108 protein-coding genes, 1 pseudogene and 1 riboswitch (1 of these 110 cut by a window edge) are annotated in these 111,070 nt (G+C 71.9%); of the genes and pseudogenes, 52 read left to right on the top strand and 57 right to left on the bottom strand.

The features are described 5' to 3' along the window. Window positions 1-88 precede the first annotated feature (88 nt). Both ACZ3KP_RS36885 and ACZ3KP_RS36890 read right to left on the bottom strand, forming a co-directional pair. Window positions 89-232: a hypothetical protein gene (locus ACZ3KP_RS36885; RefSeq protein WP_467505058.1), complete on the bottom strand. Its 144-nt coding sequence runs from the start codon at window positions 230-232 to the stop codon at window positions 89-91. Window positions 233-358: 126 nt separating this feature from the next. Then, window positions 359-1,009 carry a DNA-3-methyladenine glycosylase gene (locus tag ACZ3KP_RS36890; protein WP_467505059.1) on the bottom strand — a complete coding sequence of 217 codons (651 nt, stop codon included), beginning with the start codon at window positions 1,007-1,009 and terminating at the stop codon, window positions 359-361. Between the two features lie 136 nt (window positions 1,010-1,145). Here ACZ3KP_RS36890 and ACZ3KP_RS36895 point away from each other — a divergent pair, with 136 nt between their 5' ends. The 3 genes from ACZ3KP_RS36895 (at window position 1,146) to ACZ3KP_RS36905 (ending at window position 3,210) form a co-directional block, all read left to right on the top strand. After that, a complete protein-coding gene (locus ACZ3KP_RS36895) occupies window positions 1,146-1,928 on the top strand; it encodes a sporulation protein (RefSeq protein WP_467505061.1) in 783 nt (260 codons plus the stop codon). Window positions 1,929-1,990: 62 nt separating this feature from the next. After that, window positions 1,991-2,530, top strand: a complete 540-nt coding sequence (locus ACZ3KP_RS36900; protein WP_358980823.1) for a YbhB/YbcL family Raf kinase inhibitor-like protein — start codon at window positions 1,991-1,993, stop codon at window positions 2,528-2,530. Between the two features lie 167 nt (window positions 2,531-2,697). Next, window positions 2,698-3,210: an HNH endonuclease gene (locus ACZ3KP_RS36905; protein ID WP_467505063.1), complete on the top strand. Its 513-nt coding sequence runs from the start codon at window positions 2,698-2,700 to the stop codon at window positions 3,208-3,210. A 63-nt stretch (window positions 3,211-3,273) separates the two neighbouring features. Here the strand turns inward: ACZ3KP_RS36905 and ACZ3KP_RS36910 are convergent, their stop codons facing one another. The 3 genes from ACZ3KP_RS36910 to ACZ3KP_RS36920 form a co-directional block, all read right to left on the bottom strand. Then, window positions 3,274-4,218 carry an SPFH domain-containing protein gene (locus ACZ3KP_RS36910; RefSeq protein ID WP_132885974.1) on the bottom strand — a complete coding sequence of 315 codons (945 nt, stop codon included), beginning with the start codon at window positions 4,216-4,218 and terminating at the stop codon, window positions 3,274-3,276. Window positions 4,219-4,348: 130 nt separating this feature from the next. Then, complete coding sequence (locus ACZ3KP_RS36915; RefSeq protein ID WP_358980827.1) at window positions 4,349-4,780, bottom strand: NfeD family protein; 432 nt, start codon at window positions 4,778-4,780, stop codon at window positions 4,349-4,351. A 60-nt stretch (window positions 4,781-4,840) separates the two neighbouring features. Beyond that, window positions 4,841-5,632, bottom strand: a complete 792-nt coding sequence (locus ACZ3KP_RS36920) for an ABC transporter ATP-binding protein (protein WP_467505066.1) — start codon at window positions 5,630-5,632, stop codon at window positions 4,841-4,843. Window positions 5,633-5,782: 150 nt separating this feature from the next. Between ACZ3KP_RS36920 and ACZ3KP_RS36925 the strand changes: the two genes are divergently transcribed. Then, complete coding sequence (locus ACZ3KP_RS36925; RefSeq protein ID WP_467505067.1) at window positions 5,783-6,568, top strand: hypothetical protein; 786 nt, start codon at window positions 5,783-5,785, stop codon at window positions 6,566-6,568. Between the two features lie 75 nt (window positions 6,569-6,643). Here ACZ3KP_RS36925 and ACZ3KP_RS36930 read toward each other — a convergent pair whose 3' ends face one another. The 4 genes from ACZ3KP_RS36930 to ACZ3KP_RS36945 form a co-directional block, all read right to left on the bottom strand. After that, on the bottom strand, window positions 6,644-6,883 hold the full coding sequence (locus ACZ3KP_RS36930; RefSeq protein ID WP_132885978.1) for a chaplin: 240 nt from the start codon (window positions 6,881-6,883) through the stop codon (window positions 6,644-6,646). Between the two features lie 251 nt (window positions 6,884-7,134). Further along, a complete protein-coding gene (locus tag ACZ3KP_RS36935) occupies window positions 7,135-7,383 on the bottom strand; it encodes a chaplin (RefSeq protein WP_467505210.1) in 249 nt (82 codons plus the stop codon). 169 nt (window positions 7,384-7,552) lie between these two features. After that, complete coding sequence (locus tag ACZ3KP_RS36940; protein WP_358980835.1) at window positions 7,553-8,194, bottom strand: response regulator transcription factor; 642 nt, start codon at window positions 8,192-8,194, stop codon at window positions 7,553-7,555. Next, window positions 8,187-9,332 (bottom strand): GAF domain-containing sensor histidine kinase, encoded by a 1,146-nt coding sequence (locus ACZ3KP_RS36945; RefSeq protein ID WP_467505069.1) that lies wholly within the window; start codon window positions 9,330-9,332, stop codon window positions 8,187-8,189. The genes ACZ3KP_RS36940 and ACZ3KP_RS36945 overlap by 8 nt, the downstream gene beginning before the upstream one ends. Window positions 9,333-9,580: 248 nt before the next feature. On the opposite strand from ACZ3KP_RS36945, the gene ACZ3KP_RS36950 reads away from it, so the two are divergent. From ACZ3KP_RS36950 to ACZ3KP_RS36960, 3 genes are all read left to right on the top strand, one after another. Then, window positions 9,581-10,276, top strand: coding sequence for an SDR family NAD(P)-dependent oxidoreductase (locus ACZ3KP_RS36950; protein ID WP_467505070.1), 696 nt, complete (start codon window positions 9,581-9,583; stop codon window positions 10,274-10,276). Next, window positions 10,273-11,367: an S-adenosylmethionine:tRNA ribosyltransferase-isomerase gene (locus ACZ3KP_RS36955; protein WP_467505071.1), complete on the top strand. Its 1,095-nt coding sequence runs from the start codon at window positions 10,273-10,275 to the stop codon at window positions 11,365-11,367. Before ACZ3KP_RS36950 ends, ACZ3KP_RS36955 begins: the two co-directional genes overlap by 4 nt. Before the next feature lie 297 nt (window positions 11,368-11,664). Beyond that, window positions 11,665-12,405, top strand: a complete 741-nt coding sequence (locus tag ACZ3KP_RS36960) for a transglycosylase SLT domain-containing protein (RefSeq protein WP_467505073.1) — start codon at window positions 11,665-11,667, stop codon at window positions 12,403-12,405. A gap of 83 nt (window positions 12,406-12,488) precedes the next feature. On the opposite strand, the gene ACZ3KP_RS36965 is transcribed toward ACZ3KP_RS36960, so the two are convergent. After that, window positions 12,489-15,035: an ABC transporter ATP-binding protein/permease gene (locus tag ACZ3KP_RS36965; protein WP_467505074.1), complete on the bottom strand. Its 2,547-nt coding sequence runs from the start codon at window positions 15,033-15,035 to the stop codon at window positions 12,489-12,491. Window positions 15,036-15,378: 343 nt separating this feature from the next. Here ACZ3KP_RS36965 and ACZ3KP_RS36970 point away from each other — a divergent pair. After that, window positions 15,379-17,211: pseudogene (locus ACZ3KP_RS36970) on the top strand (streptophobe family protein); the annotation flags it as partial. Between the two features lie 723 nt (window positions 17,212-17,934). Then, window positions 17,935-19,143 carry a phosphoserine phosphatase SerB gene (gene serB, locus ACZ3KP_RS36975; protein ID WP_358980847.1) on the top strand — a complete coding sequence of 403 codons (1,209 nt, stop codon included), beginning with the start codon at window positions 17,935-17,937 and terminating at the stop codon, window positions 19,141-19,143. A 105-nt stretch (window positions 19,144-19,248) separates the two neighbouring features. Here the strand turns inward: serB and ACZ3KP_RS36980 are convergent, their stop codons facing one another. The 4 genes from ACZ3KP_RS36980 to ACZ3KP_RS36995 all read right to left on the bottom strand — a co-directional run bounded on the left by ACZ3KP_RS36980 (window position 19,249) and on the right by ACZ3KP_RS36995 (window position 21,766). Then, complete coding sequence (locus tag ACZ3KP_RS36980) at window positions 19,249-19,767, bottom strand: SixA phosphatase family protein (protein ID WP_467505076.1); 519 nt, start codon at window positions 19,765-19,767, stop codon at window positions 19,249-19,251. An 81-nt stretch (window positions 19,768-19,848) separates the two neighbouring features. Continuing rightward, window positions 19,849-20,055, bottom strand: coding sequence for a hypothetical protein (locus ACZ3KP_RS36985; RefSeq protein WP_358980851.1), 207 nt, complete (start codon window positions 20,053-20,055; stop codon window positions 19,849-19,851). A 178-nt stretch (window positions 20,056-20,233) separates the two neighbouring features. Beyond that, on the bottom strand, window positions 20,234-20,350 hold the full coding sequence (locus ACZ3KP_RS36990) for an SGM_5486 family transporter-associated protein (protein ID WP_089107830.1): 117 nt from the start codon (window positions 20,348-20,350) through the stop codon (window positions 20,234-20,236). Window positions 20,351-20,455: 105 nt separating this feature from the next. Further along, window positions 20,456-21,766, bottom strand: a complete 1,311-nt coding sequence (locus tag ACZ3KP_RS36995; RefSeq protein WP_467505078.1) for a CynX/NimT family MFS transporter — start codon at window positions 21,764-21,766, stop codon at window positions 20,456-20,458. 79 nt (window positions 21,767-21,845) lie between these two features. Here ACZ3KP_RS36995 and ACZ3KP_RS37000 point away from each other — a divergent pair, with 79 nt between their 5' ends. After that, the gene (locus ACZ3KP_RS37000; RefSeq protein ID WP_467505079.1) at window positions 21,846-22,538 is read left to right on the top strand and encodes a FadR/GntR family transcriptional regulator; all 693 of its coding nucleotides are present in this window, start codon (window positions 21,846-21,848) and stop codon (window positions 22,536-22,538) included. Here the strand turns inward: ACZ3KP_RS37000 and ACZ3KP_RS37005 are convergent. The 7 genes from ACZ3KP_RS37005 to ACZ3KP_RS37035 all read right to left on the bottom strand — a co-directional run bounded on the left by ACZ3KP_RS37005 (window position 22,516) and on the right by ACZ3KP_RS37035 (window position 26,135). Beyond that, window positions 22,516-22,866 (bottom strand): hypothetical protein, encoded by a 351-nt coding sequence (locus ACZ3KP_RS37005; RefSeq protein ID WP_358980857.1) that lies wholly within the window; start codon window positions 22,864-22,866, stop codon window positions 22,516-22,518. The two genes, ACZ3KP_RS37000 and ACZ3KP_RS37005, sit on opposite strands and share 23 nt — an antisense overlap. Window positions 22,867-23,040: 174 nt before the next feature. Continuing rightward, on the bottom strand, window positions 23,041-23,808 hold the full coding sequence (gene fabI, locus ACZ3KP_RS37010) for an enoyl-ACP reductase FabI (protein ID WP_089107826.1): 768 nt from the start codon (window positions 23,806-23,808) through the stop codon (window positions 23,041-23,043). Window positions 23,809-23,813: 5 nt separating this feature from the next. Further along, entirely contained in the window at window positions 23,814-24,518 is a 705-nt protein-coding gene (fabG, locus tag ACZ3KP_RS37015; RefSeq protein ID WP_046727987.1) for a 3-oxoacyl-[acyl-carrier-protein] reductase, read from the bottom strand. A 156-nt stretch (window positions 24,519-24,674) separates the two neighbouring features. After that, the gene (locus ACZ3KP_RS37020) at window positions 24,675-25,061 is read right to left on the bottom strand and encodes a type II toxin-antitoxin system VapC family toxin (RefSeq protein ID WP_467505212.1); all 387 of its coding nucleotides are present in this window, start codon (window positions 25,059-25,061) and stop codon (window positions 24,675-24,677) included. 5 nt (window positions 25,062-25,066) lie between these two features. Beyond that, complete coding sequence (locus ACZ3KP_RS37025) at window positions 25,067-25,354, bottom strand: type II toxin-antitoxin system Phd/YefM family antitoxin (protein WP_467505080.1); 288 nt, start codon at window positions 25,352-25,354, stop codon at window positions 25,067-25,069. A gap of 86 nt (window positions 25,355-25,440) precedes the next feature. Further along, a complete protein-coding gene (locus tag ACZ3KP_RS37030) occupies window positions 25,441-25,944 on the bottom strand; it encodes an SEC-C metal-binding domain-containing protein (protein WP_467505082.1) in 504 nt (167 codons plus the stop codon). After that, window positions 25,905-26,135 (bottom strand): hypothetical protein, encoded by a 231-nt coding sequence (locus ACZ3KP_RS37035; protein ID WP_467505083.1) that lies wholly within the window; start codon window positions 26,133-26,135, stop codon window positions 25,905-25,907. The genes ACZ3KP_RS37030 and ACZ3KP_RS37035 overlap by 40 nt, the downstream gene beginning before the upstream one ends. An 854-nt stretch (window positions 26,136-26,989) precedes the next feature. On the opposite strand from ACZ3KP_RS37035, the gene ACZ3KP_RS37040 reads away from it, so the two are divergent. From ACZ3KP_RS37040 to tyrS, 3 genes are all read left to right on the top strand, one after another. Further along, window positions 26,990-28,513: a TldD/PmbA family protein gene (locus tag ACZ3KP_RS37040; protein WP_467505085.1), complete on the top strand. Its 1,524-nt coding sequence runs from the start codon at window positions 26,990-26,992 to the stop codon at window positions 28,511-28,513. An 82-nt stretch (window positions 28,514-28,595) separates the two neighbouring features. After that, window positions 28,596-29,993: a metallopeptidase TldD-related protein gene (locus ACZ3KP_RS37045; RefSeq protein WP_467505086.1), complete on the top strand. Its 1,398-nt coding sequence runs from the start codon at window positions 28,596-28,598 to the stop codon at window positions 29,991-29,993. Window positions 29,994-30,050: 57 nt separating this feature from the next. Continuing rightward, on the top strand, window positions 30,051-31,319 hold the full coding sequence (gene tyrS, locus ACZ3KP_RS37050; protein WP_467505088.1) for a tyrosine--tRNA ligase: 1,269 nt from the start codon (window positions 30,051-30,053) through the stop codon (window positions 31,317-31,319). Window positions 31,320-31,376: 57 nt separating this feature from the next. Here tyrS and ACZ3KP_RS37055 read toward each other — a convergent pair whose 3' ends face one another. Further along, entirely contained in the window at window positions 31,377-31,655 is a 279-nt protein-coding gene (locus tag ACZ3KP_RS37055) for a GlsB/YeaQ/YmgE family stress response membrane protein (RefSeq protein ID WP_358980865.1), read from the bottom strand. A 242-nt stretch (window positions 31,656-31,897) separates the two neighbouring features. Between ACZ3KP_RS37055 and ACZ3KP_RS37060 the strand changes: the two genes are divergently transcribed. Together ACZ3KP_RS37060 and ACZ3KP_RS37065 are read left to right on the top strand one after the other, a co-directional pair. Then, window positions 31,898-32,299: a DUF3099 domain-containing protein gene (locus ACZ3KP_RS37060; RefSeq protein ID WP_467505089.1), complete on the top strand. Its 402-nt coding sequence runs from the start codon at window positions 31,898-31,900 to the stop codon at window positions 32,297-32,299. Window positions 32,300-32,518: 219 nt separating this feature from the next. Next, window positions 32,519-32,728, top strand: coding sequence for a hypothetical protein (locus ACZ3KP_RS37065; protein ID WP_132885999.1), 210 nt, complete (start codon window positions 32,519-32,521; stop codon window positions 32,726-32,728). 6 nt (window positions 32,729-32,734) lie between these two features. Here the strand turns inward: ACZ3KP_RS37065 and moaA are convergent, their stop codons facing one another. The 3 genes from moaA to ACZ3KP_RS37080 all read right to left on the bottom strand — a co-directional run bounded on the left by moaA (window position 32,735) and on the right by ACZ3KP_RS37080 (window position 35,857). Beyond that, complete coding sequence (gene moaA, locus ACZ3KP_RS37070; protein ID WP_467505090.1) at window positions 32,735-33,724, bottom strand: GTP 3',8-cyclase MoaA; 990 nt, start codon at window positions 33,722-33,724, stop codon at window positions 32,735-32,737. Between the two features lie 154 nt (window positions 33,725-33,878). Continuing rightward, entirely contained in the window at window positions 33,879-35,507 is a 1,629-nt protein-coding gene (locus tag ACZ3KP_RS37075; RefSeq protein ID WP_467505091.1) for a solute symporter family protein, read from the bottom strand. After that, window positions 35,504-35,857: a DUF485 domain-containing protein gene (locus ACZ3KP_RS37080; RefSeq protein ID WP_467505092.1), complete on the bottom strand. Its 354-nt coding sequence runs from the start codon at window positions 35,855-35,857 to the stop codon at window positions 35,504-35,506. Before ACZ3KP_RS37080 ends, ACZ3KP_RS37075 begins: the two co-directional genes overlap by 4 nt. A gap of 252 nt (window positions 35,858-36,109) precedes the next feature. On the opposite strand from ACZ3KP_RS37080, the gene ACZ3KP_RS37085 reads away from it, so the two are divergent. The 3 genes from ACZ3KP_RS37085 to ACZ3KP_RS37095 all read left to right on the top strand — a co-directional run bounded on the left by ACZ3KP_RS37085 (window position 36,110) and on the right by ACZ3KP_RS37095 (window position 40,182). After that, window positions 36,110-37,648 (top strand): S8 family peptidase, encoded by a 1,539-nt coding sequence (locus ACZ3KP_RS37085; protein ID WP_467505093.1) that lies wholly within the window; start codon window positions 36,110-36,112, stop codon window positions 37,646-37,648. A gap of 52 nt (window positions 37,649-37,700) precedes the next feature. Continuing rightward, entirely contained in the window at window positions 37,701-39,077 is a 1,377-nt protein-coding gene (locus ACZ3KP_RS37090) for a CoA transferase (RefSeq protein ID WP_467505095.1), read from the top strand. 97 nt (window positions 39,078-39,174) lie between these two features. Further along, a complete protein-coding gene (locus tag ACZ3KP_RS37095) occupies window positions 39,175-40,182 on the top strand; it encodes a CopD family protein (RefSeq protein WP_467505097.1) in 1,008 nt (335 codons plus the stop codon). A 20-nt stretch (window positions 40,183-40,202) separates the two neighbouring features. Here ACZ3KP_RS37095 and ACZ3KP_RS37100 read toward each other — a convergent pair whose 3' ends face one another. From ACZ3KP_RS37100 to ACZ3KP_RS37135, 8 genes are all read right to left on the bottom strand, one after another. After that, on the bottom strand, window positions 40,203-41,249 hold the full coding sequence (locus ACZ3KP_RS37100) for a zinc-dependent alcohol dehydrogenase family protein (protein WP_358980881.1): 1,047 nt from the start codon (window positions 41,247-41,249) through the stop codon (window positions 40,203-40,205). A 36-nt stretch (window positions 41,250-41,285) separates the two neighbouring features. Next, window positions 41,286-41,951 carry a lysoplasmalogenase gene (locus tag ACZ3KP_RS37105; protein WP_467505098.1) on the bottom strand — a complete coding sequence of 222 codons (666 nt, stop codon included), beginning with the start codon at window positions 41,949-41,951 and terminating at the stop codon, window positions 41,286-41,288. Beyond that, entirely contained in the window at window positions 41,948-42,814 is an 867-nt protein-coding gene (locus ACZ3KP_RS37110; protein WP_360560141.1) for a sterol desaturase family protein, read from the bottom strand. The genes ACZ3KP_RS37105 and ACZ3KP_RS37110 overlap by 4 nt, the downstream gene beginning before the upstream one ends. Before the next feature lie 119 nt (window positions 42,815-42,933). Continuing rightward, a complete protein-coding gene (locus ACZ3KP_RS37115) occupies window positions 42,934-43,647 on the bottom strand; it encodes a VIT1/CCC1 transporter family protein (RefSeq protein ID WP_467505099.1) in 714 nt (237 codons plus the stop codon). A gap of 45 nt (window positions 43,648-43,692) precedes the next feature. Continuing rightward, on the bottom strand, window positions 43,693-44,922 hold the full coding sequence (locus tag ACZ3KP_RS37120; protein ID WP_467505100.1) for an amidohydrolase family protein: 1,230 nt from the start codon (window positions 44,920-44,922) through the stop codon (window positions 43,693-43,695). Beyond that, the gene (locus tag ACZ3KP_RS37125) at window positions 44,919-46,205 is read right to left on the bottom strand and encodes an amidohydrolase family protein (protein ID WP_467505101.1); all 1,287 of its coding nucleotides are present in this window, start codon (window positions 46,203-46,205) and stop codon (window positions 44,919-44,921) included. Before ACZ3KP_RS37125 ends, ACZ3KP_RS37120 begins: the two co-directional genes overlap by 4 nt. Before the next feature lie 12 nt (window positions 46,206-46,217). Next, window positions 46,218-47,102 (bottom strand): SDR family NAD(P)-dependent oxidoreductase, encoded by an 885-nt coding sequence (locus ACZ3KP_RS37130; RefSeq protein ID WP_467505102.1) that lies wholly within the window; start codon window positions 47,100-47,102, stop codon window positions 46,218-46,220. Next, window positions 47,102-47,896 carry an acetoacetate decarboxylase family protein gene (locus tag ACZ3KP_RS37135; RefSeq protein ID WP_467505103.1) on the bottom strand — a complete coding sequence of 265 codons (795 nt, stop codon included), beginning with the start codon at window positions 47,894-47,896 and terminating at the stop codon, window positions 47,102-47,104. The genes ACZ3KP_RS37130 and ACZ3KP_RS37135 overlap by 1 nt, the downstream gene beginning before the upstream one ends. Before the next feature lie 241 nt (window positions 47,897-48,137). Between ACZ3KP_RS37135 and ACZ3KP_RS37140 the strand changes: the two genes are divergently transcribed. The 5 genes from ACZ3KP_RS37140 (at window position 48,138) to ACZ3KP_RS37160 (ending at window position 52,911) form a co-directional block, all read left to right on the top strand. Beyond that, window positions 48,138-49,118 carry a DEDDh family exonuclease gene (locus tag ACZ3KP_RS37140; protein ID WP_467505104.1) on the top strand — a complete coding sequence of 327 codons (981 nt, stop codon included), beginning with the start codon at window positions 48,138-48,140 and terminating at the stop codon, window positions 49,116-49,118. A gap of 92 nt (window positions 49,119-49,210) precedes the next feature. Further along, window positions 49,211-49,444, top strand: a complete 234-nt coding sequence (locus ACZ3KP_RS37145; protein ID WP_132886015.1) for a hypothetical protein — start codon at window positions 49,211-49,213, stop codon at window positions 49,442-49,444. A 49-nt stretch (window positions 49,445-49,493) separates the two neighbouring features. Continuing rightward, a complete protein-coding gene (locus ACZ3KP_RS37150) occupies window positions 49,494-50,291 on the top strand; it encodes an SURF1 family cytochrome oxidase biogenesis protein (RefSeq protein ID WP_467505105.1) in 798 nt (265 codons plus the stop codon). 75 nt (window positions 50,292-50,366) lie between these two features. After that, window positions 50,367-52,151 (top strand): glycoside hydrolase family 15 protein, encoded by a 1,785-nt coding sequence (locus ACZ3KP_RS37155; RefSeq protein ID WP_467505106.1) that lies wholly within the window; start codon window positions 50,367-50,369, stop codon window positions 52,149-52,151. A gap of 4 nt (window positions 52,152-52,155) precedes the next feature. Continuing rightward, window positions 52,156-52,911 carry an SDR family oxidoreductase gene (locus tag ACZ3KP_RS37160; RefSeq protein ID WP_467505107.1) on the top strand — a complete coding sequence of 252 codons (756 nt, stop codon included), beginning with the start codon at window positions 52,156-52,158 and terminating at the stop codon, window positions 52,909-52,911. Here ACZ3KP_RS37160 and amaP read toward each other — a convergent pair. The 5 genes from amaP to ACZ3KP_RS37185 all read right to left on the bottom strand — a co-directional run bounded on the left by amaP (window position 52,871) and on the right by ACZ3KP_RS37185 (window position 57,328). Further along, on the bottom strand, window positions 52,871-53,476 hold the full coding sequence (gene amaP, locus ACZ3KP_RS37165) for an alkaline shock response membrane anchor protein AmaP (RefSeq protein WP_467505109.1): 606 nt from the start codon (window positions 53,474-53,476) through the stop codon (window positions 52,871-52,873). The two genes, ACZ3KP_RS37160 and amaP, sit on opposite strands and share 41 nt — an antisense overlap. A 4-nt stretch (window positions 53,477-53,480) precedes the next feature. After that, window positions 53,481-54,083, bottom strand: a complete 603-nt coding sequence (locus ACZ3KP_RS37170; RefSeq protein ID WP_467505111.1) for a DUF6286 domain-containing protein — start codon at window positions 54,081-54,083, stop codon at window positions 53,481-53,483. Between the two features lie 160 nt (window positions 54,084-54,243). Continuing rightward, complete coding sequence (locus ACZ3KP_RS37175) at window positions 54,244-55,047, bottom strand: enoyl-CoA hydratase/isomerase family protein (RefSeq protein ID WP_467505113.1); 804 nt, start codon at window positions 55,045-55,047, stop codon at window positions 54,244-54,246. Between the two features lie 128 nt (window positions 55,048-55,175). Next, window positions 55,176-55,394: a helix-turn-helix domain-containing protein gene (locus ACZ3KP_RS37180; RefSeq protein WP_046727957.1), complete on the bottom strand. Its 219-nt coding sequence runs from the start codon at window positions 55,392-55,394 to the stop codon at window positions 55,176-55,178. 335 nt (window positions 55,395-55,729) lie between these two features. Further along, window positions 55,730-57,328: an ABC-F family ATP-binding cassette domain-containing protein gene (locus tag ACZ3KP_RS37185; protein ID WP_132886022.1), complete on the bottom strand. Its 1,599-nt coding sequence runs from the start codon at window positions 57,326-57,328 to the stop codon at window positions 55,730-55,732. Between the two features lie 256 nt (window positions 57,329-57,584). Between ACZ3KP_RS37185 and ACZ3KP_RS37190 the strand changes: the two genes are divergently transcribed. After that, on the top strand, window positions 57,585-57,998 hold the full coding sequence (locus ACZ3KP_RS37190; protein WP_467505115.1) for a VOC family protein: 414 nt from the start codon (window positions 57,585-57,587) through the stop codon (window positions 57,996-57,998). A gap of 17 nt (window positions 57,999-58,015) precedes the next feature. Here the strand turns inward: ACZ3KP_RS37190 and ACZ3KP_RS37195 are convergent, their stop codons facing one another. From ACZ3KP_RS37195 to ACZ3KP_RS37205, 3 genes are all read right to left on the bottom strand, one after another. Next, complete coding sequence (locus ACZ3KP_RS37195) at window positions 58,016-59,404, bottom strand: hypothetical protein (RefSeq protein WP_467505116.1); 1,389 nt, start codon at window positions 59,402-59,404, stop codon at window positions 58,016-58,018. Between the two features lie 275 nt (window positions 59,405-59,679). Further along, window positions 59,680-60,807, bottom strand: a complete 1,128-nt coding sequence (locus tag ACZ3KP_RS37200; protein WP_467505118.1) for an alpha/beta hydrolase — start codon at window positions 60,805-60,807, stop codon at window positions 59,680-59,682. A 92-nt stretch (window positions 60,808-60,899) separates the two neighbouring features. After that, window positions 60,900-61,634 (bottom strand): class II aldolase/adducin family protein, encoded by a 735-nt coding sequence (locus tag ACZ3KP_RS37205; RefSeq protein ID WP_467505120.1) that lies wholly within the window; start codon window positions 61,632-61,634, stop codon window positions 60,900-60,902. A gap of 236 nt (window positions 61,635-61,870) precedes the next feature. Here ACZ3KP_RS37205 and ACZ3KP_RS37210 point away from each other — a divergent pair, with 236 nt between their 5' ends. The 9 genes from ACZ3KP_RS37210 to cobI all read left to right on the top strand — a co-directional run bounded on the left by ACZ3KP_RS37210 (window position 61,871) and on the right by cobI (window position 74,574). Next, the gene (locus tag ACZ3KP_RS37210; RefSeq protein WP_360560163.1) at window positions 61,871-63,103 is read left to right on the top strand and encodes an inorganic phosphate transporter; all 1,233 of its coding nucleotides are present in this window, start codon (window positions 61,871-61,873) and stop codon (window positions 63,101-63,103) included. A 21-nt stretch (window positions 63,104-63,124) separates the two neighbouring features. After that, window positions 63,125-63,352, top strand: coding sequence for a hypothetical protein (locus ACZ3KP_RS37215; RefSeq protein WP_358980921.1), 228 nt, complete (start codon window positions 63,125-63,127; stop codon window positions 63,350-63,352). 172 nt (window positions 63,353-63,524) lie between these two features. Continuing rightward, window positions 63,525-63,664: riboswitch (cobalamin riboswitch) on the top strand. 101 nt (window positions 63,665-63,765) lie between these two features. Next, complete coding sequence (locus tag ACZ3KP_RS37220; protein WP_467505123.1) at window positions 63,766-64,725, top strand: cobalamin biosynthesis protein; 960 nt, start codon at window positions 63,766-63,768, stop codon at window positions 64,723-64,725. After that, a complete protein-coding gene (locus tag ACZ3KP_RS37225) occupies window positions 64,722-66,233 on the top strand; it encodes a cobyric acid synthase (RefSeq protein ID WP_467505125.1) in 1,512 nt (503 codons plus the stop codon). The genes ACZ3KP_RS37220 and ACZ3KP_RS37225 overlap by 4 nt, the downstream gene beginning before the upstream one ends. Continuing rightward, window positions 66,230-69,886: a cobaltochelatase subunit CobN gene (cobN, locus tag ACZ3KP_RS37230; RefSeq protein WP_467505126.1), complete on the top strand. Its 3,657-nt coding sequence runs from the start codon at window positions 66,230-66,232 to the stop codon at window positions 69,884-69,886. The genes ACZ3KP_RS37225 and cobN overlap by 4 nt, the downstream gene beginning before the upstream one ends. Beyond that, the gene (locus ACZ3KP_RS37235; RefSeq protein ID WP_467505128.1) at window positions 69,883-71,880 is read left to right on the top strand and encodes a putative cobaltochelatase; all 1,998 of its coding nucleotides are present in this window, start codon (window positions 69,883-69,885) and stop codon (window positions 71,878-71,880) included. The genes cobN and ACZ3KP_RS37235 overlap by 4 nt, the downstream gene beginning before the upstream one ends. Next, entirely contained in the window at window positions 71,880-72,479 is a 600-nt protein-coding gene (gene cobO / locus ACZ3KP_RS37240) for a cob(I)yrinic acid a,c-diamide adenosyltransferase (protein WP_467505129.1), read from the top strand. The genes ACZ3KP_RS37235 and cobO overlap by 1 nt, the downstream gene beginning before the upstream one ends. Beyond that, window positions 72,479-73,846: a cobyrinate a,c-diamide synthase gene (locus ACZ3KP_RS37245; protein ID WP_467505130.1), complete on the top strand. Its 1,368-nt coding sequence runs from the start codon at window positions 72,479-72,481 to the stop codon at window positions 73,844-73,846. The genes cobO and ACZ3KP_RS37245 overlap by 1 nt, the downstream gene beginning before the upstream one ends. Then, window positions 73,843-74,574, top strand: coding sequence for a precorrin-2 C(20)-methyltransferase (gene cobI / locus ACZ3KP_RS37250; protein ID WP_467505132.1), 732 nt, complete (start codon window positions 73,843-73,845; stop codon window positions 74,572-74,574). The genes ACZ3KP_RS37245 and cobI overlap by 4 nt, the downstream gene beginning before the upstream one ends. 11 nt (window positions 74,575-74,585) lie before the next feature. Here cobI and ACZ3KP_RS37255 read toward each other — a convergent pair whose 3' ends face one another. Next, on the bottom strand, window positions 74,586-75,317 hold the full coding sequence (locus ACZ3KP_RS37255; protein WP_467505133.1) for a ZIP family metal transporter: 732 nt from the start codon (window positions 75,315-75,317) through the stop codon (window positions 74,586-74,588). 84 nt (window positions 75,318-75,401) lie between these two features. Between ACZ3KP_RS37255 and cobM the strand changes: the two genes are divergently transcribed. Genes cobM through cobC form a run of 6 tightly spaced genes read left to right on the top strand, consistent with a single transcriptional unit; the run spans window position 75,402 to window position 82,028 of the window. Beyond that, complete coding sequence (cobM, locus tag ACZ3KP_RS37260; RefSeq protein WP_467505135.1) at window positions 75,402-76,265, top strand: precorrin-4 C(11)-methyltransferase; 864 nt, start codon at window positions 75,402-75,404, stop codon at window positions 76,263-76,265. Next, window positions 76,262-77,758 carry a precorrin-6y C5,15-methyltransferase (decarboxylating) subunit CbiE gene (cbiE, locus tag ACZ3KP_RS37265; protein ID WP_467505137.1) on the top strand — a complete coding sequence of 499 codons (1,497 nt, stop codon included), beginning with the start codon at window positions 76,262-76,264 and terminating at the stop codon, window positions 77,756-77,758. Before cobM ends, cbiE begins: the two co-directional genes overlap by 4 nt. Then, complete coding sequence (cobJ, locus tag ACZ3KP_RS37270; protein ID WP_467505139.1) at window positions 77,755-79,458, top strand: precorrin-3B C(17)-methyltransferase; 1,704 nt, start codon at window positions 77,755-77,757, stop codon at window positions 79,456-79,458. Before cbiE ends, cobJ begins: the two co-directional genes overlap by 4 nt. Beyond that, window positions 79,455-80,039, top strand: coding sequence for a precorrin-8X methylmutase (locus ACZ3KP_RS37275; RefSeq protein WP_467505141.1), 585 nt, complete (start codon window positions 79,455-79,457; stop codon window positions 80,037-80,039). Before cobJ ends, ACZ3KP_RS37275 begins: the two co-directional genes overlap by 4 nt. Further along, window positions 80,036-80,962 (top strand): sirohydrochlorin chelatase, encoded by a 927-nt coding sequence (locus tag ACZ3KP_RS37280; protein ID WP_467505143.1) that lies wholly within the window; start codon window positions 80,036-80,038, stop codon window positions 80,960-80,962. The genes ACZ3KP_RS37275 and ACZ3KP_RS37280 overlap by 4 nt, the downstream gene beginning before the upstream one ends. After that, window positions 80,937-82,028 carry an Rv2231c family pyridoxal phosphate-dependent protein CobC gene (gene cobC, locus ACZ3KP_RS37285; protein WP_467505145.1) on the top strand — a complete coding sequence of 364 codons (1,092 nt, stop codon included), beginning with the start codon at window positions 80,937-80,939 and terminating at the stop codon, window positions 82,026-82,028. Before ACZ3KP_RS37280 ends, cobC begins: the two co-directional genes overlap by 26 nt. Before the next feature lie 60 nt (window positions 82,029-82,088). Here cobC and ACZ3KP_RS37290 read toward each other — a convergent pair whose 3' ends face one another. Then, window positions 82,089-83,003: an SCO1860 family LAETG-anchored protein gene (locus tag ACZ3KP_RS37290; protein WP_467505147.1), complete on the bottom strand. Its 915-nt coding sequence runs from the start codon at window positions 83,001-83,003 to the stop codon at window positions 82,089-82,091. A 220-nt stretch (window positions 83,004-83,223) separates the two neighbouring features. On the opposite strand from ACZ3KP_RS37290, the gene ACZ3KP_RS37295 reads away from it, so the two are divergent. From ACZ3KP_RS37295 to ACZ3KP_RS37310, 4 genes are read left to right on the top strand one after another with little or no spacing between them, the layout of a single operon-like run. Then, complete coding sequence (locus ACZ3KP_RS37295; RefSeq protein ID WP_366892022.1) at window positions 83,224-83,952, top strand: hypothetical protein; 729 nt, start codon at window positions 83,224-83,226, stop codon at window positions 83,950-83,952. Window positions 83,953-83,956: 4 nt separating this feature from the next. Then, window positions 83,957-84,829, top strand: coding sequence for a macro domain-containing protein (locus ACZ3KP_RS37300; protein ID WP_467505148.1), 873 nt, complete (start codon window positions 83,957-83,959; stop codon window positions 84,827-84,829). A gap of 35 nt (window positions 84,830-84,864) precedes the next feature. Beyond that, complete coding sequence (locus ACZ3KP_RS37305; protein WP_467505150.1) at window positions 84,865-86,127, top strand: TIR-like protein FxsC; 1,263 nt, start codon at window positions 84,865-84,867, stop codon at window positions 86,125-86,127. Beyond that, complete coding sequence (locus ACZ3KP_RS37310) at window positions 86,111-88,534, top strand: KGGVGR-motif variant AAA ATPase (RefSeq protein ID WP_467505151.1); 2,424 nt, start codon at window positions 86,111-86,113, stop codon at window positions 88,532-88,534. Before ACZ3KP_RS37305 ends, ACZ3KP_RS37310 begins: the two co-directional genes overlap by 17 nt. A gap of 7 nt (window positions 88,535-88,541) precedes the next feature. Here ACZ3KP_RS37310 and ACZ3KP_RS37315 read toward each other — a convergent pair whose 3' ends face one another. From ACZ3KP_RS37315 to ACZ3KP_RS37330, 4 genes are read right to left on the bottom strand one after another with little or no spacing between them, the layout of a single operon-like run. Then, window positions 88,542-89,633, bottom strand: a complete 1,092-nt coding sequence (locus tag ACZ3KP_RS37315; protein WP_467505153.1) for an amidohydrolase family protein — start codon at window positions 89,631-89,633, stop codon at window positions 88,542-88,544. Window positions 89,634-89,643: 10 nt separating this feature from the next. After that, complete coding sequence (locus ACZ3KP_RS37320; RefSeq protein WP_132886042.1) at window positions 89,644-90,429, bottom strand: amino acid ABC transporter ATP-binding protein; 786 nt, start codon at window positions 90,427-90,429, stop codon at window positions 89,644-89,646. Beyond that, on the bottom strand, window positions 90,426-91,259 hold the full coding sequence (locus ACZ3KP_RS37325; RefSeq protein WP_467505155.1) for an amino acid ABC transporter permease: 834 nt from the start codon (window positions 91,257-91,259) through the stop codon (window positions 90,426-90,428). Before ACZ3KP_RS37325 ends, ACZ3KP_RS37320 begins: the two co-directional genes overlap by 4 nt. After that, entirely contained in the window at window positions 91,256-92,110 is an 855-nt protein-coding gene (locus ACZ3KP_RS37330) for an ABC transporter substrate-binding protein (RefSeq protein WP_467505157.1), read from the bottom strand. Before ACZ3KP_RS37330 ends, ACZ3KP_RS37325 begins: the two co-directional genes overlap by 4 nt. A gap of 198 nt (window positions 92,111-92,308) precedes the next feature. On the opposite strand from ACZ3KP_RS37330, the gene ACZ3KP_RS37335 reads away from it, so the two are divergent. The 5 genes from ACZ3KP_RS37335 (at window position 92,309) to thpD (ending at window position 96,780) form a co-directional block, all read left to right on the top strand. Next, complete coding sequence (locus ACZ3KP_RS37335) at window positions 92,309-93,418, top strand: pyridoxal-phosphate-dependent aminotransferase family protein (RefSeq protein ID WP_467505214.1); 1,110 nt, start codon at window positions 92,309-92,311, stop codon at window positions 93,416-93,418. Window positions 93,419-93,657: 239 nt separating this feature from the next. After that, window positions 93,658-94,173: a diaminobutyrate acetyltransferase gene (ectA, locus tag ACZ3KP_RS37340; RefSeq protein WP_360560193.1), complete on the top strand. Its 516-nt coding sequence runs from the start codon at window positions 93,658-93,660 to the stop codon at window positions 94,171-94,173. A gap of 9 nt (window positions 94,174-94,182) precedes the next feature. Continuing rightward, window positions 94,183-95,454, top strand: a complete 1,272-nt coding sequence (gene ectB, locus ACZ3KP_RS37345) for a diaminobutyrate--2-oxoglutarate transaminase (protein WP_358980963.1) — start codon at window positions 94,183-94,185, stop codon at window positions 95,452-95,454. Between the two features lie 31 nt (window positions 95,455-95,485). Then, window positions 95,486-95,884 carry an ectoine synthase gene (locus tag ACZ3KP_RS37350; RefSeq protein ID WP_132886047.1) on the top strand — a complete coding sequence of 133 codons (399 nt, stop codon included), beginning with the start codon at window positions 95,486-95,488 and terminating at the stop codon, window positions 95,882-95,884. Continuing rightward, complete coding sequence (gene thpD, locus ACZ3KP_RS37355; RefSeq protein ID WP_358981111.1) at window positions 95,881-96,780, top strand: ectoine hydroxylase; 900 nt, start codon at window positions 95,881-95,883, stop codon at window positions 96,778-96,780. The genes ACZ3KP_RS37350 and thpD overlap by 4 nt, the downstream gene beginning before the upstream one ends. A gap of 80 nt (window positions 96,781-96,860) precedes the next feature. Here thpD and ACZ3KP_RS37360 read toward each other — a convergent pair whose 3' ends face one another. From ACZ3KP_RS37360 to ACZ3KP_RS37380, 5 genes are all read right to left on the bottom strand, one after another. Beyond that, entirely contained in the window at window positions 96,861-97,922 is a 1,062-nt protein-coding gene (locus ACZ3KP_RS37360) for an aminotransferase class V-fold PLP-dependent enzyme (protein WP_467505158.1), read from the bottom strand. Between the two features lie 97 nt (window positions 97,923-98,019). Continuing rightward, window positions 98,020-98,736, bottom strand: coding sequence for a DsbA family oxidoreductase (locus tag ACZ3KP_RS37365; protein ID WP_467505160.1), 717 nt, complete (start codon window positions 98,734-98,736; stop codon window positions 98,020-98,022). Between the two features lie 60 nt (window positions 98,737-98,796). After that, window positions 98,797-99,300 carry a GNAT family N-acetyltransferase gene (locus ACZ3KP_RS37370; RefSeq protein WP_467505162.1) on the bottom strand — a complete coding sequence of 168 codons (504 nt, stop codon included), beginning with the start codon at window positions 99,298-99,300 and terminating at the stop codon, window positions 98,797-98,799. Between the two features lie 74 nt (window positions 99,301-99,374). Next, window positions 99,375-99,983 (bottom strand): DUF1349 domain-containing protein, encoded by a 609-nt coding sequence (locus ACZ3KP_RS37375; protein ID WP_467505164.1) that lies wholly within the window; start codon window positions 99,981-99,983, stop codon window positions 99,375-99,377. Between the two features lie 134 nt (window positions 99,984-100,117). After that, the gene (locus tag ACZ3KP_RS37380; protein ID WP_467505166.1) at window positions 100,118-101,647 is read right to left on the bottom strand and encodes an aldehyde dehydrogenase (NADP(+)); all 1,530 of its coding nucleotides are present in this window, start codon (window positions 101,645-101,647) and stop codon (window positions 100,118-100,120) included. Window positions 101,648-101,793: 146 nt separating this feature from the next. Here ACZ3KP_RS37380 and ACZ3KP_RS37385 point away from each other — a divergent pair, with 146 nt between their 5' ends. After that, on the top strand, window positions 101,794-102,567 hold the full coding sequence (locus tag ACZ3KP_RS37385) for an IclR family transcriptional regulator (protein WP_132886054.1): 774 nt from the start codon (window positions 101,794-101,796) through the stop codon (window positions 102,565-102,567). Window positions 102,568-102,648: 81 nt separating this feature from the next. Next, entirely contained in the window at window positions 102,649-104,103 is a 1,455-nt protein-coding gene (locus ACZ3KP_RS37390; protein ID WP_467505168.1) for a peptidoglycan D,D-transpeptidase FtsI family protein, read from the top strand. 123 nt (window positions 104,104-104,226) lie between these two features. On the opposite strand, the gene ACZ3KP_RS37395 is transcribed toward ACZ3KP_RS37390, so the two are convergent. Then, window positions 104,227-105,678, bottom strand: coding sequence for an NCS2 family permease (locus ACZ3KP_RS37395; RefSeq protein WP_467505170.1), 1,452 nt, complete (start codon window positions 105,676-105,678; stop codon window positions 104,227-104,229). Between the two features lie 180 nt (window positions 105,679-105,858). Between ACZ3KP_RS37395 and ACZ3KP_RS37400 the strand changes: the two genes are divergently transcribed. Beyond that, the gene (locus tag ACZ3KP_RS37400) at window positions 105,859-106,428 is read left to right on the top strand and encodes a SigE family RNA polymerase sigma factor (RefSeq protein ID WP_467505172.1); all 570 of its coding nucleotides are present in this window, start codon (window positions 105,859-105,861) and stop codon (window positions 106,426-106,428) included. Continuing rightward, window positions 106,425-107,303, top strand: coding sequence for a hypothetical protein (locus ACZ3KP_RS37405; protein WP_467505174.1), 879 nt, complete (start codon window positions 106,425-106,427; stop codon window positions 107,301-107,303). Before ACZ3KP_RS37400 ends, ACZ3KP_RS37405 begins: the two co-directional genes overlap by 4 nt. A gap of 32 nt (window positions 107,304-107,335) precedes the next feature. On the opposite strand, the gene ACZ3KP_RS37410 is transcribed toward ACZ3KP_RS37405, so the two are convergent. From ACZ3KP_RS37410 to ACZ3KP_RS37425, 4 genes are all read right to left on the bottom strand, one after another. After that, window positions 107,336-108,133: an HAD family acid phosphatase gene (locus tag ACZ3KP_RS37410; RefSeq protein WP_467505176.1), complete on the bottom strand. Its 798-nt coding sequence runs from the start codon at window positions 108,131-108,133 to the stop codon at window positions 107,336-107,338. Window positions 108,134-108,232: 99 nt separating this feature from the next. Beyond that, entirely contained in the window at window positions 108,233-109,345 is a 1,113-nt protein-coding gene (locus ACZ3KP_RS37415; RefSeq protein WP_467505178.1) for a right-handed parallel beta-helix repeat-containing protein, read from the bottom strand. Between the two features lie 22 nt (window positions 109,346-109,367). Continuing rightward, window positions 109,368-110,402 (bottom strand): pectinesterase family protein, encoded by a 1,035-nt coding sequence (locus ACZ3KP_RS37420; protein ID WP_467505180.1) that lies wholly within the window; start codon window positions 110,400-110,402, stop codon window positions 109,368-109,370. Between the two features lies 1 nt (window position 110,403). Further along, window positions 110,404-111,070: the 3' portion of a pectinesterase family protein gene (locus ACZ3KP_RS37425; RefSeq protein ID WP_467505182.1), read on the bottom strand. The gene runs 464 nt beyond the window's last position; 667 of the gene's 1,131 nt are visible here — the last part of the coding sequence; its start codon lies beyond the right edge, outside the window; it ends in the stop codon at window positions 110,404-110,406.

The raw sequence follows: 111,070 nt of genomic DNA on the forward strand, positions 1-111,070 counted from the left end.
TGAGTTCTCAAGGAACGGTCGCTTCCTTTGTACTCACCCTCTCGGGCTTTCCTCCGGGCTTCCCTTCGGTCTTGCGTTTCCGACTCTATCAGATCCTTTCGGCGTCCGATTCCCGGTCGGCGGGATTGTCTGAGGTTTTCCGGCTCTCGCCGGTCGGCCTTTCGACATTCACTACATTAGCCGATTCCCGCCGGGACTCATAATCGAGTTCCGCGAGTTCGAATTCGAGCATGCGGGCATGCCAAATTCGCCCCCGCCAAGGGGAGTCGTAGGTAGTGGGTGGCCGCTTCCGGCTGCTGGCGATTGCCGTACCCGGGTCAAGCGGCTCGGGATACATTACGCACCTCCCAGGGACGCGTCAACTTGAGCGGCGCCGGGGTACATGGGCCCGATAGGGGCTGACCGTCGCGTCGTTGGCGATCCAGAAGCGCCAGGGATGGACCTCTCCGTCGCCTCCCTCGCCGGCGACTCCCGTGCGCGGACCGTTCCGTACCTGGTCGGAGGGGACGGGAGTGCCGGTCAGCATCCGCAGCGGTGTCTCGCCGGAGGCGCACGCGTCCGTGCCGTCCAGGGCGCGGGTGACGTCCAGGGCAGTGGCCAGGCGGGCCGGACCTTTGGCCAGTTCCCTGTCGTACCGGGCCGAGAGTCGACGTTTGCGCGCGAGCTCGGCGCCTTCGACGACTTCGCCGGCGCGGAGCAGGACCGCGCTCGCCCTGCCCTCCGGACCGCAGACGAGGTTCATGCAGAACCACATGCCGTAGGTGAAGTACACGTACACATGTCCGGGCGGACCGAACATCACCTCGTTACGGGGGGTGCGGCCACGGTAGGCGTGCGACCCCGGGTCGTTCGGGCCGTCGTACGCCTCCACCTCAGTGAGGCGCACCGCGATCGGTCCGTCCGGGGTGGTGCGGACGAGGGTGCGGCCGAGGAGGTCGGGGGCGACGTCCAGTACAGGGCGGTCGAAGAAGCTCCTGGGGAGTGGCATACGGTCCGGGGGCGTGATCATGGCGTCCGAGCCTAGTCCAGGCCGCGGACCCCAAGGGGTGGTCAAGGAATCGTCTGCTTGCCAGGGTGTGCGCCGGAACCGGTCGCGGCCGGATCGCGTTTGTAGGGGTCAAAGGTCCGTACGTAAAGGGAGAGTCATGGGCTTCAAGAAGCTGCTCGCGAGCCTGGGGGCCGGCGGGGCGTCCGTCGAGACGGTGCTCATCGAGAGCAACGTCGTACCGGGTGGCGTCGTCCAGGGCGAGGTGCGGATCCAGGGCGGGTCGGTGAACCAGGAGATCCAGGGGCTGTCCGTGGGTCTGCGGGCCCGGGTCGAGGTGGAGCACGGCGACGAGGAGTTCAAGCAGGACATCGACTTCGCGAAGGTGCGGCTCGGTGGCGCCTTCGAGCTTCAGGCGGGTGCGGTGCACGCGGTGCCGTTCGGGCTGGAAATTCCCTGGGAGACGCCCGTCACGATGATCGACGGGCAGGCCCTGCGCGGGATGCACATCGGCGTGACGACCGAGCTGGAGATCGCGCGGGCGGTCGACTCGGGCGACCTGGACCCGATCGACGTGCACCCGCTTCCGGCGCAGAAGGCGATCCTGGACGCCTTCATCCGGCTGGGCTTCCGGTTCAAGAACGCGGACCTGGAGAAGGGGCACATCCGGGGGACGCGGCAGACGCTCCCCTTCTACCAGGAGGTCGAGTTCCACCCGCCGTCGCAGTACCGGGGGCTGAACCAGGTGGAGCTGAGCTTCGTGGCGGACGCGTACGCCATGGACGTCGTCCTCGAAATGGACAAGAAGCCGGGGCTGTTCAGCGAGGGCAGCGACACCTTCAGGTCGTTCCAGGTGGGTCTGAACGACTTCCACGGGACCGACTGGGCGGCTTATCTCAACCAGTGGCTGTCCGAGGTCGGCAGCAAGCGCAACTGGTTCTAGGCTCGGGAACCACGGATTCCATCATCGATCAGCATCGACCGTATCGATCAGGAGGTACCGAGGTGACCGAGCTGAAGCGGCGGCCTCTCCCCCATGACTTCCACCCGCCCGTCCCGTCGTTCACGGTGACGAGCGCGGACGTCGAGGAAGGGGCGACGCTCAAGGACGCTCAGGTCTACGCGAAGGGCAACACCTCGCCGCAGCTGCGGTGGGAGGGCTTCCCGGCCGGGACCAAGAGCTTCGCCGTGACCTGCTACGACCCGGACGCGCCGACGGGCAGCGGGTTCTGGCACTGGACCGTGTTCGACATCCCGGCCTCGGTGACCGAGCTGCCCGCGGGTGCCGGCAGCGGCAAGTTCGAGGGACTGCCCGAGGGCGCGGTGCACGTCCGCAACGACTACGGGTCGAAGGACTTCGGCGGCGCCGCGCCGCCGCCCGGGGACGGACCGCACCGGTACGTCTTCACGGTGTACGCGGTGGACCAGGAGAAGCTGGGTCCGGATGCCGACGCGTCTCCCGCCGTCGTCGGGTTCAACCTGCGGTTCCACGCGATCGCGCGGGCGCAGCTGATCGGCGAGTACGAGGTCCCCGCCGAGGGCTGACCCGGCTCGCGAAATCAGTCGAGCGTTCATTGAACGTTTGCCCGCCTCTGGTCTTGGAAGTGATCAGAGGCGGGCAGTTTTTATTGCGTTGTCCATCTCGGCGCGCCCGTCCAGAGTTGATCCAAGCCCGCCGGGGGTGGGCACGGTGCACATGGGAGGTGGGCTGGATGCGTGACACGCTGGTTCTGAACGCCAGCTTCGAGCCGCTGTCCACGGTGACTTTGAATCGCGCCGTCGTCCTGGTGCTCCAGGACAAGGCCGTCGTCGAGCAGGCCCACCCCGAACTGCGTATGCGCGGTGCGGACGTGGACATACCCGCGCCTCGGGTGATCAGGCTCTGCCGGTACGTACGGGTGCCGTTCCGGAGACGGGCGCCCTGGTCACGGCGGGGGGTGCTGATCAGGGACCGGCACAGATGCGCGTACTGCGGCCGGCGGGCGACGACCGTGGACCACGTGGTGCCGCGGGCGCAGGGCGGGGGCGACTCGTGGCTGAACACGGTGGCGTCGTGCGCGGAGGACAATCATCGCAAGGCGGACCGGACGCCGGAGCAGGCGGGGATGCCGTTGCTGCACAAGCCGTTCGAGCCTTCGCCGCAGGACGCGATGCTGCTGGCTCTGGGGGCCGAGGATTTGGCGGCGTTGCCTGAGTGGCTTTCGGGGGACGTGGCCGCCGCCTAGAGGGCAGTTCCCCGCGCCCCCAGGAAGAGGGTGGGCGCGGGGAACGTTTGTTTTCAGTGGCCCTTAGTCGATGTTCGGCTTTTCGCGGCGTTCCTGGGCCGGGATGCTGCCGCCGCCGTTCGAACCTCCGCCCAGGGGGCCGAAGTTGCCCATCGCGCCCGACAGGCCCTTGAGGGCGTCGCCGATCTCGCTGGGGACGATCCAGAGCTTGTTGGCGTCGCCTTCGGCGATCTTCGGGAGCATCTGGAGGTACTGGTAGGAGAGGAGCTTCTGGTCCGGGTCGCCGGCGTGGATCGCCTCGAAGACGGTGCGAACCGCCTGGGCCTCACCCTCCGCGCGGAGGGCCGCCGCCTTGGCCTCACCCTCGGCGCGCAGGATCTGGGACTGCTTCTCGCCCTCGGCGGTGAGGATGGCTGCCTGGCGGGTGCCTTCCGCGGTGAGGATCGCGGCGCGCTTGTCACGGTCGGCACGCATCTGCTTCTCCATCGAGTCCTGGATGGAGGTCGGCGGTTCGATCGCCTTGAGCTCGACGCGGTTGACGCGGATGCCCCACTTGCCGGTGGCCTCGTCGAGGACGCCGCGCAGGGCCGCGTTGATCTCCTCGCGGGAGGTCAGGGTGCGCTCCAGGTCCATGCCGCCGATGATGTTGCGGAGCGTGGTGACGGTCAGCTGCTCGATGGCCTGGATGTAGCTGGCGACCTCGTAGGTGGCCGCGCGGGCGTCGGTGACCTGGTAGTAGATGACCGTGTCGATGTTCACGACCAGGTTGTCCTGGGTGATCACCGGCTGCGGCGGGAACGGTACGACCTGTTCACGCAGGTCGATGCGGTTGCGGATGGTGTCTATGAACGGGACCACGATGTTGAGTCCGGCGTTCAGCGTCCGCGTGTAGCGGCCGAAGCGCTCCACGATGGCGGCGCTCGCCTGCGGGATGACTTGGATCGTCTTGATCAAGGCGATGAAGACCAACACCACCAGAATGACCAGGACGATGATGACCGGTTCCATCGTCGCTCCCCGTACCCTTCTCCGCCTCGGCGCTTCGGCAGATCTTATGGCTGTTGAAGATCTTGCTGGACGAGTCTGACAGACGCACGCACAACTCGGGGACTCTTCTGTTCAGTTGAGTCTTTCGAGGTCAGATGACAATCGCCGTGGCCCCCTCGATCTCCACGACGTCCACTTCCTGGCCGACTTCGTAGGCGCGGTCCGGGTGGAGGGAGCGGGCCGACCAGATCTCGCCGGCGAGCTTGATCCGTCCGTCCGCGCCGTCGACGCGTTCGAGGACGACGGCTTGCCTGCCCTTCAAGGCGTCGACGCCGGTGGCGAGTCCGGGGCGCTGGAGGGCGTGCCGGTTCGCGATGGGCCGTACGACGGCGATGAGGGCGACGGAGACGACGACGAAGACGAGTACCTGGAGCACGACGCCCGCGCCGAGTCCGGCGGTGCCTGCGGCGGCGACGGCGCCCACCGCGAACATGCCGAACTCCGGCATCGCGGTCACCACGAGCGGGATGCCGAGTGCGGCCGCGACGACGAGCCACCACACCCACGCGTCGATGTTGTTCACCTAGTCATGGTAGGGCCGGGGGTGCCCAACCGACAGGGTGCTTTGCGGCGTCAACGCCCGTCAGGACAGCGGCAGTCCACGGGCGGTCCAGCGGTCGCCGTGCTGTTCGACGACGAGCGGGAGGCCGAAGCAGCGGGAGAGGTTGCGGGAGGTGAGCTCGAGTTCCAGCGGGCCGGCGGCGAGGACCTTGCCCTGGCGGATCATCAGGACGTGGGTGAAGCCGGGGGCGATCTCCTCGACATGGTGGGTGACCATGATCATGGAGGGGGCGATCGGGTCGCGGGCGAGCCGGCCGAGGCGGCGGACCAGGTCCTCGCGGCCGCCGAGGTCGAGGCCGGCGGCGGGCTCGTCGAGGAGAAGCAGTTCGGGGTCGGTCATCAGGGCGCGGGCGATGAGGGTGCGCTTGCGCTCGCCCTCGGAGAGGGTGCCGAACTTCCGGTCGACGTAGTCGGTCATGCCGAGGCGGTCGAGGAAGGCGCGGGCGCGCTGCTCGTCGACCTCGTCGTACTCCTCCTGCCAGTGGGCGGTCATGCCGTAGGCGGCGGTGAGGACGGTCTCCAGGACGGTCTGGCGCTTGGGGAGCTTCTCGGCCATCGCGATGCCGGCCATGCCGATGCGCGGGCGCAGGTCGAAGACGTCGACGCGGCCGAGGGTGTCGCCGAGGACGGTGGCGGTGCCCTTGCTGGGGAAGAGGTAGCTGGAGGCGATGTTCAGGAGGGTGGTCTTGCCGGCACCGTTGGGACCGAGGATGACCCAGCGCTCGCCCTCCTTGACCGACCAGGAGACCTGGTCCACCAGAGCCCGGCCCTCACGGACCACGGATACGTCCTGAAGCTCCAGAACATCGCTCATGAGCGCGTTGTCTCCCCTTGCAGTGTGGCCGGTCTCGGCTGTCGCGTACGCCTGTGGCTCGGGCGGCGGCGCCGATGGGCGCAGCCCTTATGAAATCTACGCCACGCGTGCGGCGCTCCATTCCATCGGTCCGGTCCTTAGGGTGGGGGCATGCTCTCGGAACCGCGTTCAGGACGCCTCGCCGCTTGGGGAAATGCCCTTTTGGCCGGACTTGTCTCTCCTGATGACGCCGTGCTCGCCATCGTCGGCGAGGACGCGGTGCACCGGGTGGAGGGGCTGCCCGGCGAGTCCGCTCCGGTCGGGCTCACCCTCGCGCTGGGGCGGCTGCGGGCGCTCGGGGTGACCGCGCTGCGGGTGGCGCTGCCCGCGCCGGGGCATCCGCTGGGGCTGAGCGGGCCGCCGGAGTTCAACGCGCGGGCGCTGGAGGCGGAGGAGGCGGTGATCTGTCACGGTGCCGCGTTCGGCCTGGTGCCCGAGGTGTCCGAGGCCGGGCCCGCCGGTGATGTGCATGTCGAGGTGGTCTGGCAGGTGCTGCCGGTGCGGGAGGCGCCGCCGGCCGACGTGCCGTCGCTCGGCGAGGCGGAGCGGGAGCTGGCGGAGGCGCTGCGGGACGCGACCGAGGTGCTGTCGAAGCTGGACGTCGCCGGGTCGGGGCCGGTGGCGGAGGCGGCGATCGACGCGTACCGGGCACGCGCGGAGCGTGGCCGGGAGGTGCTGGCGCCGGGGTATCCGCCGCGGGCCGTGCGGGTACTGGAGCTCGCGCAGCGGGTGGGGCTGCTGGTCTCGCTGGCGTACGAGAACGGGCACGGGGGCGCGGCGAGCGCCTCGGAGATGGCGGCGCGCCAAGCCGCGCTGCGGCCGGTGGAGCGGACGGCCCGGCGGGCTCTGGTCGCGGCGTACGACTCCGTGCTGGAGGAGCGTGAGCGGGGGCGCTAGACGGAGGCGCTGGGCGGAGGCGCTGGGCGGAGGCGCTGGGCGGTCTGGGGGCGGTCGCCCCCAGACCCCCGCGGCCTACTTGTTGGTGGCGTGGTTGCCGAACGCCGGGTTGAGGAGTCCGATCACGTTGACGGAGAGACCGCTTGCGTTGACCGGGACGTCGACCGGGACCTCGATGGTGTTGCCGGAGATGACACCCGGGGAGTTCAGGGCCGCGCCGTTGGCGGTGGAGTCGGCGAAGGCGGCACCGGCGGAGGCGCCCGCTGCGATACCGGCGACGGTCATGGCGACGGCGGCCTTCTTGGCGATGTTCATGGGAAGGGTTCCTCCTGGGTGTGCGTTGCCGACCCGGCCGTGGGTCGTGCCTGATCAACGCCTGCGGGGTCCCCGGTGGTACGGACCGGGGTCCGTGACTGCCCGTTCGGATCATTGGGCGTACAACCCGCCGGGCCTATGAGCGACTGGGCCTACGACCCGGTGGGCCCACGATCGGCTCTCGGGAAAAGCCGACCGGTCTTCCGGGGTGCCCGGAAGACCGGAGGTCGATGCCGCGGTGCGGCGCGGTCTCAGTGGTTGAGGCCGAGGTTGCCGAAGGCGGGGTTCAGCACGCCGATGACGTTCACGCTGTTGCCGACGACGTTGACGGGGACGTGCACCGGGGCCTGGATGACGTTGCCGGAGACGACGCCCGGAGAGCCCTGGGCCCGGCCGTCGGCGTGGGCACCGCCGGTGTGGGCGGAGGCCATGCCCGCGCCCGCGGCCGCGATCCCGCCGGCCACCATCGTCACGGCCGCTGCCTTCTTCAGGTTCTTCACTTCTTGAGCCTCCTTGGCGATCGCCACGGCGGTCGCCGCGGCACGCACTGAAGAACGGCGGCGGCCGGGACAGGATGCGCCGTCCGGGTGACATTCCCACGACGGTATGAATCTCAGCCCGGAAGGCGACCCGCCGGGTTGCCGTCGGTGAAGCGTTGCGGAGGGCGTTTCAGCCGGTCACGCCATGGCGAACGGCCCACAGCGCGGCCTGGGTGCGGTCGGCGAGGTCGAGTTTCATCAGGATGTTCGAGACGTGTGTCTTGACGGTCTTCTCGGACAGCACCAGGGCCCGGGCTATCTCGCGGTTGGAGCGGCCGTCGGCGATCAGCCCGAGCACCTCGCGCTCCCGCTCGGTGAGCGAGCCGCCCCGGCCCTGGCCGGAGTTGGCCTCCTCCTGGGAGAGCAGCGCGCCGGCCACCTCGGGCTGGAGCAGGACGTGCCCGGCGTGCACCGAGCGGATGGCGGTGGCGAGCGCGTCGGGATCGACGTCCTTGTAGACGTATCCGGCGGCGCCGGCCCGCAGGGCCGGGACCACCGTGCGCTGTTCGGTGAAGCTGGTGACGATCAGCACGCGCGCGGGGTTGTCGAGTTCGCGGAGCCTGCGCAGGGCGCCCACCCCGTCGAGGCCGGGCATCTTGACGTCCATGAGGACGACGTCGGGGCTCAGTTCCTGCGCACGCTCGACCCCTTCGGCGCCGTCGGCCGCCTCGCCCACGACCTCGATGTCGTCCTGCACCTCCAGGAAGGTGCGTAGGCCCCGGCGGACGACCTGGTGGTCGTCGACCAGGAGCACCCTGATTGCGTCAGCCACCGGGGACCTCCAGCTCGATCGTGGTGCCCTTGCCGGGCGCCGATGCCACGGTCAGCGTGCCGCCGACGCTGTCGGCGCGGTCCCGCATGGAGACCAGGCCGAGGTGGCGTCCGGCACGGCGGGTGAGGTGCGGGTCGAAGCCGCCGCCGTCGTCCGTGACCCGCAGCACGGCGCCACCGCCGCGCCGGTTCACGGTCACGTCGACCTGCTCCGCCCCGGAGTGCCGCAGGGCGTTGTGCAGGGCTTCCTGGGCCACCCGGAGCAGGGCCTCCTCCTGCGCGGCGGGCAGTGCGCGGAAGCCGCTGCTGGCGAAGGTCACGCGCGCGGTGTGGGCGCGGTCGAGGACCTGGACCTGGGTGCGCAGGGTGGCGAGCAGACCGTCCTCGTCGAGGGCCGCGGGGCGCAACTCGACGACCGCCGCGCGCAGTTCGTCGGCGGCCTCGGCGGCGAGCGCGGCCACCTGCTGCAGTTCGCCCTTGGCCCGGCGCGGATCGCGGTCGACCAGGGCGGCGGCCGCCTGGGCGGTGAGGCGCAGCGAGAACAGCTTCTGGCTGACGGCGTCGTGCAGTTCGTGGGCGAGCCGGGAGCGTTCCTCGGCGATGGTCAGTTCGCGGCTGCGCTCGTAGAGGCGGGCGTTGGTGAGGGCGATGGCCGCGTGCTGGGCGAGGATGGAGAGGAGTTCCTCGTCCTCGGCGGTGAAGCCGCAGCCTCCCTCGGGTTTCTCGCAGTTCTTGTTCGCGAGGAACAGCGCGCCGATCACCTCGTCGCCGTCGCGGACCGGCAGTCCCAGGAAGTCGGACATCTCGGGGTGGGCCGAGGGCCAGCCCTCGAAGCGGGGGTCCCTGCGGACGTCCGCCAGCCGCTCGACCTTCGCCTCGCGGAGCATCGCGGCGAGGATGCCGTGCTGGCGCGGGAGCGGGCCGATGGCCTTCCACTGGGCGTCGGTGACGCCGTCGACGACGAACTGGGCGAAGCCCCCGTGGTCGTCGGGGACCCCGAGGGCGGCGTACTGGGCGTCGAGCAGTTCGCGGGCGGAGGCGACGATCGTCTTGAGGACGTCGCGCACCTCGAGATGCCTGCTCATGGCCAGCAGCGCGGAGCTCACCGCGGCGAGGCCGGACCGGGGACCGTGACTCATGCCCTCACGGTACCGGCGGGGTCCGACACCGGGGATCGGACGCCGGGAGCAGCGTCCGGGCCGCTGGGCGTAGGTCCTGGGTCCCAGAGAAGTCGACGACAGGCTTAGGGCCCTGGGGCCCCTACCGGTGGCTTAGTCCGAAGGACCCCGCCGGACTGCGGCCCGCGCCCGAGGCGGCCGGGGCGGCCCCGTTCCTACGGTGAGGGGCACCGCCGATCAGGGCGGACGGAGCCGAGGGGACGGTTGTCATGCCGGTAGCGATCATCACGGGGGCCTCGAAGGGGCTGGGGCGGGCGCTGGCCGAGGTGCTGGCCGCGCGGGGCTGGGACCTGGTGCTCGACGCCAGGGGTACGCAGGCCCTGAAGGCTGCGGCGGAGGCCGTGGCGGGGCCGGGCAGGCGGGTGACGGCGCTGCCCGGGGACGTCACGGACGCCGGGCACCGGGCCGAGCTGGTGGCCGCCGCGCGGGGGCTGGGCGGTCTGGATCTGCTGGTGAGCAATGCCAGCGCGCTGGGCGCCGAGCCGCTGGTGCGTCTCGGTGAGCTGCCCCTGGCGGGGCTGCGCCGGGCGCTGGAGGTGAATGTGGTGGCCGCGCTGGGCCTGGTCCAGGAGGCGCTGCCGCTGCTGCGGGAGTCGGCGGTGGGGGCGGTGATCGCGGTCAGCTCGGACGCGGGCTCCGAGGCGTACGAGACCTGGGGCGGTTACGGCGCCTCGAAGGCGGCCCTGGACCAGCTGGCGGCCGTGCTCGGCGTGGAGGAGCCGGGGCTGCGGGTGTGGGCCGTGGATCCCGGGGACATGGCGACGGACCTGTACTCGGCGGCCGTACCGGACGACGACGATCCGCGGCCGGCGCCGGAGTCGGTCGTACCGGCGTTCCTGCGGCTGCTCGACGAGCGGCCGGTCAGTGGCCGGTACGGGGCGCCGGCCCTGGTGGAGGGGCGATGACGACGGTGGTGCGGGTGCCGCCGGAGCTGTCCGCGCGGGTACCGGCCGAACAGCGCGGGCCGGGGCTCGACCGCGACGCGGTCCGGCTGCTGGTGTCGCGGGGGACGGCGGTGTCGCATCACGGTTTCGCCGAGCTGCCGGGGCTGCTGCGGGCCGGGGACCTGCTGGTGGTGAACACCTCTCCGACGTTGGCGGCGGCGGTGGACGGGCGCGTCGGACACGCGCGCGTGGTGGTGCACTTCTCCGCGCGCGGGGACGCCGCGCACGGGGCCGGGCGGTGGGCGGTCGAGCTCCGGGAGCCGGACGGGAACGGCACGACACGCGCGCGTGCGGGTACGCGCGCGGGCAGTGAGGTGCTGCTGCCGGGCGGTGGGCTGCTGGTCCTGGAGGAGCCGCTGAGCCCGCGGGGCGAGCGGCTGTGGTGGGCGCGGGCGACGGCGGAGGTGTCAGAGGTGCTGAGGGAGTACGGGCGGCCCGTCCGGTACTCCTACACGGAGCGGGACCAGCCGTTGTCCGTGTACCAGACTGTGTTCGCGCTGCCGTCGGACGACGGGGCGGGGAGTGCGGAGATGCCGAGTGCGGCCCGGCCCTTCACCGCGCGGCTGGTGGCGGAGCTGGTGAGCCGCGGGGTGCAGTTCGCGCCGATCACGCTGCATACGGGGGTGTCGTCGCCGGAGGCGCACGAACCGCCGTACGCGGAACGTTACGCCGTGCCCGCGGCCTCGGCGCGGCTGATCAACGCGGCCAGGGCGGCCGAAGGGCGGGTGATCGCGGTGGGGACGACGGCCGTGCGGGCCGTGGAGTCGGCTGCCGGGGCGGGCGGGGTGGTGCGGGCGGCCGAGGGGTGGGCGGAACTCGTCGTCACGCCGGAGCGCGGCGTGCGGGTGGTGGACGGGCTGCTGACCGGGCTGCACGAGCCGGAGGCCTCGCATCTGCTGATGCTGGAGGCGGTGGCGGGGCGGGCCGCGGTCGACCGCAGCTACGCGGAGGCGCTGCGCGGGCTCTACCTCTGGCACGAGTTCGGGGACGTGCACCTCATCCTCCCGGAGGAGGGGCCTCACACAGAGCATTGCGACAGCAACTCTTTGTGAAAAAGCCGGGGGAGCGATGTGAGGCCGCACATAGGGCGCACATCACGTACGAACGGACATAGGAGATAAACAGCCCCCACGCGAACGGGACAGACGACCCAGTCTGTCCCGTTTTGCCCTTCCGGCCCCTACTACTCGGGGTCGTACGTCACACCTTTGCCTCGGCATTTTGCGGCCGCTAAGAATGGCTGCCGTCGCTCAGCACCGCGGATTCCCCCCGCGGTGTTCGTGCAGGAGGAGCCGGTCTCCCCCGCGGACAACGAGCGACCTCCGCGCTATTCGAAGAGGTCCACTGCCATGCCGAAGAACACGCACAGTCCCACGCTCACCAAGCACCACAAGATCGCGCTCGCCGGTATCGCCACGCTCGGCGCCGCCTCCATCGCCTTCTCCGCCGTGCCCAGCAGCGCGGACACGGTCGTGACCGGCTCCCCCGCCGCCACGGCCCAGGCGGCGGTCTACGGCACCCAGCAGATCAAGGACGTCAAGGGCGCGGTCACCGACCAGGGCGCGCTTCAGGCCGTCAAGCTCGACGCGATCGCCGCGAGGAAGGCGGCCGCCGCCCACGCCCTGGACGTCGCCCGCGCGAAGCAGGCCGCCGCCCAGGCGAAGGTCCGGGCCGCCGCCCAGCAGGCCGCCCAGGCGCGCACCGCCGAGCAGGCGGCGAACCGGTCCGCCGCGCGCCCGCAGGTCCAGCAGGCCGCCGCGAAGACCTACAGCAACAACCTCGACGGCTGGATCCGCCAGGCCCTCGACATCATGAGGGCCAAGGGCATCCCGGGCTCCTACAGCGGCCTGCACCGCAACATCATGCGGGAGTCCTCCGGCAACCCGATGGCCATCAACAACTGGGACATCAACGCCATCAACGGCATCCCCTCCAAGGGCCTGCTGCAGGTGATCCCGCCGACCTTCAGCGCCTACCACGTCGCCGGCACGTCCTGGGACATCTACAACCCGGTCGCCAACATCACCGCCGCCGCCAACTACGCGGCGCACCGGTACGGCTCGATCGACAACGTCAACAGCGCGTACTGAGGCAGGCGCGGACCTCGGCACCGACGCGCCGAAGGGCGGCACCCCACTGCGGGGTGCCGCCCTTCGGCGTCGTACGCGAGGTGCTACTTGCGCATGACCTCGGGCTCGTGGCGGCGCAGGAAGCGGGCCACCAGGAAGCCGCAGAGCACACCGAGGACGATCAGCACCGCCATGTCCATGCTCCAGGCGCCCGCCGTGTGCGCCCACAGCGGGTCCTTGCTGGTCGGGTCGTCGGTGTTGGGCGCGATGTTGTTGAAGTCCAGCGTGGCGCCGGCGGCGCCCACCGCCCAGCGGGACGGCATCAGGAACGAGAGCTGGTTGGCGCCGACCGCGCCGTTCAGGGTGAACAGGCAGCCGGTGAAGACGACCTGGATGATCGCGAACATCACCAGCAGCGGCATGGTCTTCTCGGACGTCTTCACCAGCGAGGAGATGACCAGGCCGAACATCATCGAGGTGAAGCCGAGCCCCATGATCGGGATGCACAGCTCGAACAGGACGGAGTGGCCGAGGACCACACCCTCGTCCGGGATGGTGCGGCTGGAGAAGCCGATCAGGCCCACCATCAGGCCCTGCAGCACGGTGATCACACCGAGCACGACCACCTTGGACATCAGGTACGCCGACCGGGACAGGCCGACCGCGCGCTCCCGCTCGTAGATGACCCGTTCCTTGATCAGCTCACGTACGGAGTTCGCGGCGCCCGCGAAACAGGCGCCGACCGCGAGGATCAGCAGGACCGTGGTCGCCGTGCCGTTGGGCACGGGGATGCCGGTCTTGTGGTTGACCGGGTTCACCAGCAGGGTCTTGTCGCTGTCGATCAGCAGGCTGACCGCGCCGAGCACCGCGGGCAGGATCACCGTCAGCGCCAGGAAGCCCTTGTCCGAGGCGATGACCGCCGTGTACCGCCGTACCAGGGTCAGCAGCTGCGAACCCCAGCTCTGCGGCTTCTTCGGCTTCATCACCTGCATCGGCGGCGTCTGTACGGTCCCCGGGGCGCTGGCGTCGATGTCGGCGGCGTACATCTGGTAGTGCTGGGACCCCTTCCAGCGTCCCGCCCAGTCGTAGTCGCGGTAGTTCTCGAAGGCGGAGAAGACGTCGGCCCAGGTGTCGTAGCCGAAGAAGTTCAGCGCCTCCTCGGGCGGGCCGAAGTAGGCGACCGAACCGCCCGGCGCCATCACCAGCAGCTTGTCGCACAGCGCCAGTTCGGCCACCGAGTGGGTGACGACGAGGACCGTGCGGCCGTCGTCGGCGAGACCGCGCAGCAGCTGCATGACATCGCGGTCCATACCCGGGTCGAGGCCCGAGGTGGGCTCGTCGAGGAAGATCAGCGACGGCTTGGTGAGCAGTTCCAGGGCGACCGAGACCCGCTTGCGCTGGCCGCCGGACAGGGCGGTGACCTTCTTGTCCTTGTGGATGTCGAGCTTCAGCTCGCGCAGCACCTCCTCGATGCGGTCGTCGCGCTCCTGGCCGGTGGTGTCGGCGGGGAAGCGCAGCTTGGCCGCGTACTTGAGGGCGCGCTTGACGGTCAGCTCCTTGTGCAGGATGTCGTCCTGCGGGACCAGACCGATGCGCTGGCGCAGCTCGGCGAACTGCTTGTACAGGTTGCGGTTGTCGTACAGCACCTCGCCCTCGTCGGCGGGGCGGTAGCCGGTGAGCGCCTTGAGCAGGGTGGACTTGCCGGATCCCGACGGGCCGATGACCGCGATCAGGGACTTCTCCGGGACGCCGAAGGAGACGTCCTTGAGGATCTGCTTGCCGCCGTCGACCGTGACGGTCAGGCGCCGTGCGGAGAAGGAGACCTCGCCGGTGTCGACGAACTCCTCCAGCCGGTCGCCGACGACCCGGAAGGTGGAGTGGCCGACGCCGACGATGTCGTGCGGGCCGAGCAGAGCGCTCCCGCCCTTGGCGATCGGCTGGCCGTTGACGTACGTGCCGTTGTGGGAGCCGAGGTCGCGGATCTCCATGCGGCCGTCGGGCGTGGAGTGGAACTCGGCGTGGTGGCGCGAGACCTGGAGGTCGGACACCACCAACTCGTTCTCCAGGGCACGGCCGATGCGCATCACCCGGCCGATGGAGAACTGGTGGAACGTGGTCGGGCTGCGGTCGCCGTAGACCGGCGGCGCCCCCGCGCCACCACCGGAGGCCATGGCCGGGGCGCCCTGCTGCTGCGGGATCGCCGACGGGGCCTGCTGCCAGCCCTGTTGCGGAGCCTGCTGCTGCGCAGCCGATGGCTGGGACCAGCCGGGACCGCCCGCCCCCTGGGCCGCGTACGGCTGCGCGGTCCCCGGTGCGACCTGCGGTGCGGCCTGCTGCTGGAGACGCGGCGCGGCGGCCGTGGCGCCGGAGAGGTTCAGGCGCGGTCCGTCGTTCGCGTTGCCGAGGTGCACGGCCGAGCCCGGGCCGATCTCCATGCGCTGGATCCGCCGGCTCTGCACGAAGGTGCCGTTGGTGCTGCCGTGGTCCTCGATGCCCCAACTGCGGCCGTCGAAGCTGATCGTGGCGTGCCGCCAGGAGACCCTGGCGTCGTCGAACACGATGTCCCCCTGCGGATCACGTCCGAGGGTGTAGGTCCTGGACGGATCGAGCGTCCAGGTACGTCCGTTTGATTCCAGTACGAGTTCCGGCACGCCAAGCCCCATGAGTAGTCCCCCGAGTTACCCCCATCACAGGGAGTCTAGGGATGTCGAACATCGTCGGGAACTATTTCAGGCTCGGCCCTCTGACCGAAAGTCGGGCCTTGCGGAGAGCTCGCACGAGCGCTTCGACTCTTTCCGTTGACGGGGTTGAAACCGGGCCGGAGAGTGGTAATTCACGCGAGGGGGACAAGCGCGACGGCGCGGCCCCGGGCGTTCGCGGATCGGGGGGTCTGCCATGGGTTCTGGCACATCGGGCACGTCTGGCACGTCGGGCGCGTCGGGCACGCGTGGCACTTCCGGCACGGGAGCCGAGAGCGCGCGCCTCGGTGCCCGGCTGCCCTGGGTCGACATCCTGCTGTCCGCGATCGCGGCCGTGAGCTGGGCGTTGATCGGCATGGCGGGTACGGCCGCGCTCGGCCTGCATCTGCTGCGGGCCGACGCGGCGGGTTCACTCGGCCCCATGACAGCGGCGGTTGTGGCGCTCGGGGCGGGTGGTTCGGTCACGCCGACCGGTGATCTGTCCGCGTTCGGCCTGAAGGGCGCGGAGGCCACGACGGCCGTCGAGATCACGCCACTGGGTGTGAGCCTGGTCGGTGCGCTCCTCTTGTCATGGTTCTTCCTGCGGTCCCTGCGCGCGGCCGGGGCGGTCATCGCCCCCACCGAACTGCTGGCCCGCGCGGGCTCCTTGGTCGTGCTCTTCGTGGCGACGCTGGGCGGACTCGCGTGGGCCGGGCACTCGGTCGTGACCATCGACGGCGGTGCGCTCGGGCTGGGCGGGCTGACGGGGGCGGGCGGCGGAGGGGGAGGCGGTGGGGGTCTGAGGATTCCCGGCATCGGAGACGTCGGCGGGTTGCTCCCGGACCGCATCGGGGACCTCGTCAAGGCGAACGCGGCGGTCGGTTTCAGCGTGGACACCGGGGCCACCCTCGCCGGTGGCCTCGGCTGGTGCGCCGGCGTCCTGCTGATCGCCCTGCTGGCCTCGCGCCGCACTCCGCTGCCACCCCGCTGGCAGGCCGTGCACCGGGTGGTACGGCCGGCCGCCTCGGCGCTGGTGACGGTCCTGCTGCTGGCCGTGGCCGCGGGGTGGGCGGCGGCGGCCTGGGCGGCGCTCGGTGACGCGCACCCGGCGCGCATCGCGGGCGCGGCCCTGCTCGGCGCCCCCAACGGGGTCTGGCTCGGTATCCCGGTCGGTCTCCTCGTCCCCTTCGACGGCAGGGCGACGGGCGTCCTGACCACGTTCCTGCCCCACCCCCTGGACGAGCTGCTGACCTCGAAGTCCGGCCGCTCGGTGACCCTGGGGCACCTGGCCGGCCTGGACGGGCGGGTGTGGCTGCTGGGGGTCGCCGCGGCCCTGCTGATGCTGCTCGCGGGCGTGTTCACGGCGGTACGGACGCCGGTGGTGCCGGGAGCCGCGGCAGGCCGGGGGGTGGGCGCGGACCGGGGTGTGTTCGGTTTCGCCGGGCGGTGTGCCGTGCGGTTGGGGATCGCGACCGCGCTCACGCTGCCGCTGCTGGCCTGGCTGACGGACGTGTCGGTGAACGCCTCGCTGTCGGTGCTCGGCTTCGACGCGTTCGGTGCGGGCATCGAGCTGCACGGGCAGTCGGGCCTGGCGCTGCTCCTCGGGGCGGCCTGGGGCGCGGCAGCGGGGGCGGTAGGGGCGCTGCTGGCGTGGGTGACCGGCACGGCGGGGTCACGGGCGGCACCGGCGGCACTGGGTGACAGCGGAGGCGGGGCGGCGGCCGGCGGGGCGGCGTACGCGGTGGCAGGCGGGGCGCCGGGCAGGGCGGGCGGCGGAGCGGCGGGTCCGTACGCGCCGGGAAACCGGTACCGCCCGCCGAATCCCGACACCAACCCCTACCTCCGGGTGCCGGACGACCTACGGGAGCAGGGGCCCGACCACCGGGCTTGGCCCGACTGGGTACAGGAGCCTCGCGACCGGGGCCCGGACATGGGGGCCGCACCGGAGGCAGGGTCTCGTGGCCGGGGCCCGGGTGTCGGGGGCGCGCCAGGGGCAGGACCTGACGACCGGGGCCCGGACATGGGGGCCGCGCCGGAGGCAGGGGCTCGCGGCCGGGGCCCGGGTGTCGGGGGCGCGCCAGGGGCAGGACCTGACGACCGGGGATCGAACATGGGGGCCGCACCGGAGGCAGGGGCTCGCGGCCGGGGCCCGGGAGCGGGGGCCGGGTCAGGGGCAGGGGCTCGCGGCCGGGGCCCGGGAGCGGGGGCCGGGTCGCAGGTGGAGCCTCGCGGCTGGGGATCGGGCGCCGGGGGTGCGCCGGGGGGTGGGGGTGCGTGGGGGGCGCGTGGGCGTGGGCCTTACGAGCGGCCGGTGCCGAGGGAGCAGGAGCCCGGGTCCGGGGCGGCGCCGGTCGCTGGTCCGGGAGTACCGGGGGCGCCGGACTCGCCGTCCGCCGGCAGCCATCGGCCCCCGGAGGAGATCCGGGCCGGGAACGGCGGGGACCCCTCCGACGTACCGCCGGGTTCCGACGATGTGTACGGCGCCCCCACCATGGCCCAGCCGCTGGAGCCACGGCGACGCCGTCCGGGGCCGCGTCGGGGTGACGGGGCCCCGGACGGCCCGTACATCGGTCCGCCGCCCCCACCCCCACCACCGCCACCGCCCCCTCCACCGCCTCCGTCCGGGCGGCCCCGTCGATGAGACCGGCCGCCTCGCCGGGGCGGGTGACGTCCGCACCGGACCCGTCCCCGCGTCGAACCGTGCGTGAGGATGCGGCGGAATACGGTGCGAACCGCCCGCTGACGTCGCACGCACGTTCGCCCGTAGCCCGGAAGCAAAGCCTCCGACACCGGCCCGACACCTATTGTTCCGTGTCCGTCAGGCGGACCACCTGCGCCGCAGGCACTGCGTGCCGGTTACGGTGGTCACACCATGAGCGATCCGCAGACCTCCGAGGTCCCCACTCTCCTCGTCAAGATTTTCGGCAAGGACAGGCCGGGCATCACGGCCGGCCTCTTCGACACCCTTGCCGCGTACATGGTCGACGTGGTCGACATCGAGCAGGTCGTGACGCGAGGCCGCCTGGTGCTGTGCGCGCTGGTGACCCAGCCCCCGGCAGGGCTCGAGGGCGACCTCAGGGCGACCGTGCACAGCTGGGCCGAGTCGATGAAGATGCAGGCGGAGATCATCTCCGGGCGCGGCGACAACCGCCCGCGTGGTCTCGGCCGTTCCCTGGTCACCGTCCTCGGCCACCCCCTGACCGCCGAGTCGACGGCCGCCATCGCGGCCCGGATCGCCAAGACCGGCGGCAACATCGACCGTATCTTCCGGCTCGCCAAGTACCCGGTGACGGCGGTGGAGTTCGCGGTGTCCGGCGTGGCGACCGAGCCGCTGCGCACCGCCCTGGCCTCCGACGCGGCGGAGCTCGGCGTGGACGTCGCGGTCGTCTCGGCCGGTCTGCACCGGCGGGCTCAGCGGCTGGTCGTCATGGACGTCGACTCGACGCTCATCCAGGACGAGGTGATCGAACTCTTCGCCGCACACGCAGGCTGCGAGGACAAGGTCGCCGAGGTGACCGCGGCCGCGATGCGCGGCGAGCTGGACTTCGAGCAGTCGCTGCACGCGCGCGTGGCGCTGCTGAAGGGGCTGGACGAGTCGGTGGTGCAGAAGGTGCGCGCCGATGTGCGGCTGACGCCGGGAGCGCGGACCCTGATCCGCACGCTGAAGCGGCTCGGCTACCAAGTCGGGGTCGTCTCGGGCGGATTCACCCAGGTCACCGACGACCTGCGGGAGCGGCTGGGGCTGGACTTCGCCCAGGCCAACACCCTGGAGATCGTCGACGGAAAGCTGACCGGCCGGGTGACCGGCGAGATCGTGGACCGGGCGGGGAAGGCGCGGCTGCTGCGCCGGTTCGCGGCCGAGGCGGGCGTGCCGCTGTCGCAGACGGTGGCCATCGGTGACGGCGCCAACGACCTGGACATGCTGAACGCGGCGGGTCTCGGGGTCGCCTTCAACGCCAAGCCGGTGGTCCGCGAGGCCGCGCACACGGCGGTGAACTTCCCGTTCCTCGACACGGTCCTGTACCTGCTGGGCGTCACCCGTGAAGAGGTGGAGGCGGCGGACACCGTCGACGAGGGCTGAACCGCCGGCACACGGCCGCTGAGGGGCCCGGCGCCGAGGGGATCGGGCCGGGCCCTGGTCGTGCCGCGCGGCCGCCGTCCGTCGTACGGCGGCCGCGCGCCGGTCTCACTCGGAGGGCGCCCAGTAGTCCGTGAGCGTGGCCACGCCCGGTTCCAGGGCCTTCCAGGAGCCCTCGAACGTCACGACGGCGAAGGCGGCGGCGGGAAAGCCCCGGCGGTTCATCCGCTCGCGGGCGTCGCTCTCGGCCGTGCCCGCCAGGATCTCGGCCACGCCGTGCACGCCGGGGTTGTGACCGATGAGAATGACGTTCTGTACATCGTCGGGCACCTCGTTGAGTACGGCGACGAGCTCGCCCGGCGAGGCCTCGTACACCCGCTCCTCGTAGACGGTTTTCGGCCGGTGCGCGAGTTCGTGGACCGCGAGTTTCCAGGTCTCCCGGGTGCGCACGGAGGTGGAGCACAGGGCCAGGTCGAAGGTGATGCCGCTGTCCGCCAGCTTGCGTCCGGCGACGGCGGCGTCCGTACGGCCCCGGTCAGCGAGCGGTCGCTCGTGGTCGGTCACCTGTGGCCAGTCGGCTTTCGCATGGCGGAAGAGGACGATCCTGCGGGGTTCTGCGACGCTCATGACACCCAGCTTCGCATGAAACAGGCCATCGGGCGCAGGGAGTTGACATGCGGCTCCGCCCGGTCCGCGGGGCGGGGCGCGCTAGCGGGAGACCATGTGCTGGACGCGCTCGAAAAGGTGGGTGACGGCCGGGTCGCCGGTGGCCGCGTGGGCGTCCACCGGGTTCAGTATCAGCAGCAGCAGGGAGACGAAGGCGAGCGCGGGGAGGGCTAGCGCCCACCAGGGGAGCCGGATGTCGGCACTGCCCGGGGTCGCCGGGTGGGGCCGGGTGTGCGTTCGGGCCGGCATGATCGCCTCCGCTGGTCTCCGTGGGCCGGTGACCGCCTCTCGCGGCCACACCTCGAAACTACGGAATCCGGGGCCGCCGCCCCATCCGGTGACCCACCCACTTGACCCTGACCCTCACCCCCTAGGGGATGGGGGGCCAGCCCCACCCTCGGCCGCCCGTCGGCCGCCGGGGCGGTGGTCAGGGGGACGCGAGGGTCGCGATGACGGCGATGACGATGAAGATGGCGAAGAACGAGCCGAAGACGATCAGCATCTTCTTCTGACCGTTCTGGGGGTTCGGGTCGAGCACTGGCATGGGGCCAGTCTGGCACCTGCCGAAGGGGCGGACCCGGGCGGGGTGGCCGCAACCGCTTCTCGGCGTGTCGGCGCGAGCCGGGCGTCGAGAGGGCGAGGGGGGCCGTCAGCCGGTCGGGGCGGCCTCGTCCTCCACCGTGCGGTTGCGGCCCGCCAGCCAGCCGACGGCCATCTGCGGGACCATCAGCACGACCATGAGGAGGATCGGCACCCCCCAGCCGCCGCTGCTCTGGTACAGCACGCCCACCAGCAGCGGGCCGGGAATGGAGATGAGGTAGCCGGTGCTCTGGGCGAAGGCCGACAGCTGCGCGACGCCCGCGCCGGTCCTGGACCGCATCCCGACCATGGTGAGTGCCAGCGGGAAGGCGCAGTTCGAGACGCCGAGCAGCACCGCCCAGGCCCAGGCCCCGGCGGCGGGCGCGAGGTACAGGCCGGCGTATCCGGCGAGGCCGCAGACGCCGAGCGCGACCACGATCGGTCCCTGGTGCGGGAGCCGGGTGGCCACGCGCGGGATGACGAAGGCCAGCGGCACGCCCATCACCATGGTGACGGCCAGCAGCAGCCCGGCCGTGCTCGCGGGTACGCCCGCGTCCCGGAAGATCTGGGCCATCCAGCCCATCGTGACGTAGGCGGCGGTGGCCTGGAGCCCGAAGAACACGGCGAGTGCCCATGCGGTACGGCTGCGGGTGATCCGCAGGGCGGCCGGCTCCTGCTCCGCACGCGCGTGCGTGCCGCCCGTCGGGGCCGCCGGGCCCCGGTCCCGTACCAGCGGAACCCACGGCAGCACGGCTGCCGCGGCGAGCGCGGCCCAGACGGCGAGGCCGGTCCGCCAGTTGCCGCCCAGGGCGTCGGTCATGGGCACGGTCACCGCGGCGGCGATCGAGGTACCGGCGGCGAGGGCCATCGAGTACAGGCCGGTCATGGAGCCGACCCGGTCGGGGAACCAGCGCTTGACGATGACCGGCATCAGCACGTTGCTGACGGCGATGCCCATGAGCGCGAGCGCGCTGCCGACCAGGAATCCGGCCGTGCCCCCTGCGTACGGCCGGATCAGCAGGCCTGCCGTGATGGCCACCATGCCGGCGCAGACCACCGCCGCAGGCCCGAAGCGGCGGGCGAGGCGGGGGGCCATGACGCCGAAGACGGCGAAGCAGAGAGGGGGCACGGAGGTGAGCAGCCCGGCCACGCTGCCGCTCATGCCCAGCCCGTCGCGGACCTCTTCCAGGAGCGCGCCGAGGCTGGTGATGGCGGGCCGGAGGTTGAGGGCCGCCAGCAGGATGCCGACGACGAAGAGGCGGGTCGTCCACCCGCGTGCGGCCTGTCCGGCGCCCCGCTCGCGCGTCGCCGGACGGGCTGTCGTGGAGGTGGTCGCGGGTGTCGTCGTCCTGGAATTCTCGCCTGCCATGAGGCTCATCATAGAATCATAGGATGATTGGTTGTCCACCTCCGGGCGGGCCTGACCGCCCTCGCCCGGTCCTCGCGTGCGAAGGTGTGCCATGCCTCTGAGCCATCCGCGCCGGTCGGCGCTGTCCGAGCAGGTCATCGCCGAGCTGCGGAACCAGATCACCTCGGGCGAGTGGCCGGTGGGCTCGCGCATCCCCACCGAGCCGGAACTGGTCGAGCAGCTGGGAGTGGCCCGCAACACCGTCCGCGAGGCGGTGCGCGCGCTGGCGCACAACGGCCTGCTGGACATCCGCCAGGGCTCCGGCACGTACGTCGTGGCGACCAGCGAACTGGCGGGTGTGATGCACCGCCGGTTCGCCGACGCCGACCCCCGGCACATCGCGGAGCTGCGCGCCACGCTGGAGTCGACCGCGGCCCGGCTGGCCGCCGTACGGCGTTCCGACAAGGACCTCAGGCAGCTCGACGCCCTGCTGACGCGCCGCGAGCGGGCCTGGGAGTCGGGCGAGGCGGAGGACTTCGTGACGGCCGACGCGACCTTCCACCTCGCCGTGGTGGCCGCCTCGCACAACGACGTGATGACGGCGATGTACGCCGACCTGGGCGAGGTGCTGCGGGACTGGCTGCGCGCCGACGTCGGTGCCGAGCTGACGCCGGAGACGTACATGGATCACGCCCGGCTGGTCGAGGCGATCCGCGCGGGCGACGCGGACACGGCCGCGAAGGAGGCGGGCAGCTATCCGTTCCAGTGCCGTCCGGGCAGGCTCAGCCGACCTTCTGGTGACTGACCCAGGCCGCGCGGACGTCCTTCCAGCAGCGTCCGGAGAGCCGTACGGTCATCGCGGGCCCGGTGTCGGCCGGAGGGCTGTCGGTGTCGATGTCCCACCACTCGGCGCACTCGACGTGCAGCCGGATCCGGTCGGTGTCCACGTAGGGGTTGTGGCAGTAGGCGACCACATGGGAGCCGCGGACCGTCGTCCGGCAGGACGCGCCGAACGGCTGCGGGGCGGGCTCGTGACCGCTCGGCACGCGCGCGAGGGACGCGGCGTCGTACGGCAGGGCGAGCACCAGGACGAGGGCCGCGGTCACCGGGGACAGGCTGCGGGACAGGCGCACAAGGGGACCTCCTCGGCCGGGCTGGGGAGGGACATCGCGCGCTGGACGCGGGATCCGACGCCCTTCCAGGGTGCGCCGCCCCGGCCGCGGCGGCCCGGCCGGTGGGCCGAACGGGTGAGGCCCGCCTCCCCTGCCGGGGAGACGGGCCTCGGTGACGCTGCTTCCGGTCCGGCGTCAGGCGCCGATGGCGTGCAGACCGCCGTCCACGTGGATGATCTCGCCGGTGGTCTTCGGGAACCAGTCGCTCAGCAGGGCGACGATGCCCTTGCCGGCCGGCTCGGGGTCCTTGAGGTCCCACTCCAGGGGGGAGCGGTGGTCCCAGACCGCGGCCAGGTCGCTGAAGCCCGGGATGGACTTGGCGGCCATGGAGGCGAGCGGGCCGGCGGAGATGAGGTTGCAGCGGATGTTCTGCTTGCCCAGGTCGCGCGCGACGTAGCGGCTGGTCGCCTCCAGGGCGGCCTTCGCCGGGCCCATCCAGTCGTACTGCGGCCAGGCGTACTGCGCGTCGAAGGTGAGGCCGACGACCGAGCCGCCGTTCTGCATCAGCGGCAGGCAGGCCATGGTCAGCGACTTCAGGGAGTACGCCGAGACGTGCATGGCGGTGGCGACGGACTCGAACGGCGTGTTGAGGAAGTTGCCGCCGAGCGCGTCCTGCGGCGCGAAGCCGATGGAGTGGACGACGCCGTCGAGGCCGCCGAGCTCCTCGCCGACGAGGTCGGCCAGCCGGCCGAGGTGCTCGTCGTTGGTGACGTCGAGCTCGATGACCTTGGTGGGCTTGGGCAGCTTCTTGGCGATGCGCTCGGTCAGCGTGGGCCGCGGGAACGCGGTGAGGATGATCTCCGCGCCCTGCTCCTGGGCCAGCTTGGCCGCGTGGAAGGCGATGGAGGACTCCATCAGCACACCCGTGATCAGGATGCGCTTGCCCTCGAGAATTCCACTCATGGTGATCAGTGACCCATTCCCAGTCCGCCGTCAACAGGGATGACGGCTCCAGTGATGTACGAGGCGTCGTCCGAGGCCAGGAACCGCACCGTCGCGGCGACCTCCTCGGGCTGCGCGTACCGGCCCAGCGGCACCTGCGCCACGATGCCGGCCCGCTGCTCGTCGGTGAGCACCTTCGTCATGTCGGTGTCGACGAAGCCGGGCGCGACGACGTTGAAGGTGATGTTGCGCGAACCCAGCTCCCGGGCGAGGGAGCGCGCGAAGCCCACCAGGGCGGCCTTGGAGGCGGCGTAGTTGGCCTGGCCGGGGCCGCCGTAGAGGCCGACGACCGAGGAGATGAGGACGACGCGGCCCTTCTTGGCGCGCAGCATGCCGCGGTTGGCACGCTTGACCACGCGGAAGGTGCCGGTGAGGTTGGTGTCGATGACCGAGGTGAAGTCCTCCTCGGACATCCGCATCAGCAGCGTGTCCTTGGTGATGCCGGCATTGGCGATCAGGACCTCGACCGGGCCGTGCGCGTCCTCGATCTCCTTGTAGGCCTGCTCCACCTGCTCGGAGTCGGTGATGTCGCACTTGACGGCCAGGAAGCCGGCCGGCGGCTCACCCGAGCGGTACGTGATGGCCACCTTGTCGCCGGCGTCGGCGAAAGCACGGGCGATGGCGAGGCCGATGCCCCGGTTGCCTCCAGTGACGAGAACCGAGCGGCTCAACGGATCACCCTTTCGTTCGGTCTGACCACCCGCCCGAACAGCTGGATCACAGGTGGCTTCAGCGAAAACCTATCGGTCCCGCCATCGCCGCGGGCAAGCGGGCACCGACAGTGGCTGGGGAGTGTCGCTGTCGGGTTTCTACAGACGAAGGTGGGATCAGTCCGCCATCCCGGGAGCGTGGGCGGACAAGCCTTCCTTCCGTGCTGCGTCGAGCATCCGGCGGTCGTACGTCACGAACGCCGCCAACTCCGCCTCCACTGAGAGAGCGCTCGCCACATGGAGGGCGTCCAATGCACGCAGGCCGGGATCAACGCGGGTGGCGAGGTCACGGACCTCACGACCAAGAAGGATTTCCGTCACCCGCTCATCGAGATCGGCCAGAGCCCGTGGAAAACTGCCGGCCCGGTCCAGATGCCGCACCGTCTCCACGAAACCGATCGTGCAGGTGGCCAGCGTGGCCTGCGGGAAGCTCGTGAGGAACGATTCGAGCGCGGAGGCGTTCGCCCTGCCGGTCAGCAAGGTGATCAGCGCGGAGGAGTCCATGTAGATCACCGGTAGTAATCCTCACGCTCGGCGAGCAGGGACTCCAGCGGATCCGGCGCGTCGTCCGGGATGTCGTACCGAGGGAACTCGGCGAGGTCGCCCACGGTCGCCGCCTTGAGTTTGATCCTCCCGCGGGCAACGAGATGCGCGTACCGCTCCATGGGGCCGCCGCTCGGGACCAGTATTGCGATGACGTTGCCATGCCGGGTGACCTCAACGGTCTCCCCCTTCTCCACGCGGGCGAAGACGGCGCTCGGGTTATGAGAGAACTCTCGGACGGAGATGGCACTCATGACGGGCTCCCTAGAAACCGGGCAGACCTTGTACCTACATTGAAGCAATTGTACCCACAATCGCCCAGCCTTGCCTTCTCAGGCATTCACCCGGACGCGGGATTCCCGCAGCACTTCTCGTACTTGCGCCCCGAACCGCACCAACACGGCCCGTTGCGGGCCGGGGGCCAGTCGGTCGCCAGACGCCTGCGAGCCAGTTCGGCCGCATACCTGGACCAGGCGGCCGACAGGTCGGGGGACCCGCCCTTCTCGTCCACGTGTGCCTCCAGGCCGCTCACCGTGGCCCGGCCGACCGCCAGGTGCAGGGCGCCCTGGTCCGACAGCTCGCGCAGGGTGCGCTCGACCTGCCTCAGGTGGCCGGTGTGGTCGTCGCCGTATGCGGCGGCGACGCTCGGGTAGCACTCCAGGAGCTGCGCGAATTCCTCGGGCGGCCAGAACAGGACGCACGTCTTCAGCGGTCCTGTCGGCGCCCATGTCTCCTCGTCCGGTTCCCTCGCGAGCTCCTCGAACTCGGCCTCCAGCGTGTCGGGCCCTCCTTCGGCCAGCCGCTTCAGACGCAGCGGGTCGTGCAGTTCGTCCAGGGGGCGCACCCGGCCGACCACGGGCGCCGGACACCGGACAGCCCGGAGGGCAGGTCCTTGAAGAAGTCGAGGGGCTTGTCGAGGTTGCGCCACTCGACGGGGCGGGAGAGCCGGTCGCCGGTGCGGGTGGCCGGCCCGCTCACCACTCCGACATAGGTGTCGAAGCCGTCGGTGGAGAGCACGATGCCGCCCGGGCGCATCCGGTTGAGGAAGGCGTTCAGTTCGCGGGCGACGGCCTCGCGGCGGGTCGGCGCGGTCGCGGGGAGGGCCGCCTCGACGATTCCGCGGACGTCGGTCAGGTCGTGACCGCCGACCCCCAGGGGCAGCGAACCCCGCGTCGTGGGTGATCACGGACTGTTCGCGCCACGTCCCCCGGATGAGCGGTGTACCGCTGGTCGCGTCCTTTCCCCGAAGGATCCGCAGCTGCCGGGGCAGCTCGGGTTCGGCGTCGCCCGCCTCGGCAGGCTGGACGGCCGCCGTGATGGCGTCCCAGACGGGCATCCGAAGCTCGGGCAGAGCTCGTACGGTGTCGAGGCTGCTGCGGCCGGTGTCGAGCAGGCCCTCCTCGTCGAGCAGGGAACGCCAGAGGTCGCGCTCGTGTACTCGCGGCACAGTGGATGCAGCAGGCCGTCGTCGCACAGCGCGGCCACGGTCCTGCCGCTGCGGAAGGTGGGGTTCAGGGCGAGTTTCGTATCGGGCCAGCGGGTTTTCCGCTTCCGCTCGTCGTCCAGGTGACTCTCGATGTCCGGATCCCGCACGGCCACGAGCGGGCTCGTGAACGCCTCGTACTCGGCGATGAGGTCGTGGTGGACACCGAAGACGTCCATGGATCGGCAGGGCTCCCTCAGCTTTGTGCATCCGCTCGGTCGCATCGTGCCGACGAGCCGACCGCTCATCGGAAGACGAACCACGCAGCCTGTCTACTCCCGGCTTTCGCTCCTCTCCTCCCTTCTCCGCCCCGGAAATTTCCCGGGGAGCCCGTATCCGGGACATGATTCACTGCGTGTGACGGTCACCACAGAAGCACCTCAGCACCTCGAAAGGACTCCCACCCGTGCCCCATGAAATCGATCAGTCGTTTCTGGCACTTCCGCTGAGGGCCCTGGCCGACGCCGCGCTGGCACGCGCGCGTGCGCTCGGGGCCGAGCACGCGGACTTCCGGTTCGAGCGGGTGCGCAGCGCGTCCTGGCGGCTGCGGGACGCCAAGCCCGCCGGGTCCTCGGACACCACCGACCTCGGGTACGCGGTCCGGGTGGTGCACGGGGGCAGCTGGGGCTTCGCGTCCGGGGTGGACCTGAGCCTCGACGCCGCGGCCAGGGTCGCGTCACAGGCGGTGGCCATGGCGAAGCTGTCCGCCCAGGTGATCAGGGCGGCGGGGTCGGACGAGCGGGTCGAGCTGGCCGACGAGCCGGTGCACGAGGACCGGACGTGGATCTCGTCGTACGAGATCGACCCCTTCACCGTCCCGGACGAGGAGAAGACCGCGCTGCTCGCCCAGTGGAGCGCTCGGCTGCTGGCCGCCAAGGGCGTCGACCACGTCGACGCCTCGCTGCTCACCGTGCACGAGAACAAGTTCTACGCGGACACGGCGGGGACCGTCACCACCCAGCAGCGGGTGCGGCTGCATCCGGAGTTGACCGCCGTGTCCGTGGACGGGTCCAGTGGCGAGTTCGACTCGATGCGGACCGTCGCCCCGCCGGTCGGACGCGGCTGGGAGTACCTCACCGGCACCGGCTGGGACTGGGACGGCGAGCTGGAGCAGATCCCGGAGCTGCTCGCCGAGAAGATGCGGGCGCCGAGCGTCGAGGCGGGTCTTTACGACCTGGTGGTCGACCCGTCCAACCTGTGGCTGACCATCCACGAGTCGATCGGGCACGCCACCGAGCTGGACCGCGCGCTCGGCTACGAGGCCGCCTACGCCGGCACCTCCTTCGCCACCTTCGACCAGCTCGGCACGCTGAAGTACGGCTCCGAGCTGATGAACGTCACCGGTGACCGCACCGCCGAGCACGGCCTGGCGACCATCGGCTACGACGACGAGGGCGTCGAGGGCCAGTCCTGGGACCTGGTCAAGGACGGCACGCTCGTCGGCTACCAGCTGGACCGCAGGATCGCCAAGCTGACCGGTTTCGAGCGCTCCAACGGGTGCGCGTACGCCGACTCCCCCGGGCACGTGCCGGTGCAGCGCATGGCCAACGTGTCGCTGCGGCCGGACCCGGCCGGGCTGTCCACCGAGGACCTGATCGGCGGGGTCGACCGCGGGATCTACGTGGTGGGCGACCGTTCCTGGTCCATCGACATGCAGCGCTACAACTTCCAGTTCACCGGCCAGCGGTTCTTCAGGATCGAGAACGGGCGGATCACCGGTCAGCTGCGCGACGTCGCCTACCAGGCGACGACCACCGACTTCTGGGGCTCCATGGCGGCCGTCGGCGGCCCGCAGACGTACGTCCTCGGCGGCGCCTTCAACTGCGGCAAGGCCCAGCCGGGGCAGGTCGCCGCCGTCTCCCACGGCTGCCCCTCGGCCCTCTTCAGGGGCGTGAACATCCTCAACACCACGCAGGAGGCCGGTCGATGAACGTCAGTGCAGGGCTCGGCTGGGGGTCCGGGGGTTATCCCCCGGGAAAGCACATTCTCGACACCACGCAGGAGGCCGGTCGATGAGCGCCCGTAGCACCACCAAGCCGCACGAGATCGTCGAGCGCGCTCTCGAACTGTCCCGGGCCGACGGCTGCGTGGTCATCGCCGACGAGCACTCCAGCGCCAACCTGCGCTGGGCCGGCAACGCGCTCACCACGAACGGCGTCACGCGCGGGCGCTCGCTCACCGTCGTGGCGACCGTCGACGGCAAGGAGGGCACGGCCTCCGGTGTCGTGTCCCGGTCGGCCGTGACGGCGGACGACCTGGAGCCGCTGGTGCGGGCCGCGGAGGCCGCCGCACGCGGAGCCGGTCCCGCCGAGGACGCTCAGCCGCTGGTCACGGGCGTCCCGGAGGCACCGGACTTCACGGACGCGCCCGTCGAGACCTCCTCCGCCGTGTTCGCGGACTTCGCCCCGGCGCTCGGCGAGGCCTTCGCCCGCGCGCGTGCCGGGGGCCGGGAGCTGTACGGCTTCGCCAACCACGAGCTGGTGTCGACGTATGTGGGGACCTCGGCGGGGCTGCGGCTGCGGCACGACCAGCCGAACGGCACCCTCGAACTGAACGCCAAGTCACCGGACCGCACCCGGTCGGCCTGGGCCGGGCGGTCCACGCGGGACTTCAAGGACGTCGACCCGGGCGCGCTCGACGCGGAGCTGGCCGTACGGCTCGGCTGGGCGGAGCGGCGGGTGGAACTGCCTGCGGGCCGCTACGAGACGCTGCTGCCGCCGACCGCCGTCGCCGACCTGCTGATCTACCAGCTGTGGTCGGCGTCCGGGCGGGACGCGGCCGAGGGGCGGACGGTGTTCTCCAAGCCGGGCGGTGGCACCCGCGTCGGCGAGAAGCTCACCGACCTGCCGCTGAGCCTGCGCAGCGACCCGAACGAGCCGGGCCTGGAGTCCGCGCCCTTCGTCGTCGCGCACTCCTCCGGCGGCGACCAGTCCGTCTTCGACAACGGGCTGCCGGTCGGCCGCACCGAGTGGATCGCGAACGGCGAGCTGGCCCATCTGACCACCACCCGGCACACCGCGGGTCTCACCGGACTGCCGGTCGCGCCGGCGGGCGGAAACCTGATCCTGGACGGCGGGTCGGACCGCTCGCTGGAGGAGATGGTCGCGGACACCGGGCGCGGGCTGCTGCTGACCTGCCTCTGGTACATCCGCGAGGTCGACCCGGCGACGCTGCTGCTCACCGGCCTGACCCGGGACGGCGTGTACCTGGTGGAGAACGGCCAGGTCACCGGTCAGGTGAACAACTTCCGGTTCAACGAGTCACCGGTGGATCTGCTCGGGCGGGCCACGGAGGCCGGGCGCACCGAAAAGACGCTGCCGCGGGAGTGGGGCGACTGGTTCACTAGGGCTGCGATGCCCGCGCTGCGGGTGCCCGACTTCAATATGAGCTCTGTCAGCCAGGGCGTATAACCTCGTAGCCGGTGGTCGTGCGACCGCCCGAGAATCATCCAAGGAGATACGAGAACCGTGACGGACATCGTCGACGAGCTGAAGTGGCGGGGGCTGTTCTCCCTGTCCACTGACGAGGACGCTTTGCGCAAGGCGCTCGCGGACGGTCCCGTCACGTTCTATTGCGGTTTCGACCCGACCGCGCCGTCCTTGCACGTCGGGCACCTGGTGCAGGTGCTCACGGTGCGCCGGCTCCAGCAGGCGGGACACCGTCCGCTGGCGCTGGTGGGCGGGGCGACGGGTCTGATCGGCGACCCCCGCCCGACGGCCGAGCGCACGCTGAACGACCCGGAGACGGTCGCCGGCTGGGTCGGCAGGCTCCGCGCCCAGATCGAGCCGTTCCTGTCCTTCGAGGGTGAGAACGCGGCCGTCATGGTCAACAACCTCGACTGGACCGAGGGCCTGTCGGCGATCGAGTTCCTGCGGGACATCGGCAAGCACTTCCGTGTCAACAAGATGCTGACCAAGGACTCCGTGGCCCGCCGCCTGGAGTCCGATCAGGGCATCAGCTACACGGAGTTCAGCTACCAGATCCTCCAGGGCATGGACTTCCTCCAGCTGTTCCGGCGGTACGGCTGCACGCTGCAGCAGGGTGGCAGCGACCAGTGGGGCAACCTCACGGCCGGGCTGGACCTGATCCACCGCCTGGAGCCGGGTGCCGAGGTGCACGCGCTGGCGACGCCGCTGATGACGAAGGCGGACGGCACCAAGTTCGGCAAGACCGAGGGCGGCGCCGTCTGGCTCGACCCGGAGATGACGACGCCGTACGCGTTCTACCAGTTCTGGCTGAACGTGGACGACCGGGACGTCTCCACCTACCTGCGGATCCTGTCCTTCAAGTCCCGTGCGGAGCTGGAGGAGCTGGAGAAGCAGACCGAGGAGCGGCCGCAGGCGCGGGCCGCGCAGCGGGCGCTGGCCGAGGAGCTGACGACGCTGGTCCACGGGGCCGACCAGACGGCCGCGGTGATCGCCGCGTCCAAGGCGCTGTTCGGTCAGGGCGAGCTGGCGGAGCTGGACGAGCGGACGCTGGCGGCGGCGCTCTCCGAGGTGCCGCACGTCCAGGTGGCCGAGCTCGGTCCGGTGGTCGACCTGTTCGCCGAGGTCGGGCTGGTGGCAAGCAAGTCCGCCGCCCGCCGGACGGTGAAGGAGGGCGGTGCCTACGTGAACAACGTGAAGGTGACCGCCGAGGACGCGGTGCCCGCCGCGAACGAGCTGCTGCACGGACGGTGGCTGGTGCTGCGGCGGGGCAAGAAGAACCTGGCGGCCGTGGAGGTCGTGGGTGCGTAGCAGCCGTGGGGGTGCGGGTGTGGTGCCCGCGCCCCGACGGGGCTGTGAGACCGAGGTTCAGGTTCGGTACTTCCGCTTGCCCAGTGTCGCCATGTAGACCATGTCGCCCAGGGCCACGATGATGATCGCGGCGATGAGCTGGAAGAGGTGGCGGGTCCAGTCGATGCCCTTCGTCGACGCCACGCCGAAGGCGGCGGCGATCGCGTTGCCGGCGATCGCGCCCAGCATGCCGAAGATCGTCGTCAGCCAGATAGGGCTGTGCTGCTTGCCGGGGATGATCGCTTTCGCGATGAGGCCCAGCACGAAGCCCACGATGATCGCCCACAACCAGCCCATGGCTGCCTCCTCGTCCGGCTCGACGTGAGCATTACGACAAGTCTCGGGCCGGGCGCCGTACGGCGCATGTCGGTGCGTCCGTACGCGGTACGGCGCAGGGTGTTCACGCAGGCGGGTGGGCGACCCGGTCTCGAAGGCGGCGCAGGTGCGGCGTACCGTGGAAAGGGTCCCGACCCGGTTCCCCGAGCGGGTGCGGACGGGGTCAGGGCCGGGGAGAGTCCGATGCGGGCGGATGGTGGATTGTGACGCGGAAGCAGCGCGGCGACGGCAACGTCCAGGTGTTCCGGATCACCGGGGCCCGTACGGGCCTGGCCGAGGACGTGCGGGGCCGGCAGCGGAGGTACGTCATCTCGATGACGGTCCGCACCGTGTCCGTGATCCTCGCGGCCACGCTGTGGAACGTCGAACGGTACGTGGCCGTCGTGGCGTTGGTGCTCGGCGCGTTGCTCCCCTATGTCGCGGTCGTCATCGCCAACGCGGGACGGGAACGGCCGCCGTCGCTGCCGTCGACGTTCGGTGTCGCGCCCACCCGGCTGATGATCACGCAGCCGCGGGTGGAGGACCCTCCTGCACAAACGGTCCCGAAGGACGCGTCGGCGGACCCTCCGGCGGGGGTGCGAGGCGAGCGGCCGGAGTCGGTCTGAGCGGCGGGGACGCGACGCAAGCGGACGACGTCCCCCCACAAAGCTCAAGAAAAGCTCAGATCAATCATGCTGTTCCAGTGCCGGGCCGAGGGTGACCCATGACATACTTCGTACGCGCTCCGCATCCCCCGTCGGAGCGACGGACCGACGCCGGGCAGCTCCCCCCGTGGCTGCTCGGCGTCGCCTTGTTTTGCGGGGCTTTTTCTGTGAGACGAAGCAGTGAGTGACGCCATCTGTTCAGCGAAGGGCTGCCGGGCCGCCGCGGTGTGGGTGCTGGCCTGGAACAACCCGAAGATTCACACTCCCGAGCGGCGGAAGACCTGGCTCGCCTGCGAGGAGCACCGGGAGCATCTCGCGCAGTTCCTGGGGGTGCGGGGTTTCCTCAAGGACGTCGTGTCCCTGCGGGAGTGGGAGTCGGCCGAGCGGTAGCCGGCGCTAGCCACCGATCGCGGACATCGGCCGGTCCGGCTGGATGAACGAGGGGTCGTCCAAGCCCGCTCCCGCTTTCTTGCCCCACATGGCCAGCCGCCAGAGGCGGGCGATCTCCTCGTCCGGCGCGCCGGAGCGGAGGGCTCCGCGCAGGTCGGTCTCCTCGCGGGCGAACAGGCAGGTGCGTATCTGCCCGTCGGCCGTGAGGCGGGTGCGGTCGCAGGCCGCGCAGAACGGGCGGGTGACGGAGGCGATGACACCGACGCGGTGCGGGCCGCCGTCCACCAGCCACCGCTCCGCCGGGGCCGAGCCGCGGTCGTCCGTGCCCTCGGCTGCGAGGTCGAAGCGGGTGCGCAGCGAGGCGAGGATGTCGCCGGCCGTCACCATGCTGTCCCGCTTCCAGCCGTGCTGGGCGTCCAGCGGCATCTGCTCGATGAAGCGCAGTTCGTAGTCGTGGGCGACCGCCCAGGCCAGCAGGTCGGGGGCCTCGTCCTCGTTCAGCCCCGGCATCAGGACGGTGTTCACCTTGACCGGGGTGAGGCCCGCGTCGCGGGCCGCCCGCAGGCCGTCGAGGACGTCGCGGTGGCGGTCCCGGCGGGTGAGGGTCTTGAAGACGTCCGGACGGAGGGTGTCGAGCGAGACGTTCACCCGGTCGAGGCCGGCCGTCTTCAGGGCCGCGGCGGTCCGGCGCAGGCCGATGCCGTTGGTGGTCAGGGACATCCGGGGGCGGGGTGCCAGGGCGGCCACCCGCTCCACGATGCCGGTCAGCCCCGGGCGCAGCAGCGGCTCGCCACCGGTGAAGCGGACCTCCTCGATGCCCAGCAGCCGCACGGCGATGTCGATCAGCCGGACGATCTCGTCGTCGGTGAGCAGGTCGGGCTTGGCCAGCCACTGCAGTCCCTCCTCGGGCATGCAGTACGTGCAGCGCAGGTTGCAGCGGTCGGTCAGCGACACTCGCAGGTCGGTGGCCACCCGGCCGTAGGTGTCGACGAGCACGCGGGCCCCCTCCCTCGATCCAATCCGGTTCTCTGCCGTCATCTGTGAGCCTACGTGACGGCACTGACATCGGGAGGGGCCGGATCTCACGAGGTACGACGGGGCCGCGTCGTAGGACCCTACGATCCCGTCGGCGCGGCCGGTCGTACGAACCTCAGTGCGCTCCGGTGCCGGTGAGGGACCGCACCTCCAGCTCCGCGTACTTGGTGGCGTCCGGGGCCTCCTTGGACAGCAGGGTGCCCACCACGCCGAGCAGGAATCCGACCGGGATCGAGATGATGCCCGGGTTCTCCAGCGGGAACCAGTGGAAGTCGGCGTGCGGGAACATCGACGTCTCCTTGCCGGACACCACCGGCGAGAACAGCACCAGACCGACCGCGGTGACCAGGCCGCCGTAGATCGACCAGAGAGCCCCCGCGGTGGTGAACCTCTTCCAGAAGAGGCTGTAGAGGATGGTCGGCAGGTTGGCGGAGGCGGCGACCGCGAAGGCGAGGGCGACCAGGCCGGCGACGTTCAGGTCGCGGGCGAGGGCGCCGAGGACGATCGAGACCGCGCCGATGCCGACGGTGGCCCAGCGGGCCGCGCCCAGTTCCTGCTTCTCGGTGGCCTGCCCCTTCTTGATGACGTTGGCGTAGATGTCGTGGGCGAAGGAGGAGGACGAGGCGAGGGTCAGACCGGCGACCACGGCGAGGATCGTCGCGAAGGCCACCGCCGAGATGGTGGCCAGCAGGATGGCGCCCCAGTTGGAGTCGACACCGCCCAGGTGCAGGGCGAGCAGGGGGGCCGCGGTGTTTCCGGCCTTGTTGGAGGCGATGATCTCGTCCGGTTTGATCAGCGCGGCCGCGCCGAAGCCGAGGGCGAGGGTCATCAGGTAGAAGGCGCCGATCAGGCCGATCGCCCAGATGACGGACTTACGGGCGGCCTTCGCGGTGGGCACGGTGTAGAAGCGGATCAGGATGTGCGGCAGGCCCGCGGTGCCGAGGACCAGGGCGATGCCGAGGGAGAGGAAGTCCAGCTTGCTGGTGCCGGTGGCGCCGTACTTCAGGCCGGGCTCGAGGAAGGCGGAACCCTTGCCGCTGTTGTCGGCGGCCTTGCCGAGCAGGTCGGAGATGTTGAAGTGGAACTTGGCCAGAACCATGAAGGTCAGCAGCAGGGCGCCCGCGATGAGCAGCACGGCCTTGACCATCTGGACCCAGGTGGTGCCCTTCATACCGCCGATGGTGACGTAGACGATCATCAGGACGCCCACCAGGGCGACGATGCCGATCTTGCCGGCGTCGCTGGTGATGCCGAGGAGCAGGGAGACCAGGACGCCCGCGCCCGCCATCTGGGCCAGCAGGTAGAAGATCGACACGACGATGGTGGAGGTGCCGGCCGCGGTGCGGACCGGGCGCTGGCGCATGCGGTACGCCAGCACGTCGCCCATCGTGTAGCGGCCGGAGTTGCGCAGCGGTTCGGCGACCAGGAGCAGGGCGACGAGCCAGGCGACCAGGAAGCCGATGGAGTACAGGAAGCCGTCGTAGCCGAAGAGGGCGATGGCGCCGGCGATGCCGAGGAAGGACGCGGCGGACATGTAGTCGCCGGAGACGGCGAGGCCGTTCTGGAAGCCGGTGAACTGGCGGCCGCCCGCGTAGAAGTCCGCGGCGCCCTTGGTCTGGCGGCCGGCCCAGACGGTGATGACCAGGGTCGCGACGACGAACACCGCGAACAGGGTGATGATCAGCGCCCGGTGGTCACTGGCCTCGCCTGCGGCCAGCAGGGCGGTGTGCGGTGCGGGGCTCATGCGCCGCCCTCCGTCCTGGACCTGATGGCCTCGGCCGCGGGGTCGAGCCTGGTGGCCGCGTGCCGGGCGTACCACCAGGCGATGAGGAACGTGGTGAGGAACTGGGCGAGGCCGAGGACCAGGGCGACGTTGATGTTGCCGACGACCTTGGTGCCCATGAAGTCGCCCGCGTAGTTGGAGAGCAGGACGTACAGCAGGTACCAGGCGATGAAGGCGAAGGTCAGCGGGAAGGCGAAGGAGCGGTAGGAGTGCCGTAGTTCGGCGAACTCCGGACTCTGCTGCACCTGGGCGAACTCCTCGCCGGAGGGCCGGGTCTGCGCGTTCGAGGGCGGTGGTGTCTCGGTTGCCACGGAGTCTCCTCGCGAAACGGACATGCGGATTCTGACCTCATTCACTGCCCAAGGTCACGGCGCCACGCGTGGACGGGTTCAACCCGTGCCGGTTCTTTCCGAAGTCGATCGCGCGAAGGTCTTCGGTCATTGCTGGCCGGCGGGTGCGGAGGTTACCTTCGCCCTGCACCACGCGTCATGTACCTGCCCAATCGGCCCATCCGACTGCGTTCCAGCACGTCCGTTCCGCGACCGAACCGGAGGCTCATCCGCATGACTGTGTTCCAGCCGCGCCATCGCCGTGTCCTCGCCGTCCCGCTCGGCATGGCCCTGGCCACGGCCCTGGCCTTCCTGCCCGACGTCTCCGCGTCCGCGGCCGACACCGGTGGGACGACTTCCCTCGGCGCCGGCACCACGGACGCGACCTCTCTCAGTTATGTCGTCAACATCCGCCCCGGCCACGGAACCTCCGAGCGCGTCCAGCGGGCGATCGACCGGGCCGGCGGTTCGGTGGTGATCGCGTACGACGAGATCGGCGTCATCGTCGTCCACTCCTCGAACGCCGACTTCGCGAAGACCATCCGCAGGGTGCCGGGCGTGGACTCGGCAGGCGCCACGCGCAACGCCCCGCTGCCCGCCCAGTCGACCACCGACGTCGGCACCCCCGAGGTGCTCAGCTCCCAGCAGGTCGCGGCGGCGGACGCCAGGGCGACGGACGGGCAGGACCCGCTGGAGCCGCTGCAGTGGGACCTGCCCGCCATCAAGGCCGACAAGGCGCACGAGAAGACCCTGGGCAGTCCGAAGGTGACCGTCGCCGTCATCGACACCGGCGTCGACGACACCCACCCGGACATCGCCCCGAACTTCTCCGCCGCGCAGTCAACCAACTGCGTCTCGGGCAAGCCGGACACCACGTACGGCGCCTGGCGGCCCACTTCGACGGAGAGTCCGCACGGGACGCACGTGGCGGGCGAGATCGCGGGCGCGAAGAACGGGATAGGCATCACCGGTGTCGCGCCGGGCGTCAAGGTGGCGGGCATCAAGGTCGCCACCTCGCAGGGGTACTTCTACACGGAGGCGGTGGTGTGCGGCTTCGTGTGGGCGGCCGAGCACCACATCGACGTCACGAACAACAGCTATTACACCGACCCCTGGTACTTCAACTGCACCGATGACCCGGACCAGAGGGCACTCGTCGACGCCATCACCAGGGCCTCCCTGTTCGCGGAACGCAAGGGCACCGTCAACGTGGCCGCGGCAGGCAACGAGAGCTACGACCTGGCCTCCGACTCGATCACCGACCCGGTCTCGCCGAACGACGGCACCCCCGGCGACCGGGTGATCGACCCGCACAGGTGCTTCGACATCCCGACCCAGCTGCCGGGGGTGGTCACGGTCGCGGCGACCGGGGCGAAGGGCCTCAAGTCGTCCTTCTCCAACTACGGCCTCGGTGTCATCGACATCGCCGCCCCCGGCGGTGACTCGACGGCCTACCAGGCGCCGCCGCCCCCGGCCACCAGCGGCTCGATCCTGGGCCCGCTGCCGGGCGGCCGATGGGGCTACATGGCCGGTACGTCGATGGCGACCCCGCACGTCGTCGGTGTCGCCGCCTTGATCAAGTCGACCCATCCGCACGCCTCCCCCGCCCTGGTGAAGGCCCTGCTGTACGCCGAGGCGACGGCCACGCCGTGCACCGACCCGTACGACATCAACGGCGACGGCAAGGTCGACGCGGTGTGCGAGGGCTCCAAGAACCGCAACGGCTTCTACGGCTGGGGCATCGCCGACGCGCTGGCGGCGGTCAGCAGATGACCCTCATATATTGATTCGATCAATAATGCATAGTTCAGTCATGGATGAAGTCATGACTGCGATCAACTATGCATGGTCCGCGCTGGGCGGCGATCCCTCGCTGCCCGCGCGGGTGACGACCGTGGCGCGCGCGGGCACGCTGCCGGCCCGCCTTCCGGTACGGCAGCTCGCCCGCGGGTGTGTCGGCGCGTGCGCGCTGGCCGCCGCCGAACTGGGGGCACGGCGGACCGGGCGGGCCGAGGTGCCCGCGGTCCTGGTGGACGACGGGGCGGTGGCGGCGGCGTTCACCAGCGAGCGGCGACTGCTGGTCGACGGACGGGCCCCCGTGCCGTTCGCCCCGCTGTCACGGTTCTGGCGCACGGCCGACGGCTGGGTGCGCACGCATGCCAACTACCCGCACCACAGGGCCCGGCTGGGGGCGGCGCTGGGGCTGCCGGAGGACGCCTCGCCGCAGGAGGTCGCGGCGCGCATCGCCGAACGGCCCGCGGTGGCGGTGGAGGACGCGGCCCACGCCGTCGGCGGGCTCGCCGTGGCCCTGCGCTCGCCCGGCGAGTGGGCGGCACACGGACAGGCCGTCGAGGTGGCCGCGCGCCCGCTGGTCGAACGGGGCCGCCTGGACGGTGCGCCCGCGCGCGTGCTCGCGCCGCTCGACGCGGACGCCGCGCCGCTGCTGCCCGCGGCCGGGCTGCGGGTCCTGGACCTGACCCGGGTCCTCGCGGGACCGGTCGCGACCCGCACCCTGGGGCTGCTGGGGGCGGACGTGCTGCGCCTGGACGCGCCGTGGCTGCCCGAACTGGCCGACCAGCACGCCGACACCGGTTTCGGAAAACGCTCGGCGACACTCGACCTGAGCACGGACCGGGCGGTCTTCGAGGAGCTGCTGGCGTCGGCGGACGTCGTGGTCACCGGCTACCGGCCGGGCTCGCTGGACCGGTTCGGACTCACGCCCGAGGCGCTGGCGGCACGACGCCCCGGGCTGGTCGTGGCCCAGGTGTCGGCGTGGGGCGCGTACGGGCCGTGGGGCGGCCGGCGCGGCTTCGACAGCCTCGTGCAGGCCGCCACCGGCATCGCGGGGACCGAGGGCTCGGCCGACCGGCCCGGCGCCCTGCCCGCACAGGCGCTGGACCACGGCACCGGATACCTGCTGGCGGCGGGCGTGCTGCGCGCGCTGACCGAGCAGTCGTACGACGGCGGCAGCAGGTTCGTACGGCTGGCCCTGGCGCGCACCGCACGGTGGCTCACCACGGAGCTGGAGCCGGAACCGGAGGCCGGCGAGGCGGACGCGGGACCGGCGGCATGGCTCGCGGAGACGGACAGCGCGCTGGGCCGACTGCGGTACGCCCGGCCGCCGTTGTCCTTCACGGGTGGCCCTGTCGACTGGGCGCTGCGGCCGGTGCCGTGGGGTTCGGAACCGGCCCGCTGGGCATGACCGTCGTGGCCGGAAACGCACACATGGGTGGAATGCCGTTCCGGTAGCTGTTTTCCTTTACCTGCCCGGTTCTGTCATGGCTGGTGAAGACCTTGGGGTGACGTTGACACGCTCGACCACCGAGGCGGCCGCGGGCGGCTGCGCGGGACGTCCCGGGACCGGCCGGGCCGTCGTCTTCCTGGTCCTGGTGGCGGTGGCCGCGCTGGTGCCGCTGCTCGGGCCGTCGCTCGCGCTGCACGGCACCGGGGAGGCCGCGGCGCCCGGGGTGGGTGGTGTCGCGTTGCTGCGCGGGGTGTTGTTCGCGGCTCTGTGCGTGCCGCTCGGCGAGCTGTCGGTGGACCGGCTGGCGCGCCGGCTCCCGGACGCACCCGCCGAACGGCCGCGCAGCTGGGCGGTGTTCGCGGCCGTCGCCGGTTTCGCGGCGGCGCTGGGGCTCGCCTCGGTCGTGTCGACGGGCAACCTGGTGCCGCGCGCGCTCGCCGACGTCGACGTGGGCGGCCTGTACCGGTCGCGGGACGGCCGGTTGGCGCTGCTGGAGGTCAACGCCTTCCTGCTGGCCGGCCTGTCGGCCCGCTCGCGCCGCCCGGCGGCCCAGGTGTGGCCGCTGGCGGCGGTGGCCGTCGCGGAGGCGCTGCGGGCGCACCCGGCGCCCGAACACGACCCGTTGGCGGGTTCCGCGCTCACCCTGGTGCACCTGACGTGCGCGGCGCTGTGGGTGGGCGGGTTGCTGCACACGCTGCGCGTGCTGCGCCACCGGCGCGGCCGGGCGGCGGGGGCCGCCCTGCTCGGGCTCTACGCGCGCGTGGCGGCCGTACTGCTGGCGGCGATCACCGCGACGGGCGTGTGGAGTTCGCTGCGGCGGATGCCGGCGGGCACGATCCTGGACCAGCTGACGACGACGGCGTACGGGCGCACCCTGCTGGCGAAGGTGGTCCTCGTGGCCGTCGTCTGCGTGCTCGCGCTGTGGGCTCGGATCCGGCTGCGCCGGGCGGCCGACCCGCTGACCGCCTGCGTCCCCGCCCGGGCCGAGGTGGCCGTGCTCGGGACGGTGGTGGCGGTCTCGGGGGTGCTCACGGCGCTGCCGCTGCCGATCAGATGGACTTGATCGACAGCGCGCCCCTCGGCTCAGCCGTTCGTGACGAGCACCTTCAACGCGGTGCGCTCGTCCATCGCCTTGTAGCCGTCGGGAACGCCCTCGATGCCGACGGTCAGGTCGAAGACCGGCGACGGGTCGATGGTGCCGTCGAGGACGTCGGGCAGCAGGTCGGGGATGTAGGCGCGAACCGGGGCGACACCGCCGCGCAGGGCGATGTTCCGGTCGAACATGACGTCGAGGTCCAGGCCGGTGCCGCTGCCGTGCGGCACTCCGACGAAGCCGATCGCGCCGCCGGCCCGGGTGATGTCGACGGCCGTCCGCATGGACTGCTCGGTGCCGACGGCCTCGACGACGGCGTGCGCGCCCTGGCCGCGGGTGAGTTCGCGTACGGCCGCGACGGCCGCGTCCCCGCGTTCGGCGACGACGTCGGTGGCGCCGAAGCGGCGTGCGATGTCGGTGCGGACCTCGTGCCGGCCCAGCGCGATGATCCGCTCGGCGCCCAGCCGCCGTGCGGCCAGCACGGCGCACAGGCCGACCGCGCCGTCCCCGACGACGGCGACCGTGGCGCCGGGGCGGACGCCCGCGCCGAGGGCCGCGTGGTGACCGGTGCCGAGCACGTCGGAGAGGGTCAGCAGGGCGGACAGCAGGTGGTCGTCGGAGGCCGCCTCCTTGGGGAGCCGGACGAGGGTGCCGTCGGCGAAGGGGACCCGGACCGCCTCACCCTGGCCGCCGTCGTACCCCACGGCGCCCCAGAAGCCGCCGTGCTCGCAGGACGTGGTCAGGCCCTCGCGGCAGTAGTCGCAGACGCCGTCGGACCACATGAAGGGCGCGACCACGAGGTCCCCGCGCTTCACCGTGCCCACCTCGGAGCCGGTCTCCTCGATCACGCCGAGGAACTCGTGCCCGATGCGCTGTCCCGGCTGCCGGGCCGCCTCGCCGCGGTACGCCCACAGGTCGCTGCCGCAGATGCAGGCGCGCAGCACCCGTACGACGGCGTCGGTGGGCAGCTGCACCACGGGCTCGGGGACGTCCTCCACGCGCATGTCGTACGGGGCGTGGATGGTGGTGGCGCGCATGGCGAGGGTCCTTCTCGTGCGGTGGCGTGGGTGCGCTCAAGGGGTGGTCGAGCGCACTTCACCGTACGTCGTGGCCGGTGCGGGCCGCGCGTCGAGGGTGCCCTGTACCAGCAGGAACTGCGCCGCCGCATAGGTGAGCATGATCCAGAAGTCGGGGTTCGGCGGTTGTGGCCAGTGGGCGACACCGGTCGCGATGAGGGTGTCGGAGAGCATGAAGAGCGCACCGCCGAGCCCGGCGACCGGGCCGCACCGGGTGCCGGCGGCGTACGCCATGGCGGTGAGCAGGGTGCTGTAGCCGGCGACCGGGACCCGCAGAGCGGCGGGCAGGTCCGGCCACAGCAGGACAACCAGCGTGGCGAGGGCGGCGGCGTAGACGGGGGCGAGGCCTCGGGCACGCGCGCGGGGCGGCCCGAGGCGGCGGAAGAGGACGAGGTAGCAGACGTGTCCGGCGGCGAAACAGGCCATGCCGGCCATGAACGCGGGCTCGGCGCCGGAGAGCAGCAGGACGTCGCCGCCCCAGCCGCACAGCAGGGCGGCGACGAGCAGCCGCGGACCGCCCGCGCGGGCGGTGTACGCGGCGAGCAGGAGCATGAGGAGCGGTTTGGCGGCCAGGTGCCCGGCGCGCAGGCCGGCGGCCAGGCACCCGAGGTCGACGGCGACGGCGAGGACGAAGGCGGTGCGCAGCGGGCGGGTCGCTCTCACGCGGCCAGGGACTCCTCGGTCGGTGCCGCGGCGGGCGCCGGGGCCCAGCCCGGCCCCCGGAACACCCGTCCGGCCCGCTCCCGCCAACTGCGCGCGGCCTTCAGGTCCCTGCCGATGGCCAGGTATTCGTGCGTGGCCACCTTGATCGGATTGAACGTGTTGATGTTCTTGGTCAACCCGTACACAGGTCGTTCCACCTCGGGCACCCAGGACCCGAAGAGCCGGTCCCAGACGATGAGGATCCCGCCGAAGTTGCGGTCCAGGTAGCCGCCCTGGGAGGCGTGGTGGACCCGGTGGTGGGAGGGCGTGTTGAACACGAACTCGAACCACCGGGGCATCTTGTCGATGCGTTCGGTGTGGATCCAGAACTGGTAGACGAGGTTCGCGGAGGAGCAGAAGGCGAGCGCGGCCGGGTGCACGCCCGCGGCGACGAGCGGGACGTAGAACGGCCACACGGTCAGCGAGGTCCAGGGCTGGCGCAGCGCGGTGCTCAGGTTGAACTTCTTGCTGGAGTGGTGGACGACGTGGCAGGCCCACAGGATGCGGATGACGTGGTGGCCGCGGTGGGACCAGTAGTAGAGGAAGTCCTGGCCGAGCAGCATCAGGGGGACGGTCCACCACAGGACGGGAATCCGCAGCGGGGTGAGTTCGTACACCGCCGTGTAGACGGCGACGATCGGGATCTTCCAGACGAAGTCGAACACCAGCGATCCGAGCCCCATGCCGATGCTGGTGGCCGCGTCCCTGGTCTCGTACCCGGCGGCGTCGTCGTCGGGATGGATGCGGTAGCTGATCACCTCGATCACGGTGAGCAGCACGAAGGCGGGGATCGACCACAGCACGACATCGGGCAGGTTCGGCATGGAGGCACCGTAGAACCGCTGGTCGGCCGCGGCTAGACGTTGTTACCCACAAGTATCAGCGGCGGTACGCGCTTGCTTGTTGGCGGTCTTCGCCAATGGCGGGACTTTCGCAGCGCGCCCTACACGCCGGCCGCCCCCAGCAGGCTTCCCGCGGCGTAGGTGACCGCCATGGCCAGTGCGCCGCCCAGGACGTTGCGCAGGACCGCCGGGCCCACCGTCGCGGCGCCCAGGCGGGCGCTGGTCCAGCCGGTGAGGACGAGGGCCGCCAGCACCGAGCCCACCGTGACCGGGAGCCGCCAGCCGGAAGGCGGCAGGACGATCGCCAGCAGCGGGAGCAGGGCGCCCACCGTGAAGGCCAGGAAGCTGGCCAGCGCCGCATGCCAGGGGCTGGTGAGTTCGTCGGGGTCGATGCCCAGTTCCACGCGCGCGTGGGCCCTCAGCGCGTCGCGCTCGGTCAGCTGGACGGCTGCCTCACGGGCCACCTCCCGGGTCAGGCCGCGGCGCTCAAGCAGCTCGATCAGTTCCTCGAGTTCGGCCTCGGGCTGCTCCTTCAGCTCCCGCTTCTCCTGGGCGAGTGCGGCCAGTTCGGAGTCCCGCTGGGTGGACACCGACACGTACTCGCCCGCCGCCATCGACATGGATCCGGCGAGCAGACCCGCCAGGCCCGCCGTCAGCAGGGCGTTGCGGTCGGCCGTGGCGCCGGCGACACCGACGACGATGCCCGCCGTCGACACGATGCCGTCGTTCGCGCCCAGGACGGCCGCCCGCAGCCAGTTCAGCCGGGAGCCGAGCGCTCCCCCGTGGGCCTCGTTCTCGTGCACAGGTTCCGTCACAGCAGGGAGGATCGCATCCCGGGGCCCACGGGCGCCGTACCGACGTCACCAGACGCGTACCGAGGCGCCCCGTGCGAACACCGGGCTCGTGGCGTCCGCCGGCGGCGTCGGCAGCGGCTCGGCGAGCTCCGCCACCGTCGGTCCCACCTTCGCCGCGATCGGATCCAGGAGGTCCAGGTCGAAGCCGTAGACGCGGGCCGCGTTGCCGCCGAGCATCGCCGCCAGTTCCGCGCGCGGGACGCCGGCGAAGGCGAAGCGCAGGCCCTCACGGGTGTACGGGTACGTTCCCTCGTCGTGCGGGTAGTCGCTGCCCCACATGATCTTGTCGAGGCCGATGCGGTCGCGCAGCGGTACCTCGTGGGGGCGCATGAAGCTGGCGCCGACAAAGCAGTTGTCGTGCCACACCGAGGACGGCGGGTCGCCCATCGCGTCCGCCAGGCCGACCCCGAACTTCGACTCCGCGGTCGTCGTCTTCGCGGCCGCCAGCATGCGGCCGTGGTAGTAGTCCAGCATGGCCAGGACCCCGGGGATCCAGCCCGAGCCCTGTTCGGTGAGGACCAGCCGCAGGCCCGGATGACGGCGAAAGGCGCCGCCGAAGATCAGGTGCCACAGCGCCCGGTGCGAGAACCAGGTCGTCTCGACCATGAAGACCGCGCGGGCGGCGGGTTCGTCGCCGAGCGGCGGGGAGGCCGAACCCGCGTGGTGGTTGACGGGGACGCCGAGTTCCGCGCAGACGGCCCAGATCGGGTCGTACACGCGCGCGTGGAGTTCGGGAAGGCCCGAGCCGGGCGGGGTTCCGGGCAGCAGGAGTCCGCCTTTCAGGCCCGCCGTCACCGACCAGCGGATCTCCTTGACGGCCTCCTCCACGTCGTTCAGGAGGATCTGGAAGACACCCGCACGGCGGCCGGGCGCGTCCGCGCAGAAGTCGGCCAGCCAGCGGTTGTGGGCACGCAGGCCCGCCCAGCGCCGTTCGAACTCCGCCGCCGTCGGTGCGGGCGCCATCAGCGACCCGGACGGGAAGAACGGCGGAATGGTGTTCGGGAAGATCACCTCCGCGACGATCCCGTCCTGTTCCAGCTCCGCGAGCCGCCGCGCGGAGTTCCAGTTCCGGTCGGCGGAGTCGGCGAGCAGGTCCTCGTACGGGTTGACGTAGGTCGCCGCCCAGACGTCGAAGTCGTCATGGTGGCGCTTCTCCAGGTACGGCCGGTAGTCGAGGAGGTCGGCGCCCGCGTGGCAGTCGGCCGAGATCACCGTGTAGCGGTCCTGTCCGTTCATCGATCCGCTCCCAGCACAGGGAAGTCGTGGTCGGTCAGCCAGTGGCGGCCCACCTCGCGCGAGCGGGCCCAGGAGGCCTCCACCGCCGCCTGGTCGGCCTGCTGGCCGAGGTCGGCCGGGGTGGGGCCGATGCGGCGGGCCAGCGGGGTGAGGCGGTCCACGTCGAACCCGAAGGCCTCCGCCGCCGCGAGCCCCAGCATCCGGCGGGTCTCGGTCACCGGGATGTCGTGGAAGGTGCGGCGCAGCCACGCGCGCGTGTCGGGCCAGGTGCCCTCGGGGTGCGGGAAGTCGCTGCCCCAGAGGATGTTGTCGACGCCGATCTCGTAACGCTGGGCGAGTTCGCGGCGCTTGGTGTTGGTGGCGCAGACGAAGACCTGCCGGTCGAGGTACTCGTGCGGCGGGCGACCCAGCTCCTCGAAGGGGGAGAGCTTCTTGCCGCCGTGCGCGCCGAGGTAGAGGCGGTCCATGAACCACAGCAGGTTCGGCAGCCACCAGCAGCCCGACTCGGCGACGCCGAAGCGCAGGCCCGGATGGCGTTCGAAGACGCCGGACCAGAGCAGGAACCACAGCGGGCGGGCCGGCCACCAGGTCACCTCGCTCACGTAGATGCCGAGGTGGTCGCCGTACTCGTGGCGCGGGGCCGCGCCGGAGTGGGTGAGGACCGGCATCCCGCAGTCGGCGGCGGCCGCCCAGACGGGGTCGTAGCGGCGGTCGTGGTAGGGCTCCCGGTCCACCCACATGGAGGGGATCATCAGGGCGCCGAGGCCGGACTCCTTCGCGCGGTACACCTCCGCGACGACGCGCTCCGTCGGGGCCGTGACCGGCAGCAGGGCCACCCCGCAGTGCCGTTCCGGGTGCTCGGACACGAAGTCGGCCAGCCAGCGGTTGTGCGCCCGGGCACCCGCCATGCCCAGCTCCGGGTCCTGGTCGCCGGACAGACCGAGGCCCACACCGAAGGGCGCCGCCGTCCGGCTGTCGACCGCGTCGGCGTCCGGGAAGACGACCTCGGCGGCCACCCCGTCGCCGTCCAGCTCCTTCAGGCGCCGGCCGCTGTCCCAGCCCCCGCGCAGTCCCTCCTCGTTGTCCTGGAACCACTTGGCGGCGAACGCCTCGTTGCGGATGCCGAGCCGGGTCATCTCCTCCCGGCGGTGCTCCCGCCCGGCGAGGAACTCGTCGAAGTCACGGTGGAACCGCGCCTCCAGATAGGGCCGGTACTCCTCGGTGGGCAGCCCGGCGTGGCAGTCGGAGGAGATGATCAGATATGGGTCGTCGTAGGCGGTCACCACAGCCCCCTGTCAGTCCAGGACGAAGCTTTCGAGGTACGACGGGTTCGCCCGGTCCAGCATCGAGCGTGCCCGCGCCCGGATCTGGGCGTCGCTGTGCTCGCTGTCCGGCAGCAGCCAGAAGCGGTCCGCGCGGATGCCCGCCACGACGAACGCGGCGACCTCCTCGACGGGCGTGAACCGGACCTCCTTGCCCGCGGCGCGCATCGCCGCCTCCCACTGGTCGAGGCTGCGGTACGGCGTCCTGCGCGGGCGTTCCTTGGCCCAGCGGTCGGGCCGGTTGCGGTGCGACTCCCACAGGCCGGTGCGCAGCATGTGCGGTCCCGGGAAGAGCACCGAGGCACCCACCCGCGCGTGTTCCGCCCGGAGGTGGGCGTAGAGGGACTCGGTCATCGTGACGACGGCCGCCTTGGTGACGGCGTACACGGAGGCCGTCGGCAGCGGCGCGATCCCGCCGTCGCCGGACGACGTGTTGACCACATGACCGGGTTGACCCGACTTGATCATCCTGGGGAGGAACGCCTGTACACCGTGGAAGACACCCCACACGTTGACTTCGAACGCCCACTTCCAGTCGTTCGGTTCGTGCTCCCACATGCGGCCCTCGGCGCCCGAGCCGACCCCGGCGTTGTTGCACAGCACGTGCACCGCGCCGAACGTGTCGTAGGCCGACCCGGCCAGTTCCAGGACCTGTTCGCGCACGCCGACGTCGACCACGCGCGCGTGCACGTCCGCGCCCTCGGCACGCAGGCCGTCGGCGGCCTTCTCCAGGGCGGCGGCCTCCACGTCGGCGAGGACCACCTTCAGCCCCTCGGCGGCGAACCGCCGGGCCATCGCGAGGCCGAGGCCGCTCGCCGCGCCGGTGACGACGGCGACCTGTCCGGCACGCAGTTCCATCAGTTCCCGCTCCCTTCCGGCGGTGCGTCATGGATCTGACGGGGGTCGTCGTAGCGCTGGTGGACGTAGGGCAACAGGGCCTGCGCGTCGACCCGTTCGACGACCCGGCCGCGCTGGTCGCTGGTCTTCTCGCCCAGGGTGATGTCGAGCAGCCGCAGCACCGGGAGGTCGGCCACCGGGTCGTACCCCGACTCGCGCAGGACCACCTCGCCCCGCACCCGCTCCAGCCGGCGGACCTTCTCCTCACGGAGGCAGTGCACCAGGACGGGATCGCCGTCGAAGCCGGAACCGTCCACCGCAGGGAGGAACTTGAAGTAGAAGTCGGTCCTCGGGGCGGGCTCCGGCAGCGGGAGCGGGCCGTCGACCGTGCCGCGCACCTCGACGAAGGCGACACCGTGGCGGGCGAGGGCGGCGCGAACGGCGGAGCCCTCGCGCTCGACGGTGACCTCGCCGAGCTTCTTGGGCTCACCGAAGACCTCGCGGCCGCCGGTGAGGGCCCGCTCGTGGGTCATCGGCATGACCAGCGGGTACCACCCCTCGACCGTGCCGTGGGCGGCGGCCACCGCGAACGAGCCCGCGCCGAGCGGGTATCCGGGCAGTTCGACCTTGCTGACGGTGACCCGGGCCAGGGGCCGGCCGGTGGGCTTGAGCGGGGGCGGCAGCACCGCGGCGACCGCGTCCGGGTCGGTCTCCCAGACGGCCACCACCCCGGTGGACCAGACGTCCGGGAGTCTCGTGGTGCGCGTGGCCGTGATCTCCGCCTCGGTCCGAGCGCCGTACCGTACGCGTGCCATCCGCCGTACCGCCCTTCCGTCGGCGACCTTCTGCGCCGGGCGGGGTGCACGCTTGCACCGGGCGGCGAAAAGGTCCATAGCCACGCGACGGGCAATCAGGACATCGTCCACAACCGCATGACGGGCAATCCGGACAAAGGTCCGCAGTCGTGCGACGGGAGGTCAGGACTTTCGAACGGACGGGTACGGCGGGCGACCTGACGGCCTGGACTGTCGGCGGGGGCCCGTATCCTCAATGACCATGCTCGAAGACCGTACGACCGCAGTGTCCCCCGGCATCCCGTGGCCGACCGCGTATCCCAAGGGGTACGCGGTCGTCGACGTGGAGACCACCGGACTGGCGCGGGACGACCGGATCATCTCCGCGGCCGTCTACCGGCTGGACGAGCGCGGCGAGGTCGAGGACCACTGGTACACGCTGGTCAACCCCGAGCGCGATCCGGGTCCGGTGTGGATCCACGGCCTGACGAGCGAGGTGCTCGAAGGGGCGCCACTGTTCACGGACATCGCCGAGGAGTTCTCGGCCCGGCTGGACGGCCGGGTGCTGGTCGCGCACAACGCGGTCTTCGACTGGCAGATGATCGCCCGCGAGTACGCGCGCGCGAAGGCCGAGGCGCCGGTGCGGCAGCGGCTGTGCACCATCGCGCTCTCCAAGGAACTGGGCCTGCCGCTGCCCAACCACAAGCTGGAGACCCTGGCCGCGCACTTCGGAGTCGTCCAGCAGCGGGCGCACCACGCGCTGGACGACGCACGCGTGCTCGCGGAGGCGTTCCGGCCCAGCCTGCGGGCCGCCGCCGCGGGGAACGTGCGGCTGCCGCTCCTCGAGTGCCGGCCGCTGACGGAGTGGTCGGACACGCCCAGGATCGGGCGGCAGGCGAGCGGCGGCTACCGGCCGAGCAGCTGGCGCCCGTCCCGTAGACGGCCGGCCTGCCCGTACCCGAACCCGGGGCGGTACGAGGACGGCAAGCCGCTCAGGCAGGGCATGCGGGTGGCGTTCTCCGGGGACACCTCGATCGACCGGGAGCTCCTGGAGGACCGGGCCGCGGAGGCCGGCCTGCACGTCTCCACGAGCATCTCGCGGCTCACCAGCCTGCTCGTCACCAACGACCCGGACTCGGGCACGTCGAAGGTCGTCAAGGCCCGCCAGTTCGGGACCCCGGTCGTCGACGAGGCCGCTTTCGGGCAGCTGCTGCGGGACGTGGCGCCCGCGTCGGAGAAGTGACCGCGCCGCCGGGCCGTACGGACGGGTGATTGCCGTGCGACTCGCCCCGCGCCCACTCGCCCGCGCGAGGACGACCACCCACGCTGTGCCACATGGCGAAATGTGAAGTCTGCGGCAATGACTACGGAATGACCTTCGAGGTGCACGCGCAGGGCGCGGTCCATGTCTTCGACTGCTTCTCCTGCGCGATCCACCGAATGGCCCCGGTCTGCGAGCACTGCAAGGTCTCGATCATCGGCCAGGGCGTGGAGGCCGAGAACCAGTGGTACTGCGGCGCCCACTGCGCCCGCGAGGCCGGCAAGTCGGGCATCGTCGACCGCGTGTGACCGGGTACCCGCGCACTCGCCCCCCACGACCGAGTTGTACGGTCGTGGGGTGTACCGCTTCCTTTGGACCCGGCAGTGGGTGATCCTCGCCCTCGTGTCGCTGCTCCTCATCCCCACGATGATCCGCCTCGGGATCTGGCAGAAGCACCGGTACGAGGAGCGCAGCGCCCGTAACCAGCTGGTGGCCGAGGCGCTGCACGCCAGACCGGTGCCGGTGGAGCAGGTGACCGGGCCCGGGCACGCGGTGACGCGCAAGGAGCGCTACCACACCGTCACCGCGACCGGCACCTTCGACACCGCCCACGAGGTCGTCGTCCGCCGCCGCACGAACGCGGACGACGAGGTGGGTTACCACGTCCTCACCCCGTTCGTCCTCGACGACGGCAAGGTGCTGCTGGTCAACCGGGGGTGGATCCCCGCGGACGCCCCGAGCCAGACCGCCTTCCCCGAGATCCCCGCGCCGCCCGCCGGCAAGGTCACCGTCCAGGGCCGGCTGATGCCCGACGAGACCACCGCGGCGAGCGGCATCAAGGACATCAAGGGCCTGCCCGACCGGCAGGTCATGCTGATCAACAGCGCCGAGCAGGCGCGCCGGCTCGGCAAGCAGGTGCTCGGCGGCTACATCGAGCAGACCGCGCCGCAGGCCAAGGGCGGCACGCCGGAGCAGATCTCCGATCCGGGCAAGGAGGACGCCCCGCTCAACTACGCGTACATGATCCAGTGGTGGCTGTTCGCCGCGGGCGTCCCCTACGGCTTCTTCGTGCTGGTGCGCCGCGAGGCACGCGCGCGTGCGGAGGCGGCGGCGGAGCTGGAGAAGGCCGAGGAAGCGGAGCCGGCCGCCGTGTGACTCCCGCGGCCCCCGTGTCACTCCCCCGGGCGCACCACCTGATTGGCCCCCCGGGCGGCTGGGAAACCGGGTCCCGTGGATCGACGCATCGAGGACTACGCCCTGATCGGCGACGAGCAGACCGCGGCCCTGGTCGGCCGGGACGGCTCCATCGACTGGCTGTGCCTGCCCAGATTCGACTCTGCCGCGTGCTTCACCAGACTCCTGGGCGACGAGGACAACGGGCACTGGCGGATCGCCCCCCAGGGCGCCACGACCTGCACCCGGCGGGCCTACCGGCGCGACACGCTGGTCCTGGACACCGAGTGGGAGACGGAGCAGGGCACGGTCCGGGTCACCGACCTGATGCCCCAGCGGGAGCACGCCCCCGAGGTCGTACGCGTCATCGAAGGCGTCACCGGCCGGGTCACCGTGCAGAGCACCCTGCGGCTGCGCTTCGACTACGGCTCGATCACCCCGTGGATGCGCCGCTCCGGCGGCCACCGGGTCGCCGTCGCCGGACCCGACTCGGTGTGGCTGCGCAGCGACCCGGCCGTACGGACCTGGGGCGAGGACTTCGGCACCCACTCGGAGTTCACCGTCGAGGAGGGCGACAAGGTCGCGTTCGTGCTCACCTGGCACCCCTCGCACGAGCCGCGTCCACCGCTCGTCGACCCCTACGACGCCCTGCGCTCCAGCGTCGCCGACTGGCGGCGCTGGGCCGCCCGCTGCACCTACGACGGCCCGCGCCGGGACGCGGTGGTGCGCTCCCTGATCACCCTCAAGGCGCTCACCTACGCGCCGACCGGCGGGATCGTCGCCGCCGCGACCAGCTCGCTGCCCGAGGAGCTGGGCGGGGTGCGCAACTGGGACTACCGCTTCTGCTGGCTGCGCGACTCCACCCTCACCCTCGGCGCCCTGCTCGCCGCCGGCTACCGCAAGGAGGCCGAGAGCTGGCGCAACTGGCTGGTGCGCGCGGTCGCCGGAGACCCGGCGGACCTGCAGATCATGTACGGCCTGTCGGGTGAGCGCAGACTGCCCGAGTTCGAACTGGACTGGCTGTCCGGCTTCGGCGGCTCCCGCCCCGTACGCGTCGGCAACGGCGCCGTGGACCAGCTCCAGCTGGACGTGTACGGCGAGGTCATGGACTCGCTGTCGCTGGCCCGCAGCGCGGGCCTGCCCACCAAACCCCACATGTGGTCCATCCAGTGCACGCTGATGAAGTTCCTGGAGAAGACCTGGCGGCAGCCCGACGAGGGCCTGTGGGAGGTGCGCGGCGGCCGACGGCACTTCGTGCACTCCAAGGTGCTGGTGTGGGTGGCCGCGGACCGCGCGGTCAAGACCCTGGAGGACTATCCGGAGCTGGAGGGCGACCTGGAGCGCTGGCGCGCGTTCCGCGACGAGGTGCACCAGGAGGTGTGCGAGAAGGGATTCGACCCGAAGCGCAACACCTTCACGCAGTACTACGGCTCGCGCGAGCTGGACGCCGCGCTGCTGCTGATCCCGCGCGTCGGCTTCCTGCCGCCGGACGACCCCCGGGTGATCGGCACGGTGGACGCGATCCGGGACGACCTGGGCCGCGGCGGGTTCCTGCGCCGCTACGACACCGACGCGATCGGGGTCGACGGCATGCCCGGCGGCGAGGGTGCCTTCCTGGCCTGCTCGTTCTGGCTGGCCGACGCCCTGCACATGACCGGCCGCACCGACGAGGCGAAAAAACTGTTCGAACGGCTGGTAGGGCTCGTCAACGACGTGGGGCTGCTGTCCGAGGAGTACGACCCGGAGTCCGGGCGCCAGCTGGGCAACTTCCCGCAGGCGTTCAGCCACATCGGGCTGGTGAACACCGCCCTCACGCTCTTCGCCGGCGACCAGGCAGGATAGGGCCATGGATCTTGGACTGAAGGACCGGGTGTACGTCGTCACCGGGGGCACCCGCGGGCTGGGCAACGCGGCGGCGCGCGAGCTGGTCGCCGACGGGGCGAAGGTCGTCGTGACCGGGCGGGACGAGAAGGGGGTCGCCGACGCGGCGGCCGCACTCGGGCCGAACGCGGCGGGTGTGGCCGTCGACAACGCGGACCCGGACGCGCCCGCGCGGCTGATCGCGGCCGCACGGGAGCGCTTCGGGGGCTTCGACGGCATCCTGGTGAGCGTCGGCGGCCCGCCCGCCGGGTTCGTCGCCGACAACACGGACGAGCAGTGGCAGGCCGCGTTCGAGTCGGTGTTCCTGGGCGCCGTACGACTCGCCCGCGCGGCGGCGACGGAGCTTGCGGAAGGTGGCGTCATCGGGTTCGTGCTGTCCGGGTCGGTGTACGAGCCGATCCCGGGGCTGACGATCTCCAACGGGCTGCGGCCCGGGCTCGCCGGGTTCGCCAAGTCGCTGGCGGACGAGCTGGGGCCGCGCGGGATCAGGGTCGTGGGCGTGCTGCCGTCGCGGATCGACACGGACCGGGTCCGGGAGCTGGACGCCATGTCCGCCGACCCGCAGGCCACCCGCACCGAGAACGAGTCCCGGATCCCGCTGCGGCGGTACGGCACTCCGGAGGAGTTCGGGCGGGTGGCGGCATTCCTGATGTCTCCGGGGGCCTCTTATCTGACGGGCATCATGGTGCCTGTGGACGGGGGCATGCGGCACGGGTTCTGACGGCCGGTCGTCCGACCGGCGTCAGCCGGACCTCCGCGGGGAGTTTCTCCAGGCCCGCCGATTCCCGGGCATGCGCGAGCGCCCGGGACGTCAGCTCGTTCAGCGCCTGAGCCGGTGCCACGTCCGGCTCCAGCCGGAGCCGGATCCGGACCCGGGGTGCCGTACGGGTGCCCTTCAGGACCGCCTGGGCGTGCGCCACGCCCTCCTGGTGGGCCGCGTCCGACGCCAGGACCGTCTCCAGGGCCCTGCCGCGCAGCAGCGCGCCCTCGCCGTCCCCCGTGTCCACCCGGACCGCGGTCAGGCGGCGTCGGCGCAGCTGGGCGGTCAGCCACCACACGGCGAGCAGGACCGTGACCGCCAGGGTGGGCAGGACGGTCGGCCACCACCAGCCGGCGTCCCGCCACTGGGTGCGCCGGGCGGTGGACAGCAGGACGTCGTGGCGGTCGTGGTACAGCCACCAGGACGGGAGCGGCGCCCCCAGACCGACGGCGAGGACCGTCCCGCCGAGAGCGAGCAGCAGCAGGCCCGCGAGGCCCGTCAGGACGCGGTTGACCGTGCCGAGCATGGCGTCACCCCTTCCGGCCGGGCCGGAGCACGTGCAGGGTCAGTTCGGGCTCACGGGCCAGGCCCAGGGCGTGGATCGCGCCGGTCAGCGTCGCCTCCAGGTCGGACCGGACCTCGTCGAGGTCACGGGAGTGCGAGACGGCGAGGACGTCCGCGCCGGTGCGGTGCAGTCGTACGCGTACCCGGCGCACGCCCGGGATCTCCAGGGCCCGGTCGCGCAGCACGGTGGCCGCCGCGTCCCGGCGCAGCCCGGCGCGGACGTCCGGGTGGGTGGGGCGCATCGGCAGGACGTCCCGCAGGCCGGGCGTGACGGCCAGGGTCAGCAGCCACAGGCCGAGGGCGGCGGCGGCGCCCGCGCCCATCAGGACCCAGCTGCCGTCGAGCGGCTGCTCGGCCAGCCGGTGGGCCAGTTCGCGGCGCCAGCGCATCGCCGGGCGGTGGGCGCGCACGGCCGCGATGTCGTACAGGAAGGCGCCCGCGACGACGAGGGTGAGCAGGGCGACGAGGGTCGCGGGGGCGCGGCGCGGGGACCAGAAGCGGGCCTCGCGGCCGGCTGGGGGTGCGGTCGCTGGTGGCTTCTCGATGACCTGTGTCTGCTCGGCGCTCATCACGCCCTCCCCTGGGTCAGGGCCGGGTACGGCCGTCCGACGGACCGGGCGGCCTCCCACCGCCATGTCCACCAACGCGCCTACCCGCTCGACCACATGCCGACGCACGGCCGCGCGGCAGGGGGACGGCGCCGGCTGGGCCCGACGCCGTCGGCGTGCGTTACTCGCCCACCCCCGCGAGGTCCCGCAGTCGCCGGGCCTGGGCCTGGCGTTCGGCGGCCCGCTGTTCGTCGTACGTACGACCGCTCGCGCCGCGCAGCAACGCCTTGGTCTCCACCACGGCGTCCCGGGGCGCGGCCAGCAGCGCGCCTGCCAGGTCCCGTACCGCCGCGTCGAGTTCGCCGGGCGGCACCGCCACGCTCGCCAGCCCGGAGGCCACCGCCTCCTCGGCCAGCACGTAACGGCCGGTCGCGCAGATCTCCAACGCGCGGGCGTAGCCGACCAGGGAGACCAGCGGATGGGTGCCGGTCAGGTCGGGCACCAGCCCCAGGCTGGTCTCGCGCATGGCGAACTGCACGTCGTCCGCGACGACGCGCAGGTCACAGGCGAGGGCCAGCTGGAAGCCGGCCCCGATGGCGTGCCCCTGCACGGCGGCGATCGACACGATGTCGCTCTGCCGCCACCAGGTGAACGCCTCCTGGTATTCGGCGATGGACGCGTCGAGTTCGGCGTCGTCACGGCGCGCGAGCTCGATGAAGGTCGGCTCGCCCGGGATCCCTTCCGGCGTGAACATCTGCCGGTCGAGGCCCGCGGAGAAGGACTGGCCCTCACCGCGCAGCACGACGATCCGCACCGACCCCGGCAGTGACCGCCCGGCTTCGGCCAACGCCCGCCACAGCGCGGGGCTCTGGGCGTTGCGCTTGGCAGGGTTGGTCAGCGTCACCGTGGCGAGCGCGTCGTCGACGGTGAGCCGTACGCCGTCCTTGTCGAGAACAGGAACGAGGTCCTGGTCGGGCGAAGCCATGGGGCGCCTCCGATGTGTGCGGTCATCACGCATTGCCGAACGGCATGCTAAGTGACTGCACAGTAACCACCCGGTCGCTCAGCCGACCGACCGGGTGGCCACCATCGAAGCCGATGGGCCGCCCGGGGTCAGGACGCGGCTTTCTTGCCCCGCGTCGCCCCGCCACGCCCACGCAGCGTGACACCCGACTCGCTGAGCATCCGGTGGACGAAGCCATACGAGCGGCCGGTCTCCTCGGCCAGTGCCCGAATGCTCGCACCGGAGTCGTACTTCTTCTTCAGGTCTGCCGCGAGCTTGTCGCGCGCGGCGCCGGTCACCCGGCTGCCCTTCTTCAGAGTCTCGGCCACCCGTGCCTCCTCATGGGAAGTGCGCTCTGGTCCCCTCATGATCACCCCTCCGGCGCGTGATGGCCACCCATTCGGCAAGGTCCGTGAGACATCGTTGTGACGACAGGAGCGCTTCCCCACATGCGGAATGGATGATTCCGGTGCGGCTTGTCCGTGGAGTCGAACGGGTTCCTCCGCGAAATACCAGGTCAGGAACGGAAAGCGGCCGTTCCCTCGTCGACGGGGGGAACGGCCGCGAGATCCGTGTAGGACACACCTCGATACGAGGAGATCTCACACAGATGATGGATCACCGATAGGCCGAATGATCCATAGCCGGTGGATCAGGCATTCGATCAGGCGAGGGCGACGAGATCCGCGTAGTCGGCGCCCCACAGGTCCTCGACACCGTCGGGCAGCAGGATGATCCGCTCGGGCTGCAGCGCCTCCACGGCGCCCTCGTCGTGGGTGACGAGCACGACCGCGCCCTTGTAGGTGCGCAGGGCGCCGAGGATCTCCTCGCGGCTCGCGGGGTCGAGGTTGTTCGTCGGCTCGTCCAGGAGCAGCACGTTCGCGGAGGAGACCACCAGGGTGGCGAGGGCGAGGCGGGTCTTCTCCCCGCCGGAGAGGACCCCGGCCGGCTTGTCCACGTCGTCGCCGGAGAACAGGAACGAACCCAGCACCTTGCGGACCTCCACGAGGTCCATGTCGGGGGCCGCCGAGCGCATGTTCTCCAGGACCGTGCGGGACGGGTCCAGGGTCTCGTGCTCCTGGGCGTAGTAGCCGAGCTTGAGGCCGTGGCCCTCGATCACCTCGCCGGTGTCGGGCTGCTCGACGCCGCCGAGCAGCCTCAGCAGGGTGGTCTTGCCGGCGCCGTTGAGCCCGAGGATGACCACCCTCGACCCCTTGTCGATGGCCAGGTCGACGTCGGTGAAGATCTCCAGCGAGCCGTACGACTTCGACAGGCCCTCGGCGGTCAGCGGGGTCTTGCCGCAGGGCGCGGGCTCCGGGAAGCGGAGCTTGGCGACCTTGTCGGAGACGCGGACGGCGTCCAGTCCGGCCAGCAGCTTGTCGGCACGGCGGGCCATGTTCTGCGCGGCGACCGTCTTGGTGGCCTTGGCACGCATCTTGTCGGCCTGCGAGTGCAGCGCCGCGGCCTTCTTCTCGGCGTTGGCGCGCTCGCGCTTGCGGCGCTTCTCGTCGGCCTCGCGCTGCTGCTGGTAGAGCTTCCAGCCCATGTTGTAGACGTCGATCTGGGCGCGGTTGGCGTCCAGGTAGAAGACCTTGTTGACGACCGTCTCGACCAGGTCGACGTCGTGGGAGATCACGATGAAGCCGCCACGGTAGGTCTTCAGGTAGTCGCGCAGCCAGACGATGGAGTCCGCGTCGAGGTGGTTCGTGGGCTCGTCGAGCAGCAGGGTGTCGGCGTCCGAGAAGAGGATCCGGGCCAGCTCGATACGGCGGCGCTGACCGCCGGAGAGGGTGTGCAGGGGCTGGCCGAGCACCCGGTCGGGCAGGTTGAGCGCGGCGGCGATGGTGGCGGCCTCGGCCTCGGCGGCGTACCCGCCCTTGGTGAGGAACTCCGTCTCCTGGCGCTCGTACTGCTTGAGCGCCTTCTCGCGGGTGGCGCCCTGGCCGTTGGCGATGCGCTGCTCGTTCTCGCGCATCTTGCGGATCAGCACGTCGAGGCCGCGCGCGGACAGGACGCGGTCGCGGGCCAGGACGTCGAGGTCGCCGGTGCGGGGGTCCTGCGGGAGGTAGCCGACCTCGCCGGAGCGGGTGACGGTGCCCGCGGCGGGGATGCCCTCCCCGGCCAGGACCTTGGTGAGGGTGGTCTTGCCTGCGCCGTTGCGGCCGACCAGGCCGATGCGGTCGCCCTTGGCGACCCGGAAGGTGGCGTTCTCGATGAGGATGCGGGCACCGGCGCGCAGCTCGATACCGGAGGCGGAGATCACGGACAGACTCCAGGGCGTACGGATACTGACGGGTGGGCGGCTGAGGACGTTCCCGCCGTCTAATGCGCGAGGAGAATGGCCATGAGGCCAAGTCTAACGGGGCCGCGCAAGCGCTTTTTCTGTGTACGGGTGTTCGGGGCGCCCCCGTGCCGTCCGGCAGCGCGCGGCCGGGGCGTTGTCGGTGGCGGGTGCCAGACTGTGCAGCAGACCGGGACGACGGCTCTTCGGGGGACCGACACACGAGGGAGTGATCGGGATGGCGGGCACCACGGGCGGACGGCCGAGCATCTATCCGTCGCTGCTGTACACGGACGCGAAGGCGGCGATCAGGCAGCTGACGGAGGCCCTCGGATTCACCGAGCTGTCGGTGTACGAGGGCGAGGACGGCATGGTGCTGCACGCCGAGCTGGTGCAGGGCAACGGCGCGGTCATGCTGGGTTCCAAGGGCCGCGGCGGCCGTTTCGACGCGGCGCTGGAGGGCGCGGGCCCGACCGGTGTGTACATCGTCGTGGACGACGTCGACGCACACCACCAGCGGGCCGTGGACCACGGCGCCGAGATCCTGATGCCCCCGACGGACCAGGACTACGGCTCGCGGGACTACATGGCCCGGGACATCGAGGGCAACGTCTGGAGCTTCGGCACGTACGCCCCGGAGATAGCGCCCTGACCACCAGCCCCTGACCACTAGCCGCCGGTGTGCACCTGGAAGGCGGCTCGGCGGACGGCCTTGGCCAGCGCCGGATCCGGGTGGGCCGCGGCCAGGGCGACCAGCACCTGCACGGTGCGCGGGTGGCCGACGGCACGGACCTCGTCGAGCAGCGCGGGCACGGTGGGCTGCAGCGCCGACTCCAGGTGGCGGACGAGCAGCGGTGCCTCACCGTGGTCGGCGACCGCGGCGGCCGTGTCGACCCAGAGCCAGGTCGCCTCTTCCCGGGTGAGCACCTCGTGGGCGTCCTCCGGGTCGATCCCGTCGTGCTCGGCCAGCCACAGCAGGGCGTACGGCCTGAGGGTCGGCTCGTCGACGACCGCGCGGACGTCCGGTTCGGCCGGGGCGCCGACGACCCGCAGCGCCTCGAAGGCGAGGCCGCGCAGCAGGGCGTCCTCGCCGCGGGCGGCGTCGATGAGCTCGGTGACGGCGGCGCCGACGGGGCGGGCGGCGAGCCAGGCGCGGTACTCGGCGCGGGCCGCGTTGGGCCGGAGCTGGGCGCAGCCGCGCAGCATCTCCTCGGCGGCGACCTCGATGTTCCCGGCGGGGCTCTGCGCGGCGACGCAGATCTGCTCCAGCTTGACCCAGACCGCCCAGCTGCCCAGCGGGGTCAGGGTGGCCTGGCCGTCACCGTAGGTGAGGGCGCCCACGGAACCGAGGGCGGACAGGGACCAGTCGAGAAGGGGGGCGAGCTCGGCCTCCTCGGCGGGGGCGGGGTCCTCGGCCGGTGCGCGGTCCGCCGGACCCGCGTCGACGGCGGGCACGGCGGCGACCGGACCGGCGGACCCGGCGCCGGTCTCGGTGTCGTAGGTCACCTCGCAGCGCTCGGTGCGCAGTTCGGTGACCCGCTGCCGCAGCAGGTCGAGGAGCTGCTCGACCGGGACGGGACCGGCGGACAACTGGAGGAAGGAGAGCACCTGGGGCATGGCCGAGACGACCTCGGCGACGGCGGCCGGCTCGACGTCCGTGGGCTCGGGGTGGGCGAGCGACCAGGCGTCGAAGAGAGCGACCCAGCCGCGCAGGACGGCGCTGTCGTCGCGGTCCCAGGCGCGCAGTCGCCAGCCGGGGCGCGCGCTGTCGCCGTGCACCTCGACCAGGCCGGCGAGCCGGGCGGTGTCCCAGTCGGCGCGGACCTGAGCGACGGTCAGGCCGAGATCCTCGGCCGCGCGTTCGGCGGACGCGTCGGAGAGGGTGGCCTTGCCGTCGCCGGTCGCGCCGTCGTTCCCGGGTCCGAGGGCCGCGTCGGCCCAGTGGGCGACCCGGGCCGCTCCCGCAAGGCCCGAGCGCGCCATTCTGGCCAGCTCGGCGGGGGCCGGGGTGCCCTCGGGCGGGCGGGGTGCGGGGCGGCGCGCGGGCCGCTGGTTCATCGCTCGGGGGGCGGCGGCCAGGGGTCGCGTTCGGACGAGTCGAAGCCTTGAGTCGCGCGGGATACGGGACGTCACGGGTGCAGTCTTCCGGTTGACGGTCCGAAAACCCAAACGGAATGTCACGGCGGGCGACGGGGCTGGCCAACGCACGGGCCCCGAGGGGAGGCGAGGAGACATGTTCAGGCCAGTGGTACGGCCTTAAACGGAACCTCCGGCACCGACTGGAATCAGGGCCTCCGGCTCGGGGCGGGACGAGGACGTGAAGGGGGGTGCCCTCACATCAGTGGGGTGAGGAAGCGGCGCAGCCGTTCCTCGTACTGCTTCGGGTCGGGGTTCCACATCGCGCCGTGCGGGGCGCCCGGGACGGTGTGCAGGGCGACCCGGTCGGGACGCCGCTCGGCGAGCCGCCGGGAGTACGTCCAGGGGGCGACGGTGTCGTCCGGTCCGTGCATGATCAGGGTGGGCACGGTGAGGTGTTCCGGGTCGAAGGGGTCCGCGACCTGGTCGGCGTGCAGGTTGGCGCGGCCCTGGGCGGCGCGCACCGCGAGCGGCAGCAGGGGTTCGGGGGTGTGCCGGGCCTGGGCGAGGGCGCGCAGGGTGGCCTCCCAGCTGAGCACCGGGGAGTCGAGGACCAGACCGGAGACCCGCTCGCGCAGGGCGGAGCGGGCGGCGGCGCGCAGCGCCATGGCGGCGCCGGTGGACCAGCCGTACAGGACGACGCGACGGGCGCCGTAGCGGACGGCGTAGCGGATCGCCGCGTCCAGGTCGCGCCACTCGCTCTCGCCGAGGTGGTTCAGGCCGTCCGGCGGGCGGGGGGCGCCGAGGTCGCCGCGGTAGGCGAGGGCGAGGACCGGCAGCCGGCGGCTGTTCAGGAACCGCATGACGTTCATGGGGTGTTCGCGGGTGGTGCCGAGGCCGTGCACCGCGATCACCCAGGTGTCCCGGTCGCCGGGTACGAACCAGGCGGGCAGCGGACCGAGTTCGCCGGGTATGTCGACGTCGGCGTGGTCCAGGCCGAGGGCGGTCTCCGGGTTGCCGACGTGGACGTTGGCGGTGAGCCAGACCTTGTCGCCGGTCTCCAGGGTGCCGTGGGTCACCCGCTCCAGCCGTCGTACGACCGTGTCGGCGGTGTTCGCGGCGGACTCCATGACGGCGCCGACGACCGCGTGCGAGCCGTCGCCGGCCAGGCCGTAGGTGCCGGGGCGCAGGGAGGCGAGGTCGCGGGTGAGGGTGATGCGGCCGGCCGCGGTGCCGTGCACGGTGAGCCGGGGTTCGGTGGGCAGGGGCCGGCCGGGCGGTGCCTTCAGCGCGGCGTCACTGGCGAGCCGTCCCGCGGCCACGCCGGCCGCGCCGGCGGCGAGTACGGCACCGACGGCCGCGGCCGTGACTTTGACTGGGCGCACCTGTCCAGTGTCGGGGCGGACCGCGGTGTCGGCCAGCGGAGGACGGAGGAATCGACGAAGCCACTGGACCCGGATTCCCCCCGGGCAGGGATTCACCCCTCCCGGCGGCCGTACCGCTTCAGTTTCTCCGCCGCCGCGGCCATCTGGTCCGGGGAGAGCAGGGTCGGGGACAGGCCCGGGACCGCGGATGCCGTCAGCCAGAGGCGGCAGAGCCATTCGAGCTGGGCGGTGCGGTCGTAGGCCTGGGCGAGGGTGGTGCCGTAGGTGACCGTGCCGTGGTTCTGCAGGAGGCAGCCGGAGCGGCAGGCCAGGGCGCGGAGCATGTTCCCGGCCAGTTCGTCGGTGCCGTACGTCGCGTACGGGGCGACCCGGACGGTGCCGCCGAGGGCCGCGGACATGTAGTGGATCGCCGGGAGTTCCGGGACGAGTGTCGAGACGGCCGTCGCGTGCACGGCGTGGGTGTGGACGACGGCGCCCGCGTCGGTGGTGCGGTAGACGGCGAGGTGCATGGGCAGTTCGCTGGTCGGCGGGAGGGTGCCGAGCACCTGCCGGCCGTCGAGGTCGACGCCGGTCACGTCGCCGGGGGTGAGCCGGTCGTACGGCACGCCCGACGGCGTGACCAGCACGGTGTCGCCGACCCGGACCGACACGTTGCCGGAGGTACCGACGACCAGTCCCTCGGTCACCGTGCGGCGGGCGGTGGCGACGAGGTCCTGCCAGGCGTCGGCCTCCGCCGCGAGCGCCTCCCGTCCCGACGGCTCCGGGAGACCGTGTGCGCCGCCGCGCCCGTCCCGTTCGTCACACTCGTCGCGCCGCTGCTCAGCCATGGCCCGATCCTGCCACCGGGCGGCCCGCCGGGTGACCGGAATCTCTTCGGCGGCCCGGCAGGGCGGCCGAGGCCGGCCGACCGGGGCCGCCGGCCAAGCGGCGACTGGGCTCCGGGCCGTAAGCGGAATGCCAACCCCCCGTCATTGACACCCTCAAGCCCCTCTCAGTTCATCTGCCGTTCACCCAGGTTGCCTACGGTCCAACAGCCAACGACTTCGAAAGATTGCCTGGGTAAATGGAAAGCTTCTCGCTGATCCTCGCGATTGTGGTGGTAACCGCACTCGCGTTTGATTTCACGAACGGTTTCCACGACACCGCCAACGCGATGGCCACCACCATCTCGACCGGTGCGCTCAAGCCCAAGATCGCGGTGACCATGTCCGCCGCGCTCAACCTGGTGGGCGCCTTCCTCTCCGTGGAGGTCGCCAACACGATCTCCAAGGGGCTCGTCGACGAGAACGGCATCCGTCCCGAGGTCATCTTCGCCGCCCTGGTCGGCGCGATCCTCTGGAACCTGGTGACCTGGCTGGTGGGCCTGCCCTCCAGTTCCTCGCACGCCCTCATGGGCGGTCTGATCGGCGCCACCGTCGCCTCGGCCGGCTTCGGCGCGGTCCACGGCGACGTCCTCGTCACCAAGGTCCTGCTCCCGGCGGTCGCCGCCCCGGTGGTCGCGGGCCTCGCGGCACTGCTCTCCACCCGGCTGTCCTACACGCTCTCGAAGAACACCGAGGACGAGGCCACCCGCAAGGGCTACCGCGCCGGCCAGATCGCCTCCGCCGGCCTGGTCTCGCTCGCCCACGGCACCAACGACGCCCAGAAGACGATGGGCATCATCACCCTCGCGCTCGTCGCGGGCGGTTCCATCGCCCCCGGCTCCAACCCTCCCACCTGGGTCATCCTCTCCGCCGGCCTCGCCATCGCGCTGGGCACCTACATCGGCGGCTGGCGGATCATCCGCACCATGGGCACGGGCCTGACGGACCTCCAGCCGCAGCAGGGTTTCGCCGCCCAGACCAGCGCGGCCACCGCCATCCTGGCCTCCTCCCACCTCGGCTTCTCCCTGTCCACCACGCACGTCGTCTCCGGTTCCGTGATGGGTGCGGGCCTGGGCCGCAAGGGCGGCACGGTCCGCTGGTCCACCGCGACCCGCATGGTCGTCGCCTGGGTGCTCACCCTCCCGGCCGCCGCGCTGGTCGGCGCGCTCGCCGAGTCCGTGACGGACCTCGGTGACGGGGGCACGGCCGCCGTCGCCGTCTTCCTGGTGGCCGCGAGCGCCACGATCTGGAAGCTCTCCCGCCGCGAGGTCGTGGACAGCAGCAACGTCGTCGGCACCGAGGAGCCCGCCGGTGTGGTGACCACGGCGATCGCCGCCGTCACCCCGCCGCCCGCGGGCACCGTGACCGAGGGCCTCACGGCCACCATCCCCTCCCCCGCCGCTCCCGCGACCGACCCGGCCGCCACCGTCTGACCCCGAGGAACACAACCCGACATGAACATCGACTGGGCAGCCATCGGCTCCGTCTTCGGCGTCAGCCTCGTGGCGACGGTGGGTCTGGTGACCCTCTTCACCCTCGGCATCAAGGGCCTCTCCGCCCGCGAACGGGCCACCGCGCAGGGCAACTCAGCGGCCCTGGCCGCGACCGCCGCCTGCCTCTGCTTCGCGGCCTGCGCCGCGGCCGTGGCGTACGGCATCCACCTGATCGTGGCGAAGGCCTGAGCCGCGACCGCACCGATCCGCACCGATCCCGGCAGCGGCCACACCAAAAGGCCGCCAGGCTCCGCCCCGATCCGTTCGCGGCGGAGCCTTCGGCATGTCCCAGGAGTCCCGCCGCGCCACCGGTGTGGGCCTTCCCACACACTCCCCTCGCAGGTCAACGGCAAGTTGACGGGTCTTCCGGGGGCGTGGTGGACTGCCGGAGCCATGTACGGCGGCAAGAGAGGAAGCCGGTGTGAATCCGGCGCGGTCCCGCCACTGTCACCGGGGTAGCCATCCCCGGGAGCCAGGAACTCTCACCGCCGGTCTCGTCGAACCAGGGCGCGGACACCCTGAGTGAGGACATATCGCCATGCGCGGCTGCCGACCGAGGTGCAGTAACCGGCCCGTCCCCGACCCCGCGGCCGGCTGAGCCGATGGGTGCCGATCGCGTCTTCGCGTACGGCGCCGCCGCCGGCCTTCTCGGTGATCTGCTGCTCGGCGATCCGCGTCGGGGGCATCCGGTCGCCGCGTTCGGGCGGGCGGCCGGGGCCGTGGAGCGGGTGCTGTGGCGGGACCACCGGGGCTGGGGCACACTGCACACCGCCGTGTGCGTGGGCGGCGCCGTGACGCTGGGTGCCGTGGCCCAGCGAGTGGCACGGCCGTCCACCGCCGCGTCCGTGGCGCTCACCGCTGCCGCCACCTGGGCCGTCGTCGGCGGCACTTCTCTCTCCCGTGAGGCGCGGGCCGTCGGAGAGGCCCTCGCGGCCGGGGACGTCGAGGCCGCCCGGGCCCGGCTGCCGCATCTGTGCGGCCGGGATCCGCAGGCCCTGGACGCCGACGGGATCGCGCGGGCGGTCGTGGAGTCCGTCGCCGAGAACACCAGCGACGCGGTGGTCGGCGCGCTGGTGTGGGGGGCGTTGGGCGGAGTGCCGGGACTGCTCGGGTTCCGGGCCGTCAACACCCTGGACGCGATGGTCGGCCACAGGTCGGCCCGCCACCTGCGCTACGGGTGGGCCTCGGCACGGCTGGACGACGTGGCCGGATGGCCGGGGGCGCGGCTCACCGCCGTACTCGCCGCCGTGGCCGGGAGTGATCCCAGGGGCGCGCTGCGGGCCTGGCGGGCCGACGCGGCGAAGCATCCCAGTCCCAACGCGGGGCCCGTGGAGGCGTCGTTCGCGGGGGCGTTGGGGGTGCGGCTCGGGGGGACGTTGTCGTACGGGGGGCGCATCGAGCACCGGCCGGTGCTGAACGGGGAGGGGCGAAGCGTGGAGACCGGGGACATCGAGCGGGCCGTGCGGCTGTCACGGCGCGTGGGGTGGCTGGCGCTGGGGGCGAGCGCGGCCGCGGTCCTGCTGCGGGGACGGGTCGCGCGGCGCGCGGGGGGTTCCTCGTGAACGGCGGCGGGCTGCTGGTGGCCGGGACCACCTCCGACGCCGGCAAGAGTGTCGTGACCGCCGGTGTCTGCCGGTGGCTCGTACGACAGGGCGTCAAGGTCGCGCCGTTCAAGGCGCAGAACATGTCCCTGAACTCCTTCGTCACCCGCGAGGGCGCCGAGATCGGGCGGGCGCAGGCCATGCAGGCGCAGGCCTGCCGGATCGAGCCGACCGCGCTGATGAACCCCGTGCTGCTCAAGCCCGGCGGTGAGCGGAGCAGTCAGGTGGTGCTGCTCGGGAAGCCGGTCGGTGAGCTGAGCGCGCGGGGGTATCACGGCGGGCGGCAGCAGAAGCTGCTCGGGACCGTGCTCGACTGTCTTGCCGAGTTGCGGGGCACGTATGACGCGGTGATCTGTGAGGGGGCGGGCAGTCCGGCGGAGATCAACCTGCGCCGGACCGACATCGTGAACATGGGGATCGCGCGCAGCGCGCGGCTGCCCGTGCTGGTGGTCGGCGACATCGACCGCGGGGGTGTTTTCGCCTCCTTCTTCGGGACCGTCGCGCTGCTCTCGCCCGAGGACCAGGAACTCGTCGCGGGGTTCCTCGTCAACAAGTTCCGGGGCGACGTCTCGCTGCTGGAGCCCGGCCTCGACATGCTGCACGGGCTGACCGGGCGGCGGACGTACGGCGTCCTGCCGTTCCGGCACGGCCTCGGCATCGACGAGGAGGACGGGCTCCGGGTCTCCCTGCGGGGGACCGTCCGCGAGTCGAACACCGCCCCGCCCGTCGGCGAGGACGTGCTCCGGGTCGCCGTCTGCGCGATCCCCCTCATGTCCAACTTCACGGACGTGGACGCGCTGGCCGCCGAACCGGGCGTCCTGGTGCGGTTCGTGGACCGGCCCGAGGAACTGGCCGACGCCGATCTCGTCGTGATCCCGGGGACGCGGGGGACGGTCCGGGCCCTGGAGTGGCTGCGGGAGCGGGGCCTCGCGGACGCGCTGCTGCGCCGGGCCGCGGAGCGGCGGCCCGTCCTCGGCATCTGCGGCGGTTTCCAGATCCTCGGTGAGCACATCGAGGACGAGGTCGAGAGCCGGCGGGGGCACGTGGACGGGCTGGGGATCCTGCCCGTCCGGGTGCGGTTCGCCCGGGAGAAGACCCTCACCCGGCCCGTCGGCGAGGCCCTCGGCGAACCCGTCGAGGGCTACGAGATCCATCACGGCGTCGCCGAAGTGACCGGGGGAACCCCCTTCCTGGACGGCTGCCGGGTCGGGCAGACCTGGGGCACCCACTGGCACGGTTCCCTGGAGTCGGACGGCTTCCGGCGGGCCTTCCTGCGCGAGGTGGCCGCCGCCGCGGGCCGCCGGTTCGTGCCGGCCCCCGACACCTCGTTCGCCGGGCTGCGCGAGGAGCAGCTCGACCGGCTCGGCGACCTGATCGAACAGCACGCGGACACGGACGCGCTCTGGCGGCTCATCGAGTCGGGCGCGCCGCAAGGACTGCCTTTCATTCCACCGGGAGCGCCCGCATGAGCACAGTGTTGTTGTTGTCGACCGCCGACACCGATCTGCTGGCGGCCCGGGCCGCCACCGGTGCGGACTACCGGATCGGCAATCCGACGCGCGTCGACGTCGCGGAGGAGCTGCCCGCGCTGGTCGAGGGCGCGGACATCGCCGTCGTACGGCTGCTCGGCGGGAAGCGGGCCTGGGAGGACGGGCTCGCCGCGCTGAGGGCCGCCGGGATCCCGACCGTGCTGCTCGGCGGCGAGGCGGTGCCGGACGCCGAGCTGATGGCCGAGTCGTCGGTGCCGGCCGGGGTGGTGGCCGAGGCCCTCAGGTACCTGGTGGAGGGCGGCCCGGCCAACCTCACCGAGCTGGCCCGGTTCCTGTCCGACACCGTGCTGCTGACCGGCGAGGGGTTCGTCGAGCCGCAGCGGATGCCCGCGTTCGGCGTGCACGGCGAACGTCCCTTCACCGAGGGCCGGCCGACCGTCGGCGTGCTCTTCTACCGGGCCCACGAACTGAGCGGCAACACCGCCTTCGTGGACACCCTGTGCGACGCGATCGAGGCACACGGCGCCAACGCCCTTCCGGTGTACTGCGGTTCGCTGCGCGGGGCGGACGCCGGCCTGTACGAGCTGCTGGGCCGGGCCGACGCGCTGGTGGCCACCGTCCTCGCCGCGGGCGGCACGCACGCCTCGCAGGCCTCGGCCGGCGGTGACGAGGAGGCCTGGGACGTCGGCGCGCTCGCCGAGCTGGACGTGCCGGTGCTGCAGGGCCTGTGCCTCACCTCCTCGCGCGCCGCCTGGGACGAGTCGGACGCCGCGCTCTCCCCCATGGACGCGGCGATGCAGGTCGCCATCCCGGAGTTCGACGGCCGTCTGATCACCGTGCCGTTCTCCTTCAAGGAGCAGGGCCCTGACGACGTCCCGGTCTATGTCGCCGACCCGGAGCGGGCCGGACGCGTCGCCGGTATCGCCGTCCGCCACGCACGCCTGCGGCACAAGCCGAACGCCGAGAAGAAGGTGGCGCTGGTCTTCACCGCGTACCCGACCAAGCACTCGCGGGTCGGCAACGCGGTCGGCCTGGACACGCCCGCGTCGGCGGTGCGGGTACTGGACGCGCTCCGGGACGCCGGGTACGGGGTCAGCGAACACCCTTCCGAGGGCGACGAGTTGATCCACCGGCTGATCGCGGCCGGCGGGCACGACGTGGAGTGGCTGACCGAGGAGCAGCTGGCCGCCGCGCCCGCGCGGGTGCCGCTGGCGGACTACCGGGCGTGGTTCGAGAAGCTCGACCCGCAGCTGCGGGACGCGATGACCGAAGCGTGGGGCGAGCCGCCGGGCAGCCTGTACGTCGACGGCGACGACATCGTGCTCGCGTCCCTGCGGTTCGGGAACGTGGTCGTGATGATCCAGCCGCCGCGCGGCTTCGGGGAGAACCCGATCGCGATCTACCACGACCCGGACATGCCGCCGTCGCACCACTACATGGCGGCCTACCGGTGGCTGGAGAACAGTTTCGGCGCCGACGCGATCGTGCACATGGGCAAGCACGGCACGATGGAGTGGCTGCCCGGCAAGGGCCTCGGGCTGAGCGCCGGCTGCGCGCCGGACGCGGTCCTCGGCGACCTGCCGCTGATCTACCCCTTCATCGTCAACGACCCCGGCGAGGGCACCCAGGCCAAGCGGCGCGGGCACGCCACCGTCGTCGACCACCTGGTGCCGCCGATGGCCCGCGCCGACACCTACGGCGACCTGGCCAAGCTGGAGCAGCTGCTCGACGAGTACGCGCTGGTCTCCGATCTGGACCCGGCCAAGGCACCGGCCGTGCGGGCGCAGATCTGGACGCTGGTGAAGGCGGCCGAGCTCCACCACGACCTGCACGTGGACGAGCAGCCGGACGACGGCGACTTCGACGAGTTCGTCATGCACATCGACGGCTACCTGTGCGAGATCAAGGACGTGCAGATCAGGGACGGTCTGCACATCCTCGGCGGCGGTCCGGTCGGCGAGCCGCGGGTGAACCTGGTGCTGGCCGTGCTGCGGGCCTCGCAGGTGTGGGGCGGGCAGGCCAACGCGCTGCCGGGGCTCAGGGCCTCCGTCGCGGCCCATTTCGGGCTCGTCGAGAAGGAGTTGCTGGCCGAGCCGGGTGCGCCGGTGAAGGTGCCGGTGGAGCTGACGGATCTCGTCGAGGGTCCCTCGCGCACCGCGGCCGACGCGATCGACCTGCTGGAGCAGCTGTGCCGCCGGGTCGCGGAGGGCATGGAACAGCGGGACTGGGCCGTCGCCCAGAGCCGTCCGCTGGTACGGGAGGTGCTGGGCACCGAACTGCCCGAGGCGGTCGCGGTGCTGGAGTTCGCGTGCACCGAGGTCGTGCCGAGGCTGGCGCGGACGACGGACGAGATCGGGCACATCCTGCGCGCCCTGGACGGCGGTTACGTCCCGGCGGGGCCGTCCGGGTCCCCCACCCGGGGCCTGGTCAACGTGCTGCCCACCGGCCGGAACTTCTACTCGGTCGACCCCAAGGCCATTCCGTCCCGGCTGAGCTGGGAGGTCGGCCAGTCGCTGGCGGACTCGCTCGTGCAGCGGTACCTGAGCGACACCGGTGCGTACCCGAAGTCGGTCGGCCTGACGGTGTGGGGCACCTCCGCGATGCGCACCCAGGGCGACGACATCGCGGAGATCCTGGCGCTGCTCGGCTGCCGTCCGGTGTGGGACGAGGCGTCGCGGCGGGTGACCGGCTTCGAGGTGATCCCGCTCGGCGAGCTGGGCCGGCCGCGCATCGACGTCACGGTCCGCATCTCGGGCTTCTTCCGGGACGCGTTCCCGCACGTGGTCGGGTTGATCGACGACGCGGTGCGGGCGGTGGCCGAGCTGGCCGAGCCCGCCGAGTCCAACTACGTGAAGGCGCACGCCGACGAGGACACCGCCGGGCACGGTGACCGGCGGCGCGCGACCGCCCGGGTCTTCGGCTCCAAGCCGGGCGCGTACGGCGCCGGGCTGCTGCCGCTGATCGACGCCCGCAACTGGCGCTCCGACGCGGACCTCGCCGAGGTGTACGCGGTCTGGGGCGGCTACGCGTACGGCCGCGGGCTCGACGGGCGGGCGGCGCGCGGGGACATGGAGACCGCGTTCCGGCGGATCGCGGTCGCCGCGAAGAACGTCGACACCCGCGAGCACGACCTGGTGGACGCCGACGACTACTTCCAGTACCACGGCGGCATGGTCGCGATGGTCCGCCACCTGACCGGCGCCAACCCCGAGGCGTACGTCGGTGACTCGGCCACACCGGACCAGGTGCGCACCCGCACGCTGGGTGAGGAGACGCACCGCGTCTTCCGGGCCCGGGTGGTCAACCCCCGCTGGATGGCGGCCATGCGCCGGCACGGCTACAAGGGCGCCTTCGAGATGGCGGCGACCGTCGACTACCTGTTCGGCTACGACGCCACGGCGGGCGTGGTCGACGACTGGATGTACGAGAAGCTCAGCGCGGAGTACGTCTTCGACGCGGAGAACCGGGACTTCATGAAGAAGTCCAACCCGTGGGCGCTGCGCGGGATCACCGAACGGCTCCTGGAGGCCGCCGACCGCGGTCTGTGGGCCGAGCCGGACGCGGACACCCTGGAGCGGCTGCGCGCCACCTATCTGGAGCTGGAAGGCGAGTTGGAGGGCGACGAGAAGTGAGTACCCCGTTCCCGTTCACGGCCGTCGTCGGCCAGGACGACCTGCGGCTCGCGCTGCTGCTGAACGCCGTCTCCCCGGCGGTCGGCGGGGTGCTGGTGCGCGGCGAGAAGGGCACCGCCAAGTCGACGGCGGTCCGCGCCCTGTCGGCGCTGCTGCCGCCGGTGGACGTCGTCGCCGGCTGCCGTTTCTCCTGCGACCCGGCCGCGCCCGACTCCGCCTGCCCGGACGGTCCGCACCACCCGCCCGGTGCCTTCGAGTCCCGCCCGGCGCGCATGGTCGAGCTGCCGGTGGGCGCCTCCGAGGACCGGCTGGTGGGCGCGCTGGACATCGAGCGGGCGCTGGCCGAGGGCGTGAAGGCCTTCGAGCCGGGCCTGCTGGCCGACGCGCACCGCGGGATCCTCTACGTCGACGAGGTGAACCTCCTCCACGACCACCTGGTCGACCTGCTGCTGGACGCGGCGGCGATGGGGGCGTCGTACGTGGAGCGCGAAGGTGTCTCGGTGCGGCACGCGGCCAGGTTCCTGCTGGTCGGCACCATGAACCCCGAAGAGGGCGAGCTGCGACCGCAGTTGCTCGACCGGTTCGGGCTCACGGTGGAGGTGGCCGCCTCCCGCGAGCCCGACCTGCGGGTGGAGGTGGTCCGGCGGCGGCTCGCCTACGACGACGACCCGGCCGGTTTCGCGGCGCATTGGGCCGACGAGGAGGCGGCCGTCCGGCAACGGATCGTGGCGGCACGGGAGTTGCTGCCGTCGGTGCGGCTGGGCGACGGTGCGCTGCGGCAGATCGCGGCGACCTGTGCGGCCTTCGAGGTGGACGGGATGCGCGCCGACATCGTGATGGCGCGGACCGCCACCGCGCTCGCCGCGTGGGCCGGGCGGACCGTGGTGCTGGCCGAGGACGTACGGCAGGCCGCGCTGCTGGCGCTGCCGCACCGCAGGCGCCGCAACCCCTTCGACGCGCCGGGCCTCGACGAGGACAGGCTGGACGAGACGCTGGCGGAGTTCTCCGGGCAGGACGAGAGCGACGACGACCCGGACCCGGACGGTCCCGGCGGCGGCGGTGGCGGCCGGCCGGCGCCCGAGGACGGCGGCCCGCGGGGCGGCGACACCGGTGCCCGGCCCGAGGCGGGCGAGGACGGCCAGCCGCAGGCCGCGGGGGCGGGTGAGCAGTCCCCCGTTCGGGCCGCCGAGCCCTTCCGCACCAAGATGCTGAGCGTGCCGGGGATCGGCGAGGGGGCCGCCGGGCGGCGGTCCCGGGCCCGGACCGAGCACGGGCGGACCACGGGTGCGCGCCGGCCACGGGGCACCCTGACCAAGCTGCACCTGGCGGCGACCGTGCGGGCCGCCGCCCCGCACCAGCGGGCCCGCGGCCGGTCGGGGCCGGGGCTCGTGGTCCGGCGGGACGATCTGCGGCAGGCGGCCAGGGAGGGACGTGAGGGCAACCTCGTGCTCTTCGTGGTCGACGCGTCCGGGTCGATGGCGGCCCGGCAGCGGATGAGCGCGGTCAAGGGTGCCGTGCTCTCGCTGCTCCTCGACGCCTACCAACGGCGGGACAAGGTGGGGCTGGTGACCTTCCGGGGCTCGGCGGCCGATGTCGCGCTGCCGCCGACCTCGTCCGTGGACGCGGCGGCGGCCCGGCTGGAGTCGCTGCCCACCGGGGGGCGTACGCCGCTCGCGGCCGGGCTGCTCAAGGCGCACGACGTGCTGCGGGTGGAGCGGTTGCGGGATCCGGCGCGGCGGGCGCTGGTGGTCGTGGTGACCGACGGACGCGCCACCGGCGGGCCCGAGCCGGTCGCGCTCGCGGGGCGGGCGGCCCGGCTGTTCGCGGCCGACGGGCTCGCCTCGGTGGTCGTGGACTGCGAGTCGGGGCCGGTGCGGCTGGGGCTCGCCGGGCAGCTCGCCGGTGAACTGGGCGGCACGGCGGTGACGCTCGACGAGTTGCGGGCGGACTCGATCGCCGGACTGGTGAAGGACGTGCAGAGGAGGGCCGCGTAATGCCGCAGGGACAGCCGAGTGTCGTACCGGACGACGGACTGACGACCCGTCAGCGCCGTAACCGGCCGCTGGTGGTCGTGCACACGGGCGTCGGGAAGGGCAAGTCCACCGCCGCGTTCGGGCTCGCGCTGCGGGCCTGGAACCAGGGGTGGCCGATCGGGGTGTTCCAGTTCGTCAAGTCGGCGAAGTGGAAGGTCGGCGAGGAGCGGGCGCTGCGGGTCCTCGGGGACTCCGGGGAGGGCGGGACCGTCGCCTGGCACAAGATGGGCGAGGGCTGGTCCTGGGTCCAGCGCGACGCGCAGCTGGACAACGAGGAGAAGGCCCGGGAGGGCTGGGAGCAGGTCAAGCGGGACCTCGCCGCCGAGACGTACCAGCTGTACGTGCTGGACGAGTTCGCGTACCCGATGCACTGGGGGTGGGTGGACACCGACGAGGTGGTCGAGGTGCTGCGGAACCGGCCGGGGACCCAGCATGTCGTGATCACCGGGCGCAACGCCCCGGAGAAGCTGGTCGCCGTCGCCGACCTCGTCACGGACATGTCCAAGGTCAAGCACCCGATGGACGTGGGGCAGAAGGGGCAGAGGGGCATCGAGTGGTGATGTCGTCCGTCCCTCGGCTGGTCGTCGCCGCGCCGTCGTCCGGCAGCGGCAAGACCACCGTCGCCACGGGGCTGATGGCCGCGTTCGCCGCGCGGGGGCTCGCCGTGTCCCCGCACAAGGTCGGGCCGGACTACATCGATCCCGGGTACCACGCGCTCGCGACCGGGCGGGTGGGGCGGAACCTCGACGCGTACCTGTGCGGGCCGGAGCTGGTCGGCCCGCTGTTCGCGCACGGTGCGCGCGGCTGTGATCTGGCCGTCGTCGAGGGGGTGATGGGGCTGTACGACGGGGCGGCGGGGGAAGGGGAGCTGGCGTCCACCGCTCAGGTGGCGAAGCTGCTGCGGGCACCGGTGGTGCTGGTCGTGGACGCGTCCTCGCAGTCCCGGTCGGTGGCGGCGCTGGTGCACGGGTTCGCGTCGTGGGATCCGCAGGTGCGGGTCGGGGGCGTGATCCTGAACAAGGTGGCGTCGGACCGGCACGAGGAGTTGCTGCGGGAGGCGCTGGAGGCTTCCGGGGTGCCGGTGTTCGGGGTGCTGCGGCGGGTGGCCCAGGTGGAGACGCCGTCGCGGCACCTGGGGCTGGTGCCGGTGGCGGAGCGGCGGGCGGACGCCGTCGCGGCGGTGGCGGCGATGGCCGCACAGGTCGCCGACGGGTGCGACCTGGGGGCGCTGCTGGAGCTGGCGAGAGGTGCGGGATCGTTGCCGGGTGCGGCCTGGGACGCGGCCGAGGCGCTGGCCTCCTCGCCGACGGACACCGTGCGCTCCACGGTGCGCGTCGCCGTCGCCGGTGGGGCCGCGTTCACCTTCTCCTACGCCGAGCACTCCGAACTGCTCGCCGCGGCCGGTGCCGACGTCGTGCCGTTCGACCCGCTGCGGGACGAGCGGCTCCCCGAGGGGACGCGCGGGTTGGTCGTCGGGGGCGGGTTTCCCGAGGTGTACGGAAGCGAGCTGTCCGCGAACGAGCCGCTCAGGAAGGACATCGCCGCCCTCGCCGAGCGCGGCGCTCCCGTCGCCGCCGAGTGCGCCGGGCTGCTCTACCTGTGCCGGGAGCTCGACGGGCTGCCGATGTGCGGCGTGCTGGACGCGCGTGCGCGGATGTCGGAGCGGCTCACGCTCGGGTACCGGGACGCCGTCGCCGTGGGCGACAGCGCCCTGGCCGTGGCCGGGACGCGGATGCGGGGGCACGAGTTCCACCGGACCGTGGTCGAGCCGGGGGCCGGTGCGGCGCCCGCGTGGGGGGTGCGCACCCCACGCCCGCGGGTCGAGGGTTTTGTACAGCAGGGTGTGCACGCGAGTTATCTGCACACGCACTGGGCGTCCCGGCCCGGTGTGGCCCGTAGGTTCGTGGAGAGGTGCCGGACGTCATGAGCAGCAGGTTGGTCGGAGTCGGGGTGGGTCCCGGTGACCCCGAACTGGTGACCGTCAAGGGAGTCAACGCCCTGCGTGCGGCCGAGGTCGTCGTCGTGCCCGTGATGGACAGCGGGGAACGGGGACGCGCCGAGGCGACCGTGCTGCACTACGTCGGCGCGGCGAAGGTCGTCCGGGTCGTCTTCGCGCTGAACGAGCGCAGCGACCGGGGGCGGCGGGAGGCCGCCTGGGACGCGGCCGGCGCGAAGGTCGCCGAGCTGCTGCGCGCGCACGGCTCCGTGGCGTTCGCCACCATCGGGGACCCGAATGTCTACTCGACGTTCACGTATCTCGCGCAGACCGTCGCCGCCCTGGTGCCGGGCGTGGTCGTGGAGACCGTGCCCGGGATCACCGCCATGCAGGATCTCGCCGCGCGTTCCGGCGCCGTGCTCACCGAGGGGACCGAGCCGCTGACGCTCGTCCCGGTGACGGCGGGCGCCGAGGCGCTGAAGGACGCGCTGGGCGGGCCGGGGACGGTCGTGGCGTACAAGTTCGGGCGGCAGGCCGGTGCGGTCCTGGCGGCGCTGCGGGAGACCGGGCGGGTCGACGACGCCGTGTGGGGGTCGGCGCTGGGTCTGGACGAGGAGTCCATCCGGCCGGCCGCCGAGCTCGACGGTGCCCCGCTGCCGTACCTCTCCACGCTGATCGCTCCGCCGCGCCGGGACACCGGGAGAGGCGGGAAGCTGTGAGCGCCGCGGCGTCAGCCGGAGATGCCCACCACCAGCCAGATGAACGCCGCGCCCGCCACCGTGCACAGCAGCGTCGAGCGGGCCGGGTGTTCGTGGTGGGCCTCGGGAAGGATCTCGGCGGCGGCCAGGTAGAGCAGCACGCCGCCGAAGAGGCCGAGATAGCCGCCGAGCACGGCCTCCGGGATGCGGAAGAAGATCGTGGACAGCGCGCCGACGACCGGTGCGCAGGCGTCCGCGACCAGCATGCCTATCGCCCGGCGGCGCGCGTTGCCGTACAGGCTCGTGATGGTGAACGTGTTGAAGCCGTCCGCGAAGTCGTGCGCGATCACGGCCATCGCGACCGCCGCGCCCATGCCGCCGCCCACCTGGAAGGCCGCGCCGATCGCCACGCCGTCCATGGCGCTGTGCCCGACCATCGCGCCGGCCGCCGTCAGGCCCACCTCGGGCGCCCGGTGGTGCTCGTGCTCGTCGCCGCCGTGCGCGGCCTGGCGGGCGGCGAGGGTGCGCTCCACCAGATGGGCCAGGAGGAAACCGGCCACGAACAGGAGCAGGGCCGCCGGCACCCCGAAGATCTCGCGGCCGGCCGCGCGCAGCGCCTCCGGCAGCAGGTCGAGGCCGACCACCCCGAGCATCAGACCGCCGGCCAGGCCCAGGACCAGGTGACGACGGTCGGTCACACGCTGTGCCGTCCAGCCGCCGGCCAGCGTCATCAGGAACGCGCCGAGCGCGACGAAGACCGCCATGTGCCCTTGCTATCCGATCAACCCGCCCCAGCGCACATCCAGCAGCACCAGTAACACCTTTTGTCCAGAGAGGACCGAATTCCCATGGCCGATGCCGCCGCCTCCGCCGCTGCCCGCGGCGACGCTGCCTCCGGCGACGCTCCCACCGGCAAGGTGACCTTCGTCGGTGCCGGCCCCGGCGCCGCCGATCTGCTGACGTTCCGGGCCGCGCGCGCGATCGCCGACGCCGACGTCGTGATCTGGGCCGCCAGCCTGGTCCAGGCGGAGGTCCTCCAGCACGCGCGCGAGGACGCGGAGATCCTCGACTCCGCGACGATGTCCCTGGAGGACGTCGTCGCCGTCTACGAGCGGGCCCGTGCCGAGGGGCTGCGGGTCGCCCGGATCCACTCCGGGGACCCGGCCCTGTGGGGCGGCACGCAGGAGCAGGTGGACCGGTGTGCCGCGATCGGCGTCGAGGTCGAGATCGTGCCGGGTGTCTCCTCCTTCTCGGCCGTGGCCGCACTCGCCCAGCGCGAGCTGACCATTCCCGAGGTCGCGCAGTCCGTCGTGCTCACCCGGCTCGGCGGCGGCAAGACCCCGATGCCGCCGGGCGAGGAGGTGCGCGAGTTCGCCCGCCACGGCACCACCATGGCGGTCTTCCTGTCCGCCGCGCGCAGCGGGCAGCTGGTGCGGGAGCTGCTGGAGGGCGGCTACCCGACGTCGACGCCGGTCGTCGTCGCCTATCAGGCGACCTGGCCGGAGGAGCTGGTCGTGCGGTGCACGATCGAGACGCTGGAGGAGACGGTCAAGGAGCACAAGCTCTGGAAGCACACCCTCTTCCTGGTGGGGCCGGCCCTGGCCGCCCACGGCACCCGCTCGCACCTCTACCACCCCGGCCACTTCCACGGCTTCCGCAAGGCCGACCCCGAGGCCCGGCGGGCGCTGCGCGAACGCGGGGCGAGTACGTGATCACGGTCGTCGGTACGGGGACGGGGGCGCCGCTTCCCGAGGACGTGGCGGCCGGTGCCGGGCTGGTCGTCGGCGGACGCCGGCATCTGGACGCGGTACGGCTGCCGGAGGGGGCCGAGCGGGTCGTGCTCGGCCCGCTGGCGCCTGCCCTCGACGCCGTCGGGCGGCACCTGGACAAGGGCAGCCGGGTGCTCGTGCTGGCCTCCGGCGACCCCGGGTTCTTCGGGGTCGTGCGGGTACTGGCGGAGCGTTTCGGGGCGGAGCGGCTGGAGGTGCGGGCCGGGGTGTCGTCGGTGGCCGCGGCCTTCGCGCGGGTGGGGCTGCCCTGGGACGACGCGGTGGTGGTGAGCGCGCACGGGCGGGAGTCACGCACGGCGGTGAACGTCTGCCGGGCGCACCCGAAGGTGGCGGTGCTGACCGGACCGGGAGCGGGTCCGGCGGAGCTGGGCGCAGCGCTGCTGGGCACCTCCGGCAGGGCAGCGGTGGCCGCCCCGGCGTCGGAATCGGCCACGACGCCCGCCCAGGTGTCCGAATCGGCGCCGGGGGCCGCCCTGGCGGCAGCGTCCGCGTCCGCGTCGACACCCGCCCAGGCGCCGACATCGGCGGCGCCCGCTCCCGCGTCGGCACCGGCACAGGTCCAGGCGCCGGCGTCGGACTGCGCGTCGGCGCCCGCCCCGGCGGCAGCGTCCGCGTCGACGCCCGGCCCCGCGTCGGTGTCCGGTGAGCGGGTCCTCGTCGTGGCGTCGGCGCTCGGGTCCGTGCGGGAGCGGGTGGAGTGGGTCACGCCGGCCGAGGCCGCCGCCCGGGAGTGGGGCAGCGACGTCAGCGTGGTGCTGTGCCTCGACCGGACGCGGGCGCTCGGCGGTGTCCGTACGGTGGCCGGGGCGGCCGCCGGGCCCGCCGGGTGGGCCCTGGCGGAGGACGAGTTCGCGCACCGCGACTCGATGATCACCAAGTTCGAGGTGCGGGCGCTGGCCCTGGCCCGGCTCGGGCCCCGGCTCGGTGACCTGGTCTGGGACGTCGGCGCGGGCTCCGGCTCCGTGGCCGTGGAGTGCGCGCGTCTGGGCGCCGCCGCCGTCGCCGTGGAGAAGGCGGCCGACGGGGTGGCGCGGATCGCCGCGAACGCCCTGAGTCACGGCGTGTACGTGGACGTGCGGCACGGCTCGGCGCCCGAGGTGCTGAACGAACTGCCCGATCCCGACGCCGTGTTCGTCGGCGGGGGCGGGGCCGAGCTGCCCGCCGTCGTCACCGCGTGCGCGCTGCGGGCCCGGCGGACGGTGGTGGTCGCGATGGCCGCCCTGGACCGGGTACCGGCGGCACGCGAGGCACTGACCGGCGCCGGGTTCTCCTGCGACGGGGTGCTGCTGCAGTCGTCGCGTCTCGCGCCGCTGCCCGGTGACGTGACCCGGCTGGCGGCCACCAACCCCGTGTTCCTGCTGTGGGGGACCCGAACCCCCGTCCTGGAAGAATCCGACGAAGGAGTTGCTCAGTGATCGGCCTCATTTCCGCCACCGCGGCGGGGGCGGCGGCACGCGACCGGCTGGCCGCGGCATGGCCGGACCGCACGCGGGTGTACGAGGGTCCCGTGGGGGACGCCGTCCGGTCGGCGTTCGCGGAGTGCGAGCAGCTGGTGTGTTTCCTGGCCACGGGTGCGGTGGTCCGGCTGATCGCCCCGCTGCTGGGCGGGAAGGCCACCGACCCGGGAGTGGTGTGCGTCGACGAGGGCGGCCGGTTCGCCGTGTCGCTGGTCGGCGGCCACGGCGGCGGGGCGAACGAACTCGCCGGTGAGGTGGGCGAGCTGCTCGCGGCGCAGCCGGTGGTGACGACGGCCACCGACTCCGTCGGACTGGCCGGCCTGGACACCCTCGGCTTCCCGGTGGAGGGCTCGGTGGCGACCGTGTCGCGGGCCCTGCTCGACGGTGAACCGGTGGCGCTGCGCGCCGAGTCGGCGTGGCCGCTGCCCCCGCTGCCGCTGGCGGCGGAGGGCGCGTACACCGTCCGGCTGACCGACCGTGCCGTGGAACCCGGCGAGCGCGAGGTGCTGTTGCGCCCGCCGTCCCTCGTCGTCGGCGTGGGCGCCTCCGGCGGGGCCCCGGCCGACGAGGTGCTCGCACTGATCGAGGGCGCCCTGCGGGACGCCGGGCTGTCCGCGCGGAGCGTCGCCGAGCTCGCCACCGTCGACGCCAAGGCCGGGGAACCGGGGATCGTCGCGGCGGCCGCGCGGCTCGGCGTGCCCCTGGTGACGTACTCCGCCGAACAGTTGGCGGAGGTGGCGGTGCCCAACCCCTCCGGCGCGCCGCTCGCCGCCGTCGGCACCCCGTCCGTCGCGGAGGCAGCCGCGCTGCTGCGCGGGGGCGAACTCCTCGTGCCCAAGCGCAAGTCGGTCCGTGCCGACGGCAGGCCCGCGATGGCGACCTGTGCCGTCGTACGGCGTCCCGCACGCGGGCGGCTCGCGGTGGTCGGGCTCGGGCCCGGTGCCCGGGATCTGCTCACCCCGCGGGCCAGGGCCGAACTGCGGCGCGCCGCCGTGCTGGTCGGCCTCGACCAGTACGTCGACCAGATCCGCGACCTGCTGCGGCCCGGTACCCGGATCCTGGAGTCGGGGCTCGGGGCCGAGGAGGAGCGGGCGCGCACGGCGGTCGCCGAGGCGCGGGCCGGGCACGCCGTGGCGCTGATCGGCAGCGGGGACGCGGGCGTGTACGCCATGGCCTCGCCCGCGCTCGCCGAGGCCTCCGACGACATCGACGTGATCGGGGTGCCGGGGGTCACCGCGGCGCTCGCGGCCGGGGCGGTCCTGGGTGCGCCGCTGGGCCACGACCACGTCTCCATCAGCCTTTCCGACCTGCACACCCCGTGGGAGGTCATCGAGCGGCGGGTACGCGCGGCGGCCGAGGCGGACCTCGTGGTGACGTTCTACAACCCGCGCTCCAGGGGCCGTGACTGGCAGCTGCCCAAGGCGCTGGCGATCCTCGCCGGGCACCGGGCCCCGACGACGCCGGTCGGTGTCGTGCGCAACGCCTCGCGCCCCGACGAGTCGAGCCGGCTGACCACCCTGGGCGCCGTCGACCCGGCGTGGGTCGACATGATGACGGTCGTGACCGTGGGCAACACGGCGACCCGGAACATCGCCGGGCGCATGGTCACCCCGCGCGGCTACCGCTGGCAGGAAGGCTCCCCGGAGGAGGCCCCGTGAACCGAGTCGTCCACCCCATCGAGCAGGAGTCCTACCGGCGGCTGCGGGCCCGCCTGGACACCTCGCACTTCCCGCCACTGACCCGGGCGGTGGTGGAGCGGGTCGTCCACTCCGCCGCCGACCTGGAGTACGCGACCGACCTGGTGACCGACGAGGACGACCTGGTGCGGGCGCACGCGGCGCTGCACGCCGGGGCGCCGGTCGTCGTGGACGTGGAGATGGTCGCCGCCGGCATCACCCGCCGGGAGACCGTGTGCCGGCTGCGCGACGCCGAGTCCGGTCCCGGGCTGACCCGTTCGGCACACGCGATCCGGCTCGCCTACGAGCAGGTCGGGCCCGGCGCCCTGTGGGTGATCGGCAACGCGCCGACCGCCCTGGAGGAGCTGCTGACGCTGGACGCCTCCCCCGCGCTCGTCATCGGGCTGCCCGTCGGTTTCGTCGGCGCGACCGAGTCCAAGGCGGCGCTGCGCGCCAGCGGACTGCCCGCCGTAAGCAACGTGTCCGAGAAGGGCGGCTCGGCGGTCGCCGCCGCCGCACTCAACGCCCTGCTGTACCACCCCACTTCCGAGGAGACCCTGTGACCACCCCGCCCGCCCTGCTCATCGCCGGCCATGGCACCCGGGACGACGCCGGCGCCGAGGCGTTCCGTGACTTCGTACGGGAGCTGGGCCGCCGCCACCCCGAACTGCCCGTCGCCGGCGGCTTCATCGAACTGTCCCCGCCGCCGCTCGGCGACGCCGTCACCGAGTTGGTGGAGCAGGGGGTGCGACGGTTCGCCGCCGTACCGCTGATGCTGGTCTCCGCCGGCCACGCCAAGGGTGACATCCCGGCCGCGCTGGCCCGGGAGAAGGAACGGCACCCGGGGATCTCCTACACGTACGGGCGCCCGCTGGGCCCGCACCCCTCGCTGCTGGCCGTGCTGGAGCGGCGCCTGGACGAGGCGCTGGGCGGTGCCGCGCGGGCCGCCGAGGACCGCGCCGACGTGACCGTGCTGCTGGTGGGCCGGGGTTCCACCGACCCCGACGCCAACGCCGAGGTGCACAAGGCGGCCCGGCTGCTGTGGGAGGGGCGCGGCTACGCCGGTGTGGAGACGGCGTTCGTGTCGCTGGCCGCGCCTGACGTGCCCAGCGGGCTCGACCGGTGTCTGAAACTGGGGGCGCGCCGGATCGTGGTCCTGCCGTACTTTCTGTTCACCGGGATCCTGCCGGACCGGGTGCGGCAGCAGACCGCGGGGTGGGCGGACGCGCACCCGCAGGTCGAGGTGCGTTCGGCGGACGTCATCGGGCCCGAGCCGGAGCTGCTCGACCTGGTGATGGAGCGGTACCGGGAGGCGGTCGAGGGTGATCTGCGGATGAACTGCGACTCGTGCGTGTACCGGATCGCGCTGCCCGGTTTCGAGGACAAGGTGGGCCTGCCGCAGCAGCCGCACTTCCACCCGGACGACGAGGGGCACCCGCACGGCCACGGGCACCACCACCATGGCGGACATGCCCATGCACACTGACGACGGTTCCGGAGGCGGCCACGACCTGCGGCACCACGGCGACGCGGAGGTCCGTGACGACGGTTCCGCCCTCGTCGACCTCGCCGTCAACGTGCGCAGTGGCACTCCCCCGGTCTGGCTGCGGGAGCGGATCGCCGGGTCGCTGGGCGGGCTCGCCGCGTATCCCGACGGGCGGCGGGCGCGGGCGGCGGTGGCGGGGCGGCACGGGCTGCCGGTGGAGCGGGTGCTGCTGACGGCGGGTGCGGCGGAGGCGTTCGTGCTGCTCGCGCGGGCGCTGAAGGTGCGGCGGCCGGTGGTGGTGCATCCGCAGTTCACCGAGCCGGAGGCGGCGCTGCGGGACGCCGGGCACACCGTGGACCGGGTGCTGCTGCAGGAGGCGGACGGCTTCCGGCTGGATCCGGCGGCGGTGCCCGAGGACGCCGACCTGGTGCTGATCGGCAACCCGACCAACCCCACGTCGGTGCTGCATCCGGCCGAGGAGATCCTGCGACTCGCCCGGCCCGGACGGACGCTGGTGGTCGACGAGGCGTTCCTGGACGCGGTGCCCGGTGAGCGGGAGGCGCTGGCCGGGCGGACCGACGTGCCGGGTCTCGTGGTGCTGCGGAGTCTGACGAAGACCTGGGGTCTGGCCGGGCTGCGTGTCGGCTACGTGCTGGCCGCACCGGAGATCATCGACGAGCTGGCACGGGCCCAGCCGTTGTGGCCGGTGTCGACGCCCGCGCTGGCGGCGGCCGAGGCGTGTGTGGCGCCACGGGCGCTGGCGGAGGCGGCACACGCGGCGCACCGGATCGCGGCGGACCGGGCCCACCTGGTGGCCGGGCTCGCGGAGTTCGCGCCGGAGGGGGTACGGGTGGTGGAACCCGCCCAGGGGCCGTTCGTACTGGTGCGGGTGCCGGGCGCGGCAGCCGTGCGGCGGCACCTGCGGGCGCTCGGTTACGCGGTGCGACGAGGGGACACGTTTCCGGGGCTGGGCGAGGAGTGGGTGCGGATCGCAGTGCGGGACCGGGGCGTGGTGAACCGGTTCCTGCAGGCGTTCGATCAGGCGCTGGTGCTGGTACGCGCCTGAGGTCGCGCCCGCGGGGCGGCAGCCGCACGCCGGCTGCCGCCCCGCACCCCGGAGGGGGCGCTATCGGCGTCGCAGGTGCAACGCCACCGCTCCGCCACCGGCCACGAGGAGCGCCAGCGCTCCTCCCGCCACGTACGGTGTCACCGAACTGCCACCCGTCTCCGCCAGCCTCGTCCTCGGCGCCGGGGCGCTCTGGGGCCTGATGTCGGTCACGGGGCTCGGCGGGTCGGCGGAGTCGGCCGGGTCGGCCGGGGGCCGCGGCGTCTCGCAGGTCACCTTCGCCAGGGTCAGGGTGCCCTTGACGTCGGCCACGTTGAGCTTCAACGGGTTGACGGAGACCGTCAGTTCGAGGGCGCTCGCCGCCGCCCTGCCCGAGGCCGTCACGGCCCTGGCGAAGTCCAGGCGGACCTCGCCCACGCCGGGGACCTTGACGTCGGTGGGGCCGGTCGCGCTCAATGTCACGCGCTTGCCGAGGACGGTGACCGCACCGAGCACGTTCGACGAGGCCTGCGGGCGTCTGCCGGTCGCGCAGGTCGCCCTGGACGTCACGGCGTCCAGTTCGACGAGGGACAGCAGGGGCAGGCCCGGCAGGTGCAGCCGGGCGTGGGCCAGGTGGACCGAGGCCTCGGCGCGGCCGTCGGATACCGTCGCCCGCGCGGAGGCGACGTCCGCGCCGAGGACGTCGAACGGCTTGCCGCCGTCCACTCCGTCGAGCGTGGCGGTCAGCGCGGTCCGGTCGGCGCTCCGCGGTGCCTGGACCTCGTTCAGGGCGACCGCGAGCGGGACGTCCGCGGTCCTGCCGAGGAGGGAGACGTCGAGACCGGTGCGCAGGACGGCCGCGCTCGCGTGGCCTCGGCCGGTGGTGGCGTGTGCGGCGCCCGCGCCGGCCAGGACCGCGGGCCCGGCGGCCAGGGCGGTGGCCGCCGCGACGGCCGCGAGACGGCGTGCGGGCATACGGAAGGTGTCGCTGTTCAAGGTGGTGGGACCCCCAGAGGGAACGTGCTCGGGACCCGCCAAGAATTACGCACTACGGGTGAAACGTCCGTGATCCGAATGGATTTCACCCAAACGCGAGTCTCCCGTGAACGTTTTCGAATCAACGGACCGGAAGGTGCCCCGGCCTCACCGGCTTACCTCTCCCGCCTGCGAGTGGCTACGATCGGGTCCTGCTGCATGCGTCATACGGGGGAACGCCATGCCGAAGAAGTTCAAGGTCTTCGTGAGCTGGTCCGGGGTGCCCGCACAGAAGTGCGCCCTGCTGCTGCGCGACAAGCTGCCTCACTTCAACCACCTCGTCGAACCGTTCGTGTCGTCGGAGGACATCGCCAAGGGCGACCGCGGATACGACGCGATCGCCGCGCAGTTGCGGGACTCCCAGTTCGGCATCGTGTGTGTCACGCCGGAGAACCGCACCGAACCGTGGATCCACTTCGAGGCCGGCGCGCTCTCCCTCGAAGTGGGCAAGCCGAAGCTCGCCCCGCTCCTTCTGCTCGGGACCACGGTGGCGGATCTGGTGGGCACCCCGCTCACCCAGTTCCAGGCCACGTCGGCGGAGAGCGAGGAGGATGTGCTCAGCCTGATCAAGACCATCAACAAGCTGTGTGATCCACCGGCCGACGAGAAACGCCTGGAAGACCTTTTCGGCAAGTACTGGCCGGAGCTGAGGGACGGCCTCGAGGAGATCGCGCAGAGGGCGAAGAAGGAGCAGCAGACCGTGCCTGCTCCGCGGCCCTCCGCCGAGGAGGTCCAGGACCAGATGCTCTCCCTCCTGCGCAACCAGGTCGACCGCATCACCGCGTTGGAACGCACGGTGGACGGTCTGCGGGCCGAGCAGTCGAGACAGCACGCGAAGGTCCTCTTCGACGGCCTGTTCGCCGCTCCGGAGCAGCCCGAGACACGCCCGGAACCGGGATCCGGGAGCTGACCCGGTGGCCCGCCCGAGCGAGCGCCTGCGGACGTTGTTCGGCACGCGGCACGGACTCGCTCTGCTGGGGCGTACCTACGCCGTCCAGTTCGGTGTGCTGGCCGGTACCGCTCAACTCGTACTGGCCTTCTGGCCCGATCTCGCCCTGGTCCGCTGGCCCGCCTTTCTCGGGATCGCGGCGCTCGCGTTCGCGGCGGCGATCGTGCTCGCCCGGCCCAGGGACAGGGTCAGCCGCGACTTCACCCATCCCGACTTCAGCGTGACCGTCGAGGTGGGCGACCTGTTCGACCGCACGTGTCACCTGGTCGTCGGCTTCACGGACACGTTCGACACCGACACCGCCGACGAGGCCCTGGTCGCCCGCCGCAGTGTCCAGGGACAGTTCCTGCACCGGGTGCACTCGGGTGACGTCGCTCTGCTGGACGCCCTGCTGGAGGACGCCCTCGCACAGGTTTCCCCGGTGGGCCGGGAGACACGGGAGACGAAGCGGATCGGGAAACTGGTGCGCTACCCCGTGGGCACGGTCGCCGTCCTCAAGGACTCGCAACGCAGCTACTTCTGCGCTGCCTACGGGCGGTTGGACAACGACCTGGCCACCAGTTGCAGCACCGAGCAGCTCTGGAGCGGCCTCGCGCAGCTGTGGGAGACGATCCGCCTGCACGGGTACCGCGATGAGGTCGCCATGCCCATCACCGGGTCGGATCTCGCACGCATCAACAACATGGACCACGCGAGCCTGCTGAAGATGATCCTGCTGTCCTTCGTGGCGCACGCCCGGGCGCGGGGGGTGTGCCGGTCTTTGACCGTGGTGGTGCATCCCCGGGACTACTACCGTATTGACATGCTCGAACTCGGGGTCTTCCTGCGGTCGTTGTGAGACGACGGCAGCGTAGGAGGAGGAAGCGGGAGCGGATGCGTGGGACGCCGGCGGACCGGTCTGGCCCGTACTTCTTTCTGAGCTACGCCCGTACCCCGTCCTGGGGCTCCGAGGGCGGCGACCCCGACCACTGGGTGCATCTGCTGTATCGGGATCTCTGCGAGCACATCATGGCCCTCACCGACCTCCCCGCCGGATCGCAAGTGGGCTTCATGGACCGGACGTTGCGGGTCGGGGAAAGCTGGTCCGAGACGCTCAGCATGAGCCTCGCCACCTGCCGTGTCTTCGTGCCGCTGCTCTCGCCGCGCTACTTCTCCAACGAGATGTGCGGACGTGAGTGGTACGCGTTCAACGAGCGCGTCGTGCGGGCGAGGGCGGCCGGTGCCCACGAACCGCTCGGGATCGTCCCGGCGCTGTGGACCCGCGTCGACTTCGAGCAGCTCCCCGACTCCGCCCGGCACCTGCACCTCGACTTCTCCTCGTTCAACCAGCGCTACGAGAACAACGGGCTGTACGGTCTGATCAAACTCAGCCGGCTGCGGGACGACTACGAAGAGGCCGTCTTCGAACTGTCCGAGCGGATCGTCCGGGTGGCCCGTGCGAGCCGGCTTCCCCCGTCCGCACCACCGGTGTTCGAGGATCTACCGAGCGCTTTCGACCGGCACCGCGAGCTCCGGCCCCTGAGCATCGTGGTCGCCGCAGCCCGGGAGGACCAACTGCCCGACGGCCGCGACGGGGGAGCCTACGGCGCGCGGGAAGTCGACTGGAACCCCTACCATCCGTTCACCACTCGGCCGTTGGCGATGTTCGCGGAGGAGCTGAACCGCCTCCTCGGACTCCATGTCGAGGTGTACTCCCTGGACGAGGCCCTCGACCGGTCGAGTGGTTTCAGTCCGTCCCGCGGCCCCACTCTGCTGCTGGTGGATCCCTGGGCGCTGCTGGACCCGGAGCTGAGCGCCAAGCTGTCGTGGTTCGACAAGCGGGCCACCCCATGGACCCGGGTGATGATCCCCTGGAACCGCCAGGATCCGGACGCCCTTGCCCCGGGGGCGCCCGATCCCGCGCGGCTGGAGAACGTGATTCCGCAGCTCATCCGGTTCACCCGGGCGGTGTCCAGGGCATCCGTCTCCGGGGTCGGCAGCCAGGAGTCCTTCCCCGACGCGCTCAGCCTGCTTGTCCGGCACTCCTACGCGGAGTTCGCCCGGCACGTCGCCGTCTCCGCTCCGCCCGCGCGGCCTCGTCCCAGGCTCACGGCTCCCCTCGTCTCCCCGGAGGACTCCGGTGACAGAGAACCGTGACGGGAGGATCATCACCTTCTACTCGTACAAGGGCGGCGTCGGACGGACCATGGCGCTGGCCAACGTGGCCTGGATCCTGGCTGCCAACGGCCACCGTGTGCTGGCCGTGGACTGGGACCTGGAGACGCCGGGCGGACTGCCCCGTTACTTCAAGCCCTTCCTTCCCCCGGGGGCGCTCGGCACGACCCCGGGCCTGATCGACCTGTTCGCGGACTTCGCGGACGCGGCACGCCGCCGGGGACTGCCCGACGAGGGCTTCTACCGGCGGCAGGCCGACGTCGAGCACGCCATGTCCGTCAAATGGGCCTTCCCCGGCCCTGGCTGGCTGAACTGTCTCCCGGCGGGCCGGCAGGACCGCAACTACCACGCGACACTCCAGTCGTTCCGCTGGAACGAACTCGACGGCCGCTTCCTGAAGGCGCTGCGGGAACGCTGGCAACGCGACTACGACTTCGTGCTGATCGACAGCCGGTCCGGCATGGGCAGCGCGGTCGACATCTGCATCCGCGAGCTGCCGGACACCCTCGTCAGCTGCTTCACCCTCAACGACCAGAGCATCGACGGCGCGGCGCTGACCGCGCAGCATGTGCTGGGGAAGCCGGGGAGCCGGGAGATCCGCATCCTGCCCGTGCCGATGCGGGTCAACACGGCACGCAGAGCGGCCTTCGCGGCGGGCCAAGCGATGGCCAGGGCACGCTTCGCGGGCCTGCCACACGGGCTGTCCGCGGACTCCGCCCACCGCTACTGGCAGGAGAACCGCATCCCGCATCGCACGGGCTACGAGCACGAGGAGGTGCTGGCCACCTTCAAGGACCCACCCGGTGAGACGGACAGCCTGCTTTCGGCTTACGAGAGACTGACCGCGGCGATCACCGGAGGGCGGGTAACGCGGCTGCCCGAGCTCGACGAGAGCCTGCGCAAGTACCATCTCGGGGCGTTCCGGCGTCCGTTGGCTCCCGAGACGACACCGCTCGTGCTGCTCTCGGCGCCCCAGGACCGGATGTGGGCAGACTGGGTGCGGCACGTACTGACGCAGGCCGGTTTCCAGGTGGCCCCCTCGGCCTTCGACGCCGGCCGGCAGGACGGCGCCGCCCCACGCACGGTGATCTTGCTGTCGTCGGCGTTCCTGGGCTCCCCGCGCTCCGGCGCGGACTGGCCCTCCGCCGAGGGTGCGCCCCCACCCGTGCTGCTGCGCATCGACGACTCGGCGGCGCCGACACCGCAGTTCGCGCAGCTCGCCCCCGTCGAGCTCACCGGGCTCGACGAGGGACAGGCACGGACGGCCGTGCTGCGCTCCGTCGACGCCAGGGATTGCGCCTCCACGGCCGATACCGCTCCCGGCTTCCCGAACCATCTGCCGACGGTCAGTGAGGCGCCGCCGCGCAACCCGCGCTTCCTCGGACGGGACGTCCTGCTGGACACCGTGCACGACGCCCTGGGTGTCAGCCGCCGGGTGGCCGTGCGCGCCACGGGGATGGGGATGGGCCGCCGCCAGCTGGCCGTCGAGTACGTGCACCGGTTCCGTGCGGACTACGACCTGGTGTGGTGGGTGCGTGGGGTGGAGCGCCGACTCGCGACGCAGTCACTGGCCCGGCTGGCTACGGCTCTGGGGCTGGCGCCGCAGGACAGTGCCGAGGACAGCGCCACCGAGGCACTGTCCCGCCTTCAGGACGGGCAACCGTACGCCCGTTGGCTCCTGGTGTACGACGACGCCGCCGACCCGGAGGAGCTGGCCGGACTGCTGCCGTCGGAACCGGGCCGGGTGCTGCTCACGGTGCGTGACGCCGCTTGGGAAAACCGGGCCCACACCGTGCTGCTGGACCACATCGCGCCGATCAGACGGGTGGAACTGCTGCGGGGCCGGGCGCCGGGACTGAGCGCCCTCGCGGCCACCGACCTCGCCAGGACTCTCGGCGAGCTGCCCCCACTCGCCCTCGACCAGGTCGGCGCATGGCTGGCGGCGACCGGCGGCACGGTGGACGAGTGCCTCGGCGAACTGGGCCCCGGCGAGCCGGCCCCCGGTTCGGGTGGCCCGAGGGCGGTGGCGGCCCAGGCGCCGACGAGGATGGCACAGGCCGCTCTGCGAAAGAGATCGCCCGCCGCCTGCCGTCTGCTCCAGCTGTGCTGCTGTTTCTGGCCCCTGCAACTGTCGTTGCAGACCGTGTGCGGCGCCGAGGCCCTCGCGGTGCTGCGCCGGCACGACCCCGCGCTGCGAGCTCGGTCCCAGCTCGAAGGCCTCGTCGCCGACCTGGAGCGGTTCTGTCTGGCGGAGGTCGACCGCCTCGGAAAGGACACACTCAGAGTTCACCGGCTCGTACAGACCTTCGTGCTCGCGGACCTCGGTCCGGAGGAGCAGGAGTCAGCCCGGCGCGACCTGCACAGTCTCCTGCACTCGGCGGTCGCCTGACCCCCGCTCAGGCGACCGCCGTCCCGTTCAGCACCACCCGTCGGGGGGACGCCAGGACGCGTACGTCGGCGCGCGGGTCGCTCTCGTACACCACCAGGTCCGCCGGGGCGCCCTCCTCCAGACCGGGCCTGCCGAGCCAGGCGCGGGCCGCCCAGCTGGTGGCGGCGAGCGCGTCGACGGGCGGGATGCCGGCGGTGACCAGTTCGGCGACCTCGTCGGCGACCAGGCCGTGGGCGAGGCTGCCGCCGGCGTCCGTGCCGACGTACACGGGGATGCCGGCGTCGTAGGCGCCGCGCACGGTGTCGTAGCGGCGCTCGTGGAGCCGGCGCATGTGGGCCGACCAGCGCGGGAACTTCTCGTCGCCGCCGGCCGCGAGCCGCGGGAAGGTCGCGATGTTGACGAGGGTCGGGACGATCGCGACGCCCCGTGCGGCGAACAGGGGGATGAGGTCCTCCGTCAGACCCGTCGCGTGCTCGACGCAGTCGATGCCGGCCTCGACCAGGTCCTGGAGGGAGTCCTCGGCGAAGCAGTGCGCGGTGACCCGGGCGCCGAGCCGGTGGGCCTCGGCGATGGCCGCCTCGACCGCGTCGCGGGGCCAGCTGGGGGCGAGGTCGCCGAGGTCGCGGTCGATCCAGTCGCCGACCAGCTTGACCCAGCCGTCGCCGCGCCGGGCCTCCTGGGCGACGTACGCGACCAGGTCGGCCGGTTCGATCTCGTGGGCGAAGTTCCTTATGTAGCGGCGGGTGCGCGCGATGTGCCGGCCGGCCCGGATGATCTTCGGGAGGTCGTCGCGGTCGTCGACCCAGCGGGTGTCGGAGGGCGACCCGGCGTCCCGGATGAGGAGGGTGCCGGCCTCGCGGTCGGTGCGGGCCTGCTTCTCGGCGGTCGCCGCGTCGACCGGGCCGTGCGGTCCGAGGCCGACGTGGCAGTGGGCGTCGACCAGGCCGGGAAGCGCCCAGCCCGTGACGGTCCTGACGTCACGGGCGCCGGCGGGGCGGTCGTAGGAGACCCGGCCGCCCACCACCCACAGTTCGTCGCGGACGTCCTCGGGCCCCGCGAGGACCCGGCCCTTCACGTGCAGCACCGCCTGATCGCTCATGGGGGTCAGCCTAGGACGACGGGCTGTCCGGGGTCTCCTCCTCCACCTGGGCCATGGCCGGGTCGAGCAGCCGGGACAGGAAGTGGCGGGTGCGGGCGTGGGCCGGGTCCCCGATGACCCGGTCGGGGGTGCCGTCCTCGACGATCACCCCGCCGTCCATGAAGACGACCCGGTCGGCGACCTCGCGGGCGAAGGTCATCTCGTGGGTGACGACCATCATCGTCATGCCCTCGTCCGCGAGCATCCGCATCACCGCGAGGACGTCGCCGACCAGCTCCGGGTCGAGTGCCGAGGTGGGCTCGTCGAAGAGCATCACCTCCGGGCCCATCGACAGCGAGCGGGCGATGGCCACGCGCTGCTGCTGGCCGCCGGAGAGGGAGGCCGGGTAGGCATCGGCCTTCTCGGACAGGCCGACCCGTGCGAGGTTCTCGGCGGCGACGCGCGCGGCCTGCGCCTTGTCGCGGCGGAGCACCCTGCGCTGCGGGAGCGTGAGGTTCTCGGTGACGGTGAGGTGCGGGAAGAGGTTGAACTGCTGGAAGACCATGCCGATACGGCGGCGCACGGCGTCGATGTCGACGTCGGGGTCGGTCAGTTCGGTGCCGCCGACGAACACCTGGCCCCTGGTGGGCTCCTCGAGGAGGTTGACGCAGCGGAGCAGGGTCGACTTGCCGGAGCCGGACGGGCCGATCACGCAGACGACCTCGCCGCGGCCGATCTCCAGGTCGATGCCGCGCAGCACCTCGTTGTCGCCGAAGGACTTGTGCAGGCCCTTCACCTCGATCTCGGGTCGGCTCATCGCACGGCCTCCTGGGCCTTGGCCTCCATGCGGCGCACGACGAAGCCGAGCGGGATCGTGACCAGCAGGTAGCACAGGCCGGCCACGAGGATGGGCGTGGAGTTGGCGGTCGTACTGGCCAGGTCGCGGCCGTACTTGGACAGTTCGCGCTCCTCCAGGGTGACGCCCAGGAAGAGGACCAGGGAGGAGTCCTTGAAGAGCAGCACCAGTTCGTTGGTCAGGGGCGGCAGGATGATCCGGAACGCCTGCGGGATGACGATCGAGACCATGGCGCGGGCGGGTGAGAAGCCGAGCGAACGGGCTGCTTCCAGCTGGCCCTTGGGAACCGCCTGGATGCCCGCGCGGATGGTCTCGGCCATGTAGGCGGCGGCGACCAGGCCCAGGGCGAGGGCCACCTTGCCGTAGGTGCCGCCGATGATCTCCGTGCCGGGGAAGGCGAGCGGGACGGCGACCCCGATGAAGATGAAGATCAGCAGGGCGGGCAGGCCGCGGAAGATCTCGATGTAGAGGCCGGCCAGCCAGCGGTAGGGACCCACCGACGACAGCCGCATCAGCGCGATCACCATGCCGAGGGCAAGTCCGACGACGAAGCCGGACACCGTGTAGAGCACGGTGTTCTTCAGCGCGAGCGTGATGACGTCCGGGAACATCTGCCGGGCGATGCCCCACTGGGCGAACTGGTTCTGCAGCCGGCCCCAGTCGGCGCCGACCGCGAAGGCGGCCACGGCGGCCACGAAGACGACGTACTGCGCCCCGCGTGACAGAGTGCGCTTCTGCCGCCGGCTCAGACCTTTGCGGCGCGGCTGGAGTTCGGTGTCGGCGGCGGTCATGAGGCGGCGGGTGACGCGGCCTTCGCGTCGTACGGGCCGATCCACTTCTCGTACAGCTTCTTGTACGTGCCGTCGGCCTTGGCGTCGGAGATCGCCTTGTTGACGGCCGCGAGCAGCTTGGTGTTGCCCTTCTTCACCGTGAAGCCGTACTGCTCGCCGGTGTTGATGTTGCCCACGAGCCGGAAGGCGTCCGCGTTGGCCTTGTCCTTGAGCCAGCCCTGGACCACCGGGTAGTCGATGATGACGGCCTTGACCTGGCCGGTGCGCAGTCCGTTGAGGACCGCGTCGGAGGACTCGAAGGAGACCGGGTCGAAGCCCTGCTTCTTGGCGTAGTCCTCACCGGTGGTCTGTGCCTGGGCACCCAGCTTGGCCCCCTTGGCCTTGGCGTCGGCGAGCGAGGTGATGCCGCTGTTCTTGTCGACGAGAAGGGCCTGGGTGGCGTCGAAGTAGGGGTCGGAGAAGTCGACGTTCTTCTTGCGCTCGGCGGTGATGGTCATACCGGCCGCGGCCAGGTCGCACTGGCCGGAGTTGAGGAAGGCGCCGGTCTTGAAGTTCTCGAACGGGGTGTCGAGGATCTGCTGCTTCACACCGAGGTCCTTGGCGACCAGGTCGACCATCGACACGTCGAAGCCCTGCACCTTGCCGTTGATCTCCGACTGGAACGGCGGGTAGGGCAGGTGGGTGCAGGTGGTGAGCTGACCGGCCTTGACGAGTTCGACGCCGCCCGCGGCGGTCCTGGAGGCACTGGAGCCGTTGCCGCTCGACGTGCAGCCGGCCACGAGGGCCAGCCCGGCCGCGGCGGTGGCGGCGGCCAGGGCGCGAGCCCGGCGGCGCCCGAGGAGCGTGGTCACGGGACCTCCTGCGAGTCTGTGATGGAGCGGTGCATTCCGGTTCTACGACTTCCGATTATAAGGAGATGTTTGGTTCTCTCAAACCAATCCCATGGCCACGACCCCGTTCGGCCTGAGAAGTCGCCGGTCAAAGGGGGTCGAAGGCCGCCCGTTACGCTCGTCGTGATCTGTCCCTCCGTGAGCGAAGAGAGCACCGCCGTGACCCACCCCTTCCTCGACCTGCCCCCGCTGAGCCCCGCGCACTTCGCCGCGATCGAGGACCGGGTGGCCCGGCTGATGGATACCCGCCAGGACGTCGTGATCATGCAGGGCGAGGCGCTGCTGCCGCTGGAGGGCGCGATCAGGGCGACGGCCGGTCCGGGTACCACCGCGCTGAACGTGATCACCGGCCCCTACGGGCAGACCTTCGGGAACTGGCTGCGGGACTGCGGCGCGACCGTGATCGACCTGGCCGCGCCGTTCCACACGGCGGTGACGGCCACGGAGATCCGGTCGGCGTTCGCCGCGCACCCGGAGATCGACTTCGTCTCCCTGGTGCACGCGGAGGCGGCGACCGGCAACACCAACCCGGTCGCCGAGATCGGCGAGGCGGTACGGGAGCAGGGTGCCCTCTTCTACCTGGACGCGGTGGCCTCGGTCGGGGCCGAGCCGGTGCTGCCGGACGCCTGGGGCGTGGACCTGTGCGTGATCGGCGCGCAGAAGGCGATGGGCGGCCCGGCCGGCGTGTCGGCGGTGTCGGTGAGCGAGCGGGCCTGGGCCCGGATGGCGGCGAACCCGCGGGCCCCGCGCCGCTCCTACCTCTCGCTCCTCGACTGGAAGGAGCGCTGGATCGACGGCGGCCGCAGGGTGCTGCCGCACGCTCCGGCACAGCTGGAGATGCTGGCGCTGGAGGCGTGCGTGGAGCGGATCGAGACGGACGGCCCGGAGACCGTGATGGCCCGGCACCGTACGGCGGCGCTGGCGACACGGGCCGGCGCGGTGGCGCTCGGCGGCGGCCTGGAGCCGTACGTGTACGAGGAGGCCGACGCGGCGCCGGTGGCGACGACCCTGCGAGTACCGCCGGGCGTGGTGGCCTCGGATCTGGTCGCGGGAGCCCTGGCGGGCGACGGCACGCTGCCGCTGGCCGCGGGCGGGGGCGCGCTGGCCGGGGAGATGATCCGGGTCAACCACTACGGGACGGACGCGACGGTGGGCGCCGTCCAGTCGAGCCTGGCGGCGATCGGGGCGGGCCTGGCGAAGCAGGGGCTGCCGGTGGACCTGGAGAGGGCTCGGCAGTCGGTGGAGTCCGTCTGGGTTACCGGGTCCTGAATTCAAGGTAATTCCGAATTGCTTTTCCATGGATGGCTTACCCGAGTTCTTCTGCCCGCTTTTTGCGGAGCTAAACGAGGGAAATTTCGTCCAGGTTTCAACCCTGTGACATACTCCACAAAGCAGAGTGATATGCCCGTTTTGCGGTGGGACATATCTGGACATCGAGGCGCGGCCGGGCGGGGCAATCAGCCCCCCTGCCGTGCATTTTTGCATTTGCCTCGCTAAATTCAATCCGCATGACTGCCCCACAAGCAGACCTGATCGTCGACCGTCCTTCGGTGACCGACGGCGCCGCTCTCTGGCGTATCGCCAAGGATTCCGGAAACCTCGATCTGAACTCCTCGTACAGCTATCTGCTGTGGTGCCGGGACTTCGCCGACACCTCCGCGGTGGCCCGCGGCGCGGACGGCGAGCCCGTCGGGTTCGTGACCGGATACCGCCGTCCGGACCGGCCGGACACCCTGCTCGTCTGGCAGGTGGCCGTGGACGCCGCGCAGCGCGGGCGCGGGATCGCGGCACGGCTGCTGGACGGCCTCACGGCGCAGGTGGCCGCACAGCGCCCGCTCAGCGCCGTGGAGACCACGATCACCCCCGGCAACACGGCCTCCGAGCGGCTGTTCACGTCGTACGCCGCCCGGCACGGCGCCACCGTCGAGCGCACGGTGCTGTTCGAGGCCGGCGAGTTCCCCGACGGTCCGCACGACCCCGAAGTCCTGTACCGCATAGGCCCCTTGACCCCCACATCGCACTGAGGAGCCCTCGTGACCATCACTCAGCCTGATCTCAGCGTCTTCGAGACCCTGGAGTCCGAGGTCCGCAGCTACTGCCGCAGCTGGCCGACCGTGTTCGACCGGGCCCGGGGCAGCCGCATGTACGACGAGGACGGACGCGAGTACCTCGACTTCTTCGCCGGCGCCGGTTCACTCAACTACGGCCACAACAACCCCGTGCTGAAACGGGCGCTGCTCGACTATCTGGAACGGGACGGGGTCACCCACGGCCTCGACATGTCGACCACGGCCAAGCGGTCGTTCCTGAAGGCCTTCCAGGACCTGGTGCTGCGCCCGCGCGACCTGCCGTACAAGGTCATGTTCCCCGGGCCGACGGGCACCAACGCCGTGGAGTCGGCGCTGAAACTCGCCCGCAAGGTGAAGGGACGCGAGGCGATCGTGTCGTTCACCAACGCCTTCCACGGGATGTCCCTCGGGTCGCTCGCCGTCACCGGCAACGCCTTCAAGCGGGCCGGGGCGGGCATTCCGCTGGTGCACGGCACGCCGATGCCGTTCGACAACTACTTCGACGGGACCGTGCCGGACTTCCTGTGGTTCGAGCGGCTCCTGGAGGACCAGGGGTCCGGGCTCAACAAGCCCGCCGCGGTGATCGTGGAGACCGTGCAGGGCGAGGGCGGCATCAACGTGGCCCGGCCCGAGTGGCTGCGCGCCCTCAAGGAGCTGTGCGAGCGGCAGGACATGCTGCTGATCGTCGACGACATCCAGATGGGCTGCGGCCGCACCGGCGCCTTCTTCTCCTTCGAGGAGGCCGGCATCGTCCCCGACATCGTCACCGTCTCGAAGTCGATCAGCGGGTACGGACTGCCCATGTCGCTGTGCCTGTTCAAGCCCGAGCTGGACGTGTGGGAGCCCGGCGAGCACAACGGCACCTTCCGCGGCAACAACCCCGCCTTCGTCACCGCGACCGCCACCCTGGAGTCCTACTGGACCGACGGTCCGGCGATGGAGAAGCAGACCCGGACCAAGGGAGAGCAGGTCGAGCAGGGGCTCATCGCCATCGTCGAGGAGAACCTCGCCGACGTGCGGGAGTACCGGGGCCGCGGGCTGGTGTGGGGCCTGGAGTTCCACGACAAGGAGCGCGCCGGGCGGGTCGCCGAGCGCGCCTTCGAGCTCGGGCTGCTCATCGAGACGTCGGGCCCGCAGAGCGAGGTCGTCAAACTGCTGCCCGCCCTGACCATCACGCCGGAGGAACTGGACGAGGGGCTCAGCATCCTCGCCCGGGCCGTCCGGGAAACCGTCTGACCAGGATCAAGCAAGGAGGCTGTACAGCACCGTGATCGTCCGATCGTTCAAGGAAATCGAAGGCACCGACCGCCACGTGAGGTCCGCGTCGGGGACCTGGGAGAGCAAACGCATCGTCCTCGCCAAGGAGCGGGTCGGCTTCTCGCTGCACGAGACGATCCTGTACGCGGGCACGGAGACGTCGATGTGGTACGCCAACCACATCGAGGCCGTGGTCTGCGTCGAGGGCGAGGCCGAGCTGACCGACCGCGAGACCGGGACGTCGTACACGATCACGCCCGGCACCATGTACCTCCTCGACGGGCACGAGCGGCACACGCTGCGCGTCAAGGAGGACTTCCGCTGCATCTGCGTGTTCAACCCGCCGGTCACCGGCCGGGAGGACCACGACGAGAACGGCGTCTATCCCCTGCTGACGGAGGAGGGCTGACCATGACCACGACCACGATCACCGACCTGTACCCGACCCGTGGCCCGGTCGAGGTCTCCGTGCCCCGCAAGGACCCCGTCGTCTGGTCGGCGCCCGGTGCGGCCGGGCCGTTCGCCACCGGCGACCTGGAGGCCTTCGAGCGGGACGGCTTCCTCGCCGTGGACCAGCTGCTCGCGGACGACGAGGTCGCCGGGTACCGGCGGGAGCTGGAACGGCTCGTCACCGACCCGGCGATCCGGGAGGACGAACGCTCCATCGTGGAGCCGAAGTCCAAGGAGATCCGCTCCGTCTTCGAGGTGCACCGGATCAGCGAGGTCTTCGCCAACCTGGTGCACGACGAGCGGGTGGTCGGCCGGGCCCGGCAGATCCTCGGCTCGGACGTGTACGTCCACCAGTCGCGGATCAACGTCAAGCCGGGGTTCGGGGCCAGCGGCTTCTACTGGCACTCGGACTTCGAGACCTGGCACGCCGAGGACGGCCTGCCGAACATGCGCACGGTGTCCGTCTCGATCGCCCTGACCGAGAACTACGACACCAACGGCGGCCTGATGATCATGCCGGGTTCGCACCGCACGTTCCTGGGCTGTGCCGGCGCCACGCCCAAGGACAACTACAAGAAGTCCCTGCAGATGCAGGACGCGGGCACGCCCTCGGACGAGGCGCTGACGGAGATGGCCTCGCAGTACGGCATCAAGCTGTTCACCGGCCGGGCCGGTTCGGCGACCTGGTTCGACTGCAACTGCATGCACGGCTCCGGCGACAACATCACGCCGTTCCCGCGCAGCAACGTCTTCATCGTGTTCAACAGCGTGGAGAACGCGGCGGTGGAACCGTTCGCGGCTCCGATTCGCAGGCCAGAGTTCATCGGGGCGCGGGACTTCACGCCCATCCGCTGAGCGTGTTCTCTGCTCGGCGCTCGGCCCGGGGGCCGTCACGTTCGTCGTGGCGGCCCCCGGGCCGTGCCGTGCCGAGCCGGTCAGTCCCCGAGGACGTCCAGCAGGCGGTCCACGTCGGCGGGGGTGTTGTAGATGTGGAAGGCCGCACGCAGGTTGCCGGCGCGGTCGGAGACCTCGATGCCGGCCCGGCTCAGCTCCGGCTGGCGGCCGCCGAGCCCGGGGACGGAGACGATCGCCGAGCCCGGCGCGGGCACGGGTTCGTGCCCGAGGGCCGTGAGCCCGGCCCGGAACCGGTCGGCGAGGCCCACGTCGTGGCTGTGCACGGCGGCCACGCCGATTTCCTCGACCAGATCGAGCGAGCGGCGCAGGCCCGCGCAGGTGAACAAGGCGTGGGTGAGATCGAACCGGCGTGCGGAGTGGGCGAGTTCGGCGACCGGGCCGTAGCAGCTGTCCCACGGCACCTCGGCCGCGACCCAGCCCGCGAGCACCGGGGTCAGCCCGCCGAAGTCCTCGGGGACCACCAGGAAGGCCGCGCCGTGCGGGCCCAGCAGCCACTTGAAGCCCACGGACGCGGTGAAGTCGTAGGCGTCGGCGTCCATCGGGAGCCAGCCCGCGGCCTGGGAGAAGTCCACGTAAGTGCGGGCCCCGTGGCTGCGGGCGGCCTCGCGCAGCGCGGGCAGGTCGGCGATCCGGCCGTCCGCCGACTGGGCGGCGCTGACCGCGACCAGGGCGGTACCGGGGCGGACGGACTCCGCGACCCGCTCCAGCGGCACCGAACGGACCTTGAGGTCGCCGCGGACGTGGAACGGGTTCATCACGGAGGTGAAGTCGTCCTCGGCGGTGAGGACTTCCGCGCCGGCCGGCAGCGAGGCGGCGATCACGCCGGTGTGCGCGGCGACCGAGGCGCCCACGGCCACCCTGGTCGCCGGGACACCGGCGAGCCGGGCGTAGGCGGCCCGGCACGCCTCCACGTCCTCGTACAGCGAGGTGATCGGACGTCCTTCGGCCCGCAGCAGCGCCGCCTCGTGCAGGGCGGTCACGGTGCGGGCGGGCAGCAGGCCGTTGCTGGCGGTGTTGAGGTAGATGCTCTTGGGGGCGAACTCGGCGCGGACGAGGCTCTCGAACGTCTCCGTGGTCTCCATGGGTCCACTCTGCGGCCCGGGACACCCCCCGTCCATTGCGAAGTTCTTGCAGGACCCGCCAAGGAACGCTTATGCGTATCGCCTGACCTGCGGCTTCTCAGTTCTGCGGGACCGCGCACCCGTCCGGCCCGCAGGCCTCGGCACCGCCGTCGTCGATGAGCTTCAGCGGGGAGCGCGCGCCCCAGGCCTGGCTGAGCGCCTGGGTGAACACCTCGGCGGGCTGGGCGCCCGAGACACCGTACTTCCGGTCGAGGACGAAGAACGGCACCCCGTTCGCCCCGAGCTCGGCGGCCTCGCGCTCGTCGGCGCGGACCTCGTCGGCGTAGGCGGCGGGGTCGGCGAGCACCGCACGCACGGCCGCCTCGTCCAGCCCGGCCTCCACCGCGAGCTCCACGAGCCGGTCGGTGCCCTCGGTGAAGAGGGACCGCTCCTCGGCGAAGTTCGCCCGGTACAGGATCTGGATCAGCTGGTCCTGCCGGTCCTGCTCCTTGGCGAAGTGCAGCAGCCGGTGCATGTCGAAGGTGTTGCCGTGGTCACGGCCCCGGGTGCGGTAGTCGAGGCCCTCGGCGGCGGCCTGCGCGCCCAGGTTGTCCTCGCCCGCCTGGGCCTGGGCCTCGCTCATCCCGTACTTCTTGGTGAGCATGGCGAGCACCGGCTGGACATCGCCCTTGGCGCGACCGGGGTCCAGCTCGAAGGAGCGGTGCACCACCTCGACCTCGTCCCGGTGCGGGAAGGCGGCCAGCGCCTTCTCGAAGCGGGCCTTGCCCACGTAGCACCACGGGCAGGCGATGTCGCTCCAGATCTCGACGCGCATGTCTTCCGCTCTCCAGGTAGTAAGAGGTCTTCCAGTACCTGAACCTTCAACCAGCGCGCTTCATTCCCCGCCGACCGGACAGCGCAGGTGCAGATGATGGTCGTCCTCGGCGGGCGGGTGGTCCGGGTCCGGCACCCAGCCGAGGCGGGCGTAGAAGGCCTGGGCCCGCCGGTTGCCGGCATGCACGTCCAGGACGGCCGTCCGCCTCCCGTCGGCCTGCCACTGCTCCACGCAGGCGGCGTGCAGGGCGCGGCCGATTCCGGCCCCCCAGCGGCCGGGGTCGACGTGGAACTGGAACAGCTTGACCGTCCCGGCGGGGCCGTCCTCGGGGACGCGGAAGGAGGCGACGCCGACGATCTCGCCCGCCTCGACCGCGCACAGCACCTGGCCGTCGGGGCGGCCCACGGCACCCCGCCAGACCGCCGTCCAGTCGGTCCCGTCGTCCGGCAGGCCGTCCGGGTAGTACGTCGACCGGGCCCGGCGGTGCAGCGCGGCGATCTTCTCCGCCTCGGCGGGCAGCGCGGTCCGGATGACGCGAGGGGCGTGCGCGTGGTCACTGGTCATGCGACGGATGACGTGCCCGCGGCCGCCCCCGGTTCCTCCCCCGGTGCTCGGCCGGGCGTGCCCCCCGGCGTCCGTCAGCTTCCGTCGCGCAGGTCGTCCGGCCAGCCGGGCCTGAACTCGATGTGGTCGTACGTCACCACGCAGCCCTCGCCGAGCGGCGACTGGGTCATGAAGCCGACCAGCGCGGCGTCCGTCTCCTTCTCGCCGCCGAGCGTGAAGAGCCGGACGAAGGTCCACTTCCGGCCGTCGCGGGAGGCGTGGAAGGCCAGTGCCCGGCCGGTGCGGCTGATCCGCAGCCAGACCGAACTGCCCTCCACCGTGAAGGCGTTGGAGTCGTCGGAGTGACCCCGGGTGACCACCGTGCAGACAGTGGGCACGTCCGGGGAGTTCTCCAGGCAGAGCTTGGCCCAGGCCCGGTCGCCGACGTGGACGTACAGCACACCGGCGTCGAAGGCGGCACCGAACCCGACGGTGACCCGGGCGATCAGCTGGAAGTCCCCTTCGGGCGCCCCCAGCAGCCGGGGCGCGTCCGAGGCGGGTTCGAGCGCCTCCCCGGTGGGCGGCACGAACCGGTCCTGCCGTGCCCCGGCCCACCCGGTGAGCACACCGTCCTCATAGAACCAGTGTCCGTCGGGCCCGTAGGTACGGAGGGAGAAAGGGAGTTCGGGAAGTTCCAGGTCCATGGTCGGATTGTGTCAGGAGCATGCGCCCCAAAGGGGGCGCTGGGGCCCCCGGCCGAAGGCTGGGGGGGGGGGAGGAACTGCGCGGGCGGTCACGACGAACCGTCAGGCCGCAACGCACCCGCGCCCGCCCGCCGCTACCGCTCCAGCACCCCGTTGAACCGCCGCGGCAGCCCCAGCGGGTTCTCGTCCCGAAGCTCCGCGGGCAACAGAGCCGACGGCGCACCCTGGTACGCCACCGGCCGCAGCCACCGCTCGATGGCCGTACCGCCCACGGACGTGGACGTGGACGTCGTCGCCGGGTACGGACCCCCGTGGTGCTGGGCCGGAGCCACGGCGACCCCCGTCGGCCATCCGTTGACCAGCACGCGCCCGGCCAGCGGCGTCAGCTCCGCGAGGATCTCCGCGCCGAGCCCCTGCCCCGCGGCCTCCTCGGCGGAGAGGTGGACCGTCGCCGTGAGGTTCCCCGGCAGCCGCGACAGCACCGCCGTCGCCTCGTCACGGTCCTCGTACCGCACCACCACGGTCACCGGCCCGAAGCACTCCTCCAGGAGCAGGTCGTAAGCGCCCGCGCGGGCCAGCTTGTCCGCCGCGACCGACAGGAACCCCGCGCTGACGGTGTGCTCGCCCCCCGCTCCCGGCGTCACCGGGCTCTCCACGTCGGGGAGTTCGGCGCGTTCGGCGACCCCGGAGAGGAAGTTGTCCCGCATCCGGTGGTCGAGGAGCACGCCCGCGTCGGTGTCGCTGACCGCGTCCGTGAGGGACTTGACCAGTCCGTCCCCCGCGGCACCCGACGGCACCAGCACCAGGCCGGGCTTCACGCAGAACTGTCCGACGCCCAGCGTCATCGAACCGGCGAGCCCGGCACCGATCTCGCCACCGCGCTCGGCGGCGGCGGCCTCGGTGACGAGAACCGGGTTCAGGGAGCCCAGTTCGCCGTGGAAGGGGATCGGGACCGGACGCGCCGCGGCGGCGTCGAACAGCGCCCGCCCGCCGCGGACCGAACCGGTGAAGCCGGCCGCGGCGATCAGCGGGTGCCTGATCAGCTCGAGACCGGCCTCGAAGCCGTGCACGAGACCGACCACGGCCTCCGGGACGCCGTGCTCGGCGGCGGCCCGGCGCAGCACCTTCGCGACCAGCTCGGACAGTGCCGGGTGGTCGGGGTGGGCCTTGACGACCACCGGGTTACCGGCGGCCAGCGCGCTCGCGGTGTCACCGCCGGCGACCGAGAAGGCGAAGGGGAAGTTGGAGGCCGAGTAGACGGCGACGACACCCAGCGGGACCTTGTAGCGGCGCAGGTCCGGGATGGGCGGGGTGGCGGTGGCGTCGGGGTGGTTGATGACGACGTCGAGGAAGGCGCCCTCGTCCACGATGTCCGCGAAGGCCCGCAGCTGGTAGGCGGTGCGGGCGAGTTCGCCGGTGAGCCGGACCGGGCCGAGCGCGGTCTCCGCGTCGGCGGCCTCGACCAGGCGGTCCTTGGCCGCTTCGAGTCCGGCGGCGGCCGAGCGCAGGAAGGCCGCGCGGACGGTGCGGTCGGCGAGGGAGCCGCGTACCGCGTGCGCGGCCGTGACGACGGCGTCCACCTCCTCGGCTGTGGCCTCCACCGCAACCTGTTCGCGCTGCTTCCCGGTGCGCGGGTCGACACTCCAGACTGGTGCTGCTGCCACCGCGGGTCCCTCCATGAGTTGCGTTCTGCCGCAGTATCCGGGTCATTCACCAGGGATGTTCGATATACTGAACGCTGTCTCTGATGATGAATATGCTGTTGGAGACTATATCTTCGGTTTCCCGTCCAACGAAGGGGTCAAGGGCGATGGCGGCAGGCGAGACAGGCGGCGGGGCGCAGGTCAAGTCCGCGGTGCGGACCGTGGAATTGCTCGAGTACTTCGCCGGCCGCCCCGGTATGCACTCCCTCGCGGCGGTCCAGGAGGCCGTCGGATATCCCAAGTCCAGCCTCTACATGCTGCTGCGCACCCTGGTGGAGCTGGGCTGGGTGGAGACGGACGCGACCGGCACCCGGTACGGCATCGGGGTGCGGGCGCTGCTGGTCGGCACGTCCTACATCGACGGCGACGAGGTGGTCGCGGCGGCCCGCCCGACCCTGGACCGACTCTCCGACGACACCACGGAGACCATCCACCTGGCGCGCCTGGACGGCACCAACGTGGTCTACCTGGCCACCCGCCAGTCCCAGCACTACCTGCGCCCCTTCACCCGGGTCGGCCGCCGCCTGCCCGCCCACTCCACCTCCCTCGGCAAGGCGCTGCTCGCCACCCACACCGACGAACAGGTCCGCAAGCTGCTGCCGGAGACGCTGCCCGCGCTGACCGAGCACACCCTCACCGACCGCGAGAAGCTCATCGAGGAGCTGCACCAGATCCGCGAGCAGGGCTTCTCGGTCGACCGCGAGGAGAACACGCTGGGCCTGCGCTGCTTCGGCGTGGCGATCCCCTACCGCACCCCGGCCCGCGACGCGATCAGCTGCTCGGTCCCGGTGGCCCGGCTGACCCCCGCCCACGAGCAGATGATCAAGGACGCCCTCTTCGACGCCCGGGACCGGCTGACCCTGGCGACGCGACGGCTCTGACCGGCGTCCGCATGAGCGGACGATGAGAATTCCACGGCGACGGGAACGCGCGCCCCGCTTTCGCTCGTCTGTCCGAGCGGGATGAACAAGACGATCAGGCGGGCGTCCGTCTTCACACTGCTGCTCGTGCTCGCCCTGCTGGGCAGGGCGACGTGGGTGCAGTTCTACGACGGTCAGGCCCTCGCGGACGACAAGTACAACCGGCGGAACGCGATCCAGACGTATTCGCAGCCGCTCGGGAACATCATCGTGGCCGGTGACGCGATCACCGGCTCGGCACGGACGTCGGGCAGCGACCTCGCGTACAAGCGCACCTACACGGCCGGCAAGCTGTACGCGGCGGTGACGGGATATGCCTCGCAGAGCTATGCCCCGACCCAGTTGGAGGGCATCTACCAGGACCTGCTCAACGGCACCGACAACCGGCTGAAGACGGTGATGGACACGCTCACCGGAGAACGCGCCGACCCGGGCAACGTGATCACGACGATCGACCCGGACGTCCAGAAGGCGGCCTACAGGGCGCTCGGCGACAAGAAGGGCGGGGCGGTCGCGATCGACCCGAAGACCGGCAGGATCCTGGCGGTCGTGTCCACCCCGTCGTACGACCCCGACACGCTCACCGACGCGAACACCGCCGGCGCGGCCTGGAAGTCGCTGAACGCCGACGCGGACAAACCGCTCACCAACCGGGCGCTGCGCCAGCCGCTGCCGCCGGGTTCGACGTTCAAGCTGGTGGTCGCGGCGGCCGCGCTGGAGGACGGGCTCTACAAGAACGTCGACGACAAGACGGTCAGCCCCATCCCGTACACCCTGCCGGGCACCACGACCCCGCTGAAGAACGAGAGCACCTCGGCGCCCTGTGAGAACGCCCCGATCCGGGTGGCCCTCCAGTACTCCTGCAACAACGTCTTCGGCAAGATGGCCGTCGACCTCGGCCAGGACAAGGTGCGGGCGATGGCCGAGAAGTTCGGCTTCGACGACAGCAAGCTGGACATCCCCGTACGGGCCTACGCCAGCGTCTACCCCAAGGACATGGACAAGGCCCAGACCGGCCTCTCCGGCATCGGCCAGTTCGACGTCACCGCGACGCCGCTCCAGATGGCCATGGTGTCGGCCGCCATCGCCAACGGCGGCAAGCTGGTCTCCCCGCACCTGGTCTCCCAGATCACCGACAGCGGCGGCGACGTGCTCAAGAACTACGACGACGACACGAGCACCAAGGAGATCGTCAGCTCGTCCACGGCGGAGCAGCTCCAGTCCGCGATGCAGACGGTCATCGAGCAGGGCACGGGCACGAACGCGCGGATCGCCGGGGTCACGGTGGGCGGCAAGACGGGCACCGCCCAGCACGGTGAGAACAACAGCAAGACGCCGTACGCCTGGTTCACGTCGTACGGCAGGTCGAACAGCACCGGCAAGGAGGTCGCGGTGGCGGTGATGGTCGAACAGTCCGACGCGGCGAGGTCCGAGGTCAGCGGCAACGGCCTGGCGGCGCCGGTGGCCAAGGCGATGATGCAGGCGGCGCTGAAGTAACACCCCGAGCCGGAGTGCCCCTCAAGGGGCGCGGGGCGGTAGGCCATGTGCGGCTACCGCCCCGCGGGCGCGACCAGCCACGACGAACCCGCGGCCGACCACGCACTCCCGCGCCCCGCCCCCCTACTTCACGCCCAGCACCTGCTCCACCGGGTCGATGGCGAAGTACACCAGGAACAGCGCCGACACCACCCACAACAGCCAGCTGACCTCCTTCGCCTTCCCCAGCACCGCCTTGATCACCACGTACGCCAGGAACCCGGCCCCGATGCCGTCCGTGATCGAGTAGGTGAACGGCATCGCGGCGATCGTCAGGAACGCCGGGATGGCGATCTCGTACTTGTCCCAGTCGATGTGCTTGACGTGGGTCATCATCAGGAAGCCCACGGCGATCAGCGCGGGCGCCGCCGCCTGGAGCGGCACGATGGTCAGCAGCGGGGTGAGGAAGAGGGCGAGTCCGAACAGCCCCCCGGTGACGAGGTTGGCGAACCCGGTGCGGGCGCCCTCCCCCACTCCGGCCGCCGACTCTATGTACGCCGTGTTGGAGGAGGCCGACCCGAGGCCGCCGGCCACCGCCGCCGCGCCGTCGATGAACAGCACCCGCCCGATGCCGGGCACCTGCCCCTTGTCGTCCAGCAGCCCGGCCTCCGCGCTGATGCCGACGATCGTGCCCATGGCGTCGAAGAAGTCGGACAGGATCAGGGTGAAGACCAGCAGTACGGCGGTGAGCACACCGGCCTTGGCGAAGCCGCCGAACAGGCTGAAGTGACCGATGAGCCCGAAGTCGGGCGGCGAGACGATCTTGTCGGGGACCTTCGGCGTGGTCAGGCCCCAGCTCTTGATGTCGGCGACCGAGTTGATGACGATCGCCACGACGGTCATGGTGACGATGCTGATCAGGATGGCGCCCTTCACCTTGCGGGCGACCAGCGCGATGGTCAGGAGCACGCCGGCGCAGAAGACGAGGACGGGCCATCCCGTGAGCCGGCCCACGGCGCCCAGCTGCACCGGCACGGTGGTGTCCGCGGCGTCCGGGATCCGGCTGACGAAGCCGGCGTCGACGAAGCCGATGAACGCGATGAACAGGCCGATACCGACGCCGATCGCCTGCTTCATCTGCTGCGGGATGGCGTTCATGATCGCCTCACGCAGCCCGGTCACCACGAGCACGCAGATCAGCAGGCCTTCGAGGACGACCAGGCCCATCGCGTCGGACCAGCTCATCAGGGGCGCCAGCTGGAAGGCCACCACGGCGTTGAGGCCGAGCCCGGCCGCGATGGCGAGCGGGAGGTTGCCGCCGACACCCATGATGATCGTCATCACGCAGGCCACCAGTGCGGTCGCGGTGACGAGTTGACCGGTGTCGAGGGTGTGGCCGAACTTGTCCTTGGCGCTGCCGAGGATGATGGGGTTCAGGACGAGGATGTAGGCCATCGTGAAGAACGTGGCGAAGCCGCCGCGTATCTCCCGGCCGAAGCTGGACCCCCGTTCGGAGATCCTGAAGAACCGGTCGACGCCGTTCCCGGCAGGCGGCGCGGCGTCTCTCGGCCGGTCCACCTTCTGCGTCTCGGACATGGTCGTACTCCTGAGCGTCGGTGTGCGGATGCTGGCTGGATTGTTCCCTCGTCGAACGCGTTTCAGGTTTTCCTCGTGTTACGGAATCGGACGCAGATGCACGGAACCCCCGTACCAGGCACACCGAATGATCACTGCTACGCTCCGCTTCTCGCCGGAACGTTCCTTCGGAGGTCACACGTGGGCACAGTCGTCGACGACGCCGCCTCCGTGGAGTTCCACGCCTTCTTCGAACGCCACTACGCCGAACTCTCCCGGCTGGCCCATCTGCTGACCGGCGAGGCCGACGCCGCCGACGACCTCGCGGCCGACGCGCTGCTGGCGCTGTGGCACCGCTGGGACCGGGTGCGCGCGGCCGACCACCCGGTGGCCTACGCCCGGGGCGTCGTCCTCAACCTGGCCCGCACCCGCATCCGCAGCGCCGTGCGCGAGCGGCGCCGGATCGCCCTGTTCTGGTCGCACCGCGAGGAGCGGACCGAGAACCCGGACGTCGCCGGAGTCGTGGACGTCCAGGGGGCGTTGCGCCGCCTGCCCTTTCGCAAACGCGCGTGCGTGGTCCTCCGGCACGCGTTCGACCTGTCGGAAAAGGACACCGCGCTCGCCCTGGGGATCTCGGTGGGTACGGTGAAGAGCCAGACGTCCAAGGGCATGGCCGAACTGCGGAGGCTGCTCGGCGAGCAGGGTGTTCCGCGGCGGGTGCAGGCGGCGGTGGCACCGCGCGTCGGGCAGAGCGGAGGAAGGAACCGATGAGGCGGCAGGACGTGCACGACGAGCTGCGCGCCCGGCTGCACGAGGCGGCCGAGGCGCACGAACCCGACCGTGCCCGCATCCTGGCCCGGGTCGAGCGGGGCATGGTCGCGCAGAGCCGCCCCGGCCATCGCGCCACCCTGCGGCCGGCGGCCGGCTGGATCCGGGTGATGAGCGCCACGGCCGCGGTCGCCGCGGTCCTCGGCGTCGGCGGCTACGCGGTCGCGTCGGCCGTGAAGCCCGCCCCCGCCGAGAAGACGGTCGCGGTCTCTCCGACGCCCTCCGCCTCCCCGGACGCGACGAGCCGCCCGCCCTCCCACTCGGCGGCCCCGCCGGCGCCCGCCCCGCCCTCGGCGTCCGCCCCCTCCGGGCCGGGTGCGACGCCGTCCTCCTCCCCGAAGTCCACCGCGAGTTCGTCCGCCGCGACGGGCGAGCGGGACGGCCCGCTGTGGTCGGACGGCTCGGTGGACTCGCACAGCAACGACTTCTGGGCGCAGTCCGACGTGACCCTGAGGACCACCGGCCGGCTGACGTCCCTGACGGTGCGGTTGCAGGTGGCCCAGACCGGCGGGGTGTCGAGCACCGGCGCCTGGCGCTCGCTGCCGGAGACCGACTTCGCCCTGGCGGTGGCCGAGCAGGACGGCTTCCTGGTCTACACGTGGACGCTGAAGCCGGGCCGCGAGGTCGCCGTCGGCACATGGGTGTTCGCGGGCCAGTACAACCACCGGCAGGGCGGCCGCGACGCCAGGGGCGACACGTACACGATCACCGGCGGCGACACGACCGGCAAGCAGTACGCGGTGACCGGCGGCTTCACGCCCCCCACCGGCACCGGCACCGGCACCGGCACCGGCACCGGCACCGGGGGCGACTCGTAGCGGCGACCGGAAAGGGTTGCCGACGATCCCGGTTACGACACGAAGTACGTCGGGTTCGGCAGCTTGTACGTGCGGTCCGCGTAACCGCCGTCCAGGTCCGAGTACTGGTCGCCGAGGTTGGCGACGATGTCGTACCCGAGGTCCTCCTCGATGTGCTTGCGGGTGCCGGACTTGTACTGCACCGTGGTGCAGTTCCAGGTGCCCGGGGTGGCGCAGGCGCTCAGGTAGGACGGCGGGGCGGCCTTGTCCTTGAGGAACATGTGGGCGGCATCGAGGTTGACGTCGGCGCCGATCTTCTTCAGGTTCGCGACGGCGGCGGCGCGCTGCGCCTCGCTGAGGCCGGAGTTGTAGAAGACCTCGACGCCCTTGCTCTGCGCGTACCGGACCAGTTCGGCACTGCCGAAGACGCCGGGCCGGTCGGCCTTATTGACGTAGTCGGCCCAGGTGGTGGCGTTGTACGTGTAGTTGTAGCGCTTCTCGTAGTCGAGGCTGAGCAGCAGCGTGTCGTCGATGTCGAAGACCACCGCGGGCTTCTCGCCGTGGCGGTGCGCCGTGCGCGCCGCCTTGTCGATCTGGCGCTCGACGGCCGCGTCGATGCGCGCCAGGTCCCTGGCGTACGGGCTGTCCGGGGACGCCTGGTACACGCCGTTCGCGTCGGCGGTGGTGCCGTAGTACGTGTCGATGTCCTTCACCAGGAGCCCGATGTTGTAGGGCTCGTGGGTGGAGTTCGCCGTGGACTGGCCAGCGGTGGCGGCACCGGCGCCGTAGAGGGCGCCTCCGGCGACGGCACAGGAGGCGACGACCGCCGCGATCCGAAGTGACTTATTCATGACAGGAGTTCTACGCGCGTCACCCGGGTGGGCGCGAGACCCGTTGCCCGATCGATACCTCATCGGCGGGCAAAAACCGGGTCAAGCGCCCTGGGCGGCTCAGTTCATCGTCGCGCCGATGGTCGTGCTGCCGGTGGTCAGGAAGGTCGTCGCGGGCAGCGAGCCGTCCGACCGGCGGGCGTTGTACGCCGTCGCGGCGTCCGTCGACCTGAAGGCGGGGGTGCTGACGCCGCTGTCCCAGTTGTTGCCCGCGGAGACCACGGCGGAGCCCTTGGTGACGGAGCCGCCGCCGTTGCTCACCGCGAGGTTCTTGCCGAGGCGGGCCGCGCCGGTGGCGAAGTAGTAGCCCCACTTGGAGTTGGCGTAGGCGGTGGTGCGGTTGACGGCGATCGCACCGGTGTTGGAGTTCTCGGTGAACCCGTTGCCCGCGTTGCCCCAGGCGGCCGAGTTGTTGACGACGTGCGCGACGGTGACGCCGTTGCCGCCCAGCTTGAAGCCGTTGCCGTTGCCCTCGAAGGCGGAGTCGCCCCAGCGGTTGACGCCGTTGCCGAAGGACCAGGTGTGTTCGATGGTGACCGGCGAGGAGAAGGACCAGAGGTCGATCCCGTCGTCCGAGTTGTTGTACAGCCGGGCGCCCGTGACGAGGTTGCCGGTGCCCGAGCCGAACTTGATGGCGACGCCGTCGGCGTTCTGGCCGTGCTCGGCGGCGTCGTAGTTGCCGTAGCTGTCCAGGTTCTTGACGGTGTTGTTCACGGTCCCGTCGCCGGTGAGGGTGAAGCCGGAGTCGCCGCCGTTGATGGTCTTGATGTTCGACCAGTTGGTGCCGGTGCAGGACTGGCAGACGACCGCGCTGTCCGGGGAGTTCTGGAAGGTGATGTCGGAGACGTTCCAGTAGTCCGCGGTCAGTTTGAAGATCCATGAGCCCGAGGGCAGCGACGAGCCGTCGATCTTCACCGTCTCCGAGCCGTACGCGGTGAGCGTGACGGGCGCCGACGACGTGCCGTTGACCGTGGACTGGAGGGTGGCCGTCGGGTAGTAGGTGCCGCCGCGCACCTGGATGACGGTGCCGGGGGTGGCGTTCTTGACGGCGTTGGACAGGTCGGTGGAGTTGCTGACCACGACCGTCGCCGCGTGCGCCGGGGTGGCGATCACGGCGAGTCCGAGCGACGCCGTGGTCACGGCGAGTGCGGTGAGGGTGCTGAGTCGACGCATGACGTGCGGGTCCTTTCGTCGATCAGATGGCGGGGGTCTGTCGGGGCGTCCAGTCGCCGAGGTAGCTCGCGGGGGTGTGCGACGCGGCCTCGGCGGCGGTGAGCTGGGGCCGGTTCCCGGGGACGGTGATCACCGCGCCGGGCCCGGAATTGCGGTACTCCGCGAACCGCATGGACTGCCAGGGATAGGCGTCCCGCATGTTCGTGTAGGGCGCGACGGGGTCGATCCCGGGGCCGACGAGGCTGTCCCGCACGACCAGCGAGGGCCAGGCGGTGGTCTCGTACGACGGCACCCACGGCCGCGCCAGCTTGTACGCGCCGTCCTGCGCGCCGGAGGTGAACCGGGAGCGGACGGCGAGGATGCCGTGCGGGTTGGCACGGGCGGTGGAGGGGGCGAAGACCATGCCCTTGGGGGTGAAGCCGACGTCCCGTGGCAGGGTGTGGAAGTGGCAGCGGTCGAACACCGCGGTCGCCCGCCCGAAGACGAAGTCGACGTCGCCCTCGACGTAGCAGCGCCGGAAGCACTGCCGGTCGAAGGCGTCCAGCGTGGTCGTGTCGACGAACAGGGTGTCCTGGTGGGCCAGCAGCCGGACGTTCTCGAAGAGGGTGCGGTCGCCGTAGGTGTACGCGGCCACCGCCTGGGTGCCGGTGATCTCGGGGTGGTCGGCGCGCAGCCAGTCGTTGGCCAGGGTCAGGTCCCGGACGGTCAGCCCGGACGCGGCCGACGTGAAGGTGGCCGAGCCCGCGGTGCCGTAGGTGGTCCCGTCCGGTTTCTTCGTCCCGTTGGCGTGGTCGAAGACGATGACGACGGCACACGGGTCGCGCAGGGCACCGCGGACCGTCAACTCCGCAGCCTCCGGGGGCACGTCGACGACCTCGCGATACGTCCCGGGATGTACGACGATCGTCCAGCCCGGGCCGTCCACCCTGTCGACGGCCGCCTGGACCGACTCCCCGGGACGGACGTGCAGGACCCGGCGGCCGGACGCGGACGCGGGTCGGGCGGCGGCGGTGAGCAGGCCGCCGGTGACGCCCGCAAGCAGGGTGCGCCGGCGCATCTCAGCAGTCCGCCTTCCAGGGCTCCCAGTCACCGAGGTACGTCTCGCGCGTCGCCGCCCCGGCCTCGGCGGCGGTGAGTTGGGGCCGGTTCCCGGGGACGGGGATCACGGAGCCCGGCCCGGTGTTGCGGTACTCGGCGAACCGCTGGTTCTGCCACGGATGGGTGTCCGACATGTTGGTGTAGGGAGCCGCCGCGTCGATGCCGGGGCCGAGCCAGGTCTCGCGGACGGTGAGCATCGGACGGGCGGTGGTGTCGGAACCCGGCACCCACGGTCGGGCCAGCTTGTAGGAGGCATCCGGCGCCGCACTGCTCACCCGGCTCCTGGTCACCAGGTAGCCGCGCGGGTTGGCGACCGCCGTGGAGGGCGCGAAGACGAAGCCGTACGGCGGGGCGGCCAGGTCGGTGCGGTCCAGGGTGCGGAAGTGGCAGTGCTCGTACACCGCGGTCGCCCGCCCGAAGACGAAGTCGACGTCGCCCTCGACGTGGCAGCGCGCGAAGTACTGGCGGGCGAAGGTGCCGAGCGCCGTGGAGTCGGCGTACAGGGTGTCCTGGTGGCCGAGGAAGCGGCAGTCGGTGAACGCGCTCCGGTCGCCCTGCACCTTGAGGGCGACCGCCTGGGTGCCGGTGATGTCCGGGTGGTCGGCGCGCAGCCAGTCGTTGGCGAAG

The organism is Streptomyces sp. NPDC020958, assembly GCF_055562175.1.

Bases quoted from the DNA above. Each gene is read 5' to 3' on its own strand.
- ACZ3KP_RS36885 (WP_467505058.1), bottom strand. From the start codon at position 232: ATGCTCGAATTCGAACTCGCGGAACTCGATTATGAGTCCCGGCGGGAA.
- ACZ3KP_RS37075 (WP_467505091.1), bottom strand. From the start codon at position 35,507: ATGAGCCCCGCACCGCACACCGCCCTGCTGGCCGCAGGCGAGGCCAGT.
- ACZ3KP_RS37370 (WP_467505162.1), bottom strand. From the start codon at position 99,300: ATGACCAGTGACCACGCGCACGCCCCTCGCGTCATCCGGACCGCGCTG.
- ACZ3KP_RS36955 (WP_467505071.1), top strand. From the start codon at position 10,273: ATGACGACGGTGGTGCGGGTGCCGCCGGAGCTGTCCGCGCGGGTACCG.
- ACZ3KP_RS37245 (WP_467505130.1), top strand. From the start codon at position 72,479: ATGTCGTCCGTCCCTCGGCTGGTCGTCGCCGCGCCGTCGTCCGGCAGC.
- ACZ3KP_RS37395 (WP_467505170.1), bottom strand. From the start codon at position 105,678: ATGTCCGAGACGCAGAAGGTGGACCGGCCGAGAGACGCCGCGCCGCCT.
- ACZ3KP_RS37390 (WP_467505168.1), top strand. From the start codon at position 102,649: ATGAACAAGACGATCAGGCGGGCGTCCGTCTTCACACTGCTGCTCGTG.
- ACZ3KP_RS37315 (WP_467505153.1), bottom strand. From the start codon at position 89,633: ATGAGCGATCAGGCGGTGCTGCACGTGAAGGGCCGGGTCCTCGCGGGG.
- cobO (WP_467505129.1), top strand. From the start codon at position 71,880: ATGCCGCAGGGACAGCCGAGTGTCGTACCGGACGACGGACTGACGACC.
- ACZ3KP_RS37100 (WP_358980881.1), bottom strand. From the start codon at position 41,249: ATGCGCGCCACCACCATCCACGCCCCGTACGACATGCGCGTGGAGGAC.
- ACZ3KP_RS37415 (WP_467505178.1), bottom strand. From the start codon at position 109,345: ATGCGTCGACTCAGCACCCTCACCGCACTCGCCGTGACCACGGCGTCG.
- ACZ3KP_RS37000 (WP_467505079.1), top strand. From the start codon at position 21,846: ATGCCTCTGAGCCATCCGCGCCGGTCGGCGCTGTCCGAGCAGGTCATC.
- ACZ3KP_RS37215 (WP_358980921.1), top strand. From the start codon at position 63,125: ATGAACATCGACTGGGCAGCCATCGGCTCCGTCTTCGGCGTCAGCCTC.
- ACZ3KP_RS36990 (WP_089107830.1), bottom strand. From the start codon at position 20,350: ATGCCAGTGCTCGACCCGAACCCCCAGAACGGTCAGAAGAAGATGCTG.
- ACZ3KP_RS37305 (WP_467505150.1), top strand. From the start codon at position 84,865: ATGCGTGGGACGCCGGCGGACCGGTCTGGCCCGTACTTCTTTCTGAGC.
- amaP (WP_467505109.1), bottom strand. From the start codon at position 53,476: ATGCTCGGCACGGTCAACCGCGTCCTGACGGGCCTCGCGGGCCTGCTG.
- ACZ3KP_RS37110 (WP_360560141.1), bottom strand. From the start codon at position 42,814: ATGCCGAACCTGCCCGATGTCGTGCTGTGGTCGATCCCCGCCTTCGTG.
- ACZ3KP_RS37020 (WP_467505212.1), bottom strand. From the start codon at position 25,061: ATGGACTCCTCCGCGCTGATCACCTTGCTGACCGGCAGGGCGAACGCC.
- ACZ3KP_RS37255 (WP_467505133.1), bottom strand. From the start codon at position 75,317: ATGGCGGTCTTCGTCGCGCTCGGCGCGTTCCTGATGACGCTGGCCGGC.
- ACZ3KP_RS37135 (WP_467505103.1), bottom strand. From the start codon at position 47,896: ATGGCACGCGTACGGTACGGCGCTCGGACCGAGGCGGAGATCACGGCC.
- ACZ3KP_RS37410 (WP_467505176.1), bottom strand. From the start codon at position 108,133: ATGAATAAGTCACTTCGGATCGCGGCGGTCGTCGCCTCCTGTGCCGTC.
- cobM (WP_467505135.1), top strand. From the start codon at position 75,402: ATGGCCGATGCCGCCGCCTCCGCCGCTGCCCGCGGCGACGCTGCCTCC.
- ACZ3KP_RS37190 (WP_467505115.1), top strand. From the start codon at position 57,585: ATGGCGGGCACCACGGGCGGACGGCCGAGCATCTATCCGTCGCTGCTG.
- ACZ3KP_RS37320 (WP_132886042.1), bottom strand. From the start codon at position 90,429: ATGAGCCGACCCGAGATCGAGGTGAAGGGCCTGCACAAGTCCTTCGGC.
- ACZ3KP_RS37405 (WP_467505174.1), top strand. From the start codon at position 106,425: ATGAGGCGGCAGGACGTGCACGACGAGCTGCGCGCCCGGCTGCACGAG.
- ACZ3KP_RS37145 (WP_132886015.1), top strand. From the start codon at position 49,211: ATGGCGAAATGTGAAGTCTGCGGCAATGACTACGGAATGACCTTCGAG.
- ACZ3KP_RS37175 (WP_467505113.1), bottom strand. From the start codon at position 55,047: ATGGCTTCGCCCGACCAGGACCTCGTTCCTGTTCTCGACAAGGACGGC.
- ACZ3KP_RS37365 (WP_467505160.1), bottom strand. From the start codon at position 98,736: ATGCGCGTCGAGATCTGGAGCGACATCGCCTGCCCGTGGTGCTACGTG.
- ACZ3KP_RS37055 (WP_358980865.1), bottom strand. From the start codon at position 31,655: ATGGGCTGGTTGTGGGCGATCATCGTGGGCTTCGTGCTGGGCCTCATC.
- ACZ3KP_RS36985 (WP_358980851.1), bottom strand. From the start codon at position 20,055: ATGCCGGCCCGAACGCACACCCGGCCCCACCCGGCGACCCCGGGCAGT.
- ACZ3KP_RS37220 (WP_467505123.1), top strand. From the start codon at position 63,766: ATGGGTGCCGATCGCGTCTTCGCGTACGGCGCCGCCGCCGGCCTTCTC.
- ACZ3KP_RS37375 (WP_467505164.1), bottom strand. From the start codon at position 99,983: ATGGACCTGGAACTTCCCGAACTCCCTTTCTCCCTCCGTACCTACGGG.
- ACZ3KP_RS36945 (WP_467505069.1), bottom strand. From the start codon at position 9,332: ATGAGTCACGGTCCCCGGTCCGGCCTCGCCGCGGTGAGCTCCGCGCTG.
- ectA (WP_360560193.1), top strand. From the start codon at position 93,658: ATGACTGCCCCACAAGCAGACCTGATCGTCGACCGTCCTTCGGTGACC.
- ACZ3KP_RS36930 (WP_132885978.1), bottom strand. From the start codon at position 6,883: ATGAACATCGCCAAGAAGGCCGCCGTCGCCATGACCGTCGCCGGTATC.
- ACZ3KP_RS37420 (WP_467505180.1), bottom strand. From the start codon at position 110,402: ATGCGCCGGCGCACCCTGCTTGCGGGCGTCACCGGCGGCCTGCTCACC.
- ACZ3KP_RS36960 (WP_467505073.1), top strand. From the start codon at position 11,665: ATGCCGAAGAACACGCACAGTCCCACGCTCACCAAGCACCACAAGATC.
- ACZ3KP_RS37025 (WP_467505080.1), bottom strand. From the start codon at position 25,354: ATGAGTGCCATCTCCGTCCGAGAGTTCTCTCATAACCCGAGCGCCGTC.
- ACZ3KP_RS37035 (WP_467505083.1), bottom strand. From the start codon at position 26,135: ATGCGCCCGGGCGGCATCGTGCTCTCCACCGACGGCTTCGACACCTAT.
- ACZ3KP_RS37360 (WP_467505158.1), bottom strand. From the start codon at position 97,922: ATGGAGACCACGGAGACGTTCGAGAGCCTCGTCCGCGCCGAGTTCGCC.
- ACZ3KP_RS36980 (WP_467505076.1), bottom strand. From the start codon at position 19,767: ATGAGCGTCGCAGAACCCCGCAGGATCGTCCTCTTCCGCCATGCGAAA.
- cobI (WP_467505132.1), top strand. From the start codon at position 73,843: ATGAGCAGCAGGTTGGTCGGAGTCGGGGTGGGTCCCGGTGACCCCGAA.
- ACZ3KP_RS37210 (WP_360560163.1), top strand. From the start codon at position 61,871: ATGGAAAGCTTCTCGCTGATCCTCGCGATTGTGGTGGTAACCGCACTC.
- ACZ3KP_RS37205 (WP_467505120.1), bottom strand. From the start codon at position 61,634: ATGGCTGAGCAGCGGCGCGACGAGTGTGACGAACGGGACGGGCGCGGC.
- ACZ3KP_RS37140 (WP_467505104.1), top strand. From the start codon at position 48,138: ATGCTCGAAGACCGTACGACCGCAGTGTCCCCCGGCATCCCGTGGCCG.
- ACZ3KP_RS36950 (WP_467505070.1), top strand. From the start codon at position 9,581: ATGCCGGTAGCGATCATCACGGGGGCCTCGAAGGGGCTGGGGCGGGCG.
- ACZ3KP_RS36995 (WP_467505078.1), bottom strand. From the start codon at position 21,766: ATGATGAGCCTCATGGCAGGCGAGAATTCCAGGACGACGACACCCGCG.
- ACZ3KP_RS37090 (WP_467505095.1), top strand. From the start codon at position 37,701: ATGACTGCGATCAACTATGCATGGTCCGCGCTGGGCGGCGATCCCTCG.
- ACZ3KP_RS36925 (WP_467505067.1), top strand. From the start codon at position 5,783: ATGCTCTCGGAACCGCGTTCAGGACGCCTCGCCGCTTGGGGAAATGCC.
- ACZ3KP_RS37385 (WP_132886054.1), top strand. From the start codon at position 101,794: ATGGCGGCAGGCGAGACAGGCGGCGGGGCGCAGGTCAAGTCCGCGGTG.
- fabI (WP_089107826.1), bottom strand. From the start codon at position 23,808: ATGAGTGGAATTCTCGAGGGCAAGCGCATCCTGATCACGGGTGTGCTG.
- ACZ3KP_RS36895 (WP_467505061.1), top strand. From the start codon at position 1,146: ATGGGCTTCAAGAAGCTGCTCGCGAGCCTGGGGGCCGGCGGGGCGTCC.
- ACZ3KP_RS37120 (WP_467505100.1), bottom strand. From the start codon at position 44,922: ATGAACGGACAGGACCGCTACACGGTGATCTCGGCCGACTGCCACGCG.
- cobC (WP_467505145.1), top strand. From the start codon at position 80,937: ATGGCGGACATGCCCATGCACACTGACGACGGTTCCGGAGGCGGCCAC.
- ACZ3KP_RS36905 (WP_467505063.1), top strand. From the start codon at position 2,698: ATGCGTGACACGCTGGTTCTGAACGCCAGCTTCGAGCCGCTGTCCACG.
- ACZ3KP_RS36910 (WP_132885974.1), bottom strand. From the start codon at position 4,218: ATGGAACCGGTCATCATCGTCCTGGTCATTCTGGTGGTGTTGGTCTTC.
- ACZ3KP_RS37295 (WP_366892022.1), top strand. From the start codon at position 83,224: ATGCCGAAGAAGTTCAAGGTCTTCGTGAGCTGGTCCGGGGTGCCCGCA.
- ACZ3KP_RS37160 (WP_467505107.1), top strand. From the start codon at position 52,156: ATGGATCTTGGACTGAAGGACCGGGTGTACGTCGTCACCGGGGGCACC.
- ACZ3KP_RS37130 (WP_467505102.1), bottom strand. From the start codon at position 47,102: ATGGAACTGCGTGCCGGACAGGTCGCCGTCGTCACCGGCGCGGCGAGC.
- ACZ3KP_RS36920 (WP_467505066.1), bottom strand. From the start codon at position 5,632: ATGAGCGATGTTCTGGAGCTTCAGGACGTATCCGTGGTCCGTGAGGGC.
- ACZ3KP_RS37195 (WP_467505116.1), bottom strand. From the start codon at position 59,404: ATGAACCAGCGGCCCGCGCGCCGCCCCGCACCCCGCCCGCCCGAGGGC.
- serB (WP_358980847.1), top strand. From the start codon at position 17,935: ATGAGCGATCCGCAGACCTCCGAGGTCCCCACTCTCCTCGTCAAGATT.
- cobN (WP_467505126.1), top strand. From the start codon at position 66,230: ATGAGCACAGTGTTGTTGTTGTCGACCGCCGACACCGATCTGCTGGCG.
- ACZ3KP_RS36890 (WP_467505059.1), bottom strand. From the start codon at position 1,009: ATGATCACGCCCCCGGACCGTATGCCACTCCCCAGGAGCTTCTTCGAC.
- ACZ3KP_RS37045 (WP_467505086.1), top strand. From the start codon at position 28,596: ATGAGCGCCCGTAGCACCACCAAGCCGCACGAGATCGTCGAGCGCGCT.
- ACZ3KP_RS37170 (WP_467505111.1), bottom strand. From the start codon at position 54,083: ATGAGCGCCGAGCAGACACAGGTCATCGAGAAGCCACCAGCGACCGCA.
- ACZ3KP_RS37325 (WP_467505155.1), bottom strand. From the start codon at position 91,259: ATGACCGCCGCCGACACCGAACTCCAGCCGCGCCGCAAAGGTCTGAGC.
- ACZ3KP_RS37085 (WP_467505093.1), top strand. From the start codon at position 36,110: ATGACTGTGTTCCAGCCGCGCCATCGCCGTGTCCTCGCCGTCCCGCTC.